73 protein-coding genes, 5 pseudogenes and 2 riboswitches (1 of these 80 running past the window's edge) are annotated in these 99210 nt (G+C 58.8%); of the genes and pseudogenes, 14 read left to right on the top strand and 64 right to left on the bottom strand.

What is annotated here, in order from left to right; all coding sequences use genetic code 11:
* A partial coding sequence (locus tag A3M7_RS0113955; protein ID WP_027544498.1) for a TCP-1/cpn60 chaperonin family protein occupies positions 1-735 on the top strand: 735 nt, incomplete at its 5' end.
* A gap of 1829 nt (positions 736-2564) precedes the next feature.
* Here the strand turns inward: A3M7_RS0113955 and A3M7_RS0113940 are convergent.
* The 19 genes from A3M7_RS0113940 to A3M7_RS0113845 form a co-directional block, all read right to left on the bottom strand.
* Positions 2565-3848 carry an FAD-binding oxidoreductase gene (locus A3M7_RS0113940; RefSeq protein WP_027544497.1) on the bottom strand — a complete coding sequence of 428 codons (1284 nt, stop codon included), beginning with the start codon at positions 3846-3848 and terminating at the stop codon, positions 2565-2567.
* 817 nt (positions 3849-4665) lie between these two features.
* Positions 4666-4971 (bottom strand): hypothetical protein, encoded by a 306-nt coding sequence (locus tag A3M7_RS0113935; protein ID WP_027544496.1) that lies wholly within the window; start codon positions 4969-4971, stop codon positions 4666-4668.
* 514 nt (positions 4972-5485) lie between these two features.
* On the bottom strand, positions 5486-6511 hold the full coding sequence (locus A3M7_RS0113925; protein ID WP_245284241.1) for an ABC transporter substrate-binding protein: 1026 nt from the start codon (positions 6509-6511) through the stop codon (positions 5486-5488).
* 301 nt (positions 6512-6812) lie between these two features.
* Positions 6813-7925, bottom strand: a complete 1113-nt coding sequence (locus tag A3M7_RS0113920) for a hypothetical protein (RefSeq protein WP_027544494.1) — start codon at positions 7923-7925, stop codon at positions 6813-6815.
* 238 nt (positions 7926-8163) lie between these two features.
* Entirely contained in the window at positions 8164-8964 is an 801-nt protein-coding gene (locus A3M7_RS0113915; protein WP_027544493.1) for an ABC transporter ATP-binding protein, read from the bottom strand.
* Between the two features lie 56 nt (positions 8965-9020).
* On the bottom strand, positions 9021-9854 hold the full coding sequence (locus A3M7_RS0113910) for an ABC transporter permease (RefSeq protein ID WP_027544492.1): 834 nt from the start codon (positions 9852-9854) through the stop codon (positions 9021-9023).
* A gap of 575 nt (positions 9855-10429) precedes the next feature.
* A complete protein-coding gene (locus tag A3M7_RS0113905) occupies positions 10430-11428 on the bottom strand; it encodes a GTP-binding protein (protein ID WP_027544491.1) in 999 nt (332 codons plus the stop codon).
* Between the two features lie 3 nt (positions 11429-11431).
* Complete coding sequence (locus A3M7_RS0113900) at positions 11432-11899, bottom strand: RidA family protein (protein ID WP_027544490.1); 468 nt, start codon at positions 11897-11899, stop codon at positions 11432-11434.
* Positions 11900-11925: 26 nt separating this feature from the next.
* On the bottom strand, positions 11926-12708 hold the full coding sequence (locus A3M7_RS0113895) for a GntR family transcriptional regulator (RefSeq protein ID WP_245284240.1): 783 nt from the start codon (positions 12706-12708) through the stop codon (positions 11926-11928).
* A gap of 213 nt (positions 12709-12921) precedes the next feature.
* A complete protein-coding gene (locus A3M7_RS0113890) occupies positions 12922-13911 on the bottom strand; it encodes an isochorismatase family protein (RefSeq protein ID WP_027544488.1) in 990 nt (329 codons plus the stop codon).
* Positions 13908-14108, bottom strand: a complete 201-nt coding sequence (locus A3M7_RS0113885) for a 2-hydroxymuconate tautomerase (RefSeq protein WP_027544487.1) — start codon at positions 14106-14108, stop codon at positions 13908-13910. The genes A3M7_RS0113890 and A3M7_RS0113885 overlap by 4 nt, the downstream gene beginning before the upstream one ends.
* Complete coding sequence (locus A3M7_RS0113880; protein WP_245284239.1) at positions 14108-14743, bottom strand: resolvase; 636 nt, start codon at positions 14741-14743, stop codon at positions 14108-14110. Before A3M7_RS0113880 ends, A3M7_RS0113885 begins: the two co-directional genes overlap by 1 nt.
* A gap of 47 nt (positions 14744-14790) precedes the next feature.
* Positions 14791-16137 carry a dihydroorotase family protein gene (locus A3M7_RS0113875; protein WP_027544485.1) on the bottom strand — a complete coding sequence of 449 codons (1347 nt, stop codon included), beginning with the start codon at positions 16135-16137 and terminating at the stop codon, positions 14791-14793.
* Positions 16134-17024, bottom strand: coding sequence for a dipicolinate synthase subunit DpsA (locus A3M7_RS0113870; protein ID WP_027544484.1), 891 nt, complete (start codon positions 17022-17024; stop codon positions 16134-16136). The genes A3M7_RS0113875 and A3M7_RS0113870 overlap by 4 nt, the downstream gene beginning before the upstream one ends.
* Positions 17021-18109: an NAD/NADP octopine/nopaline dehydrogenase family protein gene (locus A3M7_RS0113865; protein ID WP_027544483.1), complete on the bottom strand. Its 1089-nt coding sequence runs from the start codon at positions 18107-18109 to the stop codon at positions 17021-17023. The genes A3M7_RS0113870 and A3M7_RS0113865 overlap by 4 nt, the downstream gene beginning before the upstream one ends.
* Positions 18110-18236: 127 nt before the next feature.
* Positions 18237-19502, bottom strand: a complete 1266-nt coding sequence (locus A3M7_RS0113860) for a D-amino acid dehydrogenase (protein WP_027544482.1) — start codon at positions 19500-19502, stop codon at positions 18237-18239.
* 146 nt (positions 19503-19648) lie between these two features.
* Positions 19649-19751: riboswitch (glycine riboswitch) on the bottom strand.
* A 51-nt stretch (positions 19752-19802) separates the two neighbouring features.
* Positions 19803-21242 carry an amidohydrolase family protein gene (locus A3M7_RS0113855; RefSeq protein WP_027544481.1) on the bottom strand — a complete coding sequence of 480 codons (1440 nt, stop codon included), beginning with the start codon at positions 21240-21242 and terminating at the stop codon, positions 19803-19805.
* Positions 21243-21361: 119 nt separating this feature from the next.
* Positions 21362-22540, bottom strand: a complete 1179-nt coding sequence (locus A3M7_RS0113850) for a Xaa-Pro peptidase family protein (RefSeq protein WP_027544480.1) — start codon at positions 22538-22540, stop codon at positions 21362-21364.
* A 36-nt stretch (positions 22541-22576) separates the two neighbouring features.
* On the bottom strand, positions 22577-23737 hold the full coding sequence (locus A3M7_RS0113845) for a mandelate racemase/muconate lactonizing enzyme family protein (RefSeq protein WP_027544479.1): 1161 nt from the start codon (positions 23735-23737) through the stop codon (positions 22577-22579).
* A gap of 136 nt (positions 23738-23873) precedes the next feature.
* Here A3M7_RS0113845 and A3M7_RS44080 point away from each other — a divergent pair, with 136 nt between their 5' ends.
* Together A3M7_RS44080 and A3M7_RS0113835 are read left to right on the top strand one after the other, a co-directional pair.
* Complete coding sequence (locus A3M7_RS44080) at positions 23874-24212, top strand: hypothetical protein (protein ID WP_245284238.1); 339 nt, start codon at positions 23874-23876, stop codon at positions 24210-24212.
* Positions 24213-24425: 213 nt separating this feature from the next.
* On the top strand, positions 24426-25445 hold the full coding sequence (locus A3M7_RS0113835) for an aromatic ring-hydroxylating dioxygenase subunit alpha (RefSeq protein ID WP_027544478.1): 1020 nt from the start codon (positions 24426-24428) through the stop codon (positions 25443-25445).
* A gap of 326 nt (positions 25446-25771) precedes the next feature.
* Here A3M7_RS0113835 and A3M7_RS0113830 read toward each other — a convergent pair whose 3' ends face one another.
* The 3 genes from A3M7_RS0113830 to A3M7_RS0113820 all read right to left on the bottom strand — a co-directional run bounded on the left by A3M7_RS0113830 (position 25772) and on the right by A3M7_RS0113820 (position 29925).
* Positions 25772-26737 (bottom strand): PDR/VanB family oxidoreductase, encoded by a 966-nt coding sequence (locus A3M7_RS0113830; RefSeq protein WP_027544477.1) that lies wholly within the window; start codon positions 26735-26737, stop codon positions 25772-25774.
* Positions 26738-26920: 183 nt separating this feature from the next.
* Positions 26921-28600, bottom strand: coding sequence for a methyl-accepting chemotaxis protein (locus tag A3M7_RS0113825; RefSeq protein WP_027544476.1), 1680 nt, complete (start codon positions 28598-28600; stop codon positions 26921-26923).
* Positions 28601-28941: 341 nt separating this feature from the next.
* Positions 28942-29925, bottom strand: coding sequence for an ABC transporter substrate-binding protein (locus A3M7_RS0113820; RefSeq protein WP_027544475.1), 984 nt, complete (start codon positions 29923-29925; stop codon positions 28942-28944).
* 224 nt (positions 29926-30149) lie between these two features.
* Here A3M7_RS0113820 and A3M7_RS44070 point away from each other — a divergent pair, with 224 nt between their 5' ends.
* Positions 30150-31073: a LysR family transcriptional regulator gene (locus tag A3M7_RS44070; RefSeq protein ID WP_049823377.1), complete on the top strand. Its 924-nt coding sequence runs from the start codon at positions 30150-30152 to the stop codon at positions 31071-31073.
* Between the two features lie 112 nt (positions 31074-31185).
* Here A3M7_RS44070 and A3M7_RS0113810 read toward each other — a convergent pair whose 3' ends face one another.
* From A3M7_RS0113810 to A3M7_RS0113730, 17 genes and pseudogenes are all read right to left on the bottom strand, one after another.
* A complete protein-coding gene (locus A3M7_RS0113810) occupies positions 31186-32610 on the bottom strand; it encodes an L-serine ammonia-lyase (protein ID WP_084302132.1) in 1425 nt (474 codons plus the stop codon).
* Between the two features lie 110 nt (positions 32611-32720).
* Positions 32721-32809, bottom strand: a riboswitch (glycine riboswitch).
* A gap of 381 nt (positions 32810-33190) precedes the next feature.
* The gene (gene hypE, locus A3M7_RS0113805; RefSeq protein WP_027544473.1) at positions 33191-34231 is read right to left on the bottom strand and encodes a hydrogenase expression/formation protein HypE; all 1041 of its coding nucleotides are present in this window, start codon (positions 34229-34231) and stop codon (positions 33191-33193) included.
* Positions 34228-35370, bottom strand: a complete 1143-nt coding sequence (gene hypD, locus A3M7_RS0113800; RefSeq protein WP_027544472.1) for a hydrogenase formation protein HypD — start codon at positions 35368-35370, stop codon at positions 34228-34230. Before hypD ends, hypE begins: the two co-directional genes overlap by 4 nt.
* Positions 35367-35603 (bottom strand): HypC/HybG/HupF family hydrogenase formation chaperone, encoded by a 237-nt coding sequence (locus tag A3M7_RS0113795; protein ID WP_049823376.1) that lies wholly within the window; start codon positions 35601-35603, stop codon positions 35367-35369. Before A3M7_RS0113795 ends, hypD begins: the two co-directional genes overlap by 4 nt.
* Before the next feature lie 11 nt (positions 35604-35614).
* Positions 35615-37867, bottom strand: coding sequence for a carbamoyltransferase HypF (gene hypF, locus A3M7_RS0113790; protein WP_027544470.1), 2253 nt, complete (start codon positions 37865-37867; stop codon positions 35615-35617).
* A complete protein-coding gene (gene hypB, locus A3M7_RS0113785) occupies positions 37864-38787 on the bottom strand; it encodes a hydrogenase nickel incorporation protein HypB (protein WP_027544469.1) in 924 nt (307 codons plus the stop codon). Before hypB ends, hypF begins: the two co-directional genes overlap by 4 nt.
* On the bottom strand, positions 38787-39128 hold the full coding sequence (gene hypA / locus A3M7_RS0113780) for a hydrogenase maturation nickel metallochaperone HypA (protein WP_027544468.1): 342 nt from the start codon (positions 39126-39128) through the stop codon (positions 38787-38789). Before hypA ends, hypB begins: the two co-directional genes overlap by 1 nt.
* Positions 39121-40179 carry a nickel-dependent hydrogenase large subunit gene (locus A3M7_RS0113775; RefSeq protein WP_371090185.1) on the bottom strand — a complete coding sequence of 353 codons (1059 nt, stop codon included), beginning with the start codon at positions 40177-40179 and terminating at the stop codon, positions 39121-39123. The genes hypA and A3M7_RS0113775 overlap by 8 nt, the downstream gene beginning before the upstream one ends.
* 32 nt (positions 40180-40211) lie before the next feature.
* A complete protein-coding gene (hybE, locus tag A3M7_RS0113770) occupies positions 40212-40727 on the bottom strand; it encodes a [NiFe]-hydrogenase assembly chaperone HybE (RefSeq protein WP_049823375.1) in 516 nt (171 codons plus the stop codon).
* Positions 40724-40933: a rubredoxin gene (locus A3M7_RS0113765; protein ID WP_027544465.1), complete on the bottom strand. Its 210-nt coding sequence runs from the start codon at positions 40931-40933 to the stop codon at positions 40724-40726. Before A3M7_RS0113765 ends, hybE begins: the two co-directional genes overlap by 4 nt.
* Complete coding sequence (locus A3M7_RS0113760; RefSeq protein ID WP_027544464.1) at positions 40930-41793, bottom strand: hydrogenase expression/formation protein; 864 nt, start codon at positions 41791-41793, stop codon at positions 40930-40932. The genes A3M7_RS0113765 and A3M7_RS0113760 overlap by 4 nt, the downstream gene beginning before the upstream one ends.
* A pseudogene (locus A3M7_RS44065) lies at positions 41790-42235 on the bottom strand (hydrogenase accessory protein). The gene A3M7_RS0113760 and the pseudogene A3M7_RS44065 overlap by 4 nt, the downstream one beginning before the upstream one ends.
* 231 nt (positions 42236-42466) lie before the next feature.
* Positions 42467-42754 (bottom strand): annotated as a pseudogene (locus A3M7_RS44060) (HypC/HybG/HupF family hydrogenase formation chaperone); the annotation flags it as partial.
* Between the two features lie 26 nt (positions 42755-42780).
* Positions 42781-43362, bottom strand: coding sequence for a HyaD/HybD family hydrogenase maturation endopeptidase (locus A3M7_RS0113745; protein ID WP_027544463.1), 582 nt, complete (start codon positions 43360-43362; stop codon positions 42781-42783).
* A 17-nt stretch (positions 43363-43379) separates the two neighbouring features.
* Positions 43380-44122 (bottom strand): annotated as a pseudogene (cybH, locus tag A3M7_RS0113740) (Ni/Fe-hydrogenase, b-type cytochrome subunit).
* Positions 44123-44139: 17 nt separating this feature from the next.
* Positions 44140-45930: a nickel-dependent hydrogenase large subunit gene (locus A3M7_RS0113735; RefSeq protein ID WP_027544462.1), complete on the bottom strand. Its 1791-nt coding sequence runs from the start codon at positions 45928-45930 to the stop codon at positions 44140-44142.
* An 18-nt stretch (positions 45931-45948) separates the two neighbouring features.
* Positions 45949-47040: a hydrogenase small subunit gene (locus A3M7_RS0113730; RefSeq protein WP_027544461.1), complete on the bottom strand. Its 1092-nt coding sequence runs from the start codon at positions 47038-47040 to the stop codon at positions 45949-45951.
* Positions 47041-47239: 199 nt separating this feature from the next.
* Here A3M7_RS0113730 and A3M7_RS48495 point away from each other — a divergent pair, with 199 nt between their 5' ends.
* Entirely contained in the window at positions 47240-47377 is a 138-nt protein-coding gene (locus A3M7_RS48495; RefSeq protein WP_156936868.1) for a hypothetical protein, read from the top strand.
* Between the two features lie 36 nt (positions 47378-47413).
* On the opposite strand, the gene A3M7_RS0113720 is transcribed toward A3M7_RS48495, so the two are convergent.
* From A3M7_RS0113720 to A3M7_RS0113695, 6 genes are all read right to left on the bottom strand, one after another.
* Positions 47414-48598, bottom strand: coding sequence for an SGNH/GDSL hydrolase family protein (locus tag A3M7_RS0113720; protein ID WP_027544460.1), 1185 nt, complete (start codon positions 48596-48598; stop codon positions 47414-47416).
* 26 nt (positions 48599-48624) lie between these two features.
* A complete protein-coding gene (locus A3M7_RS0113715; RefSeq protein ID WP_156936867.1) occupies positions 48625-49632 on the bottom strand; it encodes an SGNH/GDSL hydrolase family protein in 1008 nt (335 codons plus the stop codon).
* 93 nt (positions 49633-49725) lie between these two features.
* A complete protein-coding gene (locus A3M7_RS0113710) occupies positions 49726-51561 on the bottom strand; it encodes a carbamoyltransferase (RefSeq protein ID WP_027544458.1) in 1836 nt (611 codons plus the stop codon).
* 3 nt (positions 51562-51564) lie between these two features.
* Positions 51565-51717 (bottom strand): DUF5989 family protein, encoded by a 153-nt coding sequence (locus A3M7_RS49620; protein ID WP_198033741.1) that lies wholly within the window; start codon positions 51715-51717, stop codon positions 51565-51567.
* A gap of 7 nt (positions 51718-51724) precedes the next feature.
* Entirely contained in the window at positions 51725-52126 is a 402-nt protein-coding gene (locus A3M7_RS0113700) for an SxtJ family membrane protein (RefSeq protein ID WP_027544457.1), read from the bottom strand.
* A gap of 26 nt (positions 52127-52152) precedes the next feature.
* Positions 52153-52770, bottom strand: coding sequence for a hypothetical protein (locus A3M7_RS0113695; RefSeq protein WP_027544456.1), 618 nt, complete (start codon positions 52768-52770; stop codon positions 52153-52155).
* 1170 nt (positions 52771-53940) lie between these two features.
* Between A3M7_RS0113695 and A3M7_RS0113685 the strand changes: the two genes are divergently transcribed.
* The 5 genes and pseudogenes from A3M7_RS0113685 to A3M7_RS48490 form a co-directional block, all read left to right on the top strand.
* Complete coding sequence (locus tag A3M7_RS0113685; protein ID WP_027544455.1) at positions 53941-55293, top strand: coproporphyrinogen-III oxidase family protein; 1353 nt, start codon at positions 53941-53943, stop codon at positions 55291-55293.
* Between the two features lie 8 nt (positions 55294-55301).
* Entirely contained in the window at positions 55302-56255 is a 954-nt protein-coding gene (locus tag A3M7_RS0113680; protein WP_027544454.1) for a methyltransferase domain-containing protein, read from the top strand.
* Between the two features lie 473 nt (positions 56256-56728).
* Positions 56729-58309 (top strand): outer membrane beta-barrel protein, encoded by a 1581-nt coding sequence (locus A3M7_RS0113675; protein ID WP_245284243.1) that lies wholly within the window; start codon positions 56729-56731, stop codon positions 58307-58309.
* A gap of 502 nt (positions 58310-58811) precedes the next feature.
* Positions 58812-60533 (top strand): outer membrane beta-barrel protein, encoded by a 1722-nt coding sequence (locus A3M7_RS0113670; protein WP_027544452.1) that lies wholly within the window; start codon positions 58812-58814, stop codon positions 60531-60533.
* A gap of 617 nt (positions 60534-61150) precedes the next feature.
* Positions 61151-61291, top strand: a pseudogene (locus A3M7_RS48490) (IS630 family transposase); the annotation flags it as partial.
* A gap of 168 nt (positions 61292-61459) precedes the next feature.
* Here the strand turns inward: A3M7_RS48490 and A3M7_RS44055 are convergent.
* Both A3M7_RS44055 and A3M7_RS44050 read right to left on the bottom strand, forming a co-directional pair.
* Entirely contained in the window at positions 61460-62887 is a 1428-nt protein-coding gene (locus tag A3M7_RS44055; RefSeq protein WP_049823371.1) for an MATE family efflux transporter, read from the bottom strand.
* On the bottom strand, positions 62880-69347 hold the full coding sequence (locus tag A3M7_RS44050) for a non-ribosomal peptide synthetase (RefSeq protein ID WP_049823394.1): 6468 nt from the start codon (positions 69345-69347) through the stop codon (positions 62880-62882). Before A3M7_RS44050 ends, A3M7_RS44055 begins: the two co-directional genes overlap by 8 nt.
* Positions 69348-70047: 700 nt before the next feature.
* Between A3M7_RS44050 and speD the strand changes: the two genes are divergently transcribed.
* Positions 70048-70440, top strand: coding sequence for an adenosylmethionine decarboxylase (gene speD / locus A3M7_RS46490; RefSeq protein ID WP_027544451.1), 393 nt, complete (start codon positions 70048-70050; stop codon positions 70438-70440).
* A 242-nt stretch (positions 70441-70682) separates the two neighbouring features.
* Here the strand turns inward: speD and A3M7_RS0113645 are convergent, their stop codons facing one another.
* From A3M7_RS0113645 to A3M7_RS44045, 14 genes and pseudogenes are all read right to left on the bottom strand, one after another.
* Entirely contained in the window at positions 70683-73793 is a 3111-nt protein-coding gene (locus tag A3M7_RS0113645) for a multidrug efflux RND transporter permease subunit (protein WP_027544450.1), read from the bottom strand.
* A gap of 44 nt (positions 73794-73837) precedes the next feature.
* Positions 73838-74409: pseudogene (locus A3M7_RS46485) on the bottom strand (efflux RND transporter periplasmic adaptor subunit); the annotation flags it as partial.
* A gap of 249 nt (positions 74410-74658) precedes the next feature.
* Positions 74659-76485: a glutamine--fructose-6-phosphate transaminase (isomerizing) gene (gene glmS / locus A3M7_RS0113630; RefSeq protein ID WP_027544448.1), complete on the bottom strand. Its 1827-nt coding sequence runs from the start codon at positions 76483-76485 to the stop codon at positions 74659-74661.
* Positions 76486-77660: 1175 nt separating this feature from the next.
* A complete protein-coding gene (locus A3M7_RS0113620) occupies positions 77661-78332 on the bottom strand; it encodes a nitroreductase (protein WP_027544447.1) in 672 nt (223 codons plus the stop codon).
* Positions 78333-78367: 35 nt separating this feature from the next.
* Positions 78368-79345 carry an NADPH:quinone oxidoreductase family protein gene (locus tag A3M7_RS0113615; RefSeq protein ID WP_027544446.1) on the bottom strand — a complete coding sequence of 326 codons (978 nt, stop codon included), beginning with the start codon at positions 79343-79345 and terminating at the stop codon, positions 78368-78370.
* A 69-nt stretch (positions 79346-79414) separates the two neighbouring features.
* Complete coding sequence (locus A3M7_RS0113610; protein ID WP_027544445.1) at positions 79415-80560, bottom strand: acyl-CoA dehydrogenase family protein; 1146 nt, start codon at positions 80558-80560, stop codon at positions 79415-79417.
* A gap of 218 nt (positions 80561-80778) precedes the next feature.
* A complete protein-coding gene (locus A3M7_RS0113605; protein ID WP_027544444.1) occupies positions 80779-81990 on the bottom strand; it encodes an ABC transporter substrate-binding protein in 1212 nt (403 codons plus the stop codon).
* Positions 81991-82079: 89 nt separating this feature from the next.
* Positions 82080-83243: an acetyl-CoA C-acetyltransferase gene (locus A3M7_RS0113600; protein ID WP_027544443.1), complete on the bottom strand. Its 1164-nt coding sequence runs from the start codon at positions 83241-83243 to the stop codon at positions 82080-82082.
* A gap of 13 nt (positions 83244-83256) precedes the next feature.
* A complete protein-coding gene (locus A3M7_RS0113595; protein ID WP_027544442.1) occupies positions 83257-84033 on the bottom strand; it encodes an enoyl-CoA hydratase/isomerase family protein in 777 nt (258 codons plus the stop codon).
* Complete coding sequence (locus A3M7_RS0113590; RefSeq protein ID WP_027544441.1) at positions 84030-85097, bottom strand: phosphotransferase family protein; 1068 nt, start codon at positions 85095-85097, stop codon at positions 84030-84032. The genes A3M7_RS0113595 and A3M7_RS0113590 overlap by 4 nt, the downstream gene beginning before the upstream one ends.
* Positions 85094-86269 (bottom strand): acyl-CoA dehydrogenase family protein, encoded by a 1176-nt coding sequence (locus A3M7_RS0113585; protein ID WP_027544440.1) that lies wholly within the window; start codon positions 86267-86269, stop codon positions 85094-85096. The genes A3M7_RS0113590 and A3M7_RS0113585 overlap by 4 nt, the downstream gene beginning before the upstream one ends.
* A complete protein-coding gene (locus A3M7_RS0113580; protein WP_027544439.1) occupies positions 86266-87027 on the bottom strand; it encodes a 3-hydroxyacyl-CoA dehydrogenase in 762 nt (253 codons plus the stop codon). Before A3M7_RS0113580 ends, A3M7_RS0113585 begins: the two co-directional genes overlap by 4 nt.
* Positions 87028-87159: 132 nt before the next feature.
* Positions 87160-88311: an acyl-CoA dehydrogenase family protein gene (locus A3M7_RS0113575; protein ID WP_198033740.1), complete on the bottom strand. Its 1152-nt coding sequence runs from the start codon at positions 88309-88311 to the stop codon at positions 87160-87162.
* 370 nt (positions 88312-88681) lie between these two features.
* Entirely contained in the window at positions 88682-89353 is a 672-nt protein-coding gene (locus A3M7_RS44045; RefSeq protein WP_156936866.1) for a TetR/AcrR family transcriptional regulator, read from the bottom strand.
* Between the two features lie 249 nt (positions 89354-89602).
* Between A3M7_RS44045 and A3M7_RS0113560 the strand changes: the two genes are divergently transcribed.
* From A3M7_RS0113560 to A3M7_RS44040, 3 genes are all read left to right on the top strand, one after another.
* Positions 89603-91144: an acyl-CoA synthetase gene (locus A3M7_RS0113560; RefSeq protein ID WP_027544437.1), complete on the top strand. Its 1542-nt coding sequence runs from the start codon at positions 89603-89605 to the stop codon at positions 91142-91144.
* A gap of 99 nt (positions 91145-91243) precedes the next feature.
* A complete protein-coding gene (locus A3M7_RS0113555; RefSeq protein WP_027544436.1) occupies positions 91244-92431 on the top strand; it encodes a diaminopropionate ammonia-lyase in 1188 nt (395 codons plus the stop codon).
* 500 nt (positions 92432-92931) lie between these two features.
* Positions 92932-93840 (top strand): LysR family transcriptional regulator, encoded by a 909-nt coding sequence (locus A3M7_RS44040; protein WP_049823368.1) that lies wholly within the window; start codon positions 92932-92934, stop codon positions 93838-93840.
* Between the two features lie 339 nt (positions 93841-94179).
* On the opposite strand, the gene A3M7_RS0113545 is transcribed toward A3M7_RS44040, so the two are convergent.
* The 3 genes from A3M7_RS0113545 to A3M7_RS44035 form a co-directional block, all read right to left on the bottom strand.
* A complete protein-coding gene (locus tag A3M7_RS0113545) occupies positions 94180-94704 on the bottom strand; it encodes a hypothetical protein (protein ID WP_027544435.1) in 525 nt (174 codons plus the stop codon).
* A 1271-nt stretch (positions 94705-95975) separates the two neighbouring features.
* Complete coding sequence (locus A3M7_RS46480; RefSeq protein WP_027544434.1) at positions 95976-96548, bottom strand: GNAT family N-acetyltransferase; 573 nt, start codon at positions 96546-96548, stop codon at positions 95976-95978.
* A gap of 1301 nt (positions 96549-97849) precedes the next feature.
* Positions 97850-99210 carry the 3' portion of a prolyl oligopeptidase family protein gene (locus tag A3M7_RS44035; protein WP_245284236.1) on the bottom strand. The gene runs 970 nt beyond the window's last position, so 1361 of the gene's 2331 nt are visible here — the last part of the coding sequence; the start codon falls outside the window, past its right edge; its stop codon occupies positions 97850-97852.

Genomic DNA, 99210 nt, shown 5'->3' with positions numbered 1-99210 from the left:
GGCATCAAGCTCGAGAACGTCACGCTCAACATGCTCGGTCGCGCCAAGAAGGTGATGATCGACAAGGAGAACACCACGATCGTCAGCGGCGCCGGCAAGAAGGCCGACATCGAGGCGCGCGTGGCCCAGATCAAGGCGCAGATCGAGGAGACCACTTCGGACTACGACCGTGAGAAGCTCCAGGAGCGTCTCGCCAAACTCGCGGGCGGCGTCGCGGTGATCCGCGTCGGCGGCGCGACCGAGGTCGAGGTGAAGGAGCGCAAGGATCGCGTTGATGACGCGATGCATGCGACCCGCGCTGCGGTCGAGGAAGGCATCGTCCCGGGCGGCGGCGTCGCCCTGCTCCGTGCTTCCGAGCAGCTCAAGGGCCTGCGCACCAAGAACGACGACCAGAAGACCGGCGTCGAAATCGTGCGCAAGGCTCTGTCGGCTCCCGCTCGCCAGATCGCGATCAACGCCGGTGAAGACGGCTCGGTGATCGTCGGCAAGATCCTGGAGAAGGATCAGTACGCCTATGGCTTCGACTCGCAGACCGGCGAGTACGGCAACCTCGTCACCAAGGGCATCATCGACCCGACCAAGGTGGTCCGCACCGCGATCCAGAACGCCTCCTCCGTGGCGGCGCTGCTGATCACCACCGAAGCCATGGTCGCCGAGCTGCCCAAGAAGGGCGGCGCTGGCCCCGCCATGCCCCCGGGCGGCGGCATGGGTGGCATGGGCGGCATGGACTTCTGAGTCTGGCCACTCAGGCGAACCGCGGAATGCGAAACCCCGGCAGCGATGCCGGGGTTTTTGTTTGTGTGCCGAGCATGTTCGACAACTCTGCGGAGATCAACCAGCTTGGCTAGTGGATATCGAACATCTGCCGATTCTGGGGCGGGCGGCCAGCTCCCTACGTCGAATAATTTCGTCGCGTGCTCATCTCAATCGATCTCCTTTTTGCGGAGCCACCGGCGTCCTTCATATGCTGCGATCCTACGATCGTTCTGCCAAAGCTCAACCGCGTGGTCGCTTGCAAGCTTCCGCACCCGCTCCGTGGCGGTCCCTTCGTCCGAACAGATAAACTCGACAAAGCCTACGAGATGCCCGTCGCGTCTGACCATGTAGACCGTGTACCGTTCCATACAAGTCGCCTCTCCACGTTGTCCGTTCAGAGCCTACTCGGCAGGCTGGACATCGGGATGTCCTCGATCGCGGCCATAGTTGCCAAGGAGAACTGATACGCCACGACCGATCGTCGGGGCATCGGACATTCCCGTAAGCTGGCAACTCATATGGCCCGCAATGGTTTACTTCTTTGAAGCAATGAGCACGTCAGCACAGCCCATTGCGGCACAGAGCTCGTTCGGCTGACTGAGATGCGACATCTCGTTCCATTAGCCGCGCTCGTGCGATCCGCGGCAGCGAATCGACGCAAGCAGCAAGACTGGCCAGTCCAGGTGACATTGGCCTGCTATGCCCGTGGGCAGCGTGGGTCCTATGATTTACAATCCAGCGTTGACCAAAGCTAGGCGGAACAGCCAAAGCCGAGCGGATCATCACATTGTCGCGTCTCATCACTCGTCGGACTCAGCGGGGCGGAAACGTACGCTATGATCGACTTGATAGCGGTGACGGGGCATCTTTCGCGCTTGGCTGCGCGCGGGTCCCTCAATGCAGCCTCCGGAATAGAAACGTCAGGAAACGCACTTTGCAGCGCTCTATTCGGAAGACGATACCAAAGATTATTGTTGACGAGCCCAAAGGCTTGCCAGCCGTGCGACAAGGCTCGCTTCGGGAGGCTATGGCGCGGGTCAGGTTCGATCAATTTCAAAAGCAAAGACACGCGTTGCGGCTCCTTGTCACCGCACTGCCCAGTAGCACGCAACCAGGATGCCGGTGAAAACGAGCCCGGCGCAACATCCCAAGACGATTTCCATTGGGGCACTCCCTGATTGTTGCGTAGTTCTTCCGGCGGCCGTTTCATGTCGCCTAGCAGATTGACGGGACGGACTCAAACGCAGGTGATGCGTCCGGTCCGCCCCTGCATCACCAAGCCCTGGAATGGTGATGGTATGCCCACCAAAGCAAGCTGCGTGCCGCGACGAAAACAGCTGGGTTCATAGACCCTTCGCATCAGTGTGCGTAGCGTCAGCTCATGGACAATGGTACCAAAGCTGACAAACTCACAATGATCGCACCACGCGCTGTCAGCGTCGCAAGGGCCGCCTGGAATTCATGCTCAAACCGAACGCGTCTCGCATTGCGCTTGTCCAAAGCGTGCCGATCTGCGCCAAATCCATGGCGCGTGAGCACGGACGTCCAGTTTCATCGAGGGAGAAAACATCGCTGATCCGCTTGATTGACCTGCGGAGATCGCGACTGGAGTCGGCTCGGTTCCTTCTTTCAAACTCGTGGGCACGTTGAGAACGCTGTCGGGAGTTCGACCATGTTGTCGGCATCTGACGTCAGCGATCGAGCGAGATTGGCAATAGCCGTCTCCGAGCCGGCGGAATTGCCATATGTCGGCGAGAAGCCAGCAATGTGCTTTGCGTGGAACTCGCGGACTAACGAGAGCTGACGGATCAGAGCCGGGCTTCGGTCAAATGAACGAGTTGCGCCCCGATGCGATAGAGCGCCTCCCGCGTGTCGCGGAAGCGCGGCTCCTCCACCGGTGTGATCGGAAGCGGAAGGTCTTGGTCCGCAAGGTGCCCCAGCACGTAGGACGCGAGCACGCCGCCGAACACCGTGCCTGGCGCAATTCCGCGGCCGTTGTATCCACTGAACGCAATTACATTGCGGTCCAGCTTGTGAAAGCGGGGTAGGTTGTCCGAGGTCATACCGATCATCCCGAACCAACCGGTCTCGAATTCGATGTCGGCGAGCTGAGGAAACAGCTTGCCCAGCGAGCGGATCGCCCACGCCCTGTGCACTGCTGCACTGCTCCGCTCAAGAGCACCGATGCTGCCATAAACCAGCCGACCTGCACGGTCGAAGCGAAATGAACTGAGCACCTGTTTCGTATCCCAGGCTCCCTGCCGTTCGGGCAGGATCGATGCTCTCAAATTATCCGAGAGAGGTTGGGTCGCAAAGTTGAAGTAAGGCAGTTGGATCTGCTCCTGCCGGACCTGCGACCATGGCCCTCGCGCGTAGGCATCGGTGGCAACAATCACCCAATCTGCACGCACAGATCCGGCTGCCGTATTGACCTTCCAGCGCGATCCGCCGTCGCTGGCGGTGAGAGCGGCACTCTGAGTGAATATTTTCGCGCCCGCAGCAAGCGCGGCACGAGCCAAACCACGAACATAGGCCAGCGGCTGAATTGTGCCAGCGCGTTTATCCAGCAGTGCACCGGCGTAGTCGCCACCGCCGATCCTCCGGCGCGTCTCCGCGGCATCGAGAATCTCGACCGGCGCGCCACGTCGCTGCCATTGTTCAGCACGAGCCTCGATTTCTTCCAATCCCCTGCGTCCGACTGCACAATGCAACGTGCCCGTTGGCTCTTGCTCGCATTCAATGTCCTGTTGCGCGATCAGATCGAACACCCGTCGCGGCCCATGGCCGAGCAGATCGATCAGGCGCTCCCCAAGGGTTTGTCCCAGCGTCGCTACGAGAGTGTCCGGCATGACCCACATACCGGCATTCACGAGACCGACATTGCGTCCGGAGCCGCCGAAGCCGATTTCAGACGCATCGAGGACCGCGACGCGCGCTCCTGCTTCTGCAAGGTGGAGAGCCGACGAAAGCCCAGTATATCCGCCACCGATGACGAGGATATCGACGTCAATCTCGCCGGCCAGACGACCGGTCTGAGGTGCATGCGGAGCCGTCAGTTCCCAGAGTCCGTGCGATGTCGGATCGTCTTGCATCAGGTAAACTTCCTCGGCTGCAATTGTCCGTCACGCCGGAAATGCGCCGACAAGGCTCCCCGAGCTGCGAGGCCATGGCGGAGGAAATCCGGAGGTACGGCGCAAGCTTGCGAATAATTCGCGGGAGGTCAACTTTGAAATGCCGATTAACAGCCTAGGCGTGAAGTTCGAAAAGCGGATTGGCATGAGGAAGGCAAAAGCCCCCGTTGCGCGAAACACCGCGATTACTTCTTCACTGCATCCGGCTCGACCGCAAATCGGCGAAGAGGGCCTGATCCTAGTTGTCAGCTCCCGAGCCGGGCAGCCGAGCTGGCGATATCCTGCCGGAACGTGCTGTGACAACCTCATCCATGCGGGTGGCGGCTGGACGCACGCCGCTGCAGAGCTTGAGACGTCGCCCGAACAGCACCATTCGGCGCTGCGCGACCTCGATAAGCGATAGCATCAGCAGTGGGGGCGCACCCAACGCCTGGCTGACAACACATATCATCCGCGCTCGCGCCGGGAGAAACCAGAAATATCACTTGATAATCAAGCCAGACCAAGCCGTGGATTGAAGTGACGCCGTATTGGAGCGCAAACTCGACCAGCCCATGGAGCCTTCTTCCGCGGTCGGACCAACGGCAAATGCTTCCGCCCCTATGTCGAACAGCAACTCATTTTGGTGGACGAGCCGCAATGGGGCGCTGACAGCCTTGACGCAGCAATCAACTTGATTGCTTGCTGCTCGGCCATTCGCGCCGAGATCGAACTACGCACGGAAAAACCTCCGGCCGCCTGCGCGCGACCGGAGGTTTGCAGATAAGAGTCGTCCGCGTTAGTGGCGCTTGCCGGCCGTCGGCGTCCTGCCGTCTGAAGACTCGTCAGCTGCCCCCTTGTTCGGAGCGATTCCAGTGGTGCCGGCTGCACCCTTTGTGCTCTTGGCCGGCTTCATCCCCACTTTTCGGTCCGCAGCGCCGAGCTGAGCGGTCGAATCCTCATCATCGCTCAAGCCGCCCTGTATGCTCTTGCCTTGCATGCCGCCGCGATTCTTGGCGCCGGTCGAAAGGTCTTGCGCGAGCACCTGGCCCGCAAGCAGAGCCGAAAGGACACATGCGACTACAGAGGTCTTCACCAACTTCATCATCTCTCCTGGACTTGTTCGCGATTGAACGATTCCATCACTCCGACGCCACTCGCTTTCACCGGATCGTTCAACGCGTCAATAATGCGAATGGCGCCGTCAGCACCGAACGTGATTCTTGTGGTCATCGTTTAGAGATTTTGAGGCGATTTCGCGGAGCTACCGTCCTATGGGCGGTGCAGCGACCATCTGCACAGGCAACTCAACTGCCGGACCGAGATTCTCAAGGTCAGGGCCATGAAAAGGCACCGAAGGAAGCTTCTTGGGATCCGCTGATGACTTTTGAGCTTTGGAGGTGGATACGAGCACAGAGCAGCTTGCATAGTCTCACCACAGGCTTGCCCGAAGCAACAATGCAGTAAAAGGCCCGCGAGCCAGTTCATCGAGAATTGCCGCCCCGGTCCCACCTGTGGGCGTCGGACTGGAATATATGTGAACGCAATGATACGCAGGATTCATATCGTCTGACCTAGCCCGACGCCCACAGTCGGACTCGCATGCTATCTCCGGCCAGTCAGTTGGCGAGGAGTTCATTGGTAAAGAACGACGCCGCGGGTTTTGGATGATCGATCGCTTGTTCGGTCTTGAGCAACTCGATCGCTTGTTCGATGAGCGTCGCGTCGACCCAGCCGATGGGCTTTCCTTCCTCGGGCACCATCGCGTCAATCGTTGCCCTGACTTGTGCTTCGATAACGTCCACCGACGGGCCGACTTGCCAAACCTTGGCGATGGCATTCGCAGCGGCCCTCGGATCACTTCGTGTGGCCTCGATGCCCTCGCTAACAGCAGCGAGATAGCGCTTGAGGACATCCGGCTTCTTGGCAATAGCGGCATCGCTCGTGACTGCGGCCAGCCCCGGAACGACAAGCCCAAATTGTGCAAGATCCAGGATCGGAAACTTGATTCCGGTGCGCTGCTCGAGGACGGGCAGGTCACTGGTGCGATAGATGCTCACAGCGTCCACCTGGTTCTGCAGGAACTGGGGTACTCGCGATTGCGCGTCCATCTGAACCTTCTTGATCTTGGCGCAGTCGATCTTATTCACTGCGCAGAAGGTTCCGAGATAGGATGTGCCTGTCTCGCCGACGGCATGCGCCACGACCTTGCCCTCGAGATCCTGTGGCTTGAGGATGGGCTTATCGGGATGCGAGATCATGACGACGGGCGTCTTTGGATGGTAGAGCGCGATGATCTTGATCGGCATGCCCTTCTGGATCGCGGAAGCAGCGAAGATCCCAGGCATGATGACAATGTCCTCCTGGCCCTGAACGAGCGCGCCCAGTGCCGCCTGCGAACCCGCACCTTCCCCCATGCGGACGGCGAGGTTCTTGGCAGTATAAAAGTCTCTGTCCTGCGCCAGGTAGAGGTGCCCATACTCGCCCTTGAGCTTCCAGCTGAAACGCACTCGCACATCGTCGGCCGCCAAGGCAGCCGATGAGAAGACGATAGCTGCGAGCAGCGCCATGGCTGCCACCACGGTGCTGTTTCGCGCCGTGTTGCGGTGCCTTGCAGTCATAAATTCCCCTTCGATTTCCACCATCTCTCGCGTGGGCTGACGCCTCCAAGCCAAGCTGAGCGTCACACAGTCCAAGCGCAGACCGGCTTTGCGAATCGGACGATCAGGACGTCACCAGCAGGCCGCCATGCTTGCGAACACGGCGGCGTGCAGCGTTACGAACGCTAGCCGAATTGATTCGCTAGTGAGGACGTTGGTGATTCGACGCAGCTCAGCATCTTCAGTGATGAGCCGGCGGAAATAGTCATGTCGGTTCAATCAGGAGCTTTGATGGCGCCGCGTGATTGAACGCCGCGCCATCTTGGTGTGCGAATGAGACCAGGTACTAGAACTTGACCGAGACACCCGCGCTGGCTGATTTTTCCGTGCAGCTGTTGGTGCTGACGCCCGTTGCCGCGACGGTGCAGGTGCCGGGAGTGGCATTCGCATCGAGGCCATACTTGTTCTGCCAGTAGCGATAGGCAACCCAGACGTCAACGAAGTGACTGTATTTTGGGCCCATAAACGCCTTGCTGGCGTCAAACGTCAAGCGGATCGGCTCGCTGTTCAATTCGATCTTGCTGGCGTTGCTGAACCGTCCAACGCCGGACAGCGCAGGGAGCGTGTTGATATCGCCCTTCGCTCCCGTCACGGAAATACGGCCGCTGATGGCGAAATACCTGATGCTTTCGGGGAGGAATCCCAGATCCATGTAGTAATTGGTTTCAACCTTCCAAGTGGGTGGGAACCTTCTGTTGCCATCCAAGAGGCAGGTCACGTCCGGAGAGCCTGGACTGAAGAGGCCACACTGAAGAAACGATTTGTGGCTAGCGAGCCCTGCGACAACCAGGGGCGCCACGTTGATATAGCCCTTGTACGGAAGATCGAAGGCGAATTGCAGACCGCCAACGACGTTGTTCGTTGTGGGTGCAAAGTAGCTATTTGCAGTACCGAGATCGACGCCGACCTCGAACGAAATATTCCGCAGCGGTCCGATCTTGAAGGCGTTCGTGTTGAATATCTCATTCCAGCCGAACGTGCTCCGCTCGATGCCGTAGAATTCCGTCACTCCAGCGCAAATTCCCTGGGGACCAAAAGGCAGAACACCAGCGGGCGAGCAAGGGGAGGCAGGATCGTTGTGATCGGATTTCAACATATCAACGTTGAAGAAGTTTGTGCCGTAAGCCCATATGTCGAAATGGGTGAATGAATAGACCTGTTTTGCGGTCTTGCCGTTGATGGTCCCGTCCGGCCGGGTGCTAAACGCACCGGGATCCGTGGCCGTGAACTGGTAGGAGTAGGTGAGCCGGTTGTCATTCACCAGGAAGAACGGAGCGTCCGCAACGGGTTTTGGCTTTGCCTTGGCTGGTGCCAGTTCATCCGCAGCTCTTGCAGTACATGCGCAAGCGATCAGACTGACCGCAAGTATTGTTCGACTCACAAGTTTGGCAGAAAGCATGTTTAGTCCCCCTCTTCAAAAACGAGCTGCCCGTCGGGCATACTCAACGCGATAGTCGGAATGCGACGCGGCCTCGGAAATGGCGGCGGCCACATCAATGCGGACCGCACCCAATTCCGCATGAAGTCCCTGAATAGGCTCACGCCCGCATGATTTGGGACGCAAGTCATCTCCCGCAGAAAATCATCCTGCGGCACTCATGCCTGGTTCTCTTGACAACTGACGCGCCTACCCTTGCTCAGTGGGCGACGAGCACGCCTTTAGCCTCAAAGATATCGCGGATCTGGCGGACGTAGCCATGATAGACCTTGTCCTCGTGGACCTTGCTCCACTGTCTGGGACGGAGCATATCGATTTTTAGGTCAAGATCGATTCGACCGGGGCGCGGAGACATGACCAGCACGCGATCGGCGAGGAATACAGCTTCGTCAATACCGTGCGTGATAAACAGAACCGTGTTCTGAACCCTCAGCCACATAGACTGCATGTCCATGATCATCTGCTCGCGAGTTAGCGCGTCAAGCGCACCGAAGGGCTCGTCCATCAACAGCAGGCCCGGCTCCTGGATCAGCGCGCGGCATATTGCCACTCGTTGACGCATGCCGCCCGAGAGCTCCGATGGAAACTTGTTGCCGAAACCCTTGAGGCCAACTTGCTCAAGTAGCTCCTCGGCACGCATTCGGAACTTTGAAAGATCGAGCTTCTTGATCTCGATCGGCAGCAAGATGTTGTCGAGCACGGTGCGCCAGTAGAGCAGGAGATCCGACTGAAAGACGACGCCGATCTTGGGATGCGGCTTGCTGATCGCGTCCCCGTCAATGGCGATCTTGCCGGTCGAGACGGAGACAAGGCCCGCGAGCATTGAAAGCAAGGTGCTCTTGCCGCACCCGCTCGGCCCCACCACAGCGACGAAGGTGCCTGGCTCGAACTGAAGGTCTATCCGCTCGATGGCGACGACATCATCATCTTCGCGGGTCTTGTAGACCTTCGAAAGCTGCGAAATTTCGACTGCCGCACCTGATGTTTGGATGGCATTCATCGTACTGCCTCGCTGTAACTGTGCATCGTTGTTATCAATCGTCACCTAAAGGCATTTCATTTGGCGTCGTCACGCTTGTAGGAAACGCGCGCCTCGACCACATCGATGATGTAGTAAAGGATCACGCCGAGCAGTGAGATCGTCACTACGGTCGCGAAGTTAAGCGTGGTATCGAACAGTGAATTTGCCTGAAGCTGCAGATAGCCAAGCCCCCGTTCGGCTGCCACGTACTCACCGATGACCGCACCGATGACGGCGAGAGATATGGCCACCTTGAAGCCGCCGAAGATGTTGGGCAGCGCCGCTGGCAGACGCAGCTTGAAGAAGGTCTGCCACTCGTTTGCGCCCATTGAGCGGACCAGGTTGACGAGATTCTTGTCGAGGGACTGCAGGCCGACGACGGTCGATATCACGATCGGAAAAAACGAGATCAAGAAGGCAAGCACGATCTTCGGTGCCCAACCGTAGCCGAGATACAGCACCAAGATCGGCGCCAGCGACACCTTGGGTACCGTCTGTAGACCCACGAGGATCGGATAGATGGCGCGCTCGAAGGGCTTGGAATAGAAGATCGATAACGCCAGAGGGACACCGACCAGCACGCCCACGCCAAAGCCGACGATCACCTCGAACAGCGTCACATAGAGGTGGGCGGCGAGCAGCGGCGCGTCATTGATCATTCGAGTGGCGACGGCCGACGGCGTCGGCAGGACAAACTCTGAAAGACCTGACAGCGGCACGAGAATTTGCCAAGCACCGATCAGCGCCGCAGCTACGAGGAGCGCCGAATAACGCTCTAGCCAACTGCCGCGAGCGCGTTTCTTGCCGCTCATGCTTTTGCCCTGCTTCCGCTGTGCCTTGCCGGCACTGACAATATCCGTACTCGCCACCGTAGCCTCACCGCGTTAGAAGATTACAGTTGTTTTTGGCAGAACCGTCCACCGACGCCTTCGATGGTCTTGTCACATCAACGAACACTTCGCCGACAAGCGCGCTCTCGAGGCACAGTCGGACTTCCTCAACGAACCAATCAAGGAGAGGTCGCGCGGATCTGACGACAGCCCGACGGTCTCGTCGAAAAAACCCGGCTCGCCGGCGCGCCCTCAGGGCCGACACTGCTGCTGCGAGATTCACCCGAGACATCCCGTTCATCCCCGTCAATCTTGGGCTTGGTTTCGCCACCCGGACATCACCACTCATGCGGCGCGTCCCTGCGGTCGATGGCATCACTTCCCAAACCAACTTATATTTGATCTCATGATGTGATCACAGTTTCGTATTGTCAAGCGTGTAATATCGGCTGCCTCCGGCCATTTTTCATGCATTCGAGCGATTTCTGCGCCGCAAACATGAGCAGAAAAGCATGGCGGCGAATTGCCCGTGCCTTCGACGAGCCGCTCGGCTTCGCAGGCAATGCAGAAGAATTGCGATCGATATCGTATCGGCGCGGTTGCGCTTTCGACCGTCAGTGCCTGGCGGCAAAGATACTCGGCAGGGAATTTTCGATCGCGGTGCGCGTCAGGTTGCGCGCGATGAACACCAGCCAGCCGCGTGGCGAACCTTCCGGCCAGCGTGGCAGATATTCTGGCGGATAGACGACGTGTTGCACACCGTGGATGACAACCGGTCGCTCGTCGCCTCTGACCGGCAACAACCCCTTTACACGGAGAATGGATTCACCGCGTGCAGCCAGCAACAATTCCAGCCAATCGACAAAGGCCGGCCATTCGACTTCACGCGTCACCTCGACCGTGAAGGTCTTTATGCCGTGGCTGTGGACTCCCCGCCCAGGCTTGTCAGCTACTCGCAGATAGTGCGGCTCCCAGTCGTCGCCATGGGCCAGGACGTCGACCGCCGAGGGCATCGCATGCTTGCTCGAGGTCAGCGAGCGCACTGATGGATTGACCTTGGCGACATCGAGCTCAAGCTTGTCCAATTGCCAGCGCTCGACAAGATCTGACTTGGTGATGACAACGCAATCCGCTAACGCCACCTGCTGGGCTGCTTCTGCGAAATTTCGAATGCTGTTGAGGCCACTGACGCCGTCTACAGTCGTAATGATGTTGCCAGCTTGATAGCCATGCAGCAATTCGGAGGCACTCATCACCGCGTGTATGATAGGCGCCGGATCGGCGAGGCCGGTGGTTTCGACAACGACCTGGCGGAAAGGCGTCACCGCGCCGCTGCGGACCATCGCCAGAAGCTCGGCCAAGGTTGACACGAGATCGTCGCGCACGGCGCAGCACAAACATCCGGACGACAGCAGGACCACATCTTCCGCGACCTCCCGCACCAGCAGGTGGTCCAGTCCTATTTCGCCGAATTCATTGATGATCACCGCCGTCTCGGCGAGACCAGGCTCCCCGAGCAGGTGTCGAAGAAACGTTGTCTTGCCGCTCCCGAGAAATCCCGTCAGCACATGAACCGGGATCCGCGTGTCTAGGGAGGGAGCGGCGGGCTGCATGATTCAGATGACCTCGAATATTGCGTCGACCTCGACCGGAACGTTGCGGGGCAATGAGCTGCAGCCGACCGCCGCGCGAGCGTGGCGTCCTGCCTCGCCAAACACCTCCACCATCAGGTCAGACGCGCCATTGATGACCTTGGGATGATCTTTGAAGTCCGGCTCGGCATTGACAAAGCCACCCAGCCGAATGACCCCGACCACCCTGTCGAGATTGCCGTCCAATGCCTGCTTGAGCTGAGCAAGAATATTGATTGCACAAAGACGCGCAGCTTTTTGGCCTTCCTCCACGGAGAAGTTCGAGCCGAGCTTACCGATGTACTTGTCCTTGCCGCCCTCGCTAGGGACCTGCCCGGAGATGAAGATCTGGCTACCCAGTCTGCGCGCGGGAACGTAGTTGGCGCTTGGAGACGTCGTTGCGGGCAGGTTGATTCCGAGTTGGGCCAGTTTTTGTTCGATCTTTGCTTCCATGGCGCGGTACTCCGGATCTCGGGTTCTCAGTCATCGAATTGCAGTTCCATTCCTTGCGCGAAGGGGAGCTCGGCTCCCTGCGAGCCGGCGATGCTGAGCAAGGCCCGGCAAGTCGTCCGGATGTCCTGGATCGTCCCGCGTTTGACCGCTATTGGGTTGCCCTCCTTCAACCCCGCCAGAATGTCCTCGTGATGAGATGCACTCCAGGGCTTCGAGGGGATCAGTAACGACATGTACATGGTCGGCCCGAACTGCAACCACAGCGACTCGATCAAGAGCATGAGCGTCTCGGATTCGCTCGCCTGGTAGAGCGTGAAATGAAATTTCTGGTTGAAGGAAAGGCAGTTCAGAATGTCACGCTTGGCGATCGCCTGAAGCAACTGCTTATTGATGGACGTCAGGCCGCTAAGGAGCGCAGGCGAAGCTTTCTTGGCGGCGAGCTCAGCTGCCGTACCCTCAAGCAGTTCACGCACTGAAAAGATATCGCTCAGCTTCTCAGCGCTCAGCCTCGGCACGCGTACGGAGCCCCCCTTGGTTTCTTCCAAGGCATTCGCCGCCACGAGCTGGCTCAGCACTTCACGAACCGGCATGGGGCTGGTTCCGAGTCCTGCTGCCAGCTTGCGCAAGCTCATGACCTGGCCGGGAACAAAGGCTCCGACCATAAGTCCTCTACGCATATAGCTCAGCACACGCTCGTAGATGTGGCCCCGCTGCCGCTTGCCTTCTTCGTTGCCGTTTGCGGCAACTTCCGTTTTAGCGATCCGCATCTCCCGCCTCTCTTTTTCTCTTAGGATGTCGCGACGCGCCATCCGATATACCTGAGGACATCAAGACCATCCTTCGAGGAAGACTTCGATGACTTCCGTCATTTTGATCTCATATCGTGATCTGTAGTGGATTTGAGAGCAAGCAGCAACCGCAGCGTGAAGCAATGCTGCAGCAAATCGGCGCACCAGGTGGCTCGGCCCGCCGACTAGGGCAAAGAATGTTGTCCAGAGCACTCCGCATGAGCGGCTCTGGGGCTAAACCGCAGCCCCGACCTGATAGAGCTCGACCTTGGTTCCGTCCGGATCGGCGATGTAGATCGTCAAGCCATAAGGCCCATCATGCAGCTCATTGTAGTAGTGCACGCCGGCCTTTTTCAGCTTGGCGTCTAGCGCACGCACATCATTGACCTCAAAGGCGATATGGTCGAGCTGGCGATGGTCTGCAACCTTGCCGTTGATGAGAGCTATGCCTTGGTGGAAGGCAACGAAGGGCCGTCCGTCAGCCAGCGGCTTGGCCGGCCTGATTGTGAATCCCAGTTGACGGGTATAGAAGTCGACCGACCTGTCGATGTCATTCACCATGATCAATTGGTGACCATAGTTGGTAACCCTCGGCTTCACCTGGTCAGCGATCCAGTCGAGAACGTCGGCCGACGGTGCGATCTCGCAAAAATACTGCTTCCACACCTGCTTGGCCGTGGCTTCCCAATCCGCATTGACGCCGGACACGCAGTCCTCGACGGCGATTACATCGAGATCGCGGAGATAGGCTTCGCGGATGCTCGTCTCGACGCAGGCGTTGGTGGTTGCCCCGGTGATGAACAGGTGCTGTGTCCCCAGCATCTTCAGCATCATCTCGAGCCTGGTCTCGTAGAACGCACCGAAGCGGTGCTTGCGGATCACGAAGGAAGGATTGAACTCGGCCAGCGGCTTGAGCTCGTCGATGATCTCCTCGTCCCAGCTGCCGGCGAGTGCGGACACCTGTTTGCGCCGGGCGGTATGGCCGAGCAGTTTCTTCTTGGCGCGATTCCTGTCGACGGCAAAATGCTCCTGCATTGTCCAGATGACGGGAATATCGGCGTCCTGGCACCGCTTGATCAGTCTTGCCAGCGGCGAGACGATCGAGGACAGGCGCTTTGTATCCACTCCGGAAATGCCCAGCGTTCCCTTCTCGTGGATGAAGGCATTCTGGAGATCGATGACCAGCAGGGCCGACTTGCGATAATCGAGGGCTTCCAGGCTCATTTCTTGTCCTCCGCCATGTCGATACCGAGCACGCCGGCGCGGCCCCAGCTGTCTTTTGGCGTTTCGTGGATCACCACATGCAAATGATCAGGCTTGCAGGCGGCCTCCTCGACCATTGCCTTGGTGATAGCCTTTACAAGTCGGCGCTTCTGTTCGACTGTGCGGCCTTCCCACATTTCGACGACGACAAACGGCATCAGAAATCTCCTCCTTTTTGAGTGGGCAGAGCGCCGGATGCCCAAGTGGGCGCGACAGCCGCGAAGCCCGTAACCAGATCGTTCCTTGCCCGATCGACACCGCTGAGCAGCCACAGGGGACGGTTGGCATAGTTGATCAAAACTTGCTCCTCCATGCACGCGCGGTGGGCGGAATGCTGCGGATCTCGATCGAAATGACTAGTGCCTGGCATCAGCCGGATGACATAGATCGGTTCCGACGGATCGAGCATCTCGAGCACATTCGTTCCGATCTCGTTCAGCCCGACAGCCCTCGGCAGAGGGTCAGCCTGGCCAACGGGCAACAAGACAATCGCCCCCGCCAGTGGCGTAACCGGCCAATACCGACCTTCGCGCCCTTCGCGCAGAAAGTCGGCATAGCTGCGCACTTCCGCGAATAGCTCGCTGTCCCACAGGATGATGTCAGGCCCCAAGATGTCGCGCGCTCCACCAACGACACCCTGGCTCTCGCAAAGACCCAGAAAGACCCAGGGATCGGTCAAGCCGATCGCATGTCCCCATGGATTGTGGATTCCGGACAATCTCTCCTGGCGGAGCGTGGCCTTGCGCGCCACGATACCGGCGACAGCTTCACTCACCGACATTGGAGCGGGCATGAGCGACTCTCGGCCCGCCAACTCCAGTCGGTGGAAGTCCGCGCCACTCATGACGGCAGGGTCACGCATCGACCGCGACCATAGTGGTTGTCGGCGACGGAACCGTTTTCATAGACAACGTCACCGCGCGCAACGGTCATCACCGGCCAACCCTTGAGCGTCCATCCCTCGTAGATGCAGGTACCCTTGCCGGTGTGCTTGACCGTGCGCTGCTCGTCGAGATCGACCAGCACAAGGTCCGCGTCGAAGCCGACATCGATATGGCCCTTCCGCGGCCAGAGCCCGAAGCGTCGCGCAGGGTTGAAAGAGTTGAGCTCGACAAGCCGGGTCAACGGCAAACCGCGCTGATGGACGCCGAAATGAAGCATCAGCGACAGCTCCCAGGGAAAGCTCACCACACCCGGAAATTCGGTCCAAAGATCCTCCAGCTTCTTGGGCAGAAACGGCACGTGGTCGGTCCCAAGGCTGTAGACCGAACCGTTCATGACGCCGTGCCAAAGACCCTCGAGTTCGTTCCGGTCGCGCAACGGCGGCGATATCTTCGCACGCATGTCGAGATCTTCGTCGTAGCACGTGCGGGTGAGGTAATGAGGACAGGTCTCGACCGTCACGCGGACGCCACGCGCCTGGGCCTCGGCGGCGAGTATCGGACCCATGCCGACGGAGGTGTGGACCAGATGAAGCGAGCAGCCGGTCTTCTCGGCAAGGAAGAGCATGCGACGGATGGTTTCCACCTCGCAGAAGGCCGGGCGGGATTCCGTGTATGCGCCGAGATCCTGACGGCCGGTGGCCGCGATCTCCTTTTTGATCCAGGATGCTATCTGGGTGTTCTCGCAGTGAACGTTGATCACCCCGCCGGGAACCTTCGACAAGATGCGCATCGCAGCATAGACCCAGCCGTCGGTCGCCGGCACGATGCCGATCGGATTGTCCGGCTCGTAGCCGAAATAGCATTTGAAGGATTTGACGCCGGTCTTGGCGATGACTTCCGGAATCTCGGCGATATGTTCCTCGCGCTGGATCCCGAAATGAAAGCCGAAGTCGATCACCGAGTTTTCCTCGCCGATCGCTTTGCGCTCCGCGTAGAACGGCAGATAGGACTCCTTCAGATTGCGGATATAGAGAAGCGCTGTCGTCACGCCGCCGGAGGCCGCAGCCGCCGTTTCGGTGCGCATATCCTCGGCAAAGGGAAACTTCACGCCCAGATGGCAGTGCGGGTCGATCAAGCCCGGCATCAACACCCGCCCCTCGGCGTCGATGGTGCGCTTGGCCTCCGGAAGGACTTCGTCAGCCCCGGTCAGGACGATCTTGCCGTCCTTCACCGCGACGCCGCCGTGGAATTCTCCGTCGTGGCGAACCACTCGCGCGTTCTTTATGACCAGATCCGCCTTCATTGTCCTTGCTCCAGTATTGCTTCTATGCGCCGGCTGATGCCTGTCCACTGGCTGCGGCCGACGGTGATCGGTGCACGCGCGCCCATGCCGCGCGCCCAGACAACCTTCAGTCCAAGTTCGGCGGCGGCGTCCCGGTCGATCGTTCCGGGAGGCGCCGCGACATCGACCAGCAGCGCGTGTTTGGGTAGCAAAGCCAGCTGATCGCGCTCGAGCAATCGCTTTGGAACGCTGCCAATGACGATGTCCATGCGATGCAGAACTGCCGGCAATTGTTCGAGCGTCAGCGCCTCTGCACCGGTCGCATAGGCAGCTGCACGCTGAACCGGGTTGCGCGCCGCGACGTGGACATGAGCCCCGAGGCCAACCAACGTCTTCGTAAGAAGCGAGCCGATGGTGCCTTGGCCAACCAGGCAAACGTTGGACTTGTGGATGGTGATCTGCGTGTTTTCAATGATCACCTTCAATACACCCTCGACGATCGCTGGCCCCCGCAGCAGCATGAGATCGACGTCCCATTCGTACTCGTGCAGTGCGATGCCGAGCGCTTTGCAATGGGTCTTTAGATTGTCGCCCGCCCAACCGAGTATGATGTTGCCGGGGCGCCTCATGCCGGCCAACATCTCGCGCGTCGGAATGATCTTTTGCGGACACTTTGGCGCGAAGAGTGCGCCCTCCGCGCTGATACCCGGAATCGGAAACAGCGCTATGTCGGCACCCTTCAATGCGTCGGCTGCATCGGCAGCATGATAGACACCTTCGATGCCCCCGTCAGGCCATGGAAAGCCGTAGGCTCGAACGGCGGCTCCAGCCCGCACGGCACAGCGAGCGATCTCCTGTTCACGTGCGTCGCCAGCTACGATTGCGATGACCATATTCTGCCAACTCATGGGGCCCTTACCTTCTCAATGAGCTGATCCCTGGACATGCCGGTGATGCCCATTGCTTCTGCGGTCCGGCCACCGATCCGATAGTCGGTTCCGACTGCGGCCTGCGCCAGGCGATAGAGCGACGTCGCGACGGGCACGTTGACGTCGGCGATCCGTGCAAACTCCAGGAAGGGTAGCAGGCCGTGACCGAAATCCTCTTTGTAATACCGATACTCGAGCGAATCCGGTCCCTTGATACGGCGATTGGCCTCGCCGCCCGCAATTGCGGCGCGGTAATCGGTGACGTCAATCACGTCAGCCTCCACCGTGCCGAGCAGCTTCATCTCTTCAATCAAATTCGGCAATTCATGCCCGAATGCCCGGGCGACCGCCAAGCGCTCGTCGTCCAATTGCCGCATGACCCGGGCGACCCCGGGCGTCATGGCGTCGACATAGAAAGTGAAGTTGCCGCCGGTCGCCTCGACCCACGCGGCTCCCAGCACCGCGCCGGGGGGATGCAGGACCATGTTCACGTTGGAGAGGTCGGAGGCGATCACGTCACGAACCGGCGTAATACCGGGGTACAATTTCGACGCAACCTCCAGCGCCTCCGCTCCTCCCTTGAGAGCGGCGGCCTTCAGTTGTTTTGCGCGGCCACTAATGGTGACCCCGTCGGGACGGTATTTGCGCGCGACGTATGTAAGGGTCGAGAACTCAACCACCGGAGGCACTGCCCGCCCGGTGCGGGAATAGGCCTCGGCGAATTCCAGTGCTCCTCCGGTGTGACCGGGGTTGAGCACGACCGGTTTGCTCCACGGCCAGCCGGCCCCGGCGAGAGCATTGGCTATGGCCGAGTGCGAGAAGGTCGGCAGCACGACGACCGCCACATCCACTCCGAAAATGGCCGACTTGAGATCTGTCGTAATCAGAGTAGGCTTTGCGACTCCTTCGCCAAGCTTACCATCGAATGCAACGCCGCCAAGCTTGATGTGCGGCTCAAGCGTTTCGGCCGAACGCGCCCAGAAATGAACGGAGTGGCCCGCGAGAACCAATTCTGCGACCGAGGCCGCGCCCCCCGCTCCTCCTCCGAGTACTGCAACCTTCATTCTTTTCTCCGCAGATCGAAGCGCAAACCGCGCCCGCCAACGCAAATATTTGATCACAGTTTATGATCACAAGCGCGATTGTCAAGCGAGAGAATTGCTGACGCCGCATGGACTCAAACCAGACGGGCTACGTTGCCAGTCGGAGCCATTCCGTGATGCTGGGCCCAAATTCGCCGGCAAGGCATTCGGCAACCGTCTCCGCTGTTGCGGCCGAAAGGGTCCAGCCCAGGTGGCCGTGGCCAGTGTTGTAGAAGACGCCCGGCATCCTGCCCCTACCGACACGCGGCATCATGTTCGGCATCATCGGACGCAAGCCGGCCCATGGCACAACGCGGTTGGTGTCGACAGACGGGAACAGCGCTCGCGTCCAATCAACCAGCGGCTTGATCCGATCTTGGCGTATGTCGCGGTTCATGCCGTTGAACTCTGCCGTTCCGGCGACGCGAAAGCGCGCAGCGCCCAATCGACTGGTAACGACCTTGGCGCCATCATCGAGCAGGCTGACCCAAGGCGCCGCTTTCTGACTCCGCTCGTCGTCGAGGTGCACGGTGATCGAATAGCCCTTGACAGGGTAAACGTTGAGCCGGTCGCCGAGCATCGCCGCGAGGTTGCGGCTTGCGGAACCGGCGCATATGACGACACTGTCGGCATCGATCTCATCGACACGAGCGCCGCCTGAAGGCTCGTCACGCGCATACTGGATGCGGAAAATTTCGTCCCGAGCGATCTGCCTCACAGTGGCGTCAAAGACGAAACGCACGCCACGTCTCTCGCATGCCTTGGCGAGACCGCAAACGAACTTGTGGATGTCTCCGGTGGAATCCGACGGGGTATAGAAACCTCCGAAGAAGTCGCCGTGCAGCGTCGGCTCGATCGACTTCACCTCTGCGGCCGTCACTGGACGACGGTCCAAGCCCCCCTCCACGAGAATGGCATTGACCTTCAGCGCGTTTTGGAAACTCTGCTTATCCCGATAGAAGTGAAGGATGCCGCGACGCTCGTGGTCGAAGTCGATGTCCTCGCGCTCGGCAATGGCGAAGAGATGCTTGCGTGCGGCGATGGCGAGCCGTGTCGTCTCAACCGTGTTGTCGCGATAATTCTTGATGTTGAAGATGAATTCGCCAAGCCAGGAATATTTGTGCCAGGTCGGCGCTGGATTCATGAGGAGCGGTGCATCGCGCCTCAACATCCACCTCACTCCCTTGAAGACGGTCGACCAGCTATTCCAGACCTCCGCATTGCTTGCGGAAAGTTGGCCGCCATTGGCGAACGATGTCTCCATGCCCGCGTAGCGCTGACGCTCGATCACCGTAACGGTATAGCCGCGGTTGAGAAGGGCATAGGCGGTGGTGACGCCGGTGATACCGGCGCCGATGACGACAACATGTGGCATTTCGCTCTCCGCGATCGAAGTTGGGAGCGGGCCGAGGCCCGCGGTTTGTCCCCAATCTGTCGCTGTACCTGAGAGATTAACCGCCACGGCTCGGCCGGTACGGTGGTCCCCTTCGGTGGACACTCGAAGTGCCACTCTCCAGATCGTTCAGCTGCATGGTCCCTTTTGCCTGAGAGTTTCCTGGGGGTTGCTCCTTCGGCGCCGGCCAACACCGTCACGACGGCGACCGATCTCTCCCATGCAGCCTATTGAACGCGATAGGTTCTTCTCTCCTGCGCCTCCGCAGCTAGAGCCGGCTCGTCAATTGCCGACGTCGTAAAGAGTCGTGGTCGTCTCGACCGCTTCGTCATGCAGACCAGCGCGCTCGACCGCCGCAGCAGCCAGTTGCCGGGCTTTGCGCCGAATCTGCGGCTCGTCAACCCCCTGCACCTTGCCGTCGACATATGACGCCTTCCCATCGACCCAAGTCTGCACGATCGAAGCGGTCGATGCAGAGAATACCAAAGCTTGCAGTGGATCGTAGAACGGCGTCCATTCGACGTGGTCCAGGTCGAAGAGGACGAAATCGGCCTTCTTGCCGATTTCCAGCGAACCGATCTCGTCGTCCCACATCAACGCCTTCGCACCTTCGATGGTCGCGGCGCGTAGTGCTTGTCGTGCAGTGAATATGTCCGGTTGCAAGCGGGCGTCCTTGAACATACCGGCGACGAGCAGCATTTGCCGCATCAGGTTCATGTTGCCGGCCGCCGACACGCCATCGGTGCCGAGGCCGACTTTAACGCCGGCCTTCACCATCTCCGGATATTTGCCGATCGCGGTTGCACCCTTCCCCAACTTGAATGACGAGCACGGGCAGAAGGCGACGCTGGCGCCACGCTCGGCGAGCAGACGGACCTCTTCGTCGGAAACGGCCGCGCCGTGAGCGATGACTAGGTTCTTTCCTATGCCTCCGGCCCGATCGATACGCGTGATGGGCCAGCAGCCATATTTTTTCTCGCAAACCCTCGCCTCCTCGATCGAGGTGGCGAGATGATAGGTCGTGCCGACGCCCAACCTCTCAGCCAGTTTCACCGCTCCAACGTGGAGTTCGAGGCTACACGGTTCCTTGCCTTCGATATTGACCCAGCAACGCGCACGGCCGTCGAGGGCGCCGTTGTAGCGGACCACACAATCCTCGAGCACCTTGAGTGCGGCCTCGGCGTTCGGGAAGAAATGATGATCCACCATTTCCTGGGTCCATCCGCGGGGGAGCTCGGGCGGTGGATTGTCGGCCGCGTGCCGCCCGGTGATGCCGCGAATGCCGACGTTTTCCATCGCGCGAACGACGATGCCGGGATCGTATTGCGATCCCATGTCGAGAAAACATGTGGTGCCACAACGCAGCATCTCGGTGATGCCCAGCAGCGCACCCCAATATTCGTCTTCTTCGGTGATGTGAGCGTAAAAGGGCTTAGCCCAGTGGAACACCCAGGCCCGGGTGTTGAGATTGTCCGGGAAGACTGCGCGCGACAGCGTCTCCGAAAGATGAACGTGGCTGTCGACGAAGCCCGGGCAGACACCGAGCATCTTGCCATCGATCACCTTGTCGAAAGTGACGCTTTTTTGCCGCGCGGCCACGTCATCGGCCGGACCGATATCCGAGATGCGGTCGTTCTCGACCACGAGACTGGCGTTGCGCACGACCGTGTCGTTCTTGTCGACCGTGAAGGCGAAGTTCAAGTCCTTGATCAGCGTGCGCATGCCTCTTCACCCAATACTCTGCCATCACGACCGCCCCACCTGACTGCCGCGCCATAACGCCGGGCAGTTTCGTGCGACCTTTAACCAAGCGAACAGCTCCTCCCCGCTTGGAGCCTCCGTCAAGCGACGGCGGCCCTGCGCACGGCCCCGCTTTTCCTGGCCGTACCCACGGGAATCAACCGGTCGGTGTCGGCATAGTCGGAAAGCAGTTCCGACCCATTGGCGGTCACCAGCAGCATATCCTTGTTCTGCATGCCGAAGCCATGGCCGGTGTCATAGCAAAGCGGCTCGAAACCAAGCACCATGTTCGCCTCGAGCGGCGCGTCGGTGCCCGGCTTGCCCAGCACTGGCGTCAGTCCAAGGTAGGGATCTTCGTGCAGGTGCAGGCCAATACCGTGGCCCACGAACGAGATCGGCGGCAGATCTAGCTTGGCGAGCTTCGCAATGAACGCATCGTAGATATTGCGACAGCTCGCGCCCGGCTTCACTTTCTCCATGATTTCGTATTTGCATTCGACCAAATGCGCCCAGATCTTCTCGGCCATGGGCGGTGCCTCGCCGACGATCGCGGTTCGGCAGACGCCAGCCTGATACCCGTCGATGACGGAGAATATCTCCACACGGCAGACGTCCCCCCGCTTCAAGACGCGCTCCGACGGGCCGACGTTGGGCAAGACGCTACGCTCGCCGGTCGCCACGATCATCAGCTTGAAGTGATCGGCGCCGAGAGCATAGACATTGCGGGTCAGGTGGCCGGCGATGTCCATTTCGGAATTGCCCTCGTCGACCACAGAGAGAGTATCGGTAATGGCCTGGTCGGCAATACGGGAAAGCTTGCGCAAAAGCGCAATCTCCTCCGAGGTCTTGATTTGGCGAAGTCGCGCCAGGATCGGCTCGGCACGCTCGAACTTTGCGGCCGGCATGGCCGCGAGCAGCCGGGCAAAATCCCCCGCCGGCAGGTAGTCCATTTCGAGTCCAATGCGAGCCTGAGCAAGTCCGAGCCCCGCGAGTTGATCGGCGAGCACAAGCATGGGATCGTCTGAGAATTCCGCCCAGATGCGCGTCGGCACGTCCGGCTGGCGACGCTTGATCGTCGATGCCTCCATATCGACGCCGAACAATGCCGAGCGGCCGTCGGCAGTGACGATGGTCATTGCATGGCGGTGACGGATGAGTGGTTGCGAGGGGACCACGAACCCCGCAGTATACGAAAAATTTTCAGGCGAAGAGCAGATGATGGCATCCAGCCCATGCTGAGACATTGACTTGACTTGTTTCGCGACGATTTCCGCCCGCATGACCGCTCCTGTTTTTCCAACTTCTTTGCTGCGCGCCTAATCTCGCACGCGGTACTTTTCGATCTTCGTCTGGTCGACCTCGATACCCATTCCCGGTCCGGATGGCACGACGATTGCGCCATCTGCGACCTTCATGGGTTCTACGAGCAGATCGTCCTTGTAGTAGATGCCGGCAACCTGACCGTGCTGGAACTCCGCCGGCGTCGAAATCGGAATGACGCAGGACAGGGTCACGGAGGGTGAGGCTGCGGCGAGTTGGACGTTGGCGAGATTCCCGATCCCGGTCTCGATCGACCCGTTGACGTTACAGATGATGCCGGCCGCCCGGCACACCGCCCCGACCTCCATGGCTTTGTAGAGACCACCAGCCTTTGTCGTGTAGATGGACACGATTTGGATGCCGCCGGACCGAACGATCTGGATCGAATCATGCGCATTCCAGGCCGACTCGTCGGCCATGACGGGTGCGTCGATGCGGCGACCAACCTCGGCAATGCGCTCGATGCCCATGACGGGCTGCTCGACATATTTCAGTCGATTCTTCTCCATCCGACGAACGACTTGAACGGCCTCGCCGGGCGTCTTGTAGCCTTCGTTGGCGTCCACGCAGATTTCGACGGCATTGCCGGCGACTTCGCGAACGGCATCGACCATCGCAACGTCGCGATCCGGATCGACCCCGATCTTCACCTTGATGGTTCGCACCCCCTCCTGGACCAGCTTTGCGACCTCAACGCGGGCCTCTTCGATCGAGATCAAGCCGATCGAATGGGTAACGGGCACACGATCGCGCGCTTTGCCGCCGAGCAGGGTACTGACGGGAACATCGAGCCAACGACCGGCAAGGTCATAGGCGGCGAACTCGACGGCAGCCTTGGAATAGGGGTAGCCCCTGATGACCGCGTCCATTCGTGCATGCAGTTCGGCGATATTACCGAGCTCGACGCCGACAATCGCGGGAGCCAGATACGTGTCGATCACGACACGCGTGATCAAAGCGGATTCGCCGAAATACCGACCGAACTCGCCACCCCAGTCCTTGAGAGCTGGCGCTTCGCCCCAACCAACGCGACCGTCGCTGTCGGTCATCTTGACGATGACGTATCGGCCGATCACCTCGGTCAGACCTGCCCATTTGTGCTCGCGCCGCGTCGGCAATTGGACAATCAACGTTTCGACGGATTTGATCGTGGGCAAATGGGCCTGCCTTATTTCGTTTGGGTTTCGCGCTCAGTTTGCTATGGTCGAAACCAAGATCATCTATCGTGATCACACTTTATGATCATAATGCGGGCCGGTCAAGTGTCGTAGCGCGGCATCGCGGATTGCGCGGGTGCTGAAGACCCGCGGGTCAGAGGAGGAAAAATTGACGATCGTCGAAGCAACAAACTACTTCGCCAAGCAGGGTCAGGCGCCGGTAGTGCTCCAACAGCGCCGCCAGGCAAGCGGCATCCGGCGCGGACTCGGCCTGGAGCCCGGCGAAATCCTTGTCTTGCGTGAGGGAAATGGGCCTGACGTCAGGTGGGAATGTAGATTTGCTACGCGCGCAGCATACGAGGCGGATATGGCAGCTCGAGCCGGCTCTGAGGCGTTTAGCCAAGCCCGCCAGATGATGCATACGCTGGTTGAACGGTTCGAGCGACACGTCTATGAAGTCGACGACAGCCGCTAGGATGCCGGGGATCCACGCGCCTCAGCGTTAGCGAGGATGCAGAGCCCATTGGCGGATCTCGATCTCCCCTCCTTGGCATTGTGAAGGGCCGCTCAATCGGCGAACTATCGGAGATGCCGATAGCTTGCATTGAAAATGCTGATTTTTAAAACGGCTCTAATGGTGAGAGTTTCCTCCGACAGCCGTCCGATAGAACGGAGCAAAGAGGAGCCAATGTCATTCATCCAGAACACTTGGTACGCCGCAGCATGGTCGCGTGAAATCACACGCAGCTTGCTGTCACGAACCATCGCCAACGAGAGCATTGTCTTCTACCGCAAGGAAGCCGGAGATGTCGCCGCGCTTACTGATCGGTGCCCGCATCGCTTTGTCCCGCTTCACCTCGGGAAGCTCAAAGGCGACATCGTCGAGTGCGCCTACCACGGACTGTGCTTCGATCCGAGCGGCGCATGTACCCTCAATCCACATGGCGATGGCGCGATCCCGAGGGCAGCCAAAGTCAAGAGCTACAAGGTCGTGGAGAAACATGACGTCGCGTGGGTTTGGCTTGGAGACGCAAGCAAGGCCGACGAGTCCTTGATCGCGGACTTCAGTGTTCTGACAAACCCGAAGTTTCGCACGGTCAGTAGCTACCTCCACGTCCAGGCAAATTATCAGCTGGTTTCTGACAACCTGCTCGATTTGAGCCATGGGCAGTACCTTCATCCGATGTTCAAGAATGCGGAGGGGCCGCCCAAATTCGAGGCCGAAAAGGAACCGCAACCCAATGAGGTCTGGGCGAAATTCTCGCGTCCTAATCAACTGCCGAACAAGTATTTTCAGATGCTGGGGTTTCCAGGGGACCAGCGTGGCGACCATCGCAACTTCATGCGTTGGAACGCTCCCTCGCTCCTTCTGCTTGACGTCGGCATGACGGGCGTCAACAAGCCGGTGGAAGAAGGCCTTTCAATTCCAACGTCTCACCTGCTCACTCCGGAAACAGAAACGTCGACACATTACTTCTGGGCTATGTCGCGCGATTTCCGCCAGGATGAAGATGACCTCAGCCAAGAATTGCTAAAGGCCGGCGTGGCTCTCTTCGACGACGAAGACAAGCCGGTCATCGAGGCTCAGCAGCGCATGGTGAACACCCAGGACTTGATGTCGCTCAAGCCCGTTCTTCTACAGACCGACGGCCCGGCGGTCAGGGCACGGCGGATCGTGGAGGCTCAGCTCAAAGCCGAGCAGTCGTAAGGCATAGCGTTTGACACCTGATCGCCAGACAACGGGCGACGAGTTTCTCAAGCTACTCAGCAAGCAAGGTCGATCGTTTCCGCTGGCAGACCGGGCGTCTGCCCCTCCCTGACTTGGCCGCCGCATCAGATCGGCGGCTTTTTTTTGCAGCGCGCAGCGCGAGAACCAGCTGACTCTGGCAAGGGCGGGCCATGCGGGCGTCTGTTACAGTCGATCTGACACCTCCCTATCAGTGCCCACGCGCCATGCGCGTCTGCCAGATCGGCCGGTCGTCCAAGGGTACGACGGCGCAGGCGGATCGACTCGAACGCGCGACCCGGACTCGGCTAGACGTCGAGAATCAGTTCCTCGGACAAAGACCGAGAACAACAAATTGCGATCCTGTCGTTCATTTGTTTCTCGGCGTCGGTCTGAAAGGAATCCCTGTGCTCAGGTCGTCCCACGAGGACTCTCGTAAGGCACGTTCCACATATTCCCTGTTCGCAGGAAAGCTCGACGCTAATTCCATTCTCCTCGAGGACCGATGCGATCGATTTGTCACCGGGCACAACAAGTCGTTGGCCGCTTCGTGAGGCCACAACCGTGAACGACGTCCCGCCCTTTACGTCGCCGGCGGAGAAGCTTTCGGTGTGAATCCTCTCCTCGAGGCAGCCAGCCCTTCTCGCAGCGGAGACGGCAAAGTCTATGAAACCTCTCGGTCCACATATGTAGATGCTCGTGCTGGGGCACACTCCGTTGAGATCCAGCTCCGGCTGAAATCGCTGCTCCGCCGGCCCGTCGTCAACGTGGAGCCGAAATCGCCAAGCGAACGGCGAGGCCGAGATTTCATCGACGAAAGGTGCACGATCCCGGGTCCGAACGCACAGGTGGAAGTCGAAATCGTTGCCGATCGCCTGAAGCCGATAGGCCATCGAGAGCAGCGGAGTGATTCCGATTCCCCCTGCGAGGAGGATCGCGCGCCCGCCATCCTCAACAAGCCCGAAATTGTTGCGCGGACGTCCTATCTCAACGATCATTCCCTCGCGAAAGGTCTCGTGAATCGCCCTGGATCCCCCTCTTGAGCCCGGGTCGTTGAGTATTGCAAGTCTGTAATAGCCTGACTGGGAGGGGTCATTGCAAACAGAGTACTGCCGAACGATCTTGTCGGAGACATGGACATCAACATGCGATCCGGCAGAAGCAGGCGGGAGTTCATTCGACGTTGCGGATTCGAGCTCGATGCTCACTATGTCGCAAGCAACGTAATGGACCTTGCGAATCCTCACTTCCATCGTAAGTTCTGGATCGACCATCGTTCCAATCCGACGCATGCCATGAGCGACTGGGCCGCCATCGCCGCAATCACCGCCTAAGGGCTGGATGTTATTCAATTCCAGAACAACGCGGAAATCGGTTTCCTGGAGCCCAACTATCGGCCCGATCGATAGTACACCCGAAGCACCGCGGAGATACTCCGCTCGCTGCCTTCAGCGAGCCTATGCGCCTCGAATGCTGGCAACGAGGCGTTCAACGTCGACAAGCAGGCCTGCAGACTGCTTACTGAGTTCTTCGGCCGAACGGGACACGAGTTGCGCTGCTGCGCCGGTTTCGCCTGCCATTCGATTGACGCGAACGATGTTATCCGAGACCTGGTTGGTGCCGCGCGCCGCTTCCTGTATGTTGCGCGCGATCTGGCCAGTCGCAAGGCCCTGCTGCTGAATTGCCGCGGCGATCGCCACCGTGATCTCGTTGATCGAGACGATCGTGCTACCGATACCCTCGATGGCCTCGACGGCCTCCGTGGTCGCGACTTGCATGGCTTCTATCTGCGCGGAGATTGCCTCAGTCGCCTTGGCTGTTTGGCCTGCGAGCGACTTCACCTCGTTGGCCACCACCGCGAAGCCGCTACCAGCGTCTCCAGCACGCGCGGCCTCAATAGTTGCGTTGAGAGCCAGAAGATCAGTCTGACCGGCAATATTGGTGATCAATTTCACGACATCCCCGATCTTCTGGGCCGCGGACGACAACCCATGCACAACCTCGTTCGTGCGTTTGGCTTCATCCATGGCCTTTGAAGCAATCGTGGTCGATTGATCCACCTGGCGACCGATCTCATGAACGGATGCGGAAAGCTGCTCCGTTGCGGCAGCGACTGTCTGCACATTGGCGGAGGTTTGCTCTGCGGTTGCCGCGACAGTCGTCGCCTGTTCGGTCGCCTCCTCCGATGACGTCGACATGCGCTGCGACGTGATATGCATTTCGCGCGCGGCCTTGGCGAGCGTATCCAGCGATCTCCTGACCTCGCTTTCGAATTCATCGGCCGTCTTGGTGATGAACTGCCTCTTCTCAGCTTCGCTCTGCTGCCTCAACTCATCCTGAGCGTGACGCAAACGAATGGTCTCGGTCATGCTCTCCTTGAAAACCTGGACGGATCTGGCCATTGCGCCAATTTCGTCTTTTCTGTCCTGAGCGGGAATTGTCACCTCGGTCCACCCGCTCGAGAGCTCGAGCATCGCCGTCGTCATCGCCGCGATGGGGTTGGCCACGTTACGGCTAATCAGGAGAGATACTCCGGGCACGAGCAAGAGGATGAAGAAGACGATCCCTCCCAGGCGGCGCGCTTCTGTCCAGAAGATCTGATCGATATCGTCGATATAAAGGGCGCTGGTCAGAACCCATCCGTATATTGGAACTTCAGTGGCATAAGTGAGGGTCTGCACCGGCTCGCTGCCGCCGGGGCGCGGGAAGCTGAAAGTAACGAAACCGCCGCCGCGGGCAGCGGCTGCGACCGCATCACGAAAGAAGTAGACGCCATTTGCATCTTTCGTTTGCGTCATATCTTTGCCCTCGACAGCCTGCTTGGGATGCACTTCGAGGATGCCTTCTTTGGTCGCGGCGTAGAAGGCGTTGTCCTTGTCGTAACGCAGCATGCGAAGCAGCGCTCTCGCTCGTTCACGCGCGTCCAGTTCTGACAGGCCGGTTTTGCGCCCGGCTTGGTAGTCGGCTTCGATCGCGGTGCGAGCGAGCAGGACGAGCTCCTTCACCTTCGCTTTTCTATCCGCGAGCAACGTATTCTTCAGGGTCGATAGGCCGATGCCGGCGGTGCCGACCATCCCGAGAATTGACAACAAGACGACGATCAAGAGCTTGGTGGAAATGCGAAGAGATCCGAACATGTAACCATTCTTCCCGCGCTGGCAGACCTGAGAGCCCATGCGTTCAGGAGTTCGCAGTCGATGTGGCATACCGCACGATCATTCGCGCCTGTCCTAGAGGACACTGACGCTCGCACGGCCTCTGCGAGCAAAACATTTGCTCTTCTCCGGCACCCGACCATGCACCTGCGTAGGTGAAGGCGGACCTGGGTGGACACATCCAAGGACGAAATCCACGACGACCCACAGCGCTTCGCCTCGCCCACGACAGTCACGCCATGCCGGTCGGCTCGAAGAGACGGCGGGACCACAACAGAAATTTAAGTAGCTGTATATCGACCGTGCCACCGACTTGGCGTGAGCTATTTCTTCAGTAGATCGTTGGTGTAGAAGTCTGTAACCGGCTTGTTCGGGTCGATGCTCTCGGTTGCGGACATCAATTTCAACGCGTCCGATATCGTTTTGTCGCTGATCCAGCCGGCAGGCCGGCCCTTCGCGAAATTCAGCGTGGCTGAAGTTGCAACGATCTGCGCTTTGATAAGCTCGTCCGAGGGAGCCGCACTCCAAGCGCTTTTCAGCGCTGCCGTCGCTGCCGCCGGTTCTGACTTGGTCAACTCGATTGCCTCCTCGGTCGCGGCGAGGAAGCGCCTGAGCGGTTCAGATTTTTCGGCGATTCCCTTGTCGCTCACCACGACGGCAAGCCCAGGCACGGCGAGGCCAAACTTCGGCATGTCCAACACAGGAAATTTTGTGCCACTTCGCTCTTCGATAAGGGGCAGATCAACGTTGGTATAAACGCTGATGAGATCGACGCGCCTTTGCATGAATTGGGGAAATTTTACCTGCGGATCGACTTGAACCTTGCTGATCTTGTCGCAGTTGATTTTGTTGATCGCGCAGAAGACGTCCAGATAGGTCGTGGCAGGGTCTCCGACGGAGATCGCAAGTGACTTGCCTTCCATCTGCGCGGGTGTTGTCACGGCCTTGTCGGGCCAAGAAATGAGGGCGAAGGGCGCTCGCTCCTGATAAATCGCCGCGAGCTTGACCGGCATTCCTTTTCCGATTGCCGAGATGGCAAATATGGCCGGAACGACCACGACATCTTCGTTGCCGCGTACAAGACCTCCGAGAGCTGCTTGTGCACCCGCGCCTTCTCCGAGAACGATATCGATTCCCTTCTTTTGGTAGAGGCCCCTCTCTTTACCCAGATAGAGGAAGCCATACTCGCCCTTTAGCTTCCAGCTAAACCGGACGTTTATAGTGTCCAGAGCGGACGCGGTCGTTGTCCAGAACGAGGCGGCGATCGCAACCGCAAGAACCCCAAAAACTTGGTGCAGTTTTGGCATAAGTCCCTCCTCTTCTGGTCTCTGCGGGCAGGTGCCCGTGACCGAAACGACCACGACAAATTTGATCTCGTATTGTGATCACATAAGACTTAATGTCAAGCGGCTTGCCCGCCCGGGCCAAGCACAAACGCCCCCAGTCGCCTGATGCGCCTCGGGTACACTCGTGCCAGGGAAGGGAGCGAAAGGGCTCCCGACAGACCATGGAAACTTCAAAGAGAACACCCATGCGGTTCCGGCACCTCGACATGAATCTGCTCGTCGCCTTGGACGCGATCCTGACCCATCAAAACATATCGCGGGCGGCCGAGCGACTGCTGCTCAGCCAGTCGGCGACAAGTGGGATTCTATCCAGGCTGCGCCAGCACTTCGAAGACGAGTTGCTGGTTCGGAACGGCCGCCGAATGGCTCTCACCCCTCTCGCAGAGGAATTGGTGGCGCCGCTCCGCGCCATCCTGACCGAAACGGAAAAACTCTTGGCAATGCGTACCTCGTTCGACCCAGCGACCTCCGAGCGACATTTTACGATCGCGTGCTCTGACTATGTCTGGGCAACTCTCATCGTCGATATCCTTGCCGCATTGCGCGCTGTTGCTCCCTCGGTAAATATATTCTACCAAGGTCCTAGCACCCGCTTTTTTCGCACCGAAATCGATTTCCTGATCGTTCCGGATCGATTCATGCTGGAAGATTGTCCGTTCGCCGCCCTCCCTTCGATCAGCTACGAATGTATCGTATGGAAGGAGAATGAAAGTGTCGGGGATAGCTTGACGCTCGAACAGTTTCTCGAGATGCGTCACGCCCAGGCCTATAGCGAGCGAGCGACGTTCATAGAAGCTTGGTTCTTCAAGCAATTTGGCCGCGCTCCGCAGGCCGGCATAACGGCACCAAGCTTCACCCTGCTTCCGCAAGCCCTAATCGGGACCCAGTTCCTCGCGCTCATCCCCGCAGACCTGGCAGATCGGGCAGCGGCCACGCTGCCGATAAGGAAAGTGGAAGCTCCCATATCCCTCCCGCTCATGACCGACGTTCTTCAGTGGCGCATCTCGCATGAACGAGATCCCGGGCTGCAATGGCTGCGAACCCTCATTCTCGACGTTGCCCATCGACGACGGAATTCCCGACAGATCGGCTTCCCGGTTGCGGGGTGAAGATGCAGCGGGTCTCGACCAGCGGCGCTGTTACGCCGAACGCGCCGCGCGATCCGAGCATTGTCCGAAACAAGCGTCCTTTGAAGAACGAATCCTTCGGCGTACCTCATCTTCAGCAATCGACCACATTAACTGCCAGACCGCCCAGACTCGTTTCCTTGTACTTGGTGCGCATGTCCTCCCCCGTCTGACGCATCGTTTCAATGACGGCATCGAGGGACACGTGATGTCGGCCATCACCATGCAAGGCGAGCATCGCTGCGTTAATCGCCTTGATCGCACCCATTGTGTTGCGCTCAATGCACGGGATCTGCACGAGGCCACCGATCGGGTCACATGTGAGACCGAGGTTATGCTCCATGCCGATCTCGGCGGCGTTCTCGATCTGCCGGTTGGTGCCACCCAGGACGGCCACAAGACCTGCTGCCGCCATGGAGCAAGCAACGCCGACCTCGCCCTGACAACCCATTTCGGCGGCGGATATCGAAGCGTTTCGTTTGTAGAGCATACCGATCGCGGACGCCGTCAGGAGAAAGATGCGGGCTTTTGCCGGGTTCGGATCCGGGAAGAACATCTCGGAGAATTTCAGGACCGCGGGTATGACGCCGGCAGCTCCATTCGTCGGCGCAGTCACGACCCGTCCCCCGGCCGCGTTCTCTTCATTGACCGCGAGAGCAAAGAGGCTGACCCATTCCATCACGTGAAATGGATGTGCCGCCCCCTTTGACGTCGTCTTGAGCTGGCTGAGCAGGCCTGGCGCACGGCGCGGTACCTTCAGGCCACCAGGCAGAACACCCCCGTTGACACACCCGCGATCGATGCAGCGCATCATTGCATCGCGAACGCTATCCAGGAATGCGATGGTTTCAGTCTCCTCCCTATGCGATAGCTCGTTGGCAGCAACGATATCGGCAATCGACAAGCCGGTCCTCTCACCTATCGTAAGAAGCTCATGCGCTGACGTGAACGGGTACGGCTCACATCCAACGTTTCGAACAGCGGGGTTCCTCGGCTGGTTGCCTTCACACACGATCGCGCCGCCGCCAACGGAGTAATAGGTTTGACGAAGCAGGACGCCCGTATCCGAATGCGCTGCGAATTTCATACCATTTGAGTGCCCCGGCAGGAACTCGCCGGTGCGGAAGGTGAGGTGCTGACGCTCATCGAAGCCAACCGCATGACGACCGCCAAGCAAAATCTCGGAACGCGATCGGATCAGCCCGGCAATAATGGATATGGCTTCAGGATCAACGGATTCCGGCAGCCAGCCCGATAGTCCCAGCAGAAGGGCAATATCGGTGCGGTGACCCTTGCCAGTCAGCGCCAGCGACCCGTAGAGCTCGACGACGACAGAGCGACAGCGCCATAGATCTTCGCCCAAGCATTCGATGAATCGATGGGCCGCGCGCATCGGTCCAACGGTATGCGAGCTGGATGGGCCGATTCCGATCGTGAATAGATCGAGGACACTGATCGGACCGGCTAGGCGCCTGGCCGATAAACTAGGTGTGGTGACTTGTTCGACAGTCTTGGACATGGACGCGCACCTCAATCAAGTGATTGATTTCAAATGCGCCCCATCTGTCTATTTGCCTGAGAGTATTATCCCGTCGGCGGGTGCCAAGGCACCTCTTTCCAGATGTTGTTTCGTCACACGCGGTCCTTGTTGCCTGAGAGTTTCCGGGGCGGTTGCTCCTTCGGCGTCGGCCGAAGCCGATCTCTTCCGCAAGCGACGTCTTTGGGACTCGACCTCCTGAGTCACGACATCAAATTTGTGGCTGCACTTCTCAAGTATTCTACTACGCGGCTTGGGTCAACAATGAACCGAAGATGCAAATTCTTGCCGTTCTGCGTCGTTTACGGGGTTGACCTGTCGGTAGAGGGATTTCGGTCTGGGCGCTTTGCATTGAGCCATGGGTCTTGTCGGTCAATCCGGAGTGCACAGCCAGCGAAAAGATACTTTAATGAATTCGTTGAGGACTTCGATTGAATGCTCCTCACAGTGCTGGCTCGCGATATCGTAGATTTCAAGCGAATCCACCGGACTGAACTCTCGTGCTTCGCGGTGTAGGTATAGGACGCGGCGTTGGCATGGGGCTGAATGCGCATCTTGGGCCTCAACAGATCCGGGGCAGTTGCTCGCCCGACAACCAGTCGACGATCCGGCCACCGCCAAAGCTCGTCGCCATCTGCACGAAGTGATGATCGTCCGGCACCGCTTCGCCGATATCGGCGGCATCGCGACTGAGCGGGTGCGCTCTCATGGCGGCCAGCACGGCTCCGGCGACATCAGGCGACACGATCGCGACCAGCTTCCCCTCATTGGCGACGTAGAGCGGATCGAGCCCGAGCATCTCGCAGGCAGCCGCCACCCCCGGCTTGACCGGGATCGCCTCTTCCTGGAGGCTGAAGCCTAGTTCGGACTGCTGGGCAATTTCGTTCAATGTCGCCGCGAGGCCGCCGCGCGTGGGATCTCGCATCAGACGGATGCCGCGGCCGCCCGCCGCCACCATCCTGGCGACCAGATCATGCAGGGCGGCCGAATCCGAGACGATCTCCGTTTCAAAGGCGAGGTTCTGGCGCTTTGACATGATTGCGACGCCGTGATCGCCAAGCGTGCCCGAGATCAGCACCCGATCTCCGACCCTCGCATTCTCGGCGGAGAGATCGAGTCCCTTAGGCACCAGGCCAACGCCCGCGGTCGAAATGAACAGGCCATCGGCCTTGCCGCGCTCGACCACCTTGGTGTCGCCGGTGATGATATGAACGCCGGCGGATTGCGCCGCCTCGCCCATGGAGTCCGCGATCATCTTGAGGTCTGAAAACCGAAAGCCTTCCTCAATAATGAAACTCGCAGACAGATAAAGCGGTCGGGCACCGGCCATGGCGATGTCGTTGACGGTGCCGTGCACCGCGAGCGAGCCGATATTGCCTCCGGGAAAGAACAGCGGTGAAATCACATAGCCATCAGTCGTCATCACCATGCGCCCGGCGCCGACGTCGAAGGCGGACTGATCGTTGCCGCGCGCCAGCCATTCGTTGCCGAACGCCTCGTGGAACAGGCCCGAGATCAACTGCGACATCGCACGGCCGCCGGAACCGTGGGACAGGTCGACGCAGCCGTGCTTGATGTCGAGCTTGCGCTGATGGGCTCTCATGACGCCCGCTTCTGCTGACGATCGCGGAAGCGACCATAGGTCCAATGCGCGGCACATGCGCCTTCCGAGGAGACCATGCAGGATCCCACCGGGGTCTCCGGCGTGCACACCGTTCCGAACAGCTTGCAGTCGACCGGTTTCTTGACACCGCGCAGGATCGCGCCGCATTCGCAGGCCGGATTGTCGGGGACGCGCAGCTCGTTCAAGGCGAAACGCATCTCCGCATCAAATCTGGCGTAGGTTTGCTTCAGCTTCAATCCGCTATAGGGCACGAGCCCGAGGCCTCGCCATTCGAACTGATCGCGCAGCTCGAAAATATTCGAGACCTCCTCCTTGGCGCGCGGATTCCCATCGCGCGTTACGGCACGGCTGTATTGATTCTCCACCTCGTTCCGGTTCTCGTTGACCTGACGCACCAGCATCAGAATCGCCTGCATCATGTCAAGCGGCTCGAAGCCCGAGATCACCACCGGCTTGCCAAATTCCTCTGCAAAGACCTCGTAGGGCTCGGTGCCAATGATGATGCTGACATGCGCGGGCCCCACGAAACCGTCGATCTCGACGCGGCGGATGCTGCGGGTGTCGGGACTCTCCAAAATGTTCTGCATCGCCGGCGGCGTCCGCACGTGGTTGCAGACCACGCTGAAGTTTTCGAGCTGCTTCTTCTCAGCGCGCCGGATCAAGATTGCGGTCGGCGGCGTCGTGGTCTCGAAGCCGATCGCGAAGAACACGACTTCCTGCTCCGGATTCTCTTCCGCGATCCGGATCGCATCGACCGTGGAATAGACCATGCGGACGTCGGCGCCACGTGCCTTCGCCTTCAACAGCGAGGCACCTTGCGAGCCCGGCACCCGCATCAAATCGCCATAGACGCAAAGGATCACCTCCGGCCGATCGGCCAGCCGGATCGCCATGTCGATACGTCCCGCCGGCAGCACGCAGACGGGACAGCCGGGGCCGTGGATCATCCGCACGTTCTTGGGCAGTATGTCCTCCAGGCCATAGCGCGAAATCGCGTGCGTATGTCCGCCGCAGAACTCCATGAAGCGGTAGGACCTCTGCGGATTGGCCTCAGACCGGATCACCTTGGCCAACCCCAGCGCGATTGCCTTGTCCCGAAATTCGTCGGCGTATTTCACTGCATTGCTCCCTGCCCCTCGGTGCTGAGCTCACGCATAAGCTCCAGCGTCCGCCTCGCCTCATCCGGATCGATCTTGGTCAGGGCATAGCCGACATGGATGATCACGTAGTCGCCGACGGCAAGATCTGCGATCAGCGCCACCGAAATCTCCTTGGTGACGCCGTCGATCGAGACGACGGCCATCTCGTCGGGAAGGAGCTTTGTAACCTCTGCTGGTATGGCGAGACACATCAGGCGTTTCCTTACAGCCTTTGTTGTTCGAGCATTTGAAGAGCGGCAACCCAGGCTTGGCCGAGGCTCAAGCCGCCGTCATTCGGCGGCACCTGGCGCGCGAGCTGCGGATTGAGGCCGACAGCGACGCAGCCGCGCTGCACCTCCTCGCTCAGGATCGCGTTGAGGAAGCAGCCGCCGCTCAAAACGACTGTGGTGAGGCCGGTCTCTCGTGCCGCACAGGCGATCCAGTCGACGCAGGCCGCGGCAAACGTGCCATGAAACAGCTCCGTGCCTACGGTCGGACCGGGGGCATCAGCCACAAGACGTTCAAACAGCGGATACAGCGACAACACGCCTTGTTCGATTGTCCAGGCATCCTCGGCGACGCGTGTACGGTGAACACACGCCTCCAGCTTCATCGCGGCTTCGCCTTCATAGCTCTGTCGCGTGGAGAGTCCCAGCAATCCGGCGGCTGCATCGAACATCCGGCCGGCGCTGGTCGTCGTTGGCACGTCGGGCTGGTCGAGCAGGGCCAAAACCACCGCCGCCAACGGCTGTGCTGCAAAGCGACGCGGAATCTCCGCGCCGCGCCCGAGCGCCTGAAGCACGCCGGCGGCCATCCGCCAAGGCTCGCGCGCGGCGCGATCGCCACCTGGCATCCTGAGCGGCACCAGATGTCCGATCCGACGGAAGCGCGCGCCCTCACATCGCAACAGCTCGCCGCCCCAACTCCCGCCGTCACTACCATGACCAAAGCCGTCAAGCACCAGTGCCAGCACGGGTCCGTCGATACCGTGCTCCGCCATCACGGACGCCGCATGTGCATGATGGTGCTGGACCGCAATCGGCCTGTGGCCGCTCGCCTCGGCAAAGCGGGTGGAGGGCATGTTGGGGTGAAGATCATGCGCCACGACGGCCGGCTCGACATCCAGCGTCGAGATCAGGTGCTCAATCGTCTCCTCGAAGAAGCGAATGCCGTCCACGGTATCGAGATCGCCGATGTGCTGGGAGACGAAGGCTTCATCACCGCGCGTAATCGTGACAGATGCCTTCAGCGCGCCGCCCACTGCGAGCACCGGCGGCACGGCACGCGCCAACCGTATCGGCTCGGGAACATAGCCGCGGGCCCTCCGGATGAATTGCGCGCGTCCGGCAACGACCGACAGCACGGAATCGTCAGCGCGCGTGACGATATCGCGATCATGGGTGACGATCAGGTCGGCAATGCCGGCGAGCCGCCGCTCCGCCTCGTCATTCTCGATGACTAGCGGCTCGCCGCCCGGATTGGCGCTCGTCGCCACGATCACCCAAGGAGAGCCGTCCGCACGCGGGTGTGCCGAGTTCAGCACATGGAATACCAGATGATGCAGCGGCGCGACCGGCAGCATGACGCCGATCCGCGACAGGTCCGGTGCGATTTCCGGCGCGAGTTGCCGACGCGATGTCAGCAATACGATCGGGCGCGCCGTCGACTCCAACAATGCCAGCTCTGTTGCATCCGCGCTAGCGATCTTCGCGACAGAGTCGACTGCGGCAACCATGACCGCAAACGGCTTCTGCTCCCGCTGCTTCCTCTGCCGCAGACGCCGCACTGCCTCGTCGTCTCGGGCATCGCACAAGAGCTGATATCCACCGAGTCCCTTAAGCGCGACGATTTTCCCGCCTGCGATCTCAGCAGCGATCTGCTCGATGCCGTGGCTCAAGCGTGGACCACACAATGAACAGGCGATCGCCTCGGCATGAAAGCGACGGCTCGCGGGGTCGGCATATTCTGCGGCGCAGGCCGCGCACATCGCGAAATGCTTCATCGCGGTGGAGCGGCGGTCATAAGGCAGCCGCTCGGCAATGGTATAGCGCGGACCGCAATGGGTGCAGTTGACGAAGGGGTAAAGATGGAAGCGGCTGCTCGGATTGAACAGCTCGCTCAGGCACTGGGCACAAGTCGCGGCGTCGGCGACGATCCGCGTCGACACCTTGCCCTGCTCGCTGGCGCGAATACAGAACCCGTCGCTTTCAACCGCGCGGATTTGCTGCACGGAGATCCCGTCGATCCGTGCCAGCGGCGGTTTCTCCAGCGGCAGCGCAGCGACGAAATCGGCAGCGCGCGCACCTTCAACCTCGATCACAACGCCGTGCGGGTCATTGGCCACGAAGCCGCCGAGGCGATAGCGTATGGCAAGGCCATAGACATAGGGGCGAAAGCCAACGCCCTGCACGGCGCCGCGCACGTGCAGGCGCAGCCTCCGACCATCGCGCGCTGCGGCTCCGCCGCTCATCATCATGCCGATACGGCACTCAGGGATGCCGCCCTCGCCTTCTCGGCGCGCTTCCGGATCCAGGCATAGAATGCCGCAAATCCCTCTCCGGTCCGCGCCGATACCGTCAGCACCTCGATCTCTGGGTTGACCCGCCGTGCATATTCGATCGTCCTGGCGAGATCGAAGTCGAGCATAGGCGCGAGATCGATCTTGTTGATCAGCATCAACGAGGACGCTGCGAACATGTTGGGATATTTGAGCGGCTTGTCCTCGCCTTCGGTGGTCGAGAGCACCACGATCTTGCAGGCCTCGCCGAGATCAAACGCTGCCGGACAGACGAGATTGCCGACATTCTCGATGAAAAGGATGCCGCCGTTGAGCCGGGGCAACCGGTCATAGGCCTCGCCGATCATGGCCGCATCGAGGTGGCAGCCCTTGCCAGTGTTGACCTGGACCGCCGGTACGCCTGTCGCTCGGATCCGCTCGGCGTCGTTCGAGGTCTGCTGATCGCCCTCGATCACGCCGATCGGGCAATTGTCTTTCAGTTCGGACACGGCGCGGGCCAACAGCGTGGTCTTTCCGGCGCCGGGGCTCGAGACCAGGTTGAAGGCGAGCACGTCATCCGCGCGGAACCGCGCGCGGTTGTCGGCCGCAAGGCGGTCGTTCTTGCCGAGGATGTCACGCTCGACCTGGATGATGCGGTCGCTGCTCATGCCGGCGATCGTCTGCTCGGCCGGGTCGGCGCCGCAGTCGAGCAGGCCGGGATCTCCGCGGTTTCGATCGTGGTGATGATGAGGGCGATGATCATGGTCGTGATGACCGTGTCCATCGTGACCATGATCGTGATGATGACTATGAAGATGCGCGTGATCATGCCCATGGGGGTGATCGTGCCCACGCTCAATGGAAGCTTTGCCGTCACCGCAGCCGCATACTGTACACATCAGTCGACCTCCAATGCCCTGACCCGCATCTCTTCTCCACCGGTCACTTGCAATTGATAGCTGCCACAGCCAGGGCATGGCTCATAGCGCTGCTTGATTTCGACGCTTGTCGAGCAGGCCATGCACCAGGCGGTCCCAGGCGTCTCGACGATGTCCAGGGTCGCACCTTGTGCAATGGTGCGTGCGGCGACCGCTTCGAAGCAGAATTTCATCGCCTCCGGCGCAACATGGCTCAACGCGCCGATCTCGAGGGACACTGCCTTCACTTTTGGGAACGCGCGCCTGCGCGCCTCCTCCTCGACGATCTCGATGATGCCTTGGCAAACCGCCATCTCATGCATGGCCAACCTCACGGAAGCTGAGGTTAAATCCGACGCAGGGATCGAAGGAGCCGATGAGCGTACGGACGGCATTCTGCCCCTGTCGACCGGCGGCAAGCGCCGAGCCCTGCAGGCTGCGGACCAGCGGTCCACGTGCATGGAAGTTCCATTCGGTCGGAGCCAGCGATTCGAAGCGGACGATGCGGTTTTCGTTATTGCACTCGACGATTTGATAGAGCCGGCCGCGGGCGCATTCGACGGCCGCCGCACCTCTGCCGGCGCCAAGCCGGTAGCTATCGACGACGCCGTCCTCGAGCGCCTCGTCGCCCGTCTCGAGCCAGGAGCAGAGGCGCGTCACTTCCGCAATCCGCGCCTTCAGCCGCTCGGCAGGTCCGGCGCTCGGCGGCAGGACCGGCTGGCGCCGGACCCGGCGTGCCCACACACCGGTCTCGGGAATTCGACCTTGGAGATCGGGGGCATCGGAGAAGCTCGCGCCATCCGCAAGCAGCCGCATGATGACATCGAGATCATCGGCGACGGAAAGAAACGAGTGTTCGACGACCGGCTGCAGCAGCGCATGCCCATCGAAGCTCGAAAAATGCGCTGCCAGCGCGCTGCCTGGCGTCAGCGCCTCTCCTTCGCCCGCGATTCCGAGTGCAGCGAGCACCGCCTTGATGCGCGATACCGCCTCGCAACGCGCCGACACCTGCCCGCCTTCGCCGAGGAGGTCACCAAGGACGGCGGTCGCCTGCATCATGGCGCGGACCGCGGCGGCGCTCGCGCCGTCCAGGGTGAGCTGGCCGACGAACAGACCACGGAACAGTTCCGCCAGCCGCTCGGCGACGACAGCGGTGACGCGGCGATGCATGGTCTCCGGAGGACAATCCTCGCCGCGCGCGGCTTCCACCGCTCCCAGAAACGCCACCTGATGTGCAACCGAGCACAGCGAGAACAGCCGCGGCAGCACGGAGAGCAGCGACGAGACGGGCTTGCCCGCAAACAGACGCGTCAACGGCAGCCGGCTCCGGGGCAGGATTGCGACGTCGGCGATCGTATCCTTGGCGAGCCACACCGTGATGTCGATCTCGTTGCGGAAGCCGGGGTTCATTCGTGCTGCTCCGTCAGAACAGCCCGCATGAAGCTACGCCGATCGATCGCGCTTGTAGCGGTTTCGCGGCGTCGGGTCGCCTCCTTGCCGTCGGCCGGCAACATGAGTTCGTTGATGGCCGCTTCCGCCGTTGCCCGCGCAGAGGCCACGTCGGCAAACCCGAACATGGGCGAGAACAGCGAACAGCTCGCGATGCGGCCCACATGGTTGACGTCGCTGAGGATGAACTCAATATCGCCGGCCGGAAAGCGAGAGCGCAACGTCGAAGCTGAGGCCGCCGGCGCCAATTCGCCGGCCGGCATCACCACGTTCATGAACCAGGGCGTGACCATGATACCGATGATCGTGCCGTTGAATACGCGAAAGCCGACTGCCTCGACGTCGAGGCCGTCGTTGTAGATCGGCAGCTCGCGCATCGCGCGCTCGCCGATGTCCCGGTAGACGTGAGCCAGCCGCTGCCCCCAAGCTGCCGCGTCGGCGTCAGTGGCAGGCACTTGCGCATGAGGTTTCATGACGCGATGGCCATGAATTTGGACTTCGGCGCGTCACAGTTCGGGCAGCGCCAATCGTCAGGAAGGACCGCGAAGGGCGTGCCGGATGCGATCTGCGCGACATCGTCGCCATCGGCGGGATCGTACACCGTCCAGCAGATGCCGCATTCCAGCCGCGTGCCTTCGGTGACATCCTGGCGAACGCCAAAATTTTCGAATACGCTCATTTGAAATAGGCCTCGATGATTTCCTGGAGGCGCTCAGCGGAGTCTTCGAAGTCCTCGTCAGCCGCGATTGCCACGGTCGGCACACCGCCAACCTCCAGCGTGTCAAGGATGATGGCATCCATGGCGTTGAAGAACTGCACCGACCAGACGTTGCGGATACCCGTCGAGAGCACCCGGCAAGTGCCGTAGCCGCGTGAAACGAGCTGGATCGGCCCATTCCTGATGGTGTCATGGAGGAAGCTCATGTCGACGGGGCTCATCGGCAGCAGCGTGAAATTGATGATTTGCGAGCGAATGCTCGGCCGCCAGGCCAGCGCGCGCTCGCGGATTTCCGCGAGCACCGGCAGCGCGTTCATCGCGCCTTCCGGCGCCTGCCCGATCTCGAAATCCGCAGTGGTAAGATCAGCAGCGGCGCGCTTGACGATTTCCGGGATTGCGCCGACTTCGAGGTACTCATGATTGGCGTCGATCTCGAGCCGCACGTGCCAGATTCCGGCCAGCGCCGATTCCTGGATCTGCGCCAGCGATCCGTCCGGCAGCGCGACGACGCCGGCAACCTCACCTTGGCCGAGCACGTCCGCAATCAGCTTGCGCTCGAGATCGTTGAGATTGGCGAGCCGGAACAATCGTGTCGGCACGTCGGTCTTTTGGCTTGCGATGGCCGCTACCACTTTCGACAGCAGATCGATTGCATTCGGACAGCGCTTGGCCAGCTCCGCGCTGTCTAGCGTGGCACGCTTCGCCAACGCGCCCGCGGCCGTCAGGCGGACGCTCGATGCATTCAGGCTTTCCTCGCCGATCGAAAACACGTTGATCGGCTGCTCGGCGCCTCCAGGCGCGGTCCAGAAACCCGCTTTCATAATTCGACACCCTGTGAGCGACGCTGGGGAATGATGACTGTCACGACAACACGCTCGCGCCGCACGGACGGTCGATCAGCTTGGCGATGCGGTCGACATAGACCGACCAGTCCTGGATCTTGGCGATCAATCCGAGCGTTTCGCCCTTGGCGATAAAGATCAGCGTCGGCTGCACCCGGACGCCAAAGCGCTGGCCGAGCTCGCTCTCGGCGCAACGCGCGATCACGGCACCCCGCAGCCGCCCCTGAAAAGCGTCAATCAGTTCCGGCAACACGACCGCGACGTCGATCGCCTCCATAAAACGCGCGGGATCGCCCGCCGACAACAGCACGGCCACCGCACCGGCCTCATTGGCCGCGCCAAGAAACCGATCGACACTCGCGGCATCGACCTCGGGCAGGCCGCGCCGCGTCAGATTATGCTTTCCCTGCTGGAATTCCATCAGCCCCCTGGCAAGCCTTTTTCTCTGACGTGAGAGGTTAGCAAGGCACATGTCACGATCAGTTATCGCCGTTCCTGGCCGATCTCATTGATATAGATCCTTCATTTTCGCGTCCGCGAAGAGGGATGGTTTCGAATGAAACTTGTCTTTCATCCGCGGCGGACCAACCCGAGCCGCCCGCGATGCGGGTGACATCGAGGATCGGATTTGGAAGGTCGGCCGCTGGTCAAACCGGAGATGCTCGGGCAGTTGCGGTTCTCGCTCGATGAGGTCGGCGAAGAAACGGTCGCAATCCTCGCCACCGAGCACCGCGGTCAGCCCCTCGATCGCCTCAGCGATCAGTCGCGCCTCTACCTCATCGAGCAGACGGATCGCGGTGTCGATATGGACGAGCACCTTGCTGCCGACCGGCAGGTCGGAGAGCAAAAGCATCGAGACACGCCGCCGCTCGCCGCGAAACTCGCATAGCGCCGAAACGCCGTCAGTCTCAACAATCGTCATCGGCAGGCCAAGGCACATCCCGCGTCTCCGGTCGCGCACGCCGGTCAGACCGGCCGCATCCTCATCTCGTAGTGCTGATGGTCGATATCGTTGGTGAGCAGCCGTTCGGACTCCAGCAGCGGCTTGCTGCGCGGACTCGCCGTCGCGCCCCACTCAGCCAGGATTGCGCAGACCAGCTCGATCGCCGGCCCGATCTGATCGCTCACCGGCTTGGTCAAAGGGCCGCCCCAGTCTTCGAGATCGTACGGTTGGCAGCCGATCAACGCGAGATGCTTCGGGCAACGACTGAGCAGATCCGCCGCGCTGATGACTTCCTGAAATCCTGTCTGATGCAAGCTCATCTTCTTCGCGCCCGTGAAACGTGGAACTTCCTCGTCGCGCACCAGCTTCAACTCTCCCGGGCCGAGCCCATAGTCGATCGCGTCAAACACGATCAGACGATCGGCCTCTTCCAGATAGCTGACGAGGTAGAGGCCCTGCGTCCCGCCGTCGAGAATGGTGACATTGTCCGATACGACGTAGCGGCGGTGGAATTCCTCCACCGCCCGTACGCCGAACCCCTCATCGGCCCACAGGATATTGCCGATGCCGAGCACCAGAATGCGGTCTGTTGAAGATATCGGCATGGGCTTCGTTTCCGGCTTCAGTCGCGGAATTGCCGTTCGCCGGAGACCATCGAGGAGATGATGCCCTGACGCGACATGATTTCTTCGCGGATCGCGGCATAGACGTGCACGATGACGAACGTCACGAGCGCCCACATGCCGAGATGATGCCAAGTGTGCACATCCTGACTGTTCGGCCAGATCGCGAACACCCAGCCGAACAGCTTGTGCTGCCAGCTATCGATTCCGGTGCCTTCCGAATAGAGCGCAAAGCCGGTGATGATCATGTAGGGCACGAACAGCGTGAAGCCCGTGAACATCCGGTCCGCGCCAAGGGATTGTGGCCGACATACATTTTCGGCTTGTGTTCCAGGAACGCATACCAGCGGATTTCATCCAGCATTTCTCGCCAGAACTGCTTGCGATGAGCCGGCAGATAGAAGATCTGCCGGGAATGATGGTTGCCGACGAAAGCCCAGAAGACGCGGGTGAGGAAGAACACCGCCAGCACCTGACCAGCCGCGAAGTGGGCGAAGCGGATATAGCCCATTACGAAGTTCGCCGACGCCTCGCCCTCCACCGATGGCAACGGCATTCCGATCAGGTAGCCGGTCATCATCAGCGCGACGATAGAGAATGCATTGACCCAGTGGCAGATTCGCACCGGTGCTTCGTTGACATAGACCGTGGGACGTCCGATCGCATGTCCACCGACCGCGTCCGCTGCGATCGCGGCGAGATCCGGCTCGGATTTCGCGCGACATTCAGCCGCATCCATCATGGTGCTTCACCTCTGGTTTATCTGACCTTGACGGTCGCCAGTTCCTGGCCATCCGGACTCATGACGTGCGTCGAGCACGCCAGGCACGGATCGAAGGAATGAATGGTGCGAAGGATCTCCAGCGGCTGCTCGGGATTCACCATCGGAGTATCCATCAAGGAGGCCTCGAATGCGCCGATATTTCCCTTCGGATCGCGCGGCGAGCCATTCCAGGTGGTCGGCACCACGCACTGGTAGTTGTCGATCTTGGTTTCCTTGATCTTGATCCAGTGCGCGAGCGCGCCGCGCGGCGCCTCGGTAAAGCCAAAGCCCTTGGCCTCCTTTGGCCAGCTCTCCGGCTTCCACTTGTCGACGTTGGCGGTCGAGCTATCACCCGCCTTGATATTGGCGACGAGCTTATCCTGGAAATAGCGCATCTGGCGGCCGGCCCAGACCGATTCCAGCGCGCGCGCCGCGGTGCGGCCAAGCGTCGAGAACAGCGCCGACAGCGGCAGGTCGAGGTCCTTCAGGAATTTGTCGACCGGATCCTTGAACTCGGCCTTGTTCTGCGCGTAACCGACGACCCAGCGCGCGAGCGGACCGACCTCCATGGCGTGGCCTCGCCAACGCGGCGCCTTGATCCAGGAATATTTGCCGCCCTCATCGAGCTGCTCGATAGCCGTCTTGGTGCCCTTCGTATTGGGCCCGAGCACGTAGTTCGGCTCTGTGACGCCGTCCCAGGGATGCAGACCCTTGGTCTCGTCGGGATATTTGTACCAGGAGTGAACGACGAATTCCTGGATCTCGTCGGGGTTGGCATGGTCGACTGGAAACACCTCCGAGAGATTGCCGTTGATGATGGACCCTCGCGGCAGCTTCAGGTTCTTGGAGGAGTAGTCGTTGGCGTGTTCCGGCACGTCGCCATAGGTGAGCACGCTCTTGCCCGAAAGACCACCGCCATAGAGCCAATCCTTGTAGAACGACCCGATCGCCGCCACATCAGGCAAGTAAACCTGCTCGTTGAATTCAGTTAGACGATCGATGATCGACGAGATCAGGTTCAGCCGCTCCATGTTGATGGCTCCGACCGCCCCGGTACCGTCGACATTGATCGGACAGGGTACGCCGCCGACGAGCCAGTTCGGATGAGGATTCTTGCCGCCGAATATGGCGTGGATCTTTACGATTTCCTTCTGGAAATCGAGCGCTTCCAGATAATGCGCCACTGCCATCAGATTGGCTTCGGGCGGCAATTTGTAGGCCTTACTGCCCCAGTAGCCGTTCTTGAAAGGACCCAACTGCCCCGACTCGACGAACTTCTTGAGGCGTGTCTGGAGGTCCTTGAAGTAGCCAGGCGATGACAACGGCCAGTTCGAGATCGACTGCGCGAGCGTGGAAGCCGCCCGCGGGTCGGCCGAGAGCGCCGAGACCACGTCGACCCAATCTAGCGCGTGCAGGTGATAGAAGTGAACGACATGATCGTGCACCTGCAGCGCGAGCTGCATCAGGTTGCGGATCGAGTTGGCATTCTCCGGAATGGTGATTCCGAGCGCATTCTCCACCGCGCGCACCGACGTCAGGGCGTGCGCGCCAGTGCACACGCCGCAGATCCGTTCGGTGAACGCCCAGGCATCGCGCGGATCGCGATTCTTCAGGATGACTTCGATGCCGCGCCACATCGTGCCTGTGGATACGGCGTTCCGGATGACGTTATTTGCGTCGACGTTGACCTCGAGGCGCATGTGACCTTCGATGCGAGTGACCGGATCGATGACGATGCGCTTGCCGGAATTGTCGAGCTTGAATCCGTTGGATGTCTGGAGGCCCATCGCTACTTTCTCTGACGACTAATGATCTCGATTTGCGTCTTCGCGCTTGGCGGCGAGCCGCTTCACGGCGGTGACGGCCGCGTGCACCGCCACAGCGGCACCGACGGCGCCGGCCGCAGCCATGCCGATCTGGTCAGCGTTCTTCTCGATGCCAAACTGTTTGATGTTGGTCAGGCGATCGTAGAACGAGCCCTTGTCCCAGAAGCCGTCCTCCGAGCAACCGATGCAGCCGTGGCCCGACTGAATCGGGAAGGACACGCCGCCGTTCCAGCGCACGGTCGAGCAGGCGTTGTAGGTGGTCGGGCCCTTGCAGCCCATCTTGTAGAGGCAATAGCCCTTGCGCGCCGCCTCGTCGTCCCACTCCTCGACGAACTGCCCGGCATCGAAATGCGATCGCCGATAGCACTTGTCGTGAATGCGCTGTGAGTAGAACATTTTCGGCCGGCCCTGGCGGTCGAGCTCGGGCAGCCTGCCGAAGGTGGTGATGAAGGTCACGACGCCGGTCATCACTTCGGCGATCGGGGGGCATCCCGGCACCTTGATGATCGGCTTGTTGGTGATGACCTTGTCGATGGGCGTGGCCTGCGTCGGATTGGGTTTGGCCGCCTGCACGCACCCCCAGGACGCGCATGCGCCCCAGGCAATGATCGCCATAGCGTCGTCGGCCATCAGCTTAAGTTTCTCGACGAACGGCTTGCCGCCGTGGATGCAGAACATGCCGCCCTCGTTCAGCGGCGGATTGCCTTCCACCGCAAGAATGTACTGGCCCTTGTGTTTGGCGCGGGTCTCTTCGAGAATCGCTTCCGCCTGATGGCCCGCGGCCGCCATGATGGTATCGTCATAATCGAGCGAGATCATCGACAGCACGGCATCCTTCGCCAACGGATGCGCGGAGCGGATGAAGCTCTCCGAGCAGCAGGTGCATTCAAGACCATGCATCCAGATCACCGGCACACGCGGTTTGGTTTCGAGCGCGTTGGCGATGCGACCCGCCGCCAACGGCTCAAGCCCGAGGCTTGTCGCTGTCAGGCTGCAGAATTTGTGAAAACTCCGACGCGTGATGCCCTGCCGCCTGATCACGCTGTAAAATGTTTCCATTGCCGCGCCCATGACCCCTCCCGTCTTCGGCTTTGATTTATCGCTGCAACAAGGACAGCAAGAAGCAGGCCAGCCGCAGCGGCGCGCGGAAACTGGGGAAACTCCAAGATGTTACGGATTTGAATCGCCCAATTCACAGTGTACGAAGAGATCGCGACAGTGAGAAACGGAACAATTCGATTTGCAGCTGGCAATGAGGTTTACGGGAAGCATGTCGCCGCAGCAGTTGTCGGTTGGCGACGTCAGTTGCGAGAAGCAGCAGGCGGAAGAAGTACAGGTTGCGCCGGCGGTGGTGGATGCCGTGGTGCCAGCGGCTGTTCTTGGCCACGAGCGCGGAGCGGTGCGCTGAAAACTCTGTTCAGACAACCGGGACCAGCTCTGTTGTTCACTTCACGGGAGCATATAGTGCCAATATGTCGGCTGCGATCCTTCGAGATATCCGCTCATTCCCCTCTTCGCCATAATGCCCGCCGTCCATGTAAATTGGGCTGGCAACATCGGAAAAGATCGTACGTAAGTCATGAATCACGTTTTGCTCCAAACTCTCATCTTCTCTCTTGACCAACTTGCTTCTCATCAGAGAGTAAAGATCGTTTTTTCCTGGAAACCGTTTCTCTGATTTTAAAAGCTGATCCTCTTCATATTTTGTCCTGTGCGTCTTATCGGCCAACTGGGGCTCAAGGTAGAATAATGTTTTAAAGGATAAGCTCCTTGAAATAGCCTCTATAAACCGAACATTCCCTAGATAGACATCCAGAGCTCCGTCGGACAGCACGTCCAATTTTTTCGAGCAGCCCGCGAGCTGTGTTTTGCCGGTGAGCAGTCTTATCAGCGCGAAGTTTTCTAACCTTATACTTATGCGCGCTTTTGCCTCCTTTTTAGGAGATATTTTTTCGAGGTTTGAGTTGCCAAGCGGAACGCCCGGTTCTCCTTCATAACAAGCGGAGAAAGCCTCAACCGATCCGCCGTAAAAGACCACCAAATCAGGAACATTCCGCTTTCTCAATTCGATAACGAAGCGAATCAAGCTTTGGGTAGTTACATCCCCAATGACTGCATAATTTGTGACTTTGGCGCCGATTCCATTTTCGGCTAACATTTTGGCGACAAGTGAGGGAATGGTGAAGTCGTCGCTAGATCCAAGCCCCCACAAAGTCGACCCGCCAAAAAAGAATATTTTTAACCTGGTACTCCTATCATCGTTGATTGCCTCGGAATCCCAAGTTCTTCTGGTGCCGTCGTTTACATTAATAAACTTCCCCCTGTAGTCCGCTTCGCGTGTTTGCGTATATGGAGCCCACGTCCGATGCTTAGCATCGGTGAGTTCTTTGAAGTACTCTTCCGCGAGGTCGGCGTTCGCATATACCCCAGAATTGGCTGCAGCCTTGGTGGCACCTTGACGTTCTCTCTTGTCAGCTCTCTCGTAGTAAGAGGTCAGCGATACTTCCAGAATCGTCAGGAAAAGAAGGGCAACACCAAGGATGACCCATATTTCATTCAATAGGGCCGTCAAGCGCATGACCCTCGTCCTCGCAACGGATGTTCTCAGCAGTGCATCATCTGCTCCCATAGGGTTTTCCGTGGAAGAGATTTCTTTCAATTTACAGACCCTCGAAAGTCTTCCGGAATTTGGGTCACTAGGACTCTCGCAATTGAGTCCGCGTAGAGTCCGGCCGCTTTACCGTTTGGGTGGGAGTCTGTCTTCGTGACCCAGAGGGATTGTGGGGCTTGATTTTCCACAGCCGGAAGAAGGTCCAGAAATGGTATATCGAGAGCTTTCACCTTGGAGGCTACGAGACTCGTTATATCTTGAAATGGGTAGGGGGACAGCTCGTGCAGGTCCGGGTAGTTAACTACAATCAGTTTGATGTTTCGAGCCTTGCAATAGCTCGCAAGTTCTTTCAATGCACCCTGTGCGCCCAACCAGCCGGGTTCATTCTCTTGGTAGAGACCGCGGTAATAGTGCCGCCAATCAGCCTTGCCGAAGTATGTTCGCATAAGGACATCGAAACGACCCGCGATGAATACTGCTGAATAGAAGTGCTCTAGAAAGAAATTCTCCGTTCTTCGCGGTGTGGGCTCTGCGTCATTGATAAAATAGTTCAGTACGACGATGTCAGGCTTGTATACGTACGCCTTGTTCATGAAGTACGTTGCTTCCATAGCTGTGTTCGCATTTCCAATCCCAGTATTTATGACCTCGAATTTTTTTTCCTTCGCGTTCAGCAGCCTTTCCAATCGGTATGATGTGACGTCTTCAGGTCCTGCGCCCCATCCAAACGTCAAGGAGTCGCCAAGCATCATGATCCGAACAGTGCCATTCTCTTTCGCCATGGAATGTTCGCGATCGCGCCACCCTGCTGAGTTGATCGTTATGGGGACCCCCATGTAAACCCCACCCTTTCCAGGGGTGTGTTCGTGCCCTGCACCGGGTATCTCGCTAACCACTTTCAGGTCTTTGGCGTAACGCCACATTTCGATGTCGAAATTGGTGCCGTCTGCCTGCGTTAAACGCACATAGAATTCCAGTAGGGCGGCAGCCATAATCAGGCTAGTCGCTATTGAAAGTATTCCGAAGATTGCGTTTTTTATTTTGACATCCACGTGGATGGTCTTTCGAAATGCGCGCCGAAATCGTTCGTACAGGAAATAGAAATCACGACCGCTGCCTGGCGCACAGCCTGAAGGCCTCGCTTTCTAATCAAGTTCATAGCAACTACGATAGTCCTTCATCAACGATCTGCTCTGGTCTTCCTTCCGTAAGAGCGAATTGCCGACGGCCAGCACTTCGATTTCTGTTCCCATGAAACAGCGGAACGCGTCCTCTGGAGTGCAAACGATCGGTTCTCCTCGCACGTTGAATGAGGTGTTCACGACAACAGGGCATCCGGTTAGTTCCTTGAACTTCGATATCAGCCTGTGAAACCGCGGATTGGTCGTGCTGTGCACAGTCTGCACGCGCGCGGAGTAGTCCACGTGTGTAACAGCCGGGATTTCCGAGCGCACGACGTTCAATTTATCGATGCCGAAAAGCTGCTTTTGCTTTTCTGACATCGGCAACTGCTTCGTGCTCAGCACGTCGGCCACAAGGAGCATATAGGGGCTGTCGGAATGAAGCTGAAACCATTGCGACACCTCCTCTCGCAAAACACTCGGCGCAAATGGGCGGAACGACTCGCGATACTTCACCTTGAGATTTAGCTGCTTCTGGACGGTCGGTGAGCGGGGATCAGCAATGATGGAACGTCCGCCGAGCGCACGCGGGCCGAACTCCATCCGACCCTGCATCCACCCAACCGCCTTACCGTCGACGAGAGCATGTGCGACATTGTCAATCAGTGCTTCATCGAATTCGGCCGTGAATACTGCGCCGGCCTTTCCTAGACGCTCTTCAATCTCGCGCTGACTGAACTCCGGTCCGAGGTACGCGCCGTGCATGCTGTCGCCCGCATGGATGCTCCTGGGCTTTTCAAGCATGAGATGGTAGGCAGCGAGTGCTGCGCCCACTGCGCCGCCGGCGTCGCCAGAAGCCGGCTGAATCCAGATGTTGTCGAAGAGCTTTTCCCGCATGAGCTTTCCGTTCGCAACACTATTGAGCGCCACTCCTCCTGCGAGGCAGAGGTTTCTCTGGCCGGTTGTAGTCCGGATTCCTTTTGCAAGCCTTAGGACGACCTCCTCGGTAACGGCCTGAATGGAGGCCGCTAGATCCATCTCCCTCTGCGTCAACCCACTTTCCGGGCGTCTGGCCGGACCACCGAATAGCGTCTCGAAGCGACCGTTGGTCATTGTTAGTCCGGTACAGTAGTCAAAGAAGCTCATGTCGAGGTGGAATGACCCATCCTCCTTGAGGTTGATCAGATGCTCCTTTATCAGATGCACATACTTTGGCTCGCCGTAGGGCGCCAGTCCCATTACCTTGTACTCACCGGAGTTCACCTTGAAGCCGATGTAGTAAGTGAACGCTGAGTACAACAAGCCAAGCGAATGCGGAAAGTGAATCTCCTTGTAGACTGATAGGTCCTTTCCCTTGCCGATCGCAAGCGAGGTTGTCGTCCACTCTCCGACACCATCCATCGTCAACACTGCGGCTTCGTGAAATGGCGACGGGAAGAACGCCGACGCTGCGTGACTAAGATGGTGCTCTGAAAAGCGGAGTCGCCTCGACCAATCAACATCATTCCCAAGGTGCTCTTTCAGGGCCTCAGCAATCAACGTTCTTTGAAACAGCTTGTCCTTTAGCCAAACCGGCATCGACGTTGTGAAACTCTTAAATCCCTTCGGCGCGAAAGCTAGATAGGTTTCAAATATCCGCTCGAATTTGCTAAAGGGTTTGTCGTAGAAGACGACATAGTCGACGTCGGCTGGACATAGTCCTGCAGCGCGGAGACAGTAACGAGCCGCACAGGCAGGAAAGCCTGGATCGTGTTTTTTCCGCGTAAAGCGCTCTTCCTGCGCGGCAGCTACCAGTTCGCCATCTGAGACGAGACAAGCGGCAGAGTCATGGTAGTAAGCTGAGATACCCAGGATATTCACTGGTCAAAACAGCGTGTAAACGAACGGCGCCATGACAGAGCCTTGCGCCAGAACCAGCAAAGCGGCTATGACAACCATGAGAAGAATTGGGGGGCCGAGCCACATCTTTTTGCGAATACGCATGAAAGCCCAGAGTTCCTTGATGAAGAGAAACATATGCGCCTCAGAACTGGTGTGTGAAGGACTGAGCTGTCGGACCTGGCGGGTTACGATTGATCCAGTAACTTGCGACCGGTCGTCGCTTCAAATGAAGCTCATCGCGCCCGAGCAAGCGAGCGATGAAGGCGATCGGTACTAGAAGCCCGAAATAGATGATGCCCAGAACCAGCGGGCTGACTATCTGTCCAAGCAGCTCGCCGAAGTAGAACCAGAGTAGGTTGGGCGGCGCGAGAATTCGCGGGACGGTCAATGCTATGCCGCCGAATGCGACACCAACAGCAAAGAGTGACACGTAAGCGGCAGCGATTTTTCCCTTGATGGCCGCGCATGCGCCCAACGCAAGAAATACGGCGCAAAATGTCAGGCCGAAGCGTCGATTGGACGGCAGTTTGGCCGGCACTCTCATGCTATGCCCCCTGCTACGTAGCCGACTCACAAGAATGGCCGCGCTGTGGCGATCTGAGCCAGACGTCCGGACGACATCATTCCAAGGGCGACTTCTCTCGCGACGGATCCGTTCGTCTCCGCGTAGAGCCAGCCTGTGTTGGATGGCTGCAGAATCGCTGTGACAGGTAGATACCGCGCGAGATCATCGACCGGTTGCCACAACGCCGCCACCCTGAGGATATGGATAATGTTGACGAGAGGCGCGACAGAGCGCCAATTCAATGGATCGGTCCCGAACCATGTCCTGACCAATCGCTTGGACGCGAATGTCGCGGACAGAGAACGATGAAATCCGAAACCAATCGTCAGCAGAGCGTTCTTCACCGAAGCCCTCGTTAGTGCATCCACACAATGCAGTGTTCTGAATACCGCTGCGAACGCTTTTGAGAGGTCGCACTGCCCAGCGTCCCTGCAGCGGATGAACCTAGGGCTGCCGCCTGGCTCGTTCGCGCGCATGCTAGTGAAGCGGAAATGCCAGGCGCGCCTCTTCGCTATCTTCTCCGGGTCGACCTTCAGCGCTTGCTCGATAAGCAGCTTATTGCGGATAGGTTGCTTAGCGCAGCCCGTGATGTCTGCGACCTTGCGAGTGGTGACGGTACCCATGCTCCCCTCGGAGTTCCCTGTTGGCGTTGACGGCGCTCGGCCAAGGTTTGGCAATGATCGTGCCAAGACTGCGTCAGGGAGACAAATCCGTGCGTTTGAAAGCAGATAGTGCGCGCGAGCGGCCTCTCTGAACATTGTTGTAATCCCGACCTAGCCGCATACCGCTGTTACAAACCCGACAACGTCGGACATCAACAAGAGCCTGCGTTTGCTGGGAGTGAAGACAGTCACCAGCGCGCGCTCACCAGAACAGCACCGGCTTCGCGATTGCAGAATCGATTCGTTCGGATCGAGGTCGCCAGATAAAGCTCGAATGTGAATGGACAAGACGGACGCTCAGCTTCTCATCCAGCAAAAGCGGCCGCAGGAGCGTCGGCATCGCGCCGCCCCTAGGGGGCGGGACGCGGAATCGACTGCTGTCCTTAAGAGCGATTAACAAAGACTACCGCTTAACCTGAGGCGCTCGGCGCCAATCCTGTCGCCTGGATCATCGGTGTACTGATAGGTATCATCAACGGACGGCCAAATCGCGTCGACCAGCTACCGCCCTGGACCTACCGCACTCAATATCTCAAGGCGGTAGCCTGAGAACGACGGAAATTCTCGGGTAATCGAACATGATCCGCTACGTCGGGTGACCGGAGTGCCTAGGTGCTTAATCCTGCGGTCAAGTGGATCCGATCGCGTCGCGTCCACGACAGTGATGTTCGGCCGACGTGCCGCTGCGCTCGCAGTTAATCTGCCGAACACAATACAGAACGACTTTTTTTGGGGGCCTGTCTTGCGGAATTGGCACGACTCTTGAGTTTCGCTCATTGCGCGGCGGCAGGAGCAGCCAACCGGCCTCCACTTACTGATCTTCGCATTTGAGAAGGAGCTAACAATGAAGACCGATAAGCCACCCTATGGTGTGACCGAACTAACTCCTGAAAAAGGCGATCCCAACTTCGAATGTGGCCTTTGACCGTTTGTGGGCGCAGTTGACGGATTGGTGTAGCAGCCGCTGTAGCTATATATGCGCACGTTTGGTCTTGCACCTAAGCCGCACGGTTGGATCTGAAGAACATAAGTGGCGCAAACGCCATCATGAATGCGGATTAGCAGCTTCCAGGGCGTTCGAGAAGACGGCGTTCAGGCGTTCATCTGCTTTGGCAATCAACGGGTTAAGTCATGGATCGTCTGGACTTTCTTCGGACAAACATAGCGAACAACGAGCTGCCAACCTATGTCTACGGCTATCCTTCGAAGCGAGCATATCGGGCTTTTTCCCAGCCACTCCGCATAACCGATGTCGTTGAGCAGGCCGATCGCTCAAAGCAAATCAACATCTATATCCATATTCCGTTCTGTCGCTATCGCTGCACCTATTGCACGCTCTTTCTTACAACGCGCCATGGAGGAGAGACCGGGGAGTCTTACGTTGCTCGACTGGTGGAGCACATCGCTCGATATGGAGAATACTTCGGAGATCGGGAGGTTGTGAGTATCTACTTCGGCGGCGGCACTCCAACTCTTCTGACGCAGCATCAATTCGGCGCGCTTTTCGCCGCCCTCGATGCAGCCTTTCCAAAACGAAGCCCGCGATGTGAGACGACGGTCGAGAGCACGCCAGACTCTTTCGACAACAACCTCCTGGATTGCCTGAAGGCACTTGGCGTCGACCGAATGAGCATGGGTATCCAAAGCATGGAGCCCGGCGAGCTTGCGCACTCTGGCAGGCCATATTCGCTCCAGACGGCAAAATCGGCAATCAACGCCCTTATCGCGCGTTTCTCTCACGTCAATCTTGATCTGATCTACGGCTTGCGTGGCCAAACCCGTGACTCTTTGATCTCTTCGCTTGGCCGGGTGCTCGACTATGAGCCGCAGACACTCTCTCTGTATCCCGTTGTTGTTCGTCCGATGACGAGCATCACTATCTCGAAGGCGCACAATCCTGAACTGTTCCTCTCTGAGGCGGAAACGTATGAGGTCTACGATCAGAACGTTGCACTGATGGCGTCCAAAGGTTACCGCCAGGAATCCTTCACACGCTTCACCAGGATTGCTGGCGATCATGCCTACCGGCAGGAGGTGTCGGATTTTAAGGGAACGCCCCTGCTAGGACTGGGGGCCGGCGCCAGAAGCTATTTTGGCCAATATCATTGTAGCACGGACTACGCCGTAGCCTCGAGTGCGGCTTCGCCCATCATCAACGCCTTCTCGGCTCGCCCCTTCGATCCCGACGCGATAGCCTCGCACGGAATCTGGCTGACGCAGGAAGATCTTCGGTGTCGTTACGTTCTGCTTGGCCTCACGTTGTCAGCTTTGAGCAGAAGTAATTACGCTGCAGAATTCGGACGAGCGCTCGCGGCTGATTTTGGCGAAGAACTCGAGGCGCTTGAATCTTTGCAACTCGTGAATTTGGCAGAGGGTGACGCTTATCAACTGACGCGAACGGGGTTTAAGTACTCTAGCATCATAGCTCGGATGTTTTACTCCGCCAGGATGGCGGCCCTCGAGCAGCAATATCAGGCAGCGTAAGGTCCAGCATGCAAAAGATGGCGAAGGACTCACCCTTTTGGTGGGATTCGGGCTACGCTGACCACGACGTGTCGTGTATGGGTGGTCCGAGTCCCGAAATCTTCGAGATAACCCCGGCTCTGCGCGCCAAGAGTGTGATTGTCGAGCTCGGTTGCGGCGAGGGACGCAACGTCCTCTATTTGGCCCAGCTTGGTCATCATGTCGCCGCAAGCGATATATCTGAAGCCGCTATCTCCAAACTGAATCGGCTCGCAGGCGCTCTGGGCGTGAATATAACGAGCGCTGTCGCTCCTGTTGAAACATTCCAGTCGCCTGCTTACCTCGACGTCTTTATAGCGCACTGCGTGTTGCATTTCACGGAACGGGCCATCTGGAGGCCGCTCGTGACGGAATTGATGGATCGGACACGGCCTGGAGGGTTCCACTGCTTCACCAACACGCTTGATCAAGCAGATCACCCTATCCCTGAGGAGAGTTTGGCATGCGGTCACAAGAAATCGTTCTCGCGTGGAGAGCTTGCGGCGATCTATGCGCAAGGCGGCTGGGAGATCTTACGGTCCGATCATTACATTAAATGGGACTCGCACCCCGGCATTCCAATTCATTCTCACTGCATCGAGAAAGTTGTGGCTCGTAAGCCAATTGGATCTGAAAATCTCTCGCGAATGAGAGCTGAGCCCATTAAGCCAGCCGGAGTAATCCCGGCCAAACAGTTTGATAACTTGAAACTCGGCACACAACGCGCTGCTGCAATTGAAATGTTTGGTCGGCCGTCATGCGGGAAGATGATGACAATCGCTCAGAAGACAGTTGGAGGCAACAATCAAGAAGCCATATCCGACGGATACGTGCGTGAGGATATGATTTATGGCAATCACGGCTTGCAGTTCGTTAACGGCACGCTCGCCGGCAAGTATCGATACTTTACACCCCCGAAGCGTTTAATCATTCGAGATGCGTGATCCTCGAACGTAAGTTTTCACTAGCCGCCTTGGCTGCTGAGGGTTCGCATTGCCCTTCCAGCAAGAACAATAATTGCAAGCTTGCGAGCCTGCTGGAGCAAGAGATGAACTATTTCGCAAGAGAGCGGTGACGTATTCAAATCGCCGAGCATGCGGCGCGCGCTTTGTGTCCGTCATCAGACTCATCGCGTTTCAAATCCGCCATCCTTGAGAGGAGAAGACGACATCGCCAGCGAAAACCGCAGGCGGTGTGCATCGCGTCTGCTGGCCTCGATCCTGCACACTACAAGCAGCGTGGAAGCGGCGCCAACAACATCGGCCATTCGGGCCTCGTTCCAAGCTGGCGCGCGCGTTGTGTTTCGTGAGGTGAGATGCGATCTGGAGTTCTTTCTTGGGGTGCCGCAACAGCAGCGCTCGTTGCAAGCGGAGCGGTCAATTCGACAGATCTTAAGCCGGCAGTAAAAGTCCCATCGGTGCGCTGGAGCTGGACTGGAGGATATTTCGGCGCACACGTTGGCGGGGGCTACGGCCAGACATCATTCAGTGATCCGTATGGTCCGTCACTCTACGGAGACGTCGTTGATACCCCAGTGTTCCTGCTGGGAGGCCAGATCGGCTACAATTGGCAGAAGGACCGCTGGGTCTTTGGCGTTGAGGTGGATGCCAGTGGCGCCGCGTCAGACGGTGCAAATACCTGTCTTGCCGCCTCTGGATCAATTGTAAGCGCAAACTGCAATGCGAGCCCAAACCTTTTTGTCACCGGCACCGGTCGCCTGGGTTATGCGTTTGGCTCGCAGGGACATACGCTGGCTTATCTCAAGGGAGGTGTGGCCTGGCAACACAATCAGGGCGATGTCGTCAACAACCGCGAATTTAGCTGGGCGCCACAGAATGCCACTCATTTCGAGTATGGTCGGGTCGGTGGCACAATCGGCGTCGGCGCCGAGCAGGCGATCGCGCCTGCATGGTCCGTTGCACTTGAGTACGATTATCTGTGGTTTGGTGGACCAAGTGTGGCAACCCCTCCGACCGCACGGCTTCCGTTGGCAACGGTCCCAGCCAACATTACCCACCCGTCCGGCAGCTATCATATCGGCAAAATTGCTCTTAACTATCATTTCGGTGCCGATCCGAGGACGCCGGGATGGTTCGATACGCCGCCATTCGGGGCAAGGCCGACTGTCAGCGCGTCGCCGATTGCCTTCACTCAGGGTTGGTCGCTGGAAAGCGGCACACGGTTATGGCTGAGCCGAGGAAGGTTTCAATGGGGCGCCGGGAGCGAGCTCGTATCAAGGCTCACCTATCACAAATTGGATGGGATCTCCGGCGAGTTGTTCGAACGCGTGGATAGCCCGTGGGGGATATTCCTGAAGGGCAATATCGGTTTCGGCCGCTTCAACAACGGAACTATGAACGATGAAGATTGGGGCGTTGCCTTCGCCTATTCCAACACGACATCGGCCCAGACGAACGGAAGGTTCATGTACTACACGGCCGATGCGGGCTACGATTTCTTGCGCGGTACCGCCTTCAAAGTTGGCGGGTTTATCGGCTGGACCTACTACGGACAGAAATCTGACACGACAGGATGCGCGCAGATCGCGTCCTCGCCGCCATGCTATCAAGCAGTCGGCGGAAAGATGGTCATCGGCAGTCAGGACACTGATTGGAATGCGCTGCGCGTCGGTCTGAGTGCTGAAACCATGTTGCTCGACCGTTGGCGCGTGAGCGCCGATGTTGCTTACCTGCCCTGGACAGACTTCCAGGGCCGTGACAACCATCTGTTGCGGGATTTGACGTTCTTCAGCGATCAACGCGGGAGCGGTGGCAGTGGTGTGCAGGTCGAAGGGATCCTGTCTTATCTCATCACCGATAATTTCAGCCTCGGCGTCGGCGCCCGTTATTGGGCCATGTGGACTCCAAAACATAGCGAGATACTCCCCAATAAAGCCCAAAAGGAGGGGAGCTCTCCTGTTGCCGAGGGGGCCTTTCCTGCGAACTATCGCATGGAGCGATGGGGTACGTTCCTGCAGGCCTCCTACAGGTTTGACTGAAACTGCTCGCTCGCCGCTCTAAGCTACGGAAGCCGCGACTATACATGACGAAATCGCGGATCCCAGGATTCGATGCAGGTGGAGACCAAGAATAAAGCTGCAAGCTTTCGGGCCTTTCAAGCCCGCAAGCTTGCATTGATTTACTGAAGGTGACGGCCAGGCCGCCGTTGGGGCGGTGCTGCGTTATTCCAATCGATCTTTGTTGTCAGAGCGCCCGCCGACCTTGAGACGAACCAATTCGCAAGAGAGCGGTGACGTATTCAATTCGGAATCGCCGAGCATGCGGCACGCGTTTTGTGTCCGTCATCAGACGCATCGCGCTTCAAATCCGCCATCCTTGAGAGGAGAAGACGACATCGCCAACGAAAAACCGCAGGCAGTACGCGTCGTGTGCACTGGCCTAGATCCTGCAGACCTTAGACGGCGTGGAGGCGGCGCCAACAACATCGGCCATTCGGGCTTGGTTGCAAGATGGCGCGCGCGTTGTGTTTCGTGAGGTGAGATGCGATCTGGAGTTCTTTCTTGGGGTACAGCAACAATTGCGCTCGTTGCGAGCGGTGCGGTCAATTCGGCAGATCTTAAGCCGGCAGTAAAAGTCCCACCGGTCCTGTGGAGCTGGACCGGAGGATATTTTGGCGCGCACGTTGGCGGCGGCTACGGCCGGACATCATTCAGTGATCCGTATGGTCCGTCAATCTATGGGGATGTCGTCGATACCCCAGTGTTCCTGCTGGGAGGCCAGATCGGCTACAATTGGCAGAAGGCAAACTGGGTCATTGGCGTTGAAGTGGATGCCAGTGGCGCCGCGTCCGACGGCACGAATACCTGTCTTGCCGTCTCCGGATCTGTTGTGAGCGCAACCTGCAATGCGAGTCCGAACGTCTTTGTCACCGGGACCGGTCGCCTGGGTTATGCGTTTGGTTCGCAGGGCCATACGCTGGCTTATCTCAAGGGAGGTGTGGCCTGGCAACACAATCAGGGCGATGTCGTCAACAACGACGAATTTCGTAGCGAAGACCACCCCGATGGCTTGGCGTCACAGAATGCCACTCATTTCGAGTATGGTCGGGTCGGTGGCACAATCGGCGCCGGCGTCGAGCAAGCGCTCACGCCTGCATGGTCCGTTGGACTTGAGTACGATTATCTGTGGTTTGGTGGACCAAGTGTGGCAACCCCTCCGACCGCACGGCTTCCGTTGGCAACGGTCCCAGCCAACATCACCCACCCGTCCAGCAGCTATCACATCGGCAAAATTGCTCTGAACTACCATTTCGGTGCCGACCCGCGGACGCCGGGATGGTTCGATACGCCGCTACAGGCGGCGACGCCGCCCGTCAGCGCGCTGCCGATTGCCTTTACTCAGGGATGGTCGCTGGAAAGCGGCACACGATTCTGGCTGAGTCGCGGAAGGTTTCAATGGAATCACGGGGGCGAAGTCACAGGGAGCGATCTCGAATCAAGGATCACGTATCACAATCTGGATGGGATCTCCGGTGAGTTGTTCGAACGCGTGGACAGCCCGTGGGGGATCTTTCTGAAGGGCAATATTGGGATCGGGCGCTTCAACAACGGCAATACGAACGATGAAGATTGGGGTGCTGACACCTTCGCCTATTCCAACACGACATCGGGCCAGACGAACGGAAGGTTCACGTACTACACGGCCGATGCGGGCTACGATTTCTTGCGCGAGACCGCCTTCAAGGTTGGCGGGTTTATGGGCTGGACCTATTACGGCCAGAAATCTGACACGACAGGATGCGCGCAGATCGCCTCCTCGCCGCCGTGCCATCAAGCAGTCGGCGGTAAGGTGGTCGTGGGCAGCCAGGACACTGATTGGAATGCGCTGCGAATCGGCCTCAGCGCTGAGACCGTGTTGCTCGACCGTTGGCGCGTCAGCGCCGATGTTGCCTACCTGCCCTGGACAGATTTCCAGGGGCGCGACAACCATCTGAGGCGCCCATTGACGACTTTCGAGAATCAGCGCGGGAGCGGTGGCGGTGGTGTGCAGGTCGAAGGAGTCCTATCTTATTTCCTCACCAACAATTTCAGCGTCGGCGTCGGCGCCCGGTATTGGGCTATGTGGACTTCAAGACATAGTAAGGAACTCGACACCCGTTCCGAGACGGAGGACAGTTCTCCTGTCACCGCAGCACCTAATCCCGCGAACTATCGCATGGAAAGATGGGGTACATTTCTGCAGGCCTCCTACAAGTTTGATTGAAACTGCTCGCTCGCTGCTCTAAGCTTCGGAAGCCGCGACTATAGATGACGAAATCGCGGATCGTGGGGCTAGAGTCGGGCGAAACCGAGAATCAAGCTGCGCACTTTCGGGCTGTTCAAGCCCGAAAGCTTGCAATCGATTTACTGAAGGTAAAGGCCAGGAGCCGTCCAAACCATCGTTTGATGTCAGAGCGCCCGCCGCACTTCGGACGTCACTAACTCTCTGCAAGGTGGAACGTCTGACGCAGTCCTGCCATTTTCAGGTTCGATCCGTCTGCCACAGCCAGCCAATTCGTAGCGATCGAGGGCTCATCTCGCGGTGTTGCCTGGAGTATCGGTCCGCTTAAGCGTTACCTTCAACGCCTGGCGCGTATCCATTCGGCGCAGGCCGCAGAGTCACCGGACGAGCGGTCCACGACTTTCTTTGTAGAACCTGATCAGCTCGATCAGGTTTTCGATTGTGAAGTCCGTGAACGCCTTGACGCTGTCTTCGCCGACGCCTCAGACTCAGATCACCCCGTGCTCGGTCTCCATTTCATTCGAGATGTAGCCACACCTCGCCTTCCGAGCTCGACCCCGAGGTGATGGCCTGATGGACCTTGTTCACGTGTACAGGTTCTGCTGGCCGCTGATGCCGAGCCGGGCGACGAGGAGATCGCCGCGAGTGTTGGCGTGAGCGGTTCAACCGTGTAGCGGACCAAGGGCCGCTTCGTGGAAGGCAATATGGAGCGGGCGATGAGCGAAGAGCCGCGTCCCGGACACAACCCTGGCGAAGCCCAGCCGCACGAGCACCACAAGTGAACAGGCCGAAAACTACCACCATAGCTGCATGGCTCTTGCACACTACGTGCGTCACTTCTTGGAGAGCACCACCTCCACAGTTCTGTAGGCTCAATGCTCCGGACCGCGATCATGTCCGTGGTCAGGTCAACCCGCGATATCGATCCCTCTTGAAGTAGGCCGCCCGAGTGCTCGTCTGAGCTCAGAAAACTGCTGGAACATGACAATCATTGCAATCATTCCAGCACCCAGCTCAGCGATTGCTTGACTGGCCAACAGTCCGTTGAAACCCGATACGACTGGCAACACCAGTACGGCCGGTATGAAGAAATAGCCGTGCCTCGCCAAGGACACAATCACGCTGAGGCGTGCTCTCCCGAACGACTGAAGCATCGTCGACACGAAACTCTCAATACCAAAAAGCCAAAAAAAGAGATGGAAAACGATACAGGTTAAGACGGCAATTTCCGTGACGTTCTCGTTGTCGCTGAACAGTTTGACCAACGGTTGGGCAAAACTCACAACGGCCGCAGAATACGCAACCGAAAGCGCGACAGTCATGAACAGCATGAGCTTTGCGGTCTTCCATACGCGGGGAAGATCGTGCGCGCCCCAACCGAAACCCAGGACAGCTTGAGAGCCCATACAAAAGCCGGTGACAGGCAGTGCGCCGATCGTCAGCAATCGCACAGCTATTCCCATGGCGGCGATGCAGTCGTCCCCGAACGGCGCAGCAGCTCCGTACAAGAGCATGGAGGCAATGGCAGACAAAATGCCGGTCATGGTGGCTGGCGCACCTATGAACGCGATCTGTCTGATGCGACTTGTTTGCAATGAGACGTAAGAAATCTTGACGAAGACTATCCCGCCTAGCTTCGAAAAATGCGCGATATAGAGGCTAATGGCAGCGATCTGAGATACCAGCGTTGCGAGGGCTGCGCCTCGCACACCGAGGTTCAGTAAGAAGATGAAGGCCGGATCGAGCACCGCGTTCAGTATGAAGGCGGTAAGCATCGTCCACATGCTGAAACGTGTGTTGCCCTCGGCTCTAACGATGAAGCCGTTGACGATGTTTAGAAGCATCAGGGTGTACCCGAACAATAGCGTCGCCGCATAGTCGAGCGCCACGGGCATGATGGTTGGAGTTGCCCCGAGCGTTACGAAGATCCGTCGCAAGTTTAGCAGTAAGAGAACCGTAAACATGATACCAATCGGAGCGGCCAGGGCCAGTGCGGTACTCGCGCCCCTACTTGCCTCCAGGTACTCACCAGCACCAAGATGGCGAGATATGAACGAGGCTGTTCCAACACCGATTCCCTGACCGACTGCCGTCAGCAGGACCACGACAGGCAAGGTCATGCTGACAGCTGCGATCGCCTGCGCACCAAGTGCACCAACAAAGATCGCATTGACGGCCTGCTGTACCGCGTTGATCGATAGGCCAACAATAGACGGAATTGCGAGCCGCAGGATAAGGCTCGCCAGATTGGGATCCGATAGATCGATGTTCTGCTTCTTCTTTGCCATCACATCTCGATCGCACTCGACCGCCACTTCCGCATCCGGCTCATTCATGGATGACGGTGTCGCCGGCTCTTCCGAATTCGCTGATCGTCAGCAACAGCTCCTGTTGCAACACCGTGCAAAGATTATGGGTCACCTCATAACCGATCTGAGTTGGATCATACCTTGTTTCAATCTGTAGACGGCCGGCTTGATATCCGACGTCGAACCAGAAGAGGTGGCTTGCGGCGGCTTCATCCATGTCTTCGCCGATCCAGATTGGAGACGGGTCCTGGGCTAGGAGGCGGCGCGGAAAATGGTGCTGCAAACCCGCTCGATAATTCAGTCCGATTTTAGGTAAGGGCAGACGATCGATCCGGCTCCGCACGGCTGGATCTCGGTTTACAAATTTCAAAACCCGAAATCCTACTCCCCTGCGCGGCAGGGCATTGCGCTGGCGGTTTATTGAACGAGCACGATCGGGACGAGCCTCCGTTCCGGCGAGACTCAAGGAAAGCGGAACGAGCTCGCTGATATGGCCAATGATCTGCGATGGATCGATATCTTCAAACAGCCGACCTCGGGTCGAGGTAAGGCTATCAATCCAGAGCGAATAGTTGCCGAAAACACGCCCACAGGCCCCGGATATCGCGGCAAGAAATACGTCGATGTCCTTACAATGCGTCGATCTGGCTGCAATATTGAGCAGATCAGCTGTCGCTTCTTTGCCAATCTCCAGATGATGCTTGGCCTGATCTTCCCAAAGGACCCGGCAATTTGCGTCATCCGCGCAACCTTCAAGGCGTGCATAGTGAAGCTCTCTCGCGGTCACTTGCGAAAAGCTCGCGCTACCCGCCGACGTGGGGCTGACATGCAAATTGAACTGATCGTAGTCGATCCTCTCCCAGTATTCGAGTTCGGCTGGCGCCTCGCTGTTCGCGTAGTGCTCAAGGCGCTCCAACCATGGAGAGAGCATTTGCATGGTCTCGGGGCCGCTTACGGCGTGGCCTGAGCCAAGAGCGTCGTAGGCCGCATCCAATGCTTCAAGGAACAGTCGATAGCCTATCCCGTCCGCGACAAAATGATGCATCAAGACCAGCAGATAGTAATCGCCGCTTTCCGATGTGCGGAACACCGTGACGTTAACAAGAGGCGTCTGGCCGTCAAAACGAAACATATGTTGACGTCTTGCTGAGATGCTCTCGATTGCCTTACGCTGCCGCAGGCTGGTCATTCCGCCAAGATTGATCTCCTCCACGAGACGTTCGGCCACGGAAGCTGCGATCGTCAGACGTAGACCATCGTCGGTTCGGGCGATACGGAGCCTGAGGCCTTCGTGCCTATCCATGACATGAGCAAGGGCGCGCTCCAGCAGCCGGATATCCAGCATCCCGCCGGGCAGGAAGAACAGATCGCCTATGTTGTAGTGCTCATCGAAGCCGACAAGAGGCTTCCAAGATGCGATTGCGGGGGTAACCGGCAACGACCCGTCCACGGAAGGGGCGGTATGGAGTGCAACCGTCGCTCCATCTGCCGCCAATTCCCTAATTGTCGGCGTTCGATAGAGTCGGTCAACAGTAAGATTCAGCCCCGCTTTGCGCGCCAACGTGACGCAGCGCACGCTTAGAAGAGAATCTCCGCCGATATCAAAGAAGACCTGATCAATTCCGACCCGCTCGACGTCCAATAGATCCTGCCAGATCCCAGCAAGAATACGCTCCTTCCTCGTGCGGGGCTCGACAGATGGAGCAGGTCCGACCTCGCGGTAAGGAACGGACGACAAGCCCGCACGATCTATCTTTCCGCTTGTCGTGAGGGGGATATTGTCAACAAAACGGAAGGCGGCGGGAATCATGTAGGATGGCAATGAGTGCTTAAGATGGGCGACAATCTCTTCCGAGCTTAGACTGTCGCGCGCGGGAATCACGCTGGCGATCAAACGACGATCGCCGTCCATGCCATCTGCAGCGACCGCGGCCTTTGTGATTGCGGGATGAGACTCAAGAGCCTTTTCCACCTCCTCCAGCTCAATCCGATACCCCCGTACCTTGATCTGATTGTCCGATCGGCCGCAAATCTCGAGAAGGCCGCTGGTTGAGATGCGGGCAATATCGCCGCTTCGATAAAGGACGCTGTACTGTCCGTCACCATAAGGATTTGGCACGAAGCAACGTGTTGTCCGCTCTTGATCCCTCCAGTACCCAGCGCTTACGCAGCGCCCCGCGATGCAGAGCTCACCGGCGGCTCCGACAGGGACTCTCTTCAACGCGGCATCGAGCACGTAGAGTTTGACGTTATCGATTGGGCGCCCAACGGGGACGAGCGACACGCCGTCGTCGGCATCCGACGTTTTGTAGACTGCGGCGTTGGACGCACATTCCGTAGCACCATAGAAGTTCCACAACGGCACGTCCGGGAAATGCGTACGCCAGCGAACTGGGAGCGAAGATGACATCGGTTCAGCGCTGCTTGTGACGAACCGCAAGGAAGTGGATCTTGGCTGCCGCTCTTGGGAGGCAACGAGGCCGCTCAGGAGTGGCGGCGAGGCAAATAAGTGTGTCGCGCGACGTTCCGCCAACGTGCTCAACAGCAGATCTGGATCCAGCAACTGCCTACGGGTCAGGATCAGCGCAGGCACACCTCTTAGAAGTCCACCGAAGTATTCCCAGGCGGACGCAACAAGTGATGCGGACTTCTGGACAACCATCACGTCGGTGCTCTCGAACGGAGCGGTTCGCCACATCCAGTTCAGTCGATTAAGAATTGCCGACTCCGGTATGAGAACCCCCTTCGCCTTCCCGGTCGAGGACGACGTGTATATAAGGCTCGCAATTCCCTGATCTGGTGGTTTGTCGCCGCACTCAGACTCGTGCGCGAGCGTGCCGCACCCTTCCAGGGTTAACGGGCAAATCGACGGCAGGTCAAAACCAAGGTCAGTGGTACTTGCGTGAACCAAAACCTTTGCCCGACTATCTCGCAGGATATGGTCCATCCGATCACGCGGATAATCCGGCGATATGGGGACAACGATGGATTGCAAGGCTCGTGCCGCAAGAATAACAGCGGCCACGTCAGGCGACCGATCGACCAGCATGGCGACCCTGTCGCCAGCTCCCACCTCAGACGCCTCCAGTAAGGACCTGATTGCTGTTACGCGCTCACGCAGATCGCCGAATGTGATCTCACCGAAATCACCAAAATATGCCACTTGGCTGCGATGAGAGGCGCCGATTTGCTCGAACGCTTCGACAAGTGGACATTCAGTCGCGTATGACTGCGCCGAGCCGTGCAGCGAGTCCAGCATAACGACATCCGCCCCGCTGAGGCAGCTCAGATCCTTAACGGGCGCAAGTGGATTCTCAACGCAGGCCGCAATCAGACGGCGCAGATTATCAGCCATACGGACGATGAGATCGCTGGAAAGGATGTCTTCGGCATATGCTAGCTGGAGGGCGATTTCATCGCCCTGATCTTGTGCGTACAAGGTCAGATCGAATTTTACGTAGCCGGTGTCGTATTCGCGGAATGTCAGATCGAACTCATGCTGATCCGGTGGCTCCGCGGCCTCGGAGTACATGTTGAACATGACCTGGAAGATCGGCGATCGTTCCGCTTCGCGATATAGTCGGCTATCCTTTACCATCCAGCCGAACGGATATGCCGAATTTGCGATGGCATCGCTGACCAGGCCCTGGACGCGCAGGGCATGAACCGCAAAGGACTGACCGACATCGATCGCGGAACGGATTGGCAGCATATTCAGGAAAAAGCCGACAATGTCGGCACTGCCGGGTTGATCCCGTACGACGTGCGGTATGCCGACGATTACATCGTCCTGACCGCTGTACATCCGTAGCAGCAGCTTGAGGCACGCAAGGAGCGTTGTCGACGTTGTGCATCTATTTCGGCGCGCAAACTCCCGTACCTGATTGGAGAGCTCGCTGCCTAGCAGCACCGCATGCGAGGCTCCGCGGTGAGAATTTTCCCGCGGTCGCGCTTGTCCTGTTCCAAGCGAAAGCACCGGCGGATCATCACCAATCTGACGGCGCCAATAGCTGCGTTGGTTGGCCATCGCCTCTGGGGTCGCGTGCTGCTTTTCCCACACCGCGTAGGTCGAAAGGGAGGCGCGGTTCTTTGGCAACGACGCCTCAGCATGTAGGTACCTTTGTCGAAGGTCTCTGAGCAGAACAGAGATCGACCAGGCATCGATAATAATTTCGTGAGCGGTGATCAGTATCAGATGGTGGTCAGGGCGAAAACGGATCATGCGCGCGCGAAACAGATGACCTTGGCTGAGATCAAAGCTGCCGCTCAGCTCTGTTTGTCGAAACTCTGTGATCAGCTCCTCGGCTCGCCGCGCTGTGAGATGAGATGCGTCAGTCAACTCAAGATTTGCGCATTGCGGATCATCAAAAAGCTGAACCGGACCATCCTCGTCGATAAATCGTGCAGAGAGTGCCTGATGGAAATGAACGACATCGGGCCAGACACGGTTGAATGCGGCCAGATCGATGAAGCCTCTTATTCGCAGGCCGCCTTGAATGATGTAGTTCCTGGCAGACGGATCGAGCTGGGAAAGAAACCATAGGTGTTCCTGAACTCGCGTTAGAGGTGCTCGCGCAAGCTTTCCGTACGCGGGGGCAGTGCACGGTTTGGATTCGACTCGGGACGCGATCGAAGCCGCAAGAGACCGTATCGTTCCATTCAGGACCAGTCTGAAATCCGTTCTCACTCCGAGCTGGGTCTGCAATTGACCCAATATGAGCATTGCTCGGAGCGAGTCGCCGCCGAGGCTTATGAACTGATCGTTCACGCCAATGTTCTCAATGCGCAGAACGCTTGCCCAAATTTGACACAGCTGGGCTTCGAGCTCTGTTCGCGGCCCCTCGAATGGCGTCGGCAATAAAGGACGAACACTGGTCGGGTCCGGCAATGCTCCAAAATCGACTTTTCCGTTTCTGGTCCGCGGAATACAGCCGACGTGGATGATCCTTTCCGGCAGCATGTAGGTAGGAAGCGTTTCGGCAACAAAGTTCTGAAGCTCGGCTTCCGTCACTTCAGCCGGAGCTGACACATATGCGATTAGCCGCCTCGATCCAGTTTCTTGCTCCGCGCTTGTTATGTCTCGCGCCATAAGTTTTACGCCTGCGCAGACGGAGGCGACCGCGACAGCGCCATGTACCGAATGATGAGCGCAGAGGCGGGCCTCTATTTCTCCCAGCTCAATTCTGTGCCCACGGATTTTGACCTGACGGTCCCGTCGACCGAGGCATTCCAAGAGACCATCGGAACGGACGCGCCCGAGATCACCTGTCCGGTATAGGCGCCGAAACCGCGGGTTGTTGGAGAACGGGTTTGGCCCAAAGGCATCCTTGGTGCGAACATCGTCGTTGACGTAACCAGCAGCGACACCAACGCCGCTCACACAGATTTCGCCGACCTCTCCCGTGTCGCACAGACGAGATCCATCGGTGACATAGACCTCAAGGTTCGCAATCGGCTTGCCGATCGGAACATAAGTGTCTGCCACCGCGGGCGGTACTGATACCAGATTGTGCGTAACGCCGTCGGCGCACTCGGTGGGCCCGTAGTGGTTGAGAATGGGGACCTGCGGATATAAGGCAAGCCATGCGCGCGCCAGTCCGGGTGTCAGAGGTTCTCCAACCGTCGAGATAATCCGCAAACTTTCCAGGGCTCTCTCAGCCGCCGCAAGGGGCTGCAGATATTCAACAAATACTGCAAGCATTGACGGGACGAATTGAGCAACCGTCGCGCCGTGCCCTTGAATTGCTTTAAGAAGAGATACTGGCGATTTCAGTGTCGCATCATCAATGATCGCGATACTGGCTCCGACGCAAAGCCCTGCCAAAAGTTGCCACAGCGAGATGTCAAAGAAATGCGATGCCGTCTGCGCGATGCAATCCGTCGGAGCGAGGGCTAGGGCATCAATTTTTGCCGCCAAATGATTGTTTAAGGCTGCATGCGCAATCATTGCGCCCTTAGGCTGGCCCGTCGAACCAGACGTAAACAGAATGTAGGCGAGTCCATCCGAGCTCGATGATAGCACGAAAGACGAAGGTTGGCCCTCACGCAGCGCCGCCTCTATCGGCATGAATTGGGTAGTGCCTTTGCTGCTCGGCCGGAACAGGCTGAGCGAATGCTGCTGGTCGGGGCCGATAATCAAAGCACAGCGGCTCTGCTCAATTATGAACGATGTACGTGAAGCCGGTAACGATGGATCGAGCGGTAGGTACGTTGATCCGGCCTTCAAAATTGCGACGACCGCCGTCGCCCAGTCGAAGCCGCGCTCACCCCAATATCCGACGACCGCGCCCCGAGCGCCATGCTCTCGTAGCCTCCTTGCGAGGGCATCCGATCGTAGTCGCAGCGCCTCGTAGGTGAGTTCGTCTGCGCCGATTCTCAGCGCAATCCTCTCCGGATCCGATCTTGCAAGGCGATCGATCGCCGTGATCGCCTCAATCGGTTGACGTTCCACAAACTGATTTTTTTTGAATAGATCTCGGCTAGGCATACGCGTCCCCCCATTCATCGCCTTCTGGGGCCCTTAAATCAGAACACCGACGATCCTGATTGAGGGTATGCAGTGCGTAGCCCCCGGTATCGGCCGGTCATAGTGTGCCGGTTTGTCCGTTTCTTAGCTTGCCGTCCTTTGCGTTCACTACTGTTACCTCGATGATCGTCAGGGGAACGCGGCCGGACCCTAGGTCCCCAAATTGGCGTTGGCACCTACCGGATCTTGTAGTCGACACGCGTGGGTCTGCATGGCACCGGCAACCAACGGGCGCCTGGACTATGGTTTGGTGCTCTCCTCATGAAAGCGGACTTGGCCCTCGCCGGGCTGCGGATTCCTATGGCGCTCAAGCGGTAACATCGTTTGTGCAAGAACCAATACAGACACATGTTACCGTTTCCACGAGACCAACGTCGTTTTCACAGCCGCTGGAGGGCAGTCGTCAAGCGCTCAAAGGCGGACGAAGGACAGTCGCCAATCACTGCCAGGGCCGATGGTGCTCAAGCTGCTGATCGCCACATCAAGGTCTTGGCCTCGGCTCAAAGGCGCAAATCAGTTGCCGAAGGTCATCGCAGTTGTCGGATACGACGGCGGTATTGAGGTCATGCACGTGCCGGCAAAACACGCGGCCTGATCACCTCGTCACCTAAATCCCGAATAGCTCATCTTATTGAGCCGTCAATTCAACGGAGATTGCTTAATGATTATTGATAACGAAGAGGAAGTACCACCGGCTCTGTCAACCGGTGCGACGCATATGCTCATCGAGCTATGGGGAGCGAAAAACCTCGACGATCCGGATCTTGCGGAAGACGCCATCCGAAAAGCCATCCATGCGGCGAGCGCGACATTGCTCCACCTTCATGTTCATAAGTTTTGTCCGGGCCACGGTGTCTCGGCAATAGCGTTGTTGGCTGAATCGCACATGACCTTACATACTTGGCCTGAGAGGTCCTATGCAGCTGTTGATGTATTCGTATGTGGCGACAGCAATCCTGCGAGCGCCGTTCCAGTTCTAGTTGAGGCCTTTCAGCCCGAACGGTCGGACGTTCGCAGCTTCCGGAGAGGTGTGTCAATCAAGCCAACCGGTTGAAGCAGATGGTCGATTCCTTGGGTGAGGGCATCGAGCTCGCTGCCTCAATCAAAAAAATATCAAAGCTCGACCGCGGGGCTTCCTCACATATGCTTATTTGTTAGCCGTCAATATCGACCATCATTAAAGATTGCACGGACTTATGGCGCAACGCCTGCCCGGTGGTAGCGCCCCCTCTCCCACAACTAACACTTGCTTCGGCACGGATGCGCCTTGGCTATGGCCATTGCCGTTTTGGACCTTCAATCGAGCGCCTTCAGGTCAGCCGCACCGCCTTCGAGCCGAAACTCAGCTCCTCGAGATGCTTGTTCCGCACGGATCTGGCCTGGGGCACGGTGGTCGGTCGCGAGCACCGCATAGACCGCCGGCAGCACGAACAGGGTGAACAGCGTGCCGATCGACATGCCGGCGACGACCACGAGCCCGATCGAGAATCGGCTGGCCGCCCCGGCGCCGGTCGCGGTCAGAAGCGGGATCAGGCCGGTGACCATCGCGGCCGTCGTCATCAGGATCGGCCGCAGCCGGATGCGAGCCGCCATTTCGATCGCCGAGCGACGATCTAGCCGTTGGTTGACCTGGAGCTCGTTGGCGAACTCCACCATCAGGATGCCGTGCTTGGTGATCAGGCCGACCAGGGTCAACAGGCCCACCTGCGTGTAGATGTTCATGGTGGCCACGCCGAAGAACAGCGGGATCAGGGCCCCCACGATCGCCATCGGCACCGAGATCATGATCACCAGAGGGTCGCGCAGGCTCTCGAACTGCGCCGCCAGCACCAGGAAGATGATGATCAGCGCGAAGCTGAAGGTGACGGCGAGCTGATTGCCTTCCTGCACGTACTGCCGGGAGTCGGCAAGGTAGTCGTGGCTGAAGCCCTGCGGCAGCTTCTTGGCTTCGCCTTCAAGGAAGTCGACGGCCTGGCCGACGGTCACGCCGGGCATCGGCACGGCCGAGAAGGTCGCCGAGTTGAGCTGGTTGTAGTGGGTCAATGAATTCGGAGCGGTCGACGTTTCGATCGACACCACCGTCGATAGCGGCACTTGCTGGCCGTTGCTGGTCGCCACGTAGTAATTGCCCAGCGCTTCCGGTGAGAGCCGCTGGGCGCGTGGTACCTGCGGGATCACCTGATAGGAACGGCCCTCCAGGTTGAAGCGATTGATGTAATTGCCGCCGCCCAGGATCGCGAGCGCGCTGCCGATGTTCTGCATGTTGATGCCGAGATCCTGAGCCTTGGCGCGGTCGACGTTCACCTTCACGGTCGGCTGGTTGAAGGCGAGATCGCTATCGGAGACGATGAACATGCCGCTCTTGCGCGCGGCGCCCTTCAGCTTCTCCATCTGCTCATAGACGGCCTGGAAGCCTGCGGTCGAATTGATCACCATCTGCACCGGCAGGCCGCCGGGTCCACCGGGCAGCGGCGGCAGGTTGAAGGCGAACGCCTGGACGCCCTCGATCTTGCTGAGCTCGGCCTGAACCAGCGGAACCAACTGGATCGAAGAGCGCTTCCGTTCATCCCACGGCTTGAGCAGCATGCCGGCGATACCGTTTTGGGGACCGTTGATGCCGTTCAGCGCGAAGCGCAGATCGGTCTCAGGAAAGCCTTGCAATTTCTTGTCGAGCTTGTCGCCATAGAAATCGAGATAGTCGATGTTCGCATATTTCGGCCCCTTGATCACCGCGAACACGATGCCCTGGTCTTCCTCAGGTGCCAGCTCTTTCGATGTGTGCATGTAGAGGAACCCGACGAGCCCAAGGATCGTCACCGCGACCAGCCCGGTGATGGCCTTATAGTCGAGCGAGCGGTCGAGCCTGCGGCCATACCATCGCGTGACGGCGCCGAACAACCTGTTCACCAGTTTTGCAAACCGGCCCTCTCCCGTGTTCTTCAGCAGCCCCGAGCACATCATCGGCGACAGCGTCAGCGCGATGACGCCCGACACGATCACCGAACCTGCCAGCGTGAAGGCGAATTCACGGAACAGCGAGCCGGTGAGGCCCCCGAGGAAACCGATCGGAGCGTATACCGCGGCGAGCGTAATGGTCATGGAGATGACCGGACCGACGATCTCGCGCGCGCCTTGCAGCGCCGCCTGCACCGGCGTCTCACCCTCCTCCAGATGGCGATGGACGTTCTCCACCACCACGATGGCATCGTCGACCACGAGGCCGATCGCGAGCACCATGGCGAGCAGCGTCAGCAGGTTGAAGCTGAAGCCGAGCGCCAGCATCAGCGTACAGACGCCGATCATCGACAGCGGGATGGTGACGACCGGGATGATCACCGAGCGGAACGAGCCCAGGAACAGGAAGATCACCACGATCACGATGATCACGGCTTCGCCCAGCGTCTTCTCGACCTCGTCGATCGACGACTGAATGAACTTGGTCGAGTCGTAGGCGACCTTCATCTTCATCGACGGTGGCAGATTGCGCTCGAGCTCGGGGAACAGCGCGCGCACACCGTTCACAAGGGTTAGCGGGTTACCCTGCGGCGTGGCGTTCACGCCGATGAAGATCGCGTGCTCGCCGTTAAAGGCAACGCTCGCATCCGTGCTCTGGGCTGCAAGCTCAACGGTGGCGATGTCCTCCATCCGCACGAAGCCGCCATCCTTGGCCTTGACGATCAACTTCTTGAACTCGTTGACGTCGGTCAGGCCTGTGTTCGTCGTGATATTTGAGAGGATGAGGTAGCCCTTGGTCTGGCCGGCCGCGGACTGGAAGTTGTTGGCGGTGATCGCGGCCGCGACATCAGCCGGGGACACGTTGTGGCCGGCCATCTTCACCGGGTCAAGCCACAACCGCATCGCAAAGGTCTGGCCGCCCAGGATATCGGCGGACGCCACGCCATCGACGGTCGACAGCACCGGCTGCACGACGCGCGTCAGATAGTCCGAGATTGCCGAGCCCGAGAGCTCCTCAGAGGAGAAGCCTATATACATCACGGCCGTGGTCTGGCCGGTGGTCTTGGTGACGACCGGATCGTTGGATTCCTTCGGGATCAGATATTTGACCGAATTCACCTTGGCTAGTACCTCGGTGAGCCCCTGGTTCGGGTCAAAGTTAAGCTTGATGTAGACCTGGATGGTCGAGGTGCCGAGCACCGAAGACGAGGCAATGTAGTCGACGCCCTCGGCGGAAGCGACCGCCTGCTCAATGGGCGTCGTGATGAATCCCTGGACCAGGTCCGCAGACGCGCCGGGGTAGACCGTCGTGATGTTGATGACCGTGTTCGAAAGCTTCGGATATTGCCGGATCGGCAGTACCATCGCCGCGCGCAGGCCAATCAGCAGGATCAGCAGACTGACGACGACCGACAGAACCGGTCGCTTGATGAAGATATCGGTAAAGGTCATCGCTGCGATCTCGAATGCGTTTGCTTGAGTGGTGTGACCCGGTCTCACACCGGATGACGCGAGTAACGCGCCGGTTGGGCTGGAATGGACGGCGCCGAATCGGACAAAATCGCTACAGCCGCACCCGACTGCAGCTTGAGCTGGCCGACGGCGACGACATTGTCGCCCGGGTTCAGGCCCTTCGGCACATCCTTCAACATGGTTGCCGGGCAGCGCGACCGTTGCGGTCATCAACATGCCGGGCTTCAGGATTTTGTGCCGGTTCGCGATCGTCGCCTGCACACGGATGTTGCGGGTCTTGCTGGCGATCTGCGGCTCGGTGGTCATGACCTTGCCCTCGAAGACGCGGCCCGGACAGGCATCCAACTTGAGCCGGACCACCTGGCCGACCTCGAGGTTGACGGAATCCTTTCGCGTCGCCGTGAAGTTGGCCTACAGCTACGAGAGATCGGTCAGCGAGACGATCGCAGTGCCAGCGGTGAGGTACTGGCCAACCGCGGCTTGGCGCACGCGAAGATCGCCGGAGAACGGCACCTAACAGGCCCGCCTGCGCCTGGTCGTAGGCGGTCTGCGCCTGCTCGACCGTCGCCTGCAGACCGAACTGGCGCAACGCCAGCGACGTGATAACTTGGCGGGGCGCCGACTTTCTGGGCGAACTTTCAAAACGGGATGTCAGCGAACCAAGCATGCGGACGGCTTCCTGAATGCGCGTGTCGCGGACCTGTCCGACATCGTCGCAGCTTCCAACCCGCGAGCGGGAGACGCTGGTGTCTTTGACAGCCCCAACCTTGGCGCTGGCCAGTCGTGAATGCTCAGACATGATTGTCTAGGCCAGTTTGAGGACCAGAAGCGACCGACCGTCTCACTATTCGACGGTCACGGATTTGGCGAGATTCCGCGGCTGGTCGACATCAGTGCCCATCACGATGGCCGTATGGTAGGCGAGCAGCTGCACGGGGATCGCGTAGACCATCGGTGTGAAGGCGGCCGGCATGTCGGGCAGCACGATGGTGGCGAACGTATCCAGTGTCGCCTCTTCAGCGCCCTTGGCATCGGTCATGAGAACAATGTTCCCGCCGCGCGCTGCCACCTCCTGCATGTTCGAGGCCGTTTTCTCGAATAAACGGTCATGCGGTGCGATCACCACTACTGGCACGGTCTCGTCGATCAGCGCGATCGGCCCGTGCTTGAGCTCGCCCGCAGCATACCCCTCTGCATGGATGTAGGAGATTTCCTTCAGTTTCAATGCGCCCTCTAGCGCGATCGGGAAGCTCGTGCCGCGACCGAGGTAGAGTACGTCCCGCGCTTTGGCGATGTCGCATGCAAGCCTCTCGATCTGCGGCTCGGTGCTGAGCGCTACCGACATCAGGCGAGGAATTTCAACCAAGCCACGCACCAACTCGATCTCCTCATCCTCGGACAATTCGCCGCGCGCCCTGGCGGCCGCGACTCCAAGTGCGGCTAGCACTATCAGTTGGCAGGTAAAGGCTTTGGTCGAGGCAACGCCGATCTCCGGGCCGGCCAGCGTCGGCAGCACGGTTTCACTCTCGCGAGCGATGGTCGATGTTGGAACATTGACGACGGCAAGTGTGTGCGCGCCTTCCGCCTTGGCGTAGCGGAGCGCAGCGAGCGTATCGGCGGTCTCGCCCGACTGCGAAACAAAGATCGCGAGATCACCTTTGCGCACGGCCGATTCGCGGTAGCGGAACTCGGAGGCGACATCGACTTCAACCGGCACGCGCGCAAAGCGTTCGAACCAGTATTTTGCGACGCTGCCCGCATAGCTCGCTGTGCCGCAAGCAGTGATCGTGATGCGCCGGACCTCTCTGAAGTCGAACGGCAGCTTGACCGGCAGCGCAACACGTTCGCAGGCTGTGTCGATATAGCGCGCCAGCGTCTGTCCGACCACCTCCGGCTGCTCATGGATCTCCTTGGCCATAAAGTGTCGATAATTCGCCTTGTCAGCCAGGAGCGACGACATACCCAACTTCAGCGTCTCGCGGTGCGCAACTGCGCCTTCGGAATCGTAGATGACGCCGATCTTGCGGGTAAACACGGCCCAGTCCCCATCTTCAAGGTAAGTGATGGTGTCGGTGAACGGCGCGAGCGCAATGGCATCCGAACCGATATACACCTCGTCATTGCCATAGCCGATCGCGAGCGGGGATCCCTTCCGGGCAGCGATCATGAGATCGCAGTGCTCCTTGAACAGGAATACCAGGGCAAACGAACCGCGCAGTCGCGGTAAGGATTCTTTCACTGCCTTTTGGGGCGAGTAGCGCATCTTCAGATAGGATTCGACCAGATGCGCCACCACCTCGGTGTCAGTGTCGGAAACAAATCTAGCGCCATTCTGCTCAAGTTCGGCGCGCAACTCACGAAAATTCTCGATGATTCCGTTATGGACGACCGCGACATTGTCCGTCGTATGCGGATGCGCGTTGGACTCCGTGGGCTTGCCATGAGTGGCCCAGCGGGTATGACCAATACCAGTGTGACCCGGTAGCGGATTGCGGCGTAAGCTGGCCTCAAGATTTTTCAGCTTGCCCTCGGCGCGCCGGCGCTCAAGATGATTGCCGTCGAGCGTTGCGACTCCCGCTGAATCGTAGCCGCGATATTCCAGCCGAGTGAGCGCTTCGATCAGCCGCTCCGCAACGGGTTCGCGCCCCAAAATGCCTACAATCCCACACATGCGGGTCAACATCCCCCAATTTCAAGAATAATGCTTTCAGAACAGCTACGCTTTTCTTGAGACCTTCGATTGAAGGTGCTCAGATTGCTGTGGATCTGGGTCGTTCGGATTCTGCGGGGCAGAACAAGCATCGCCAGCCGAAGCGCGGTTTGGGCGAGCACGATCGAATGCCAGCATGTCGCGGCAGCAGGAGGCAGTAAGGCGCGAGCGCGTCGTGAACAGAGCGCCATCGCATGCGCAGACTCTTCTCCGGGCAAGGAAACAACATCGTAGTCGCGGCAGGGCCGACGTGTGGACACATCACGTAAGTTGCCACTCAAAGATCGATGACACTCGATGCAGATCGACGACCCGCGCCGAGTCCAGCTATCTGTCGGCATGAACTTCATCATCGTCGGCTGGATTGAGTGCCAAGCACGATGGCCCTGCCCGCTTCTCAAGAGGTTCGTAAAGCGGATAGCTGGATAGAGGATTTTCCATCTCGAAGCTGTCGCTCGCATATGGCACGCAAAAGAACCCCGGCCGCCTTGGGTGACCGGACAGAAGTCAGTCTCGGAGGAACGACGCTGTTACATTCCGCCGGCTCCCGTCGACAGTGGCAGGGCCTACCGACCGATGTAACCGCCCAAGCACCTGACCGGACCGAAAATGCGCTTGAGTTGATGCTCGGCAAGCACCGAAATATTCCCTCGGCTCCAGGCAAAGATCGAGCACCATTCTGATTGGCCGAAGGATTCTCTCCAAACCGAGACGTTTTCTTATGCGGGATCTTCTAGGATTGGTAAAATCGATTATGTTGATGGGCCGCATCTACACCATGGATAGCTGTCAAAATGCGGCTCACGTCACGTTGTCATTAGCGACTTCGCGGTTTCGAGATCGCCGACCTCCGTGCGAGCTAGGTAAGGCCGCGAATCAATTAAAGGGGTTTTGAGGTTCGGTATGGCGAGCTTCGTTCAAGGTGTTGTGCGGCTTCGCCCTGTTAATTGCGATGATTGCACAATGTCCCTCACGGGCCTGCCTCCCATGTTCATGCAGAGTGCTGAGCCTTCTTATGTGGCGTAGTACATCAAAAGGTTGCTAAAAATGGATACTGCATGTTCCTGGCGAAGCCGTTGATCAGTTTACGGACGCTCCGATATCGGGCGACTTCCGTCGTAGTCGAGCCCGCCTAATCAAAATCCACGGATCGTCATGAATTCCGATGGGCCGGCGCGATCTGCGCGCAGACGGTTGATCGGATGTTCCGGGTCCATGTAGCCGAGAGCCATGCCGCAAAAGAGCATCAGATGGGAAGGCAGCCCGATGAATTCCGCAACGGTCTTGTGCCAGAGCGCCCACGCCTCTTGCGGGCAGGTACTCAATCCCTTCTCCAAAGCGAGCAACATAATAGATTGCATGTACATGCCGAGATCGGCCCATTGCCCAGGCTCCATCTGGCGATCGATGGCGAAAAACAGGCCGACAGGCGCACCAAAAAACGTAAAGTTCTTTGCAAGCTGATTGAGACGTGCAGGTCTGTCTTCGCGCGGAACCCCGATGGTGCGATAGAGATCTTCGCCATTCTTGAATCGCCGAGTTCTATAGGGCTCCTTCAGTTCTGGCGGATAGATGTTGTATTCTGGCTGTTCGCCCATCGGGTTGATCTTGATCCGCTCAGCCATCAACGCCTTGAAGCGTGCGAGCTCTTGGCCGCCAAGCGCCCAGACATGCCACGGCTGCAGATTTCCGCCGGAGGGTGAGCGGCTGGCCGTGAGCAGGATCTCTTGGACGGTCTCCATAGGGACCGGGAAGTCCAAGAATGCCCGCACAGAGGTTCTTGAGTTCAGCGCGTCTGACACTTTCATGAGGATGTCTCCGAACACCTAATCGAGGAGCATCGTCAGCCGATCCTGACGACCATCTTTCCCAGGGCCGAGCGGGTCGTCATCGCTTTGAATGCTTCGTGGAATTCCTCGAATGCAAAGACCTTTCCTACGACAGGAACAAGTGTCTTCTCGCTCAACCAACCGAACAGCTGGGCGATGACTTGATCTCGCACATCCGGTTCACGACGACCAATCTGCGCCAGGTCGACACCCAACAGCGCCCCGCCTTTCAGAAGAGGCAGATTGAACCGCAGCGATGGAATAGCCCCGGAAGCAAAGCCGATCACCAGGTGCCGGCCATTCCAGGCGATCGAGCGGAAGGCCTGCAGGCTCAGATCTCCTCCGACCGGATCGTAGATCACGTCTGCCCCGCGACCGCCGGTGAGTTCCTTAAGTTCGTCGCGCCACCCTTCACGCGTGTAATCGAGGCCCGCATCTGCCCCAAATTGAATCGCAAATTGTCGCTTCTCCTCAGTGGAAGCCGCCGCAATGACGCGGGCCCCCAGCAATTTTCCAACCTGAACAGCCGCTGTTCCCACCCCGCCGGCGGCCCCCAGAACCAAAAGTGTCTCGCCGTCCTGTAGCTTTGCCCGGGCGCTAAGCGCGTACAGCGCTGTGAGGTAATTGGCGAAGAACGAGGCGCCGACCTCCGGCTCTATGCCATTTGGCGTAACGAAAAGATCTTGGGCCTGTGCGCAGATATACTCGGCAAGGCCACCATTTCTGACCATGCCGATGACGGGCGTACCGGGTGCGAAGCCCCCAACATCTGCAGCCGCCTCGTCGACGATGCCCGCAAACTCCGACCCGGGCGTAAATGGCAAAGGATCTTTTGTCTGGTACAAGCCCTGCACCTTCAGGCCATCCACGAAGCCGACGGCAGCTGCCTGGATTCGAACGCGGACCATTCCCGTTGACAAGTCCGGCTTAGCCACATCCTTGATGATAATATTTTCGATACGATCGTAATTTTCGACCAACACTGCCTTCATGGCATCCTCCTAAGCGCGCCGGCCTACCGGGGGTTCAGTCGTCGAGTCACTTCAAATAGTTCCAAAAATCTAGAGCGCTCTCGAGATTACTTCCTTCATCATCTCGCTGGTCCCGCCGTAAATGCGCTGCACGCGTGCGTCGGCGTACATGCGTGCAATGAGATACTCGTTCATGAAGCCGGAGCCACCATGCAGCTGCAAGCACTCGTCGATGACCTTGCCCTGCTGCTCTGACGCCCAGAGTTTAGCCATCGACGCCGTGGCTGCATCGAGCGTGCCAGAAACCAATGCTTCGACGCACTGGTCGACGAAGCTGCGCGTGACCTTTGTGATCGTCGCCAACTCGGCCAGCCTATATTTGGTGTTCTGGAATTCAGCGATCGGCATCCCGAAAGCCCAGCGTTCCTGGACGAAAGCAAGCGTGGCCTCAAGAGCGCCCTCCATTGCCGCAACGGCCATCACGCCGATAATGGTGCGTTCATAAGGCAGGTCCGACATCAATTGATAGAAACCACGCCCTTCGACTCCGCCAAGCAGATTTGTGGCCGGCACCACGACCTCGTCGAAGAACAGCTCGCAAGTATCCTGCGCCTTCAGGCCGATCTTATCGAGCACGCGGCCGACCCTAAAGCCGGGAGCTTTCGCGGTCTCGACCAAAATGATCGACATTCCGCTCGCGCGCTCGGCCGGATTCGTTTTCACGACCACGAGCACTAAACCTGCAAGGAGGCCGTTGGAGATGAAGGTCTTGGAACCGTTGATCACATAGCTATCGGCGCGCTTTTCCGCACGGGTACGAATAGATTGAAGATCCGAGCCCGCCCCCGGCTCGGTCATCGCGATGGCTCCGACCAACTCTCCACGCGCCAAGCGCGGCAAATATTCTCGCTTCTGCTCCTCCGTCCCGTGATTCAGCAGATAGTGGGCCACAATCGTGTGGACAGACGGATTCATTCCCGTCAAGCCGCGGCGTGCCATAGCGTCGTAAAAAACCGCTTCGTTCCGAAAATCACCTCCGCCTCCGCCATATTCGGTCGGAATGTCCGAACACAAAAGCCCCAGCGCCCCGGCTTTCAGCCAGAGTTCGTGCCCGACATTGCCTCGTTTTCGCGCCTCTTCGTCCAGCGGCGCCATTTCCTTATCGATGAAGCGTGATACCGTGTCTCGATACATCTCGAGGTCGGACTCAAGCCAGGAGGGTCGATAGTTGATCATTCGCCTTACTCATCGTTTCTACGAACGCAACAATTGCGCTCGCTGCCGCTTGAATTCGAAGCAGTTCCGGCGGTGTGCGATCGGATCGCCGCTGGCAGGTCGTCCGGCGCTTTTCTTGTCCGAACACTGACGATTGCAGCCCGCCACACACGCCTTTCGACACAGTCAAAGTTCAAATGCTGGGTCGAAGGCATGCGCCGCGGTTCTCTGCGGCCGATCTAGTCCGCCGCATCCCCGTTGATCACGTCTCCGAACAGCTCCCATTTTTCGCCGCTAAAGCGCATCAGCTGAAGTTGGCTGATCGGAGCAAAGTCGGTCGGCGAGGTGTTCACGTAGATCCCTGGCAACAGCGCCTCGGTGCGCCAATCCTTCAGGTTCGCAGCCTGCTTCATGACGTTCTCGCGCGTGAGATCGTCACCGCATTGCATCAAGGTTTGCGCCAGCGTCTCCGCAAGTGCGTAGCCGGTGATCAGCAATATGTCGCGTTTGTTGCCTTCTGGATAGTATTTGCTCAGAAAGCTCTGAAACTCCTTCATGCCGGGATCATTGTTCCACTGCGGATCCGCCGGATCCTTCAAGTAAGTGGCAGAAATGATGCCTTGCGCGTTTTCGAAGCCGGCAGGCTTGATCACACTGCCGACCGACGCCGAGACATTGCTGAGGATATGCAGCGGCTTCCAGTCGACTTCAGCGATCTTTCTGATTGCCTGAGCCGCAAATTTGGGAGAGCTGATGTTGACCAGCGTGTCGGCGCCCGTCGCCTTGAGCTTGACGATGTGACTGTCGATCGTCGGCTCCGAAGTTTCGTAGCTTTCCTCGGCGACGATCTTCGTACCGAGCCTGTCCTTGAGGCCCTTCAGGTAATCCTTTCCGAGATCGTCATTTTGGAAGAAGACCGCGACTTTGGCGTTCGGCTTTTCCTTCAAGATATACTTCGCGTAAGCGTGCGCCTCGCTCTGGTAGGACGGCTGCCAACCCGTGGTCCAGGGGAAGCTCTTGGGGTCGTTGAATTTGGTAGCGCCGGAGGCGACGAAGAGCTGCGGGATCTTCTTTGAATTCAGGTATTTCTGGATGGCTGTGTTGTTCGCCGTGCCGAGCGGATCAAACATGAGCAGCACTTCATCGCCCTCCACCAGCTTGCGCGTCTGCTCGACAGCCTTGGGAGGCGAGTACGCGTCGTCATAGCTAGTGAAGCTGATCTTGCGTCCGTTGATGCCACCCTTATCGTTGATCATGTTGAAGTATGCGGCCTGCACCTGGCCGATGACGCCGTAGGCGGATCCCGGACCACTGTAAGGCATGAGATTGCCGACTTTGATCTCTGTGTCGGACGCACCCGTATCGTATTTCTTCTGGGCTAGTGCCGCACCCGAGGCGAGCGTGATTGCCGCTGTCGCCAGGGCAGCCGCCCCTAAGATCCTTGCAAACATGTAATCTCTCCCTGTGGGGTTTCACTTCTATCTTGCTTTGACGTTCTACTCTTGGCTCTTGATCGCGACCTGCCACCGTGTCTGGAAGGTCATCCCAACGCTTCAATGATGGTCACGTTGGCGATGCCTCCGCCCTCACACATCGTCTGAAGGCCATATCGCTTGCCTCGAGCCCTGAGAGCATGGACCAGAGTTGACAGGAGCTTGGTACCCGAGGCTCCGAGGGGATGACCGAGTGCAATCGCGCCGCCGTTGACATTCAGTTTTGTGGGGTCGGCCTCAAGTGCCTGAAGCCATGCGAGGGGCACCGGCGCGAAGGCTTCGTTGACTTCGTAGAGGTCAATATCGCGGATGTTCAGCCCGGCCTTCGCAAGAGCTCGGCGGGTCGCGTTGATCGGCTCCTCGAGCATGATGACGGGATCGCCAGCGGTCACCGAGAGACCAACGATGCGGGCGATCGGTTTCAGATTGTGGTCCTTCAGAGCCTTTTCGCTGACGACCAGTGCTGCGGACGCGCCGTCGCAGATTTGGCTTGCATTGGCTGCGCTGACGACGCCCCCATCCTTGAGAAGCCTCACCGACCCGATCGACTCAAGCGAGGCGTCGAACCGAATTCCTTCATCCACGGTGTGCTCGTCCCCTTCGATTTTCAGGGGCACGATCTCGTTCTTAAAGGCTCCGGATTTCGTTGCGTCTGCGGCGCGCCGGTGACTTTCGAGGGCGAACCGATCCAAGGTCAGCCGATCAAACCCATATTTTTTTGCGATCATCTCGGCACCCTCAAACTGGCTGAAGGACCCCACACCGAACCGCTTTTGAATGCGGTCGCTGATTGGACCCGTCCCGAGGCCCTCCTTCTGGTGCAACGAGATGTTCGAGAACATCGGCACGCGCGTCATGCTTTCCGCGCCGGCGGCTATTACGACATCCTGCGTGCCTGACATCACCGCTTGTGCGGCGAACTGCACCGCCTGCTGCGAGCTGCCACATTGCCGATCGATGGTCACGGCCGGAACGGACTCCGGGAGCTTGGAGGCAAGCACTGCATTCCGTCCGAAGGCAAACGCCTGCTCCCCGGCCTGCGTCACGCAACCCAGGATCACGTCGTCAACAGCGGCCGCATCAATTCCAGAGCGATCGACGATCGCGTTGAGTGTTTCCGCAGCCATGTTGGCGGGGTGCCAGCCAGCCAGCTTGCCGTTCCGCCTGCCACCCGCGGTCCGCACCGCTTCGACGATATAAGCCTCGGCCATGGCGCTATTCCTTTCATCCGTTTGAATTTCGACGAGCGACGAACGCCGCTACACGACGACGAGATTCTTCCGAGCCGCCCAGCGCGGCAATGCTCCGCATCTCCCGCTCAAGTTGCGTCTCCAGCGTGCTATCGAAGCTTTCGAGCAGGAGACGCCGAGCGGCACCGAGTGCTGGCACCGGCTCGCCTGCGAGCTTCTCTGCGAGTTCGGCGCCCGCGGCGAGCAGCTGCTCGCCATCGACGATCCGCGTCACGATGCCAATACGCTCTGCCTCGTCGCTCAATACGCGTCGATTTGACAGGATGATCTCCTGAGCTCGCCTGAGGCCAACCATCCTCGGCAGCAGCCAGCTCATTCCGCCGTCCGGACTCAGACCCAAAGTGGTATAGGCAGCGCTAAAGTGCGCCGACCGGGCCGCCAACGCGAAGTCGCCGATCATTGCGAGGCTCATACCGGCTCCGGCCGCGGGCCCGTTCACGAGCGTGATCAGCGGCTTGCGCATGCGCATGAGACGCAGGATCGCGGCGTGAAGCGTTCCCGCCAGATCTTGCAAGAAGGCCGATACGTCGGCGCCGGCTGCCGCGAAAGCACCGACGTCACCCCCTCCGCAAAAGAGCTTGCCGCGACCGGTCAGTATGACGCATCGAATGTCGTCGGCCTCATCGCAGCGCTCGGCCGCCTGCAAGAGGGCGAGAGCCATATCAATGTCAATCGTGTTGCCGTGGTCTGGGCGCGACAAGGTCAGCGTCGCGATTTTTTCGGCGCAGGAGAATTCGACTGGACCGCTCACGACAGTTCCCCCAGTGCCCGAACAGCCAGCGCCGCCAGCTCCGGAAAGGTCTTGCCGCGCTCGATAGCCTGCGTCGATGAGGCTGTGCCCCGCAGCGCACGGCCGGCTATGCCGTGCATGATCGCCGCAAGCCGAAAGAAGTTGAAGGCAATGTAGAAGTGCCAGTCCGGAATCTCCTGGCGACCGGTCGCTCGGCAATACCTGTCGATGTACTCCGCCTCTCCCGGGATGTTGAGCGCGGCCGGATCGACTCCGGCAAGCCCGGCAACGATGTGGGGAGGCATGCGATACATCATCGCGTGGTAGGCGAAGTCCGCAAGCGGATGACCGAGGGTCGAAAGCTCCCAATCGAGTACAGCGATGACCCGAGGCTCGCGGGGATGAAAGATGAGATTGTCGCAACGAAAGTCGCCATGGACGATGGCGACCTCGTCACCTTCGGGAACTCGTTCCGGGAGCTCCGTGACGAGGCGGTCCATGTTGGCGTCGCGCCCAGCCTCAGGATCTTCCTGATACTGACGTGACCAGCGACTGATCTGCCGCGCGAAGTAGCTCCCCGGCTTTCCGTAGTCGCCCAAACCGATCGAAGACGGATCAATGGAATGCAGTTGCGCGATGACGTCGCACATGGCGTAAAAATAGGAAGGGCGCTCTTCCCGGTCGACTTCCGGGAAGGTGGCGTCCCAGAAGATTCGGCCTTCGACCAGCTGCATCACATAGAATTCGCTTCCGATGACCGACTTGTCGGCGCAGTAGCCGTAAATCCGCGCCACGGGAAACCCGACTTGCGACAACGCGCGCTGCACACGTGCCTCGCGGTCAACCGCGTGCGCACCGGATACCAATGGGCCCGGCGGTTTCCGCCGGAGTACATACAGGCCGTCTGCCGATTGAAGACGGTAAGTCGGGTTGGACTGACCACCCTTGAATTTGGAGATGTTGAGAGGTCCTCGAAACCCCTCAACGTTGGCCGTCATCCATCGTGACAAGACGTACTCGTCCAGACGGTAACCCTCGGCCGGCTCCGTCAGTCCAGAATTCGCAATTTCGTCGAGGGCGCTCACGGGTTGGCCTTCTGCCAGTCGCGCTTGATCTTCTTCGCCAGCGACCATTTGTGCACCTCGGTCGGACCGTCGTAGATGCGAAATGCACGAACCTCGCGGAATACCTGTTCGACGATGGTTTGGTTGGTGACACCCGTACCGCCCATGACCTGGACGCAGCGATCCGCGACCCGCATGAGCGCCTCACTGACGGCGACTTTCGCCATCGAGCTCTCGTTTGTTCCGAGCGATCCCGTGTCCAGGACGCTCGCACACCAGGAGATCATCAACTCGGCTTGTTTGAGGTCGATCAGGTTGTCGGCAAGCATGAAGCCAACTCCCTCATGATCGATAAGCATCTTGCCGAACGCCTGCCGGCGATTGGCGTAACTGGTCGCGATCTCGTTGGCGCGGATGCAAGCGCCCAGCCATCGCATGCAATGCGACAACCTGGCCGGTGCCAACCGGACCTGCGCGTACTTGAACCCCTCACCCGGGTGTCCGAGCATTTGATCGGCCGGGACGCGGAGATTGAGGATGGTCACGACAGCGTGTCCGCCCGGCATGGAACTATCGATCGTGTTGGGCACATGATCGATCGTGATTGCTGGATCAGGCAAATCGACGAGGAACATGCAAGCGCCCTCCTCGGCCTTTGCCATCACGATGCCGACCTTGGCTCCGCGAGCACCTGTGATGAACGCCTTGCGCCCGTTCACAACCCACTGGTTGCCATCCGGACGGCAGGTCGTGGTCATCATCGATGGGTCGGACCCTGCTCCCCCCTCTTCGGCCGGTTCGGTCATGAAAAAGGCGGACCGCGCACGCCCCTCGACGAGCGGTTTTAGAAAGCGCTCCTTGATCTCCGCCGAGCCAATTTTACCCAGGAGGTACATATTGCCTTCGTCGGGAGCCGCCGTATTGCATGCGAGGGGGCCAAGTGGCGATAGGCCTGTCTTGGCCAGGACGATTGCGGTTTCCGCCTGCGAGAGATGCGACCCGTCGGCCAGGATGTGTGGCGTCAATACGCCCGCATCCCGCGCCAGTTCTCGCAACTCGATGACCAATTCGTCCTTGGGACAGTCATGATGATCACGGCGAGGATCGCGCTCGAACGGGACCACGACATCCCGAACGAAGCGCTCAACGCGATCGGCAATCTGTTGAGTACGCTCTACGCCAACCCCGCTCATTTGGGTGCCATTCGGATTGCGCCATCGAGGCGGATGGTTTCGCCGTTGAGCATTGGATTGGTGACGATGGACTCGACCATCTGAGCGAATTCGGACGGATGACCGAGCCGGCTCGGAAAGGGCACCTGCTTGCCCAGCGACGTCTGCGCCTCTTCAGGAAGCGACATCAGCAGTGGTGTGAGAAAGATGCCTGGCGCAATCGTCATCACCCGAATGCCATAGCGCGCGAACTCACGCGCAAGAGGCAGCGTCATGCCGACAATTCCGCCCTTCGATGCTGAATAGGCGGCTTGGCCGATCTGGCCATCGAACGCAGCAACGCTGGCAGTGTTGATGATGATGCCCCGTTCCTCACCGTCCGGCTCGGCCGTATGAAGGCGGGCGGCAAACTTCGACAGCATGTTGAAGCTGCCAATCAGATTGATGTTGATGGTCCTGGCGAAATCGCGCAGCGGAAGCGCCCTGCCGTCTCGACCGATCGCCTTACCGGGCGGGCCGAGGCCGGCGCAGTTGACCAGGATGCGCCCCTTACCGTGCATGCGCTCTGCTGACTCGAGCGCCTGTTCGAGGCCGTCCTCGTCGGTGACGTCGACCTTGATGAAGTGCCCGCCGATCGTCTTAGCGTGAGCCTCCCCCAACGCGGCGTTAAGATCCAAGATGGTCACGTTGGCGCCCGCGGCCGCGAGTCGCTCGGCCGTGGCGCCTCCGAGACCGGAAGCGCCGCCCGTGACGATTGCGGCTGTTCCCTTTATCTGCATGCACCTTTTCCGTTTTCTCGAGGTTCAAATTTCGATGGCCTAGCCATCGCTTCGCCGCCGCCAATGAACGTACTTGCGTAGCTTGCGATGACGGCTGGATCTGACACGGAGGCTCCTCAGTGCACTTCGTTGTTAGTCGCGCGCTGCCGCGGCCCTCGCGAGGTCGCGCGCAATGACCATTCGCTGGATATCCGATGTGCCTTCGTAGATCTGACAGACGCGCACATCTCGATAGATCTTCGCGATGGAATAATCTTCCAGATAGCCGTAGCCGCCGAAGGTCTGCAGCGAACCCGAAACCACCGCCTCGGCCGTTTCGGAGGCGACGAGCTTCGCCATAGACGCTTCCTTGAGGCATGGAAGAGCTGCATCCTTCATCGCGGCGGCATGCAACACGAGCTGATGAGCGGCCTCCAGTCTTGCGGCGAGATCCGCAAGACGAAACCCGACGGCCTGATGCGCGATGATTGGCGACCCGAAACTCGTTCGCTCGCCAGCGTACTTTACCGCCGCGTCGAGAGCGGCGCGTGCCATTCCCACGCATTGCGCCGCAATGCCGATGCGGCCGGCCTCAAGATTGGAGAGCGCGATGGAGTAGCCGGCACCTTCCGGACCGAGCCGCATTGCATCTTCGACGAAAACGTTGTCGAACCGAATGGCGCAGGTGTCGGATGCGGCCTGCCCCAGCTTGCGTTCGATTCTCTCGACGCTGTAGCCAGGACTGTCGGTGCGGACCAGAAAAGCCGAGATGCCGCGCTTGCCTGCAGCAGGATCGGTTACGGCGAACACGATCGCAAGGCCGGCAGTTCGCCCCGACGAGATAAACTGCTTCGCTCCGTTTAGATTGTAACCGTGTCCCACGCGAACAGCCCGGGTCCTCAATGCGGAGGCATCCGAACCCGCTCCCGCCTCGGTCAGTGCGAATGCGCCAATCATTCGGCCAGAGATGAGCGAGGGCAGAAATCTTGCTTGCTGCTCCGGCGTGCCGTCCTTGAGTAAGCCTGAAACGACCAGACTGTTTTGAATGCTCAAAATGGTAGATAGCGCACCGTCGGCCGCGGCGATTTCAACAAGCGAGAGTGCATAGGATACGTAGTCGGCGCCGGCTCCTCCGGCCGCTTCGGGCGCTGTCATTCCCATAAGTCCAAGGCTCGCGAGCTCCTCAAACAACCGCGCGGGGTATTCCTTGGCTTGTTCGTAGTCGCGAGCGAAGGGCGCAACGCGCGCCTGCGCGAACTTGCGCACTTCGTCGCGAATAGCGGCTTGCGTTTCAGTCAGGATCACGACGCGCGCCTGTCGATTTTTCGCCCAGACGAGCCCAGGACAGCGAGCGCGACTGCGCTAAGCACTAAAGGGAAGGACAATGAAGTACTTGGCTTCATTACATTTTCCGCCGAAATGACCGGCTCCTCCCTGCTGAATTTCCGCGCTTCTGTCCCGGCGCTTAAAAGTGATATTGATGTCATATTACTGCTAGACCGCCTCGTCAAGCCGGCTCCCATGGAGCGCAGGGCCAAGTCCGTCCACCTGGTTTTTTATTGATGATTGTCAGCGCTCGAACGCTGGTCGCGATCACTGGGCAGATTTGATGAACGAGCAGCGTCACGCCTGTTTGGCTACGACACGCGTGCTCGCATCAATGGCAGAACGGATGCTAGTTGGGAGCGGCGGGATCGTCTTTGGCGGCACCAAACACGCCTCGATACCAGACCTTTGCGCAGTGTGTCCCTATGTGCGCAATCTCCGCGTCGCTTGGATCTTCCGACGCGAGGTCAAACTTCATATAGGCAACCTGCTCCATCGTGGCGCCGAGCACTTCAGCAGCCATTTCAGGATCGAGTTCACGGCTTAGTTCGCCCAATCCCTGAAGGCGAGTCAGCCAAGTCGCGGTGCGCCTTACGAAGCGGCTACGTTCGGTGACATAGAGAGAAAGGAATGTTGCTTTCTCTCCGCGAGCTGCCGCCTCGCGCATGACGCGCAACAGCTTGCGATGTCGGGCATAGATCTTGAGATAAGCGATGGTATTCTCAACGAACTCGGCTTCGGTTGTCTGCAATGAGCGGCCCGACCTTCGCTTGCTCGCGACGTAGATCTCGTCGACCAATGGCTGCAAAACGGCGAGCAGAATCTCGTCCTTATTTCGAAAGTGCCGGTAGAAGTTGCCGTAAGACGTTCGAGCGATCTTGACGATGTCCTGGACCCGGGTGGCCTCGTATCCTTTGCGCGCGAATACGCGTGCCGAGGCGTTCAGCAGGCGCTGACGCATCGCCGCCCCCTTCGCGGTGGCAGGGGCTAACGGCTCCAACGCAGAATCGGTCTCCAGCATTTGCCACCCATAGCACCGCGGCCGCTTGACCACCAGCTCGGAACCCAGTAATATGACATCAATGTCAGTTATTGACTAGGCTCGAATCGTCATCAGTTCAAGGGCCGGGAGCTGCAGAGCTCGCCCGGCCCGTCGATGCAGCCAGTACCCCCGTGGAGGGGGGCGCCTTCGGGTGCTCGGTCGCGGCAGTTCCGTTCGAAATCCAAATTTCGCCTCTCTGCAGGAAAGGCGACATTCAGGGATGTGTTGATGTATCCGGGCACCCACGCACTAACAAATCCGGACTGCCCTGCCCTCATCATGACGGCAACCGGTGAGATCGTGACATACGCCGAATTGGAGGATCGGTCTCGACGGGCTGCAAACTGGCTCTTCGACGCCGGCTTGCGGCCCGGCGACGTTGTGGGCGTACTCTCTGACAACAGCCCTTGGATTTTCGATATCTACTGGGCCACTCAGCGCTCGGGCCTATATCTGTTGCCGATCAATTCTCGGCTGAGCCCCAGTGAAGTCGACTATATGCTCGAAAATTCCGGCGCGGCGGCGTTGTTCGTCGGACGTGGTGGATTCGAGACGGCATCAAAAATCGACGCCCACGAAAAACTAAGGCACCGCGTTTGTTCTGAGGGAAATCTGTCAGGTTACGAACCGTACCAGCAGATACTGGAAACCGCTCGCGCCACGATCCCGGCGTCTCAACCGCGCGGCGCCGACATGCTGTACTCTTCCGGCACGACCGGGAGGCCAAAAGGCGTGAGACATGCGTTGCCGGAGCGACAGGTTTCCGACCCTGGCGACACAATGGTGCAGATGTTTTCGTCGAATTTTGGCTTTGATGAGAGGACAATCTATCTGTCCCCGGCGCCTCTCCATCATGCAGCGCCGCTACGAACCTGCGCGACCGTCCAGGCGCTGGGTGGCACCGCACTCGTTATGGACAAATTCGATGCCGAAGCCGCTTTGGCTGCCATCCAAGACTACAAGGTGACCCACAGTCAGTGGGTGCCGACCATGTTCGTGCGGATGCTCAAACTGCCCGACTTAGTTCGGAATCGATATGACGTGAGCAGTTTGCAGATCGCGATTCACGCTGCCGCACCATGTCCCGTTGAAGTCAAGCAAGTGATGATGAAGTGGTGGGGGCCGATATTGTGGGAGTACTACTCCGCCACCGAAATGAACGGGATGACCGTGATCGGCCCCGACGAGTGGCTCCGGAAGCCCGGCTCCGTTGGTCGCGCCGTGCTCGGGAAGATCCACATCTGCGATGAGGAAGGTAGCGAACTTCCAGCCGGTCAGACGGGTACCATCTATTTCGAACGCGACAGGATGCCGTTCGTCTACCATGACGAGCCGGAAAAGACGCGGGCCGCGCAACATCCGGCGCATCCGTGCTGGACCACTGTCGGCGACATCGGACACGTCGATGCGGACGGCTACCTCTTCTTGACCGATCGCAAGGCGTTCATGATCATCTCAGGCGGGGTCAACATCTATCCTCAAGAGATTGAGAACGTTCTGGTGCTGCATCCTGCTATCGCGGACGTAGCCGTCATCGGAATCCCCGATCCTGATATGGGCGAACAGGTCAAAGCCATAGTGCAATTGCTGCCTGGCACGGAAGGCAGCGAGAACTTGGCGGAAGAAATCATCGCCTTCGTGAAGAATCGTGTTGCCGGCTACAAGGCGCCCCGCAGCATCGATTTTGTGCCTGAAGTCCCGCGTTCACAGACGGGCAAGCTCATGAAGCAGGAATTGCGTAATCGGTATTGGTCGGAGAAGGCAGCCTGACATCAAGCGCCTGGAATGGAATGAACCGCTCCAGTCTGCGGCCTCGCCAATGCCCTGTCGTATGTATGCCGCTGAATTTGGTCAACACAACACAACGCCATGCTGCTCCGCAATACGCTCAGTGACTATCGCTTGCCGCTCGATTCCTCCGATGCCGATGCTCTCGGCATCGAGGCTGCCCAGGCAGTGGAGCGCTTCCTCCAGCATAGGCAGGGGACCGCCCCTACCCCGATGGTTTCGCTTCCTGCCCTTGCCCGTCGTCTGGATGTCGGATCCATCCACGTCAAGGACGAAGGACAACGAATGGGTCTCGGTAGCTTCAAAGCACTGGGGGGAGCCTACGCGGTCATACAGCTTGTCCTTGGGCTGGCGTCGCAACGATGGGGCCGACCAGTAGGCATTTCTGAGTGGCGCTCACCGGAAGTCGCCACAGTCGCCGCCGGAATAACCCTGACGTGCGCCACGGACGGCAACCACGGCCGATCGGTTGCACAAGGCGCCCAACTCGTCGGCGCAAACTGCGTCATCTTTGTTCATGCTGGAGTGAGTGACGAACGCTGCGGAGCTATCGCGCGGTATGGTGCCCGTATCGAACGTGTCCAGGGCAACTACGATGATTCCGTTGCGTCGGCATCTAGACTCGCCAGCGAACGGGGCTGGATTGTGGTCTCCGACACATCTTGGCCAGGCTACGAACGGATCCCTCACCTCGTTATGCAAGGTTATACAGCATTACTTCGTGAGGCCCTTGGCGCACTGCCAAAGCCTCCAACCCACGTGTTTGTCCAGGCCGGTGTCGGCGGCATCGCAGCGACCACTGCCGCTCATTTTTCGCTTGTATTCGGAAAGGACAGACCCTTCTTCACTGTGGTGGAGCCGGATCGAGCCGCCTGCCTTCTCGAGAGCGCCAAGGCCGGCCAGATCGTGAAGGTGCCGCACGACAGACCAACCGTCATGGCGATGCTTGAATGCTACGAGCCATCACTTGTTGCCTGGCGCATTCTCTCGCGCGTTGCCGATGCCTTTATGACCATCGAGGACGACGAGGCGGTTACGATGATGAAGGCGCTTGCCTATCCCGTCGACGGGGATCCGGCGATCGTCGCCGGCGAAAGTGGCGCAGTAGGTCTCGCTGGATTGGCAAAGGTGGCGAGTGATCCAGCGTTGCGTTCGGAGATCGGGCTCGACTCAAATGCCCGTGTCTTCCTGATCAATACCGAGGGCGCGACTGATCCAGCGCTCTATGAGACGCTCGTGGGCGCTCGCCCCGAGGACTTGACCGGCTGAACCGACGAAGGAGAGCACATAGCATGCCGAGTTGTCCGACGTTTATGTGGTTTGCAGTGGCCGCGCGTGACTGCTCTGTCTGCGGCGGTCGCGATGAGACAGGGCTTTCGGTTTTTCACATGCCTTGCAACCGCCGGCCATTGCATGTGGATTTCAAACACGATTCTCGACTCTGGAAGGGCTCGCGATTCCTTCGCCAGTTTGCAGTTAGGGTTGATAGCTGCAGTCGCCTGCTCGCGTTTCGCGGCAAACCCAAAGCGAAGTCGGAAGGTCCCATGATTCTACGGAAGCAAGTAGCTGATATAGAAGCGGCAGGCGTTCGCCGGATCGCAGACGGCAAACCTTGGTATAGATTTTCCAACCCTTTGTATGCAGCAGTTCGTCATCGTCCTGCTATGTCTTAACTCTAACTCTCCATCTAAAATTTGCCGCGACTCCCGTGAGCAGGTAAAATCGATTGTTTAGATGAAGCACATCCACACGATGGATAAATTCGCACCATGCGTTTCAACGGCCTTGATCTAAATCTTCTCGTCGCGTTCGACGCTCTCATGACGGAGCCGAACCTCACCGCGGCGGCGCGGCGAATCAACCTGAGTCAGCCGGCCATGAGCGCAGCCGTGGCCCGGTTGCGCGCCTATTTCCGCGATGAGCTCTTTACGATGATGGGCCGCAAGCTTGTGCCCACGCCACGAGCCGAAGCGCTTGCTGCCCCGGTTCGGGAGGCTTTGTCGCACATCCAACTCTCCATTATCTCCCCCGACGGATTCAAGCCGGCGCAGTCGACTCGTCGCTTCAGGATCATCCTGTCAGATTTCATGATGACCGTGTTTCTTCGAAAGGTCGTGGACCGCGTCGCGCAGGAAGCGCCCGCCGTCTCCTTCGAATTGCTGCCACCCGAAGAGGACCCCGATCAACTTCTCCGGCGGAGTGAGATTGACTTCTTGGTTTGTCCGGAATTGTTCATGTCGCACACGCATCCCAAAATGCCGCTGTTTGACGAAAGATTCGTGTACGTCGGCTGTCCCAAGAACAAGCAACTAGCTAAGCCGCTTACATTGGAGCGATACTTATCGATTGGACAGGTTACGGCCAGGTTTGGGCCGACGATCAGACCTTCGTTCGCTGAATGGCTTTTGCTCGAGCATGATCTCAAGATTCGCGTCGAAGTCGCTGTGCCGGGCTTTAGCCTGATCCCACCCCTGATATTGGGAACTGATCGCATAGCGACAATGCCATCGAGGATGTTCAAGCATTTCAAGAACACGATGCCCTTGCGAACGATCCAAGCTCCTTTGCCGGACTTTGCGTTCACCGAATCCGTCCAGTGGCCTGCTCTTCACAACGCTGATCCGGCGAGCATTTGGATGCGCAACATTTTTGTGCAGGAGGCCTCCCGTATCGCATGAGTTCGCCTGAACTTGAATGCGCGGCGTAATCAACCACAGCACGTGGTGATCCACGATCTATCGAGTCACCGACTTGAGACGCATCCGCGTGAGCGGTAGCCTGATTGGCTTATTTTGGGTGCCAGTGCTTGAGCCAGGCGGGATCTTCGTTGTCTACCCGGCCGACTTCGAGCAGGTTGTTCATACCGAATTCGGTGGAGGCTGCGACACCCCTTTTCTCGGAAAAAATGGAATCGGATGACGCCGTCCTCGATCTCCATTCGTCGACGAACGTCCCGCAGCCAGTCTTCGTTTCGCCGAAACACGACACCCTTCGCGAAAGGCGGCGTCGCCTGATCATCAACGCTGGTTCGTGCTCGGTTCGGAGATCAGTGGCTTACCCCCGACCGAGACCGGCCCTTCTGGCTTAGCGGGTTTGACGGCTCGCTTGGCCGGGCTCGAAACGGGATGGGAAGGCGGGGGAGAAGAAGGCGCGAGAAGAACGGGGGCAGCGACGGCCGGTTTCTGCAACAACTCAATTCTCGATGTCAGCGCCTCGATCTGATCTGCCATGCGTTTCAAATCGTCCTGCTGCGCACCGATGTTACGATTGATCTCTCCAATTTGATCACTTGCCTTCTGCTGCTCGGACCGAATCTCCCAAAGTGCCTCCCTATCTTCAGGTGACAGGCCTGTCGTTGGGACGACTTCATGAGCCGACGGCTTCTCGAAAAGCTCTTCGACACTGATCCAATAATAGGCTGCTCCGGCGCACAGGCCGATGGACACCGCCACGAGCGCGAAGACCGACGCAAAACGTCTTGACGACCGGTGCAAGACAGAGGGTGGTTCCAAGCTGCTCACTTGATCAATCACATTCGTCATTCCTGAGCCTGCCATTCTCATCCGTGTTGGTTTTTCTCGTGACGCGATAAAGGGCAATGGTCAAGAGCATCCGGAGCCGAGCGCGCAGCCTTGCGCAACTTTGTCTGAGCGCATGGTTTTATCCCATAAGGCGCATTAACAAGCCGGCGCGGCGAGGCCCTAATACCCATATTTCCTTGAAACTGAACGATCCGAAGTTGCGATCCAAAGAGTGAGCGGTGCCAAAGGGAGTTGCCATCTTGGCAAGATCGCTCTCGTCGAACTCCAGTGATCTCCTTGCACGAGCGTTATTGGGAGCGCCTGTCCGCTTTCGGCGCTTCTTCGCCGCAAAACGGTTCGGAGCTGTTCGAGAGCGCACCAACAGCAGGGCTGTACGCCTCGCTATCCGATATTTAGATATCCAGTCGTGGCTTGCACGGGGGCCCGTCGAGTTCAGCCCGTTGTCGCGAGATGCCGGTATTTTCGCGGACAGTCAAATGCAGCTTTCCGCTTGCGCTTTGGCCTGCGAATCGGCGGCTGCATGAAAGAGATCGTGGGTTTCACTCCAGCGCTCCTCAATCGTTCAACGCTTTCTTGCGCAAGACGCGGTATCACGCACAAATGCTGCATCGGGAATAGAAAGACGCAGACTCCAAACCCGGTCTCGAGCCTAACTTTATCGCGACAATGGATAACTTACGTTGTGGGGCCCGCTTGTGCGCAGGGCAACCGTTAACTCGCGTCCTGATCTCGTCTTCAGGGTGTGTGCATTTCATTTGAAGACTCGGACGCACGAAGAAGAACGCAAGGTGGTAACATAATTGATCGTGGGAGAGGTCGAACAGGTGTCTACAGAATGCGAACGTTCGGCAATCATCTGCCACCGAGGCTTTTGATCGCGGCCCGGGACTCCCTTTGCCGGAATTTACCGGCGTATGGGCTGTCTTCGCGAGATGGGTATTGCATCGTCCTGCCGCCATAGGGACATCATACGCATTCGCCAGCGCAAGGATCGATCCGATGGCGATTGATCGTGCAGGCCGGCCCAATTCGAAATGGAGTTGTCAGAAATAGAAGTCACCGTCGGAGTTCTGGCCTGCAAGAATGGCTCGGCTGAGGGCCCTCCACGTTTGCAGGCTTCAATTAAAAAGCCGCGACGGGCTTAGCTAGGCATATGCTCGATCCGGTCGTGTAAGACGCCAATGAGCATGTCCGCCTTTCCCCGTGAGAGATCAACCTCGCCTGGCGGCACGACATAGCCGCCACAATCCACCGAATGTGCTACGCACAATTTATGCAACTCTTGCATCGGATGAATTCGGGATACGGCGCCGCGGTGTGCGTCGCCGCCGAGGATCTAGCCCCGATGGGGCCGCAGGACTACCCTGCCCACGTGGACCAGCTAAGCCGTGCAATGGCAATTTGAGACGCGGGCCAATCTCTGAGAAGCCGAGCTTCAGGTACAATGCTGAGTTGGGACTGCGGCTCCACATCGGCTGCCTTGGCGCCCCGACTTCAAGTTGGCCCCAGCCTTTTGTCGCCCCAAGGGTAACGGCTGCGTCGATGAGCGCCATCGCAACACCAGATGATCGCTGGTCAGGCACCACGTAGAGCTCAGTGATAATGCCGTAGGTTCCGCGCGCAAAGAGGGCGGCACTTTCCGATAGCATGATGAGGCCGACGGGGCGTTCCTCCGTAAAAGCAAGAAACCCCGAGATGCGCTCTTTCATGGCCAGCAGGTCGGCAACCAGTCGAGTATCTACTCCGGCCTGCACGTGACCGGCCCCAAGTTCGGCAAGCAGAGCACTGACCATCTGAGTCACCGTTGCGGCATCATCGACGGACACCTCACTCGTCTTCACCATGTCACATCCTCCACCACGTGGTTCAGCGGCAGCAACGGAGACAGAAGCTGCCGCAGCCATCAACTCAAAGTAGATATGCTGTTACTTTGAAAGTCCAATGACGCTTTCGTTCACACCATTGAGAGGTCGCTAGATTTTTACTTGGCGCTTAGCTGATGGTTCTGGCTCAAGACATAATCGAAACCTGCCTTCCCGCTGATCTACGCGAGCTTTCGATTGTAATCCGGCCTCAAGCTAGAGCGCTGTTTGGCCAACGCAACGGCCGGGTCACCAAACACATTCCGCATCCGATGCGGCGCCCCTATGAGTCGTTCGGTGGAATCCTGCTTTGCTTGGCGAGCTAGATGAGCTCGATCAACTGGCGGCCAATTGACGCAGGTAGCATTTTGCTCCATGCGAGCGGGCCGGCGGGTGTTTAATGCGACGCCAAACAATCGTTTAAGTGTTTCACGATCGCCAGTGTCAGCACGAGGACACGATGTGAATTAGGTCAACAAAACGGCACGCATGTCGCATCGTGCCGGGTGGATCGGAGTTCTGGAGTTCGTCGAAGACAACATTCGATCTCATCAACCCACCACTATGAACGAACCGGTTGGCACCAATAGTCTCAGAGAATAAAATACGGCGCGAGTCGAAGACGCACTCATTTTTGTCGTGGTTGAAAAACCAGCTTTCTTATATTTGCGACGAACGGATCGTTTGTTTCCTCGACCACGGTTGCAGGCATCCCTCGAATTTGGGGGAAACTAAAGAAGCTTTGGTCGAAACACCATCTTGCGCCATCTCATCGATCCTGTTCTCCGGTCGGAGTCATTCGTTGACTTGCTCGAAGCCGCTCATCGAGCCTCGTCGAGCGCGACCAGCTGTGACGTGCCGCAGTGATGGCCGCGGCGGCGTTGCGCCCGACGATCTCGGGAAGGTTTGACGGCCGAACTTGCCGATCAGGAGCACGCCTGCGCAAGCGCAGCAATGATGCGGACTGTCCGCTTTCGCGCTCTTTTTCGGCTGTCGAAGCAGGACGCGACGCCTTGAGCCAAAATGCCGCGAAGGCGTTCCGTGGGCCGTGCTGTGCTTTTGGCCGGCCCGGCCGATCCACTTCGGCCCGGTCATCGAGGCCTAAGCGGCGGAGCATGTCCTTGCCGCGCTCATTTCGACTATCGCTGTAGAATACCTCTACCACTCTCATGGCGTTCTCACCTTCGCCAGAGCCTGGAGTGACGGCACCCCTCTGCCCGTCTGCGCCCAAGATTTCAGTCCCGCGCGATCAGCGCTTGCCGTAGGTTAAGGGTGAAGCTCGCTCAGGCCTCTTCATCCAACCAGCCGATCTTGCTCCTCAGGAACCGAAAACCAAGCACCTGAAAGCTGGCACGCTCCTTGTTGTCCCTGCCATAGCCGTGGCCCCCCGCGGCTGCCTCGTACAAATAAGCCTCGTAGCCCATCACCTGCAGTTTCGCGACCATCTTGCGGGCGTGCGCCGGATGAACCCGATCGTCGCGCCGCGTGGTGGCAATCAGGATCGGCGGATAGTTTTGACTCGGTCTTGCCGCGTGATAGGCGGAATACGTCTTGAGCCATTCCCACTCCGCAGGCTTGTCGGGATCACCAAATTCCGCGATCCAGCTCGCACCGGCAAGGAGCTTTGTGTAGCGACGCATGTCGATCAGAGGAATCGTGCAAAACAATGCGCCGAACCGCGCCGGATAGCGCGTGAGCATGTTGCTTATGAGGATGCCGCCGTTCGACCCACTTTCGGCGGCTATCCGCCTCGGCTCAGTCACACCGCGACGCACCAGATCGGCGGCCACGGCCGCGAAGTCATCATGCGACAGTTTCTTGCCAGCAAGCCGTCCGGCGTCGTGCCAACGTGTGCCGAACTCGCCCCCACCGCGCAGGTTCGCCTGTACGGTCGTGCCACCACGCTCCAACCAGAGCTTGCCGAGGGCCGAATTGTAGTACGGCCTCATGGAAAGTCCGAAGCCGCCGTAGCCGCTCATATGGACCGGCGCGTTGCCGCTCTCCGCGGCGGGACCGGTCTGCACATATGGAATCCGCTCACCATCGATCGAGATAGCCTCGTGCTGCGTAACCACAAGGCCCTCGGGGCTAAACGTCTTTGGCGCCTGCTTCAGCACGATTGGGCTCGAGACACTCCGTTCGATCAGCATCAGCGAAGGCGACGTGAGCGGATCCTGGACACAGGCAAGCAGGTCGCCGTTGCTTTCGGACCGATCGCAATCGAGGGGCCACACGTCGACGACGCCGATGCCGGGAAGGCCGCGCAGCTCCTCATGGCTCCAGCCCGCAGACGAGGGCGTCCAAGTCTCGAATGAAGGGCGCAGCTCGTCGAGGATGGAAAGCACGAGTTTGCCGCTGGCCCAGAAAAATCCCTGCAGCGCGCGGCGCGGGCGCGGCGCGAAAATGACCGTGAAGTTGCGATCGCCGGCGAGAAAGGCCGACAGCGATATGCCAAGCGCGGTGTCAGGCGCGTGGGTGACGCCGGCAATCCTCCATGCCGAGCGCAATTTGACGATTAACCAGTCCCGGTGCGCCCGGAGCCAGATGTCGGAGGGAAGATCGAGCTTCACGCTCGCGCCGGTTTCCGTCCCGGGCCAGACGTCAAGATTGAAGAAGTCCAGCTGATCGAAGAACCAGACGCGTG

Origin of the sequence: Bradyrhizobium sp. WSM2254, from assembly GCF_000472645.1 — a bacterium.
GTDB classification, from domain to species: Bacteria; Pseudomonadota; Alphaproteobacteria; order Rhizobiales; family Xanthobacteraceae; genus Bradyrhizobium; species Bradyrhizobium niftali.
Note: the sequence above shows the minus strand (reverse complement) of the source record. Positions and strands in the feature narration are given on the sequence as shown.

What these genes read in the sequence shown, in the direction of transcription:
- A3M7_RS0113940 (WP_027544497.1), bottom strand. Translation starts at nt 3,848, where the DNA reads ATGCAAGACGATCCGACATCGCACGGACTCTGGGAACTGACGGCTCCG.
- A3M7_RS0113935 (WP_027544496.1), bottom strand. Translation starts at nt 4,971, where the DNA reads ATGAAGTTGGTGAAGACCTCTGTAGTCGCATGTGTCCTTTCGGCTCTG.
- A3M7_RS0113925 (WP_245284241.1), bottom strand. Translation starts at nt 6,511, where the DNA reads ATGGTGGAAATCGAAGGGGAATTTATGACTGCAAGGCACCGCAACACG.
- A3M7_RS0113920 (WP_027544494.1), bottom strand. Translation starts at nt 7,925, where the DNA reads ATGCTTTCTGCCAAACTTGTGAGTCGAACAATACTTGCGGTCAGTCTG.
- A3M7_RS0113915 (WP_027544493.1), bottom strand. Translation starts at nt 8,964, where the DNA reads ATGAATGCCATCCAAACATCAGGTGCGGCAGTCGAAATTTCGCAGCTT.
- A3M7_RS0113905 (WP_027544491.1), bottom strand. Translation starts at nt 11,428, where the DNA reads ATGCAGCCCGCCGCTCCCTCCCTAGACACGCGGATCCCGGTTCATGTG.
- A3M7_RS0113900 (WP_027544490.1), bottom strand. Translation starts at nt 11,899, where the DNA reads ATGGAAGCAAAGATCGAACAAAAACTGGCCCAACTCGGAATCAACCTG.
- A3M7_RS0113895 (WP_245284240.1), bottom strand. Translation starts at nt 12,708, where the DNA reads ATGGCGCGTCGCGACATCCTAAGAGAAAAAGAGAGGCGGGAGATGCGG.
- A3M7_RS0113890 (WP_027544488.1), bottom strand. Translation starts at nt 13,911, where the DNA reads ATGAGCCTGGAAGCCCTCGATTATCGCAAGTCGGCCCTGCTGGTCATC.
- A3M7_RS0113885 (WP_027544487.1), bottom strand. Translation starts at nt 14,108, where the DNA reads ATGCCGTTTGTCGTCGTCGAAATGTGGGAAGGCCGCACAGTCGAACAG.
- A3M7_RS0113880 (WP_245284239.1), bottom strand. Translation starts at nt 14,743, where the DNA reads ATGCCCGCTCCAATGTCGGTGAGTGAAGCTGTCGCCGGTATCGTGGCG.
- A3M7_RS0113875 (WP_027544485.1), bottom strand. Translation starts at nt 16,137, where the DNA reads ATGAAGGCGGATCTGGTCATAAAGAACGCGCGAGTGGTTCGCCACGAC.
- A3M7_RS0113870 (WP_027544484.1), bottom strand. Translation starts at nt 17,024, where the DNA reads ATGAGTTGGCAGAATATGGTCATCGCAATCGTAGCTGGCGACGCACGT.
- A3M7_RS0113865 (WP_027544483.1), bottom strand. Translation starts at nt 18,109, where the DNA reads ATGAAGGTTGCAGTACTCGGAGGAGGAGCGGGGGGCGCGGCCTCGGTC.
- A3M7_RS0113860 (WP_027544482.1), bottom strand. Translation starts at nt 19,502, where the DNA reads ATGCCACATGTTGTCGTCATCGGCGCCGGTATCACCGGCGTCACCACC.
- A3M7_RS0113855 (WP_027544481.1), bottom strand. Translation starts at nt 21,242, where the DNA reads ATGCGCACGCTGATCAAGGACTTGAACTTCGCCTTCACGGTCGACAAG.
- A3M7_RS0113850 (WP_027544480.1), bottom strand. Translation starts at nt 22,540, where the DNA reads ATGCGGGCGGAAATCGTCGCGAAACAAGTCAAGTCAATGTCTCAGCAT.
- A3M7_RS0113835 (WP_027544478.1), top strand. Translation starts at nt 24,426, where the DNA reads ATGTCATTCATCCAGAACACTTGGTACGCCGCAGCATGGTCGCGTGAA.
- A3M7_RS0113830 (WP_027544477.1), bottom strand. Translation starts at nt 26,737, where the DNA reads ATGGTCGATCCAGAACTTACGATGGAAGTGAGGATTCGCAAGGTCCAT.
- A3M7_RS0113825 (WP_027544476.1), bottom strand. Translation starts at nt 28,600, where the DNA reads ATGTTCGGATCTCTTCGCATTTCCACCAAGCTCTTGATCGTCGTCTTG.
- A3M7_RS0113820 (WP_027544475.1), bottom strand. Translation starts at nt 29,925, where the DNA reads ATGCCAAAACTGCACCAAGTTTTTGGGGTTCTTGCGGTTGCGATCGCC.
- A3M7_RS44070 (WP_049823377.1), top strand. Translation starts at nt 30,150, where the DNA reads ATGCGGTTCCGGCACCTCGACATGAATCTGCTCGTCGCCTTGGACGCG.
- A3M7_RS0113810 (WP_084302132.1), bottom strand. Translation starts at nt 32,610, where the DNA reads ATGTCCAAGACTGTCGAACAAGTCACCACACCTAGTTTATCGGCCAGG.
- hypE (WP_027544473.1), bottom strand. Translation starts at nt 34,231, where the DNA reads ATGAGAGCCCATCAGCGCAAGCTCGACATCAAGCACGGCTGCGTCGAC.
- A3M7_RS0113795 (WP_049823376.1), bottom strand. Translation starts at nt 35,603, where the DNA reads ATGTGTCTCGCCATACCAGCAGAGGTTACAAAGCTCCTTCCCGACGAG.
- hypF (WP_027544470.1), bottom strand. Translation starts at nt 37,867, where the DNA reads ATGATGATGAGCGGCGGAGCCGCAGCGCGCGATGGTCGGAGGCTGCGC.
- hypB (WP_027544469.1), bottom strand. Translation starts at nt 38,787, where the DNA reads ATGTGTACAGTATGCGGCTGCGGTGACGGCAAAGCTTCCATTGAGCGT.
- hypA (WP_027544468.1), bottom strand. Translation starts at nt 39,128, where the DNA reads ATGCATGAGATGGCGGTTTGCCAAGGCATCATCGAGATCGTCGAGGAG.
- hybE (WP_049823375.1), bottom strand. Translation starts at nt 40,727, where the DNA reads ATGAAACCTCATGCGCAAGTGCCTGCCACTGACGCCGACGCGGCAGCT.
- A3M7_RS0113765 (WP_027544465.1), bottom strand. Translation starts at nt 40,933, where the DNA reads ATGAGCGTATTCGAAAATTTTGGCGTTCGCCAGGATGTCACCGAAGGC.
- A3M7_RS0113760 (WP_027544464.1), bottom strand. Translation starts at nt 41,793, where the DNA reads ATGAAAGCGGGTTTCTGGACCGCGCCTGGAGGCGCCGAGCAGCCGATC.
- A3M7_RS0113745 (WP_027544463.1), bottom strand. Translation starts at nt 43,362, where the DNA reads ATGCCGATATCTTCAACAGACCGCATTCTGGTGCTCGGCATCGGCAAT.
- A3M7_RS0113735 (WP_027544462.1), bottom strand. Translation starts at nt 45,930, where the DNA reads ATGGGCCTCCAGACATCCAACGGATTCAAGCTCGACAATTCCGGCAAG.
- A3M7_RS0113730 (WP_027544461.1), bottom strand. Translation starts at nt 47,040, where the DNA reads ATGGGCGCGGCAATGGAAACATTTTACAGCGTGATCAGGCGGCAGGGC.
- A3M7_RS48495 (WP_156936868.1), top strand. Translation starts at nt 47,240, where the DNA reads ATGTCGCCGCAGCAGTTGTCGGTTGGCGACGTCAGTTGCGAGAAGCAG.
- A3M7_RS0113720 (WP_027544460.1), bottom strand. Translation starts at nt 48,598, where the DNA reads ATGGGAGCAGATGATGCACTGCTGAGAACATCCGTTGCGAGGACGAGG.
- A3M7_RS49620 (WP_198033741.1), bottom strand. Translation starts at nt 51,717, where the DNA reads ATGTTTCTCTTCATCAAGGAACTCTGGGCTTTCATGCGTATTCGCAAA.
- A3M7_RS0113700 (WP_027544457.1), bottom strand. Translation starts at nt 52,126, where the DNA reads ATGAGAGTGCCGGCCAAACTGCCGTCCAATCGACGCTTCGGCCTGACA.
- A3M7_RS0113695 (WP_027544456.1), bottom strand. Translation starts at nt 52,770, where the DNA reads ATGGGTACCGTCACCACTCGCAAGGTCGCAGACATCACGGGCTGCGCT.
- A3M7_RS0113685 (WP_027544455.1), top strand. Translation starts at nt 53,941, where the DNA reads ATGGATCGTCTGGACTTTCTTCGGACAAACATAGCGAACAACGAGCTG.
- A3M7_RS0113680 (WP_027544454.1), top strand. Translation starts at nt 55,302, where the DNA reads ATGCAAAAGATGGCGAAGGACTCACCCTTTTGGTGGGATTCGGGCTAC.
- A3M7_RS0113670 (WP_027544452.1), top strand. Translation starts at nt 58,812, where the DNA reads ATGCGATCTGGAGTTCTTTCTTGGGGTACAGCAACAATTGCGCTCGTT.
- A3M7_RS44055 (WP_049823371.1), bottom strand. Translation starts at nt 62,887, where the DNA reads ATGAATGAGCCGGATGCGGAAGTGGCGGTCGAGTGCGATCGAGATGTG.
- A3M7_RS44050 (WP_049823394.1), bottom strand. Translation starts at nt 69,347, where the DNA reads ATGCCTAGCCGAGATCTATTCAAAAAAAATCAGTTTGTGGAACGTCAA.
- speD (WP_027544451.1), top strand. Translation starts at nt 70,048, where the DNA reads ATGATTATTGATAACGAAGAGGAAGTACCACCGGCTCTGTCAACCGGT.
- A3M7_RS0113645 (WP_027544450.1), bottom strand. Translation starts at nt 73,793, where the DNA reads ATGACCTTTACCGATATCTTCATCAAGCGACCGGTTCTGTCGGTCGTC.
- glmS (WP_027544448.1), bottom strand. Translation starts at nt 76,485, where the DNA reads ATGTGTGGGATTGTAGGCATTTTGGGGCGCGAACCCGTTGCGGAGCGG.
- A3M7_RS0113620 (WP_027544447.1), bottom strand. Translation starts at nt 78,332, where the DNA reads ATGAAAGTGTCAGACGCGCTGAACTCAAGAACCTCTGTGCGGGCATTC.
- A3M7_RS0113615 (WP_027544446.1), bottom strand. Translation starts at nt 79,345, where the DNA reads ATGAAGGCAGTGTTGGTCGAAAATTACGATCGTATCGAAAATATTATC.
- A3M7_RS0113610 (WP_027544445.1), bottom strand. Translation starts at nt 80,560, where the DNA reads ATGATCAACTATCGACCCTCCTGGCTTGAGTCCGACCTCGAGATGTAT.
- A3M7_RS0113605 (WP_027544444.1), bottom strand. Translation starts at nt 81,990, where the DNA reads ATGTTTGCAAGGATCTTAGGGGCGGCTGCCCTGGCGACAGCGGCAATC.
- A3M7_RS0113600 (WP_027544443.1), bottom strand. Translation starts at nt 83,243, where the DNA reads ATGGCCGAGGCTTATATCGTCGAAGCGGTGCGGACCGCGGGTGGCAGG.
- A3M7_RS0113585 (WP_027544440.1), bottom strand. Translation starts at nt 86,269, where the DNA reads ATGAGCGGGGTTGGCGTAGAGCGTACTCAACAGATTGCCGATCGCGTT.
- A3M7_RS0113580 (WP_027544439.1), bottom strand. Translation starts at nt 87,027, where the DNA reads ATGCAGATAAAGGGAACAGCCGCAATCGTCACGGGCGGCGCTTCCGGT.
- A3M7_RS44045 (WP_156936866.1), bottom strand. Translation starts at nt 89,353, where the DNA reads ATGCTGGAGACCGATTCTGCGTTGGAGCCGTTAGCCCCTGCCACCGCG.
- A3M7_RS0113560 (WP_027544437.1), top strand. Translation starts at nt 89,603, where the DNA reads ATGTATCCGGGCACCCACGCACTAACAAATCCGGACTGCCCTGCCCTC.
- A3M7_RS0113555 (WP_027544436.1), top strand. Translation starts at nt 91,244, where the DNA reads ATGCTGCTCCGCAATACGCTCAGTGACTATCGCTTGCCGCTCGATTCC.
- A3M7_RS44040 (WP_049823368.1), top strand. Translation starts at nt 92,932, where the DNA reads ATGCGTTTCAACGGCCTTGATCTAAATCTTCTCGTCGCGTTCGACGCT.
- A3M7_RS0113545 (WP_027544435.1), bottom strand. Translation starts at nt 94,704, where the DNA reads ATGACGAATGTGATTGATCAAGTGAGCAGCTTGGAACCACCCTCTGTC.
- A3M7_RS46480 (WP_027544434.1), bottom strand. Translation starts at nt 96,548, where the DNA reads ATGGTGAAGACGAGTGAGGTGTCCGTCGATGATGCCGCAACGGTGACT.